A 115343-nucleotide genomic window follows, 5' to 3' on the forward strand; every position below is an offset into this window, starting at 1 on the left:
ATACCCGGTATTTGGGAGCCTTCATCGGGCTGCAATCCCACGATCTGAACGGCCGGATTTTGCTCTTTCAGATATCGCGACACACCCATTATGGTGCCGGTAGTGCCCATGGATGATACAAAATGGGTCACTTTCCCTTGCGTATCTCTCCAGATCTCAGGACCCGTGCTTTCATAGTGTGCCCTGGGGTTGTCCGGATTGGCGAACTGGTCCAACACCCGCCCTTTTCCTTCGGTCTGCATCTGCAACGCCAGATCACGCGCGTACTCCATGCCCTGCTCCTGAGTGACACTGATGATCTCAGCCCCATAGGCTCGCATGCTGGCACGCCGCTCTTCACTCAAATTCGCTGGCATGATCAGGATCATCTTATAGCCCTTGATCGCGGCTGCCATGGCCAGCGCAATGCCGGTATTACCGCTGGTGGCCTCGATCAGGGTGTCGCCTGGCGCTATGTCCCCTCTGTCTTCAGCATGCCGGATCATACTGATTGCCGGCCGGTCTTTAACCGAACCCGCAGGGTTATTGCCTTCCAGTTTAAGCAGGATGGTATTGCTCGTCTCTCCCGCCATGCGCTGCAAACGCACCAGGGGCGTATTGCCGACAAAGTCTTCAATCGTCGGATATGAGGGCATTGCCTGCCTCCTGTCAAAAAAGTGCGCCTATGATACTGCGTTCAGACGCCCATGCGTAATAGCGCCTGCTTTTAACCAGCATTGACTGCGCTATATCAAGACGACGAGACATCCGTTAAAACGCATGAGACGTGCTCTGTCGCGGGGTTTCAATTGACCGGCTGGCAAGGGCCGATTACAGTTCCTTTACTACAAAGACAGGCAATCAAATGATTTCCACGGGTATTCAAAACCGTATCCTCTTTATCGCTCTGGCGCCGGTTCTGGTCTTCGGAATTGCCTTTACCGCCTGGTTTACGAAAAATGATATGGACCAGCAAACCAACGCCTTTAACAATCGCACAGAAACAGCGGTTAACCGGCTGGCGGACGCCTTGTCGCTGCCACTGCAGGAAGGTCGTACCGAGCTGGTTCACGCCCTGCTGCGCCGTACTCTTAACGAGCGTGATGCCCGAGCTGTTCGCCTGTTCGACCCCTTTGGCAGTGAGTGGCTGGAATCGGGCCCAACCATGCGCGGCCCTGCCTACCCCTATTCCATTCAGGACACAAATCGCCTGACCCGTTACCGCAGCCAATCGACATTACGCTATCTGATCCCGGTCTACCCGCCGTCGGACCTGCAATTGCGCATGAGCACCTCGGCGCCAACAGGCTGGCTCGAGCTCGAATTCGACTACGCCAACACCCAGGTCGCTCACTACCGGACCTTACTGATCAACCTGATGATTCTAACCCTGGGCCTGATCGCCGTGTCCGGGCTAGCGGTCTGGCTCAGCCGGGAAATCAGCCGTCCGGTGCGTAATATGATTACCACAGTTGACGCGATTCGCGAAGGCAACCTGGACGCCCGGGTGGACCTTAAAGCCAACGGAGAACTGCACGACCTCGAAGTGGGCATTAATTCCATGGCAGAAACCCTCCGCGATGCCTATGAAGAAATGCAGAACAGCGTCGAACAGGCTACTGAAGACTTGCGCGAGACACTGGAAACCATCGAAATCCAGAACATTGAGCTCGACATGGCCCGACGCGAAGCCCAGCAGGCCAATCAAGTAAAAACCGAGTTTCTGGCCAATATGAGCCACGAAATTCGCACACCGCTCAACGGCATTATTGGCTTTGCCCGGCTGCTGGCCAAGTCCAACCTGACCCGCAAGCAAGAAGACTACATTTCCACCATACTGTCGTCGTCTCAGGGGTTGTTGACCATCATCAATGATGTCCTCGATTTTTGTAAAATCGAAGCAGGCAAACTGATGCTCGATAACCGCAGCATGAACTTGCGCGAAACCATTGAAGATGTGCTGGTGATGCTGGCGCCAGCATCACAGGCCAAACAACTCGAAGTTGTCAGCCTGTATTACTCGGACGTACCCGAGCAACTGGTCACCGACCCGTTGCGGCTCAAGCAGGTGCTGACCAATCTGGTCAACAACGCCATCAAGTTCACACCCAAAGGCAGCATCGTCGTGCGGACCATGATCGAGCAAGCCCAGGGCAACAAACTGATGGTTCGCATCAGTGTTACCGATACAGGTATTGGTCTGACCAAAGCAGAACAAAAAGCGCTGTTCCATGCATTCACCCAGGCTGACTCTTCAACCGCTCGTGAATTCGGCGGTACCGGACTCGGTCTGGTCATTTCCAAACGTCTGGTAGAACAGATGGGCGGTGATATCGGCCTGGAAAGCCAGAAAGATGAAGGCTCCACGTTCTGGTTCAACATCAAAGCCGAGGTCGCACCAGCTATCCAGCAGCCCCCAAAACTGACCGATCTGAACGATTTTACCCTCGCGATTGTAGAGCCGCGAGAAATGTCGCAACTGGCCTTGCGCCACCAGGCTGAACAGTGGGGTATGGAATGCCTGGTGATGGAAAAGCTGGACGAATTGCACCAACACTTGAAACAACCGGACACTGTGCGTCCTGATATGGCTCTGGTGGACGTCAGTGGCTTTGGCAACGATGATTCCCTGTACCGTCAAATACTCCATATTGAGCGGGAACTGCACTGTCCAACCCTCGTGCTGGCCACGACACGGGACGAGGATATCAGCTACAAGCTACTGGAACAGGGAGCCAAGCACTACTTGTCGACCCCGGTACGATACAGCCAACTCTACCAGACGCTGGTCACCATGCTGCGCCCCGAAAAAGCCGGGCAAGCCGACGAACAGTCATCACTGGCCCTGGGACTGGTCCGCTCTTCGGTGCGCGTATTGGCCGTAGACGACAATCCGGCCAACCTGAAACTGATCATCACCCTGCTGGAAAGCATCGGCATCCAGGTCGACGGTGCGCGCAATGGAGAGGATGCGGTGAAGGCCGTCCAAAACGCCCAGTATGATCTTATCTTTATGGATATTCAGATGCCCGGCATGGATGGCAAGCAAGCCACACGCCGTATTCGCCAAATGGAACCGGCGCATTCCCGCGTACCCATCATTGCGCTGACCGCCCATGCCCTGGCCGAAGAACGGCAAAGCATGCTCGACAGCGGGATGGACGACTATCTGACCAAGCCGGTCGACGAGGATCAGTTACACCGGACGTTGTTTAAATGGACTGGTACAACCCTGAGCTATGAGGATGCTCCGTCAGTCACGTCACCGGCAGACACTGAAGCGCCCGCATCGCTGGATATGGAAAAGCTGCACGCTCTGCCAGTGGTTGATTTCGTTTCCGGACTGGAGAAAGCCAGCGGGAAACTGGGCCTGGCGCGGGATATGTTCACCATGCTGATGGACAGCCTCGAAAAAGACCAGCGCCGCATGAACGCCCTGTATCAGCAGGGGGACTACAAAGCCCTGCTGGAAGACGTTCACCGGTTGCATGGTGCTACCCACTACTGCGGTGTGCCGCGCATCCAGATGACCGCCCTGTACACGGAATCACTGCTCAAGCAAGGCCACTACGCCATTCTGGAGGATGCGCTGTTCCTGCTGAATGAAGAGATCAATGAACTGTCACACTGGTCGAATGACCACGACTGGGAAAAGGTGCTGGATCAGGCGGTCAAGGTCTACGCCTATCAGATGCAACAAAAATCGGGTAAGCGTCAGCCCAGCTGATGCTCTCAGGCTAAGACTGCAAACGCCACGACATAGTCGAGTTCATCGGCCAGGCTGATGTGAACCTGATCCGCACCAAGTGACCGCTGCTTCTCCTGCGCTGCTCCGAATAACTGAGCTTTCGGGGCTCCGTTGGCATCCGGCAGTATCTCTATTCCCTGAAAGGTTACCCCCTGAGCAATCCCCGTCCCCAAAGCCTTGGCAATAGCTTCCTTGCCAGCAAAACGATTGGCCAGAAACTTCACCGGTGCTCCGCGCCGCTGATACTCATCCTGTTCAGCCCGGGTTAGGATGCGACGCACGAAACGATCACCCTGCTGAGCCAGTACTTGCCTGATACGGTCGATGTTGACGATGTCAGTTCCGATATTCACTGCCGGAGTCTCTTCATAGCTGCAACCCTATGGTCAGCATACCCAGTTTTTGCTGTGCCAGGAACGGCCGTCAAGCACCTGTTGAATCCGGCTGGCGTTAATCAACCGGGCTGTTGCAAGGGCTCTGGCAGGTTGCCAGTTGTTGTCAGCAATGGCCTGAATAAGGCTCCCCGGTAATTCATCGGCACGACTGCCCAGGCAAAACCCCCGAGCCGGATCAAAACGATAGAAACCGTTGGGCTCAATCCACTCCCCGGTGTCCATGGTCTGGCGATAATCAAGCCCAAACCCCGTAGCTTCCAGCAATTTTCGTTCAAAGTACCGCAACGCAGGCGCCTGTTGCGCAGGTCTTGCCAGCAGCAGCAGGGTGCTGGCGTACACGCCAAACAACCCTTCATCAGCCTGAAATCGGGGCACCAGCCGTACGCAGAGCTCATTGATATAAAGCCCCTGAACCAGAGCAGCACCGCGCTGCAGCGGCGCTGCACCCTGATAGCGCCAATCGTTAAGCTGTTTCAGTTCGGAATGCCCGTGAGTTCGGACCAAACAGGGACAAAACAGGGCGGGACGCTGGGTTCGGCCCACCGCAGTGAAACGCCCCAGGTCCGGTGTGAGCAATTCCAGCAACCAGTGAGCCTCGCGAAACGGGCGGGCATGCAAGACAAAGGCGGGCTGATTGGGCGCACGCCGTCCGGTCATGATTCGTTAAAGTAGCCCAGGCTTTTCAGGGCACGCTCATCATCGGCCCAACCGCCCTTTACCTTAACCCAGAGGTTAAGCATGACTTTGGCATCAAATAATTGTTCCATATCCACGCGGGCATCCTGCCCGACCTTTTTGATACGGCTGCCTTTATCGCCGATGACTATCTTCTTCTGGCCCTGACGTTCAACCAGAATCAGACCGTGAATATGCAACACGCGGTCCTCAAACTTGAACTGCTCGATCTCAACCGCCATGGAGTAGGGCAACTCGGCACCAAGTTGGCGCATCAGCTTTTCGCGGATCATCTCAGCCGCCATGAATCGCTCAGTCCGATCCGTAATTTGGTCTTCCGGAAAATAAAACAGACTCCTGGGTAGCCGTTTGGCAATTTGCTCAACCAATGCATCGAGGTTATTGCCCCTCAACGCCGACAAAGGGACCACTTCCGCAAAGTCGAACTGTTCAGCCAGGCGCTGCATGTGGGGTAACAGGCTTTGCTTGTCCTCCAGATGATCCACCTTGTTGATCGCCAGAATGACGGGCGCCTTGTTGGCCTTAAGCTTGTCGAGGACCCACTGATCTTCTTCCGTCCAAACAGTGCGATCAACAACCAGAACAATCACATCAACATCGGCCAGAGCCGAATCGGCAGCCCGGTTCATATAACGGTTGATGGCCTTTTCTTCACCACGGTGCATCCCCGGCGTGTCAACAAAGATCATCTGGACTTCGCCTTCACTGTGGATGCCCATAACCCGATGCCGGGTTGTCTGGGGTTTGCGAGAGGTAATGGACACCTTCTGACCCAAAACATGATTCATCAACGTCGATTTACCCACATTTGGCCGGCCAACGATGGCAACAAAACCACAGCGGGTATTCAGTTCATAGGGTTCATTCACTTGGCATGCTCTCCGAGCGCGTTCAGGGCAGCGCGTGCCGCTTCCTGTTCCGCAATACGTCGACTGTTACCAGCGCCGACCGTTGGTTGCTCCAGCCCCTCTACTTCACAATCTACGGTAAAGGTTTGATCGTGAGCTTCACCGGTCACTTCGCGTACGCTGTATTGCGGCAAGGGAGCCTTTCTCGACTGCAGAAACTCCTGCAGCCGGGTTTTGGAATCTTTGATGTTGTCGCTGAGGTTCAACTCTTGCAGCCTTTGATCAAACCAGTGAACGATAACGTTTTGAGCCATGTCCAGCGAATGATCAAGGCTGATTGCCCCGATAATGGCCTCAACCGCGTCAGCAAGAATACTGTCGCGCCGAAAACCGCCGCTCTTCAACTCACCACTGCCCAGGCGCAAGCACTCACCCAGTTCAAATTCCCGGCCCAACTCGGCCAGTGTTTCGCCTTTTACCAGATGAGCCCTTAGCCGGGACAATTGCCCTTCCCTTGCCTTGGGAAAGCGATCATACAGCTGCTGGGCAATGGTACAGTTAAGTATGGCGTCGCCCAGGAACTCGAGCCGTTCATTGTTCTTGCGCGCAAAACTGCGATGCGTCAGTGCCTGCTGCAACAAAACTGCATCGGTAAACTGATAACCCAGCCGTTGGCTGAGTCTTTCGATCATTAATGACACCGCTTAGAGTCCATATTCTTCGTAAAAGGTCAGTACAACATCGATGTTGGCGGCGATATGCACTCTTTTTTCATAGTCAAGAACGACTTTGGGCTCTGTCGCACGCAGATCGAAAGTCAGGTCTTTACGCAGATCGAGCTCAATGTTGTTGATACTCAGGTTCTTGGACATTCGGCTTCTGAATTCAGACTCCAGAAAATCACCGCCACTCATCTCCTGACTGGTCCGACTGATCATCTGGTCAATGGTGAACTGGTCATAATAGGGGCCAGACAACTTGATGATCAGGGTGCCGAAAAAAATGACCATAAACAGTAAAACAGCCATCGCAAGAATCGTTATGCCCTGCTCTCGTTTCGGAGTCCGCATTATCATTTATCCTGTTTGGGGCAACGCCCGTCGCATTGCCAGTCTCGTGGAGCAGATGGAACACCGGTTTACGGCAAGCCCTTGCTTTGGGGTAAACTCGCGCAGTCCGGCGGGTTAGTCAATAGCACCAACGCGGGAGAACGCCGGATACCAGCCTTTCCAGGTCATCCAGACCGCGACCGCCTCGCCCAGAATCGCGTTTTCGTCGACAAAACCCCAGGCATTATCGCCCTGATTATTATAGTCGCTTTGCTCCAGGCGCCGCTGCCCTTCCCAATACCGGGAATCGTGACTTGCATCACGGTTATCACCCATTACAAAGTAGTGCCCTTCCGGCACCTGCACGCCTTGTACTGGCACCCATTCATGGGGGTGACGGTTCGGTCCTGCCTGATTCTGATAGATAAAATGCTCTACATCGCCCAGCTGTTCACTGTACAGAGTGTATCGACCCTCGGTGTCTGCGGTTCTTTGCTCAAAGGCGATATCAATCTCATTTCCATTGATGCTGAGCTGACGTCGTCCGTAATCGTATTGAATCAAATCTCCCGGCAAACCAACGACGCGTTTAATGAAGTTTTTACTGGGCTCATGCGGCGGACGAAACACGATGACGTCACCCCGCTCTGGCTGGCTGATAGGGATAACAACATCATTGGTCACTGGCATACGCAGGCCATAGGTAAACCGGTTAACAATGATGAAGTCACCAATTTCCAGTGTCGGTTTCATCGAACCTGAGGGAATTTGAAACGGTTCAAACAAAAAACTGCGTAGCACGAACACAATCAGCAGAACAGGAAAGAAAGACCGGCTATTTTCAATCAGGCCGGGCTCCGCATTAAGGTCTTCACGGACTGAGTCAAAATCCGTCATGCTTTGTTCGGCAGCCGCCAATACGTTGCGACGGGCCGCCCGCAGCAGCAGTATATCGGCCAGATAGACAAGACCGGTAACCAGAGTAGCCACGGCCAGCAGCAACGCAAAATCAAAGCTTTGCTGAATGGTCTGCCAGATCAGCGCCAACAACAGCGCCAACAGTGCGTAACCCAACCCCCGCTCTAGCATGCTCGGGGCAAAGAGTGCCTCCAAATGGGCCCGGTTCCAGTCGGTTTGATCAACCGCATCCGCCAGGTGTCGCCGTTGCCGGATAAAAATAACCGTCGCCAGCACCACTGTCATGACCAGGCTGGCCCAAAAAAGCACTATCACGTTCATTCCATACTGTCCTTATGCAAACACGGTAGCCAGCCGGGGCCATCAGGGCCGGTCAACTTTCAACTGTCAACTTTCAAGATTGCCAGGAAGGCATCCTGCGGGATCGAGACTGAACCGACCTGCTTCATCCGCTTTTTGCCTTCTTTCTGGCGTTGCAGCAACTTCTTCTTACGACTGACATCACCGCCATAGCACTTTGCGGTCACGTTTTTGCGCAGCGCCTTAACGGTAGTGCGCGCAACAACCTGATTACCAATAGCGGCCTGTACAGCCACGTCAAACATCTGCCGGGGAATCAGTTCCTTCATCTTTTCACACAGCAACCGGCCACGGCGTTGCACGTGATCCCGGTGCATAATGACCGCCAATGCATCCACTCTGTCTCCATTGACCAGCACATCGAGGCGCGTGAGGTTCGACGCCTCAAAACGGTCGAACGCGAAGTCCAGCGAGGCGAAACCGCGGCTGACCGACTTCAGTCGGTCAAAGAAGTCCATCACGATTTCAGCCATGGGCAAATCATATTCCAACGATACCTGACCACCCAGGAACTGCATGTCACGCTGAACCCCCCGCTTTTCCACGCAAAGAGTGATGACATTACCAACGTGTTCCTGAGGCACCAGTATCGACGCCCGAACAATGGGCTCCCGAAACTCTTCGATGTTATTGACGGCAGGCAACTTGGACGGGTTGTCAACAAAAATGACCTCTCCGTCAGTCTTCATGATCTCGTACACCACGGTCGGTGCCGTGATGATCAGGTCCAGATCGTATTCGCGTTCAAGCCGCTCCTGAATGATCTCCATGTGCAACATGCCCAGAAAACCACAGCGGAAACCGAAGCCCAGCGCATCAGAGCTCTCCGGCTCATAAAACAAGCTGGCATCGTTCAGGCTGAGTTTTTCAAGCGCGGTTCGAAAGTCTTCGTAGTCATCGGCCGATACCGGGAACAAACCGGCATAAACCTGAGGTTTGCTCTTTTTAAAGCCCGGTACAGCCGCCACATCAGGCGTGCTTGACAGGGTAATGGTATCCCCGACCGGCGCGCCTCGAATTTCTTTGATGGACGCACAGATATAGCCTACTTCACCGGCCCTGAGCCGACTTTTTTCGGCCATTTTGGGCGTAAAGATACCAAGCTTGTCGACCACATGAATGCGACCGGTGCTCTTGATGATAATCTTGTCACCCTTATTCAGGGTGCCATGACGAACCCGGACCAGTGACACCACGCCCAGATAATTGTCGAACCAGGAGTCAATGATCAGCGCCTGAAGGTCGCCATCAAGATTCCCCACCGGCGGCGGAATTCGCTCGATCAGTTGCTCCAGCACGTCTTCAATGCCCAGGCCGCTTTTGGCCGAGGCATGCACCGCGTCGTGCGCATCGATGCCGATGATTTCTTCAATTTCCTGCGCAACACGCTCTGGCTCGGCCTGGGGCAGGTCCATTTTGTTCAGGACAGGCACGACTTCAAGGCCCTGTTCAATGGCGGTGTAGCAATTGGCCACGGACTGGGCTTCAACACCTTGTGCGGCATCCACAACCAGCAGAGCGCCTTCACAGGCAAACAAAGACCGCGAGACCTCATAGGCAAAGTCGACATGCCCGGGCGTGTCAATGAAATTCAGCTGGTACACTTTGCCGTCGCGAGCCTTGTAATCCAGGGTCACGCTCTGCGCCTTAATGGTAATGCCCCGCTCACGCTCCAAGTCCATGGAGTCCAGCACCTGTTCGGCCATCTCACGCTCGGTCAGGCCACCACACACCTGTATAAAACGGTCTGCCAGTGTGGATTTGCCATGGTCGATATGGGCGATGATGGAGAAATTACGTATGTGGGAGAGATCACTGCTCACAGAAGCAAATACTCAGCTTAAAAATGGGGTCGCGAGTTTAAACCATTTGGCCTGTGAACACCACGACAGCCCCGGCCGATGACGCACGGCCGGGGCTGAGTGTCACTCGGTGGGAATCGCCAGATACACGATGTTGGTACCGCGCAGGATACGAACCGCCACGGCGCCATTTTGCGGTAATTCGCGCACGATACGGTCGAAATCTTCTTTATCGCGAACAAAAGAGCCACCCATCATGGTGATCACATCACCGGATTGCAGACCCGCCTCTTCAGCGGGGCCTGTCAGTACCTCCTCAACCAGCACACCATCACGCTCTCCTGCGTCTACGACCACGATGTTCAACGAGTTGTCTGAACTGGGCTCCGGAGGAGCAGCCTGTTCTGCAATGCGGGTCTCATCAAGGATTCCGATGGTCACTTCTAGGGTTTCGCGCTCACCATTGCGCAGCACCAGTACGTCAACACTATTCTCAGGCCTGACCTGACCGACCAGTGGTGGTAAATCGGAATAACGACGCACCGGCTTTCCGTCGAACTCGAGAATGATGTCGTCAGCTCGAATACCACCTTGCTGTGCCGGACTGCCGTCAAATACCCGGGCAATAAGAGCCCCCTCTGCGCGTTCCAGGCCCATGGAGCGAGCCAATTCGAGGTCTTCATTGAATGGAGGGTACATTTCGACACCCAACCAACCTCGCTGGACTTCACCCGTCTCACGCAATTGATCGGCGATGTTTATGGCAATATCAATCGGGATGGCGAAAGAAACGCCCATAAAACCGCCTGAACGGGTATATATTTGCGAGTTGATACCGACCACTTCACCGTCGAGGTTAAACAAGGGGCCACCCGAGTTACCCGGGTTAATGGCAACATCCGTCTGTATGAAGGGCACATAGCGGTCCGATCCACCCAACGCCCGCCCCTTGGCACTGACGATTCCTGCGGTTACTGAGTATTCAAAATTGAATGGCGAACCAATCGCCAACACCCACTCTCCTACTTTAAGGTCTTCACTGCTGCCCATGGTTACCGCATGCAGATTCTCTGCCTCAACCTTTAACAATGCCACGTCACTTTGAGGGTCAGTACCCACCACCTCAGCTTCATAGGAGGTACCATTGGTCAGCATCACCCGAACGTCGTCAGCTCCGTCAATCACGTGATTATTGGTCAGAATATAACCGTCTTCGGAAAGAATAAAACCGGACCCCAGGCCTTCTCTCGGCGTAGGATTGGGTCGCTCAAAATCGAAATTGGGAGGCAATTGGTCGCCAAAGAAGTAGCGGAAAAATTCCGGAACCTCCTGATTGCTGTCTGGTCGGGCCGATCGTGCAACCGGTTCGGTTGAGGTTGTGATTTTAACAACCGAGGGTGAATGGTCTTCCACTAACTCGGTAAAATCGGGCAAGCCTTCGGCCATGGCCTCGCTGGCCAAAAACAAAACGCCCACGACTGCGGTAACAATGGATGTCCGTTGTAACATGTAAGAGTACTCCACTCAGCATTGAGTTGAACGGGGATGTTAGGCCTAAGTGTGTCTTATCAAAGCACCCGAAGTGTTCGTTTTACATGCCATTTACGCCCTGCCAGCGAGGACTGGTACCATCACTAGCCGACCTCTCGGGCAATTATCTCAATCGCAGGTGTCTCTATCGACAGAATACGTGGCTGCCCCGCTTCATTCGGGCTGGCAAACCGCCAACGGGTGACCGCCACCGCAGACGCACCCGCCAGAACCGCCATCAGCAACTGAACAGGTTCGGGAATGGACAAATGAGATCCGGCCCAGAGCATCAGAAAGGCAGGCAGCAGCGGCCACAGATACATCCAGATTGCCGCCCGGGACAAGGCATCTTCAGGGACCCCCAGACGCACAACATCGCCTGGCCGCAAGGCCCGTTCCGTTTGCGCCCCTGCATCTTCGATGAAAAAGTGGTTTTTAGCGTCCTGCCGTTCACTGCCACCCCACTCACTCAACACGGCCTGGCCACAACCCTGACGGGCTTTGCAGCTTTGGCAGGCACGGGTTTGCACGACGGAAACAACGGCTCCCCTTGCACTCACCTCCACCACCTGACCACTCTCTTCAACCACTCGACATCCGCCTGTTATCGGGTACGTGCCACTTATTATACCGACTCACTTGCGGCCAACAATGCTCCCGGCTCAATGATGGCACCCTGGGTGAGTAATCGACCAGAGTTTGGTTATACTGGCGCTTCAGGGCTCTGACCTACCAGGCCCTGCCTCTCTTTAAGTTGTGCATGGAGTATGCGTTGATGCCTTCACGATTGTCCGCTGATGTTCTGGTCATCGGTACCGGTGCGGCCGGCCTGACGCTGGCACTCAGCCTGCCACGAAACCTGAACATCTATCTGGTGTGCAAAGGCGAATTGGGCTGGGGTTCAACGGCCTGGGCCCAGGGTGGCGTCGCCGCCGTGCTGGATAAAGTCGACTCCGTCGACGATCATGTCGCCGACACGTTAAAGGCCGGTGGCGGTCTGTGCGAACCCAAAGCCGTGCGCCACACCGTGGAACGCTCGGCCAGTGCAATACAGTGGCTGATTGACCAGGGTGTCCCCTTCACCCATGAAGACGGTTCCGAAGTCGACTACCACCTGACTCGCGAGGGAGGCCATCGTCATCGTCGTATCATTCACGCTGCGGACGCCACCGGTCGGGCCATTTCCGAAACACTGATCAGAAACGTTCAGCAACGGGCCAATATTCATGTACTGGAACAACACATAGCGGTGGATCTGATCACTCGCAACAAGGTATTCGGCACCTCTGAGACGCCTGACCGCTGCCTCGGGGCCTATGTTCTCGATCAGCGTAACGACCGGGTCGTGACCATCGGCGCTCGCTCCACGGTGATCGCCACTGGCGGCGCCAGCAAAGTATACCTGTTCACCAGCAACCCCGATGGCGCTACCGGGGATGGCATAGCCATGGCCTGGCGGGCCGGATGCCGGGTGGTCAATATGGAATTCAATCAGTTTCATCCAACTTGCCTGTATCACCCAAAAGCCAAGTCATTTCTGATTTCCGAAGCCGTTCGCGGTGAGGGCGGGCTGCTGAAGCTGCCCAATGGCGAACGATTCATGCATCGTTTTGACAAACGGGGAGAGCTGGCCCCGCGTGACATTGTTGCCCGCGCCATTGACCATGAAATGAAGCGATTGGGGGCCGATCATTTGTATCTGGATATCAGCCACAAACCCGCCGACTTCATTCGCAGTCACTTTCCCAACATTTACGACCGCTGCCTGAGCTTCGGTTACGACATGACCCTGGAACCCATTCCCGTGGTTCCGGCCGCGCATTACACCTGCGGTGGCATACGCACCGACCTGCATGCGCGAACTGACCTGGCTGGTTTGTATGCGGCGGGCGAATGCGCCTACACCGGGTTGCACGGTGCCAATCGGCTGGCATCGAACTCCTTGCTCGAATGCATTGTGTTTGCACGTATGGCCAGTGCCGACATTCTGGACAGCGACACGGGGCCCAGTGATCCGGACGAATTACCATTGTGGGATGAATCACGGGTATCAGACTCAGACGAAAAAGTCGTTATCAGCCATAACTGGGATGAGATTCGTCGATTCATGTGGGACTACGTCGGCATTGTTCGCAGTGACAAGCGCCTGGAACGCGCCTTGCGCCGGGTGCGATTGCTGAAACAGGAAATCCAGGATTATTACGCTAACTTCAGGGTCAGTGCCGACCTGCTGGAGCTGCGTAATCTGGTCGTTGTTGCCGAACTGATCATCGAATCGGCATTGTCTCGAAAGGAAAGCCGGGGGCTGCACTATACCCGCACTTATCCCGAGCCGCAGGAGCAAACTGAGATTACGGTGCTGTCTCCGGAACGCCCGCACTAATCATCTAGCGGAGCTAACGACTCCCGGCGCAAGGCGCTGGCCTGAATACGGAACCAGGCATTCAGGCTGCGCCAGCTCGGGTCGGTGACACTGTCACGCCAGACCATCAGCTCACGGCGATACCCCGTCTCGACACACGCCAGCTCAAAACGAACGTAGAGCGCATTGCGACGCCCCCGCCCTCGCCACTGGTAGCGCTCCCCCGCCGTGGATGCCAGTTGGTCATACACCCATAGATCAGCACCGGCCCAACGCAAGTAGACCGGTTGTGGCTCAGAGCGAACGACAACAACCAGCGCCGCACCCAACACTGTGGCCAGGCCACCCAACAGCAAAACAGGCAAAGCACTGAACCCCAACAGAATCAGACACCCCGCCAATGGCGCCGCCATCATCAGCCAGCGCAACCGTGAGGGTTTTACGCGACATTCAATCGGGTTGAACACGGTCCAGTATCTTGCGCACCATGTAAGCCATCTCGGGGTCTTCGGGTTTGGATTTTTCCAGAAACCAGTTCCATAAATCCTGATCTTCATTGTCAATCAGGCGGCGATAGATTCGCTGATCATCTTCATTGAGCCGAGGGTAAACCGACTCGGTGTAGGGTACCAGCAGCACATCCAGTTCAAGCATGCCACGGCGACTGTGCCACCAGAGGCGACGGTGAATCAAAGCTTGCTCTTCTGTCATTTCCACGATAAATCGCCCACACTCAGATCCATGATGATACGCCGGATATGTCGGAGGCTCTGCCACTCCTGTCCTAAACGACATGAGTACATCAGGCACCCTTGATGAATCCGGCCAGTAAGCGCAAAGTGTACCAGTAATGCCAGCGCAATCCGAACCAACCCAGTTTGGTTTGGCGGGCGCTGCGCACGACAAAGACGTTACCATTGACTATCCGGCCAATCACGGACACTGACAATATGCACCCGGCTACCAAGCATTCCACAGACCCCGCCACGCCCGGCGACACCCCAGTATTTTACCCGCTTGACCATCTTGCGGTGATCGATATTACCGGTTCCGACGCCCTGAACTTCCTGCAAGGGCAAGGCACCCAGGATTATCTCAAGCGCCTGCCTCGCGAACCGCTACCTGGCGCTTTCTGCACCCCCAAAGGTCGCGTCGTCGCTAATGTCTGGAATGTCCTGCTTGCGTCTGAACCGGCCACCGTCAAACTGGTCACCGACCGCAGCAGTGCAGAAACACTGGGACGTCACCTGGGGAAGTACATTCCCTTTTTTCGCGGATCGAAGCTGACTGATCAGAGCCAGGCTCTTCATGGACTGGGGTTGCACGGCGCCCAAACAGATAGCTGGCTGACCCGTGTTCTGGGTAACTCCATTGATGGCATCTGGCACAAGGGTGGTCACTTTGCTTTCCATCTCCCGGACGGGCGCGCCCAGCTCTGGCTGGATGCGCTGGCCGAAGACTATGAACAGCTCATGGAGCAGATTGAACATTCCCGGGTTCAGCCCCCAACCGACTGGCAACGCCTGGATATTCTGGCAGGTTACCCTTGGGTTAGCGCCAGTTTGACCGGTGCGTTCGTGCCTCAGTCAATCGGGCTTGAGCGACTTGACGGCATTTCATTCAACAAAGGGTGTTACACCGGCCAGGAAGTGATCTCACGGCTTCATTACAAAGGCCAGAGCAAGCGTGGATTGCAACGGTTGCGCTGGCACGGTGACGCCGAACCTGAAAGCGCAGACATCTACACCCAGACCGGCACAGCGGGTACCTGGATCAACTGGGTGACCGGGGGCGAACACTGCCTGGGACTGGCCATGATTAAACAATCCACCGAGACCCCAACGCTTTTCCTCGACAGTGAACGGCAGATACCATTGGAGCTGCTAGACTAGTTCCAGCGGGTTTGTATGAGTCAAACTGCCTGACGACTCAAGCCCGTGTTACACTGCCACCACAGACAAACGGCATCCCGGCATCAAGGAAACGTTGGCCCCTATGAGCAAACTGTTAGAGACAGTCAAGCAAGACATCATTGACGCGCTGAACAACGACCAACTGGTTTTGCCCAGCCTGCCAGAGGTTGCCCTGAAAGTGAGGGACACGGCCGAAGACCCGGATGCGACGATCAAGCAACTGACCGACATCATTTCCCGCGACAGCGCCTTAAGCGCCCGTATCATCAGGGTAGTCAACAGCCCCTTGTTGCGTGCACCACAGGAAGTTCGGGATTTATCGATGGCGGTCAGCAGACTGGGCATGAACTACACCTCCAATCTCGCCATTGGACTGGCCATGGAGCAGATGTTCCAGGCGACCTCAGACATGATCGACAAGCGTATGCGCCAACTATGGCGCCTGACTGGCCAGGTCTCGGCCATGGCGACCATTCTGGCGCGCCAGACAGCTGCGGTCGGGCCTGAAGAAGCGTTACTCGCGGCACTGGTGCACAGATTGGGCGCCCTGCCTATTCTGACCTTTGCCGAGGAACGCGACGACCTCATTCTCGACAACATCACTCTGGGTCAGATCATCGACCAGTTACATGGCCACCTGGGCAGCGTTATCCTGGAACGCTGGGATTTTTCACCCCAGTTAAGCCGGGTACCGCGCGACTACCGCAAATTCGATCGATCACCGGCCGACGCTGATCTGACCGACATCATCACGGTCGCCAATCTGATTGTGTTAAAAGACAGCACCAGCGGCTGGTCTCGAATGGACTGGACCAAAGTCAGGGCTTTTGAACGACTGGCCCTGCCGATTGATCGCGAAGATCCGCTCTACGCCGAGCTCGAACGCGAAGCGACAACCGCCCAGGCCGCCTTTTTATAGCAGGCTGTTGAAAATCGCCGGCTACCAGTCAAGGAGGTTCTTATGAAACCCTCGACTGGTAAGTCGTTGATTTCGTAAGAAAAGTAAAAATCACATTGTTTGCTTTTCGTGTTTTAAAAAAGGCAAGAAACCTTTTTCAACAACCTGACAGAGGTTTGGAGCTGATTTCCAAAGCATCCAGTATGCGCAAGGCCTCCTCGCGACTGTCCCCACAGAACGCTGCCTCGGCCTGAAAGGCCGAGCACACAGCGGGGCGCTCAGGGCGCCCAAACAGCGCACAACGAGCGTCATCCAGCAAATGGACACAACGTACACCAGCGGGCTTGCCTTCCGGCATCCCATGGAACGCCTGATGAATGGACGGTGCGATGCAACAGGCACCACACCCGGAACGACATTGCATAACCTACCTCTGGTAACATACCCGAACTGACAAACCCGCCATTGAGCGCAGGAGACTCCGAGAAATCATGGAACTGTACAGCGACACCCTGGGTTCAGGACCTGACCTGGTGATTTTACATGGCCTGTTCGGCAGTGGTGATAACTGGCGCAGCATCGCCAAATCGTTATCAGAACACTACCGTGTACACTTGCTGGACTTGCCCAACCATGGCCGCTCTCCCTGGGTAAAGCAACAGTCCTATCCGGTGTTTGCCAGGGCCGTGTCCGACTGGATGTCTTCACAGGACATCAAGCAGACCGCCTTACTGGGCCATTCTATGGGGGGTAAAGTGGCCATGCAGCTGGCGTTAAACCACTGTCACGTCCAAATCGACAAACTGATCATTGTCGACATCGCTCCGCGCGCCTACCCGCCTCACCATCAGGACATTTTTAATGCGCTGGCCAATACGGATCTGACTCGGCTTAAAAACCGGTCAGACGTCGACGATGCACTCAAAGACGGCATCGAAACCACGGGCATCCGGCAATTCATTCTTAAAAGCCTGTACCGGAACGACAATGGCCAGCTTGCCTGGCGCTTCAATCTGGACGCCTTGCAACAGCAATATAACACCATTGCCAGCGAGCCAGACTTTGACCATCCGTTTAATGGCCCAACACTCTTTATCAAGGGCATGAACAGCCAGTACATTCAGTCGAGCGACCAATCGGCCATTACTGAACGCTTTCCGCATGCGACTGCGAAGATCATCGAGGGTGCGGGCCATTGGCCGCACGCGGAAAAACCCGCCGCATTCCTGAGAATTTTGGAGCGCTTTTTAGAAGCAGGCTGACGCAGCCTGGACGGCCGGGCAAATACTCGGCCGGCCCAAACACTCAACTCAAAAAGACTTGGAACCACCCTGCTCCAGGCGGCTCAGAAAATGTCGCAATCGAATCTGACCTGGCTCCTTGAACCGCACTTTACCCAGTCGGGGCCGCAGCCCCTGCTCATCCTGTAACCGGGCGCATTCCTGCCTCAAGGTTTCGAGCTCAGGGTCGTGCCGGATTGGCATGTCCAAAAAGAACTGCCACTCGTCCTCGTCGGCCTCCCCCTCAAGCGCCCGGGTAACAAGCCCCTGAACACTGTCCTGAGTTGGCCGGTAAACCGGTGCTTTACCCCAGATCATGGCCAATGTAACGCCTACGATAACGACGAGAGTGACGCCAAAGACGAGCAAAAATTCAGACACCCTCTACCCTACCCAAACCCGTGCATTGCGGAACATCCGCAACCAGGGGCCATCTTCCTGCCAGTGGCCTGGTCGCCATGAGTTCGTCACTGACCTGAAAACCCGCTCGGGGTGCGGCATCATGATCGTAATTCGACCGTCACCGTTGGTGAAGCCGGTCATACCCGCCACCGAGCCATTGGGGTTAAATGGATAACGCTGCGTGACTTCGCCGTAATTGTCCACGTAACGCAAGGCTACCAGGCCGCTGCTCACAGCGGCGTCTGCATGAGCCTGGTCACGAAACTCGGTAAGGCCCTCGCCGTGGGCGACCGGTATTGGCAACCGGGAGCCCGCCATACCGGCCAGAAAAATAGACGGTGACTCGGGCACTTCAACCATGACGGTACGCGCTTCAAATTGTTCGGATTCATTGCGCACATAATGCGGCCAATGATCGGTTCCGGGCATCAGATCACGCAGGTTTGACAGCATCTGGCAACCGTTACACACCCCCAACGAAAAGGTCGAAGAATCGTGAAAAAACGCCCTGAACATTTCACGTATCGTTTCATTGAAACGAACGGTTTTAGCCCAGCCTTCGCCGGCCCCAAGCACGTCTCCGTATGAGAAACCACCACAGGCAACCAGCCCCCGAAACTCGCCTAAGGAGCGCCGACCAGTTAACAGATCGCTCATGTGGACGTCAACGGTATCAAAACCGGCGCGATCAAAGGCGGCTGCCATTTCTACCTGACCGTTGACCCCCTGCTCTCGCAATACCGCCACTTTCGGGCGTACCGACACATCGACGGACTTGGTCACATCGCTGTTCGGGTCAAAGGTCAGGCTAGCATGCAGGCCGGGATCATTGGCGTTCAGCCAAACATCGTATTCTTGTCGGGCACAGGCTTCGTTGTCTCTAAGAGACTGAATGCGGTAGCTGGTTTCTGTCCAAAGGCGCAGCAAATCGGTACGAGGTTTGACCAGCACTTCGTCGTCCTCATCGCTGAACCGGATGAAGTCATCGTCATTGCACTGACCAATCACCGCGGAACAGTCGCCCAACCCGGCAGCGGTTAATTGTTGCAACACCGCTTCGGTCTGAGACTGGGCAACTTGAATGACGGCGCCAAGCTCTTCGGCAAACAAAGCCGCCGCCGCATCGTCTGCGGCGAAACGCTCCAGTCGCACATCAATACCGGTACGACCGGCAAACGCCATTTCACACAGTGTTGCAAACAAACCACCGTCTGAACGGTCGTGGTAAGCCAACAACTTCCCATCAGCAACGAGACCTTGCATCACTGCCCAGAACGCTTTCAAATCTTCACTGTCATCCAGATCAACTGGCACGGCACCGACTTTACGGTAGACCTGAGCCAGCGCCGACCCGCCCAGACGGTTCTGCCCGCGACCCAGGTCAATCAATATCAGGTCTGTCTCACCCTGATCCGTGCGCAACTCGGGCGTAACGGTTTTTCGAACGTCCAGCACCGGTGCCAGGCCCGAGACGATCAGGCTGAGCGGCGCCGTCACCGCCTTGGTGCGTCCGGCCTCTTCCCAGGTGGTGCGCATCGACATGGAGTCTTTTCCGACCGGAATGGTCAGGCCCAGATCCGGGCACAATTCCAAACCCACCGCTTTGACAGTGTCATACAAAGCCTGGTCTTCACCGGGATGGCCAGCTGCAGCCATCCAGTTCGCCGACAAACGCACCAGCTCGAGCTCGCCAATCGACACCGATGCCAGATTAGTCAAAGCTTCTGCAACGGCAACCCGGCCAGAGGCCGGCGCACTCAACAGGGCCAGAGGCGTTCGCTCCCCCATCGACATGGCTTCGCCGGTATAACCGGAAAACCCGGTCGTAGTCACGGCGGCATCCGCAACCGGAATCTGCCAGGGCCCGACCATTTGATCACGTGCGACCATGCCAGTAATCGACCGGTCACCAATGGTGATCAGAAAACTCTTGCTGGCCACGGCTGGCAGGCGCAATACCCGCTCGGCCGCTTCGCGCAAGTCGATCCCTTTGGTTGAAAACGGACTGGGTTCAAAACTCTGGCGTTCAAACTGGCGCTCCATGCGCGGTGCTTTACCCAGCAGAATGTCCAGCGGCATATCGACCGCTTTATTGCCAAAGTGCTGATCATTCAACACCAACTGCCGCTTTTCCGTAGCGGTACCGATGACAGCGAAGGGGCAACGTTCGCGCTGGCAAATAGCCTCAAACTCCGCAAGTCGTTCCGGGGTAACCGCCAAAACGTACCGCTCCTGACTCTCATTGCTCCAAACCGCCAGCGGTGACATGCCGGGTTCGTCGTTAGGTATATCGCGCAATTGAAAATCACCGCCGCGGCCGCCGTCATTAACGAGCTCGGGGAAGGCATTTGACAAACCACCGGCGCCAACATCGTGGATGAACGCCACCGGGTTATTGGCGGCCAACTGCCAGCAACGGTCGATGACTTCCTGGCAACGCCGTTCCATTTCCGGATTCCCACGTTGCACCGAGGCGAAATCCAGATCTTCATTGCCTTCGGCACTGTCCATAGACGAGGCTGCACCACCTCCCAGACCAATCTGCATGGCCGGACCACCCAGCACAATCAGCGCCGAGTCAGCCGGAATGGCATCCCAGGCTTTATCGACATGATCTTCACGAATGTTGCCGTAGCCACCGGCAATCATGATCGGCTTGTGATAACCGCGTACTTCGGTTCCATTAACCCCGGCGGCAGGCATTTCAAACGTCCGGAAATAACCGAGAAGATTTGGCCGGCCAAATTCGTTATTAAATGCGGCGGCACCCAGAGGCCCATCGATCATGATATCCAGCGCCGAGACAATGCGGCCCGGCTTACCATACTGGCTTTCCCAGGGTTGTGCGAAACCGGGAATATTAAGGTCAGACACACTAAAGCCCGCCAGGCCTGCTTTAGGCTTACCGCCTGTACCGGTTGCGCCCTCATCACGGATCTCTCCGCCAGCTCCGGTCGCAGCGCCAGCGAAGGGTGCGATAGCCGTTGGATGATTGTGGGTTTCAACCTTAAACAGGATGTGGACGTTCTCTTCGTGATACCGGTATTGATGATCCGCATCCGGATAGAACCGACCCGTACGAAAGCCCTCAACCACGGCCGCGTTGTCTTTATATGCCGACAACACACCTGCCGAGTTATTCTGATATGTATTCTTGATCATTTTAAACAACGACCAGGGCTGCTCTTCGCCATCAATGGTCCAGGTCGCGTTAAAGATCTTGTGCCGACAGTGCTCGGAATTCGCCTGGGCGAACATCATCAGCTCAACATCAGTGGGGTCGCGCTCCAAACGCTGATAGGCTTCGACCAGATAATCCATCTCATCATCCGCCAGCGCCAGCCCCAGCGACTGATTGGCCTCGGCCAGTGCCACGCGGCCACCGCTGAGAATGCCTACCTGACGCAAAGGCTCGGGTTCATGGTGACTGAACAAATGCTCTGCATCGGGCGTCTGATACACGACGGACTCGGTCATCCGGTCATGAAGAGCCTGACCTATCTGACGAAGCTCCTGGTCAGTCAATGGCTCATCAGTGAGGATGCAATATCGCACGCCACGCTCTAGTCGCCGTATGGACGACAGGCCGCTGTTTCTGGCAATGTCGGTCGCCTTGCTCGACCAGGGCGAGATGGTCCCAAAACGGGGCAACACCCAAACCAGGGCGCCATCCGTCGGTTCGGACTCTACCCGGGGCCCATAATGCAACAGTTGATCGAGAATGCCCTGCTCAGTTGGGGTCAGGTCGTGTAGGGTCTCTGCAAAATGCATGTAGTCCGCGTATACATCCCGAACCCGGGCGGCAAGCCCGGAATCCAGTACAGTCGGCAGCCGGGCCAGCAAACGCTGGCGGCGAAACGTGGATAAAACGGGATTTCCTCGGAGTATCAGCATATCGGGGCCTGTTCTGGATGCGGGCAAAAATCGGCGCGTATGGTAGCCGAAAAACAGGTAAAATGGCACTGCAATCACAGTCGAATCGATCTTCGGGGATAACGCTTGTTACTGACCAGACGTTCAATTTTTACACTCTGTCGTGGCACTATTCTGGTGGTGGTGCTGGCGGGGCTCGGTCTCTGGGTGGCAGCCGGTTTTACCTGGCATAACCACTGGCAACGCGTGCAGGCGCGTAACACCCTGATCATCGCCATTCGGGAAACCGACGGTGTTTATGTGCAATACGATCAGACCATGGCGGGCCTGGAATACGATCTTGCACAACTGCTCGGCCAACAACTGGATATTGAGGTGCAACTGTTTGCCGTTAATGACCTGTCGGATCTGTACCGTGCACTGGCCGCTGGAGCCGTCGACATGGCGCTCGCCGGCACTTCCTACAATGCAGATCAGCAAGCCTTTACACCAGGGCTGCCTTATCTGATGACCCGGGTTGGCCTGGCTAGGGAGATGGCCAGCACAGCACCGGAGCTCGACCAGCAACGCATTGCCACACTCGACCCAATCAGCCACGGCAGCCTCAGTGCCAGGCTGACCTCGGAAAACCCGGCTTTGGAGATGGTTCTGACCAGCGCCGGGCCCGCAGAATTGATGACCCGCATCGACATGGGCGGACTCGATATGGCACTGCTCGACGAACGTGATTTTCTGGTTATGCGCCCATTCTTTCCGAACCAGCGCTTCGACCCGTTGACTGATCATCTGCGCCCGGTCGCCCCCCTGTTTCGAAATCAACGGGATCGCTCTCTGATCGATGCCGTCAACGGGGCCTTACGCCAACTTCAACAGACCGAGTTGATCCCCCGCCTGGAAGACCGCTATCTGGGCCATACCCGGGACTTCGACTACGTTGGCAACCTGACGTTCGAACGTCACATCAGCTCACGTCTGCCTGAATTTGAGGCGTATTTCAGGGAGCAGGCCGAACAGACCGGCCTGGACTGGCGGCTGCTGGCAGCGGTGGCGTATCAGGAGAGTCACTGGCGGCGCAATGCCGTCTCCCCCACTGGTGTCAGGGGGCTAATGATGGTCACACTGACGACAGCGCGAGAAATGGGCATAGACAATCGACTGGACCCCCAACAGAGCGTTCAGGCGGGCAGTCAGTACCTGGCGAGCCTGCAACGGCGTGTACCCCGGCGTATCCAAGAGCCGGATCGCACCTGGATGGCTCTGGCGTCCTACAATGTGGGCGCGGGACACCTGGAAGACGCCCGAATCATCACCGAAACCCTGGGAGATGACCCGGACTCATGGATTGACGTTCGACGGCACCTGCCAAAGCTGGCTCTGCAGGAATGGCATCCCTACACTCGCTTTGGCTATGCCCGGGGCCGGGAGCCCGTCGTCTATGTCGCCAACATCAGGCGCTACTATAATGTATTGCTACGCGTCTTTCCCGCCCAGCAATTTGTACCGGAATCCTTATATACTGACCGGCTGGATACATTGCCCATGCCAGGCCTGACTGTGACACCAGGCCCGTAAACTGGCCTAAAACGTCAGGCGAAAGCCAGTCATCCAGCGCCACTGCTCTGGCTCTGGCTGCCAGCGAATTTCCGAGTAGTTGAGTATGGACTCGCTGAATACCTGATCAATACCGAAGGCCCAATAGCGGGCCTCATCCGAGGCATCCTGGGGGTTATCCCGCCCATAACTCAGCTTGCTGACCACGGTGCCCGCCTGGTAAGCACCCACAACATCCCAGGCGACAACATCCTCCCGATACAAGGCGCTGCCGCCGAGCTGCAAACCGTCGCTCTGCCACAAAATGGAACTGCCAAAGAGGCCCGCATCAAAGTCGTCATTGCGTCGATAGGTCAGTGCAACACTGCCTTCAGGCGTATCGAGCCCGGCGGCCACCGCCCACTGTTGCAGCGAAGATGAGGCGGCCTCATCCTCAAATGTCCACTGGCCACTGACGTACATTAACTCGCCATTACTCGCGGTAAACTCAATGCTGGGCTGCTCAAGCCCTAACGCGTTTCGGACACTGTAGTTATCAATGGCAAGCGCATTGGAGAACCGGTCAGAGGGCGTGGATTGGCCGCCGTCGAATCCGTGCATGTGATTGATCGGATCGGCCAGAAGCCGCTGCTCCAGGCTGCGCAGTTGCCCGCCGCGAATACTGTACAAAGGCTGCAACCACTCAATAAACATTTGTCGGCTGGAGACAGGCTCGTCCACAGACAATGGATCGAGGTCCACTTCCAGCACGGCGCGATACTGGCTTCCGGTAACAGACTCAAGCACCTCCAGCCCGAGCCAGCTGTTCGGTGCCTGCAAATACCATCGGCCCTCGCCATCCAGTGCCGGTTCGAGATAAGCACCCTGCACCTGCAACTGACCGGTTACCCGGGATTCTGCCCCCCATGCCAGACCGGAACCAGCCATGAGTATCACACTCAGATTGACGTATTTTTGCATCAGTTAAATACCACCGTTTTATTACCATGCACCAGGACTCTATCTTCCAGATGCCAGCGCAGCCCGCGTGCCAGTACGGTCCGCTCGCAATCCTTGCCAAGTCGCACCATATCTTCAATTTCATCCCGATGTGACACCCGTATTACATCCTGATCGATAATCGGACCGGCATCGAGGTCAGCGGTCACATAATGACAGGTTGCCCCAATCAGCTTGACCCCACGCTCGTAGGCCTGGTGATAGGGCCTCGCACCGATAAAAGACGGTAAAAAGCTGTGGTGTATGTTTATCACCCGATAAGGCAGCCGCGCGCACAGTTCCGCGGGCAAAATTTGCATGTAGCGCGCCAGCACCACCGTATCAGCCGCATGCTGTTCAATCAGCCGCTCAACTTCAGCAAAATGATGGGCCTTGTTTGTGGGATCCACCGGCACATGAAAAAACGGAATGGCATGCCACTCAGCCAGACTGCGCAGCGAATCATGATTGGAAATGATGCAGGCTATATCACAATGCAAATCACCGCTGTGCCAGCGGTTCAGAATATCCGCCAGGCAATGGCTGTCACGACTCACCATCAACGCCAGCCGCGGTCGCTGATCACTATCAGTCACTCGCCAGGTCATATCCAGCTCACTGGCAATTGGCGCAAACTGGCGCGCCAGCTCACCGGCATCGAAAGGCAAAGAACTGGCTTTGATTTCGTTGCGCATAAAAAACCACCCTTGTTCCAGATCGGCGTGGTGATTGGCTTCCATGATGCTGCCATTGTGATCAGCCAGAAACCGGCTGACCCGGGCAACAATGCCAACACGGTCCGGACAGGACATCACCAGGCGAAAAACGCGTTCCATTCAGTTCTACTCCAAGGGCTTGAATTTGCAGAAAAAAAGCTATTTTAACCGAATGGGCGATGATATATGATGTGCCCTCTTTTGACGACACTGGCTATTATATAACCATCCCGGCACGCCTGCAGGGTGGTCAAAGTCCGGCTTGATCAGGGTCCGGCTCACTGTTACTCACACAGCGCGCAGCCTCTTTGTTGCGGACAGACGACCAGATCAATGACCAGCCAGGTTGCAAGATCGCAACACAGTTCGCATGGGTATACCCCAGCGGCATCACAGCACAGGAATCGCTTTATGCTGACTCAAGAACAGCTGTTGGCAGCCCCAGATGACGAGTATATGAACGACGCTCAACTGGAGTTCTTTCGCAACCTTCTGCAAGAGCAGGCCGATGAAGTACGCGCCTCTCTGAAAGAAGCCCGTGAAACACTGGCTACCTTCGAGAATGAACCCGACGAGCTAGACAAAGCAAGCATCGAAGAAGAGCGCCGCATGAATTTGCGCTTTCTCGATCGCCAGACCAAGTTGCTGCCGAAAATTGACGATGCCATTAAACGCATCAACAGCAATGATTTTGGCTACTGCGCTGTGACCGGCGAGCCCATTGGTGTGCGTCGTCTGCTTCTGCGACCAACAGCCACTCTCTGCGCTGAAGAAAAGCAACGCCAGGAACGCCAGGAACGCAATTTCCGCGACGCCTGATTCTGCCTGCGACCGCCAACTGCCAGACACAAAAAAAGCGCCAAAGGGCGCTTTTTTTGTGTCTGGCATTAATACCGGCATTTCTGGCCCGATACCCATTGCAGGCACGAAGATTGCTGATAGTCAGTTACCTCTCCAACTGCGGCAATGCCTTACCATGAGCCTGAACATCAGCGGCCTTGAACATTACCAGGCACATCAGCAATCTCATCGCACAGACACCTCGTCAGCAGCGGTCGATAAGGCGTCTAAAGCCAGGGATGCAACCCCAACCAGCGAGGAAGATGCGGTATATGTAAGCGATGCCGTGGCCGTTCTGGAATGGGTGGCCGCCCAGGCACCGGACATTGAGTCGGTTCAGGCAACGGAACCGGCCAACCTTGGCCGATTAACCGGACACTTGCTTCAATATAACTTGATTACACTGCAGGACGCTGGCCGTCTGATGCAACTGTCAGAACCTGCCGAGTCGACCCGGGATTCGTCGCTACTGGCACGCATCCAGACACACAGCACCGGGACCGAACACTATCAGGAAAGCCAAAGCTGGCAAAAACTGAACCGCATTGTCAGTAACGTACAAGCGGCTCAATAAATACCGCTCAGGGCAGCAGTTGATTGATCAGCGCGATCAGTTCAGATTCGTCAACCGGCTTGACCAGAAAACCCTTGGCGCCCTGGCGCTCACCCCAAACCTTGTCAGTTGGCTGATCTTTGGTCGTGACAATGATGACCGGAATATGAGCAGTCTGCGGATCATTGGTCAGTTTCCGCGTTGCCTGAAATCCATTCAGCTCGGGCATAACCACGTCCATCAGGATCAAATCCGGCAGAATGCTCTTGGCTTCCGCCACGCCGGTCGCGCCATCCTCGGCAATCACTGGTGTGTGGCCGTGCTTTTCCAGAATTTTCTTAAACAATGTCACTTGACTCGGTGAGTCATCGATGACCAGGATGGTAGCCATACAGTCAATCCCCTTTAGAACTCAGACTCGGGCCCCCGGCTTATGCAACCAGGCGGCTCACGATATTTACAAGATGATGATTATAGCGCGCATTCGCAAACGACCGCCAGAATGCAGCCGAATAATTCGCACAGGGTTCCGGCATTGCTGGGTATCAGCCGTTCGGCGGTAGAGCGGATGCGGCAAATCCTGACTATTTAAGGCACATGCGGGGTGACTTGATTACAAAATGACACGAAGCGTGCCATAGCGAAGACTCTAAACCACTGCTAGATTTTAAAACGCTGTTTACTTGGATGACTGACGCCATGATTAAAAAAGAGAACATACTGGAATCAGCTAGAAAGGTGCTGTCCGAACAAGGCATCAGTAAGCTATCGTTGCGCAAAATTGCCGCAGAAACGGGCTGCGCAGCCCCTTCCATCTATTACTATTTCCGCAACAAACAGGAAATCGTTGCCGGGCTTTGGGAAGCGATCGCACCGGATTTGCTTCGCCAGTTGAACCAGGGGTTCGACAAGGGCGACGCCTATCGGCAATTCTGGAAGCAACGCCCTGATGACTTCAAACTCTTCATTACTCACCCGGACTATTACCCTTCGGTTTGCCAGACCGATGCCTACCAGTCCCTGAGCACGACGCTGGGAGATCAGTTACACACCCTGAATGGCCAACTGATGGACCAGATCTATCGCACAGCCTGACGGTCAGCGATAAAGTACTCGCCTCAAAAGAGGCGAGTCAGGGGACGGGAAAAAGCTCCTTGACCGGTCTGCCAACACAGGCCTATCAAGACAGCTCCTGCCTGGGAGGCGTTAGCATCTCGGGCAGACGAGTAACCTGAAAAGGCGCCCTGCGGGCAAAACCTTTGTCACCTCCCTGTAACAGCGCCAGAAATCCCTTCAGCGCTCTTGCATTTTGCCCCACACTAATTCGATAAAACAGCCATAAATGTGACCAAATTTCGACAAAATATCATCACTTTTATAGGGAAGCCCAACGTTGTCCGCCTCTGCCTCAGAGCAGGCTCAGTGATCCAAACCAACGTTGTTCTTTTGCAACACCTGCTCTGCCCGGTAACTGGAGCGGACAAAAGCGCCGGAAACGACTTCGAGGAAGCCTTTTTCAAGCCCGATCTCGCGATACCGATTAAATTCATCCGGAGTTACATAACGCTCTACCGGTAGATGATTGATAGACGGCTGCAGATACTGACCCAGAGTCAGAATGTCGACACCAATGGCCCGAAGATCATCCATCGTTTGCCGAATCTCCTCATCAGTCTCACCCAGACCCAGCATCAGACTCGTCTTGGTCAGCACCTCCGGCTTGTACCGTTTGGCATGGGCCAATACATCCAACGTTTGCTCGTACGTGGCCCGGGGGTCTCGAACCGGGTGAGTCAACCGCTTAACCGTCTCTACGTTTTGGGCAAACACTTCGACCCCGGAGTCAACCACGGCTTCAACATCCACATGCTTGCCCTGAAAGTCAGGGGTCAGGGCTTCTACAGCGGTCTCCGGGTTGACTTCTTTCACACGGCGAACCGTCGCCGCATAATGGCCAGCACCACCATCCGGAATGTCATCGCGGTTTACGGAAGTCAGCACCACGTACTTGAGCCCCATCAATGCCACTGACCGCGCGGTATTGTCAGCTTCTTCGGGATCAAGCCAACCTTTGGGGTTACCTGTATCCACTGCACAGAACTTGCAAGCCCGGGTGCAAACATCGCCCATCAGCATGATGGTCGCCGTTCCTGCGCTCCAGCACTCGCCAATGTTAGGGCACATGGCTTCTTCACAGACGGTACTCAGACGGTGCTCACGAACAATGGTTTTAACGCTGTCGTATTTAGGCCCGCTTGAGAGCTTGATACGCAACCAATCCGGCTTCTTATCCGCTGAACGGCGGGCGCTGGAGTGCTGTTTGACCCCATTTTTAATGGCTTTGACACCCTTGTCGTTGACGAACTTGGTGCCGCTGCTCACCTGTACCACGGGAATTCGATTGGTGTCGCTCATCCGTTCGCACTGCCTCTTCGCTGTATAGAATGTAGATCACCCAAAACGGGGTGTTCAGGTTTCAGTCAGGCACTCGCGCCCTGACCTGCCTCGGCGTCATTCGGGGTCACTGATTGCAGATTATAGCGCCCACAAAACTCAGACAGCCATTGCTGCTTGATCACGGCCATATCCGGTGCTTTAACCCAGTCAGCCACCTGCGTCATTTCAAGACCCTGATACCCACAAGGGTTAATGCGGGAAAAAGGCTCCAAATCCATATCAACGTTGAGCGCCAGTCCGTGGTAACTGCGCCCGCGCTTAATGCGCAAGCCCAACGAACACACCTTTGACTCACCGATGTAGACCCCGGGTGCATCAGCACGAGCAGCCGCATCCACTCCGTAACTGCCGAGCAAGCCAACGACACTGTCTTCCAGTGCGGACACAAGTTTGCGAACATCGGACTTCAGCCGGCGAATATCCAGCAGCACATAGGCAACCAACTGGCCAGGACCATGGTAGGTGACTTGCCCCCCACGATCTGCCGGAACCACTGGAATATCGCCCGGGCTCAGCAGATGTTCGGCTTTTCCCGCCTGACCCTGAGTAAATACCGGATCGTGCTCCAACAACCAAATTTCATCCGTCGCCTGATCGTCGCGATTGAGCGTGAAGTCTTGCATAGATGCCCACGCCTGCTCGTAAGGTACACGCCCCAGATCCCGAACCACCACGACACGAGGCCCCTCAGGAGCGCCAGCCGCAGTGGTACTCGCCACAGCATCCGTATCTGCCATTAAAGCACCATACGCACCCGTTCGTCGGCTTTCAGCGCCTCAAACAGCTCTGTCAGGTGATCTTCATGTTCGATGCGCATACGTACGGTCAGGCTTTCAAATCGACCGTTGCGGCTAGTACTGACCGAGAAAGACGATTCGTACAGGCGCGCATCGTAGCGCACCAGTATACTGTGCACGAAAGGCTTGAAGCCTTCGTGAACGTCACCAACCACCTTGATCACATAGTCATCACAGGGAAAGGTGATTTTTGGGGGATCTTGCCGGGTCACCTGCATCAGCTCCCGTTAAATAAATTAAAGAAAAACAGCAGTATGTAGTCCCAGATACGAGCGAAAAACCCTGCTGGTTCAACCGCCTCAAGCGCCAGCAAGGGACGCCGGGCGACCTCTTCATCGCCATGCGTCACAACCAGCTCGCCCAATCGCTGCCCTGCTTCTATGGGGGCTTTCAGCACAGGATCAATGTTCAGCACCGTATTCATGCTTGATTCATCACCCCGGGCGATGGTTAGCATCAGGTTTTCTTCCAGCCCGAGCCGAACGTTGTCGGCCCGACCACCCCAAACCCTACCAGAGTATAGCTCTTCGCCACCATCATGCAGCTGGGCGGTCTGGAAGTACCGAAAACCATAGGTCAGCAATTTTTGGGTCTCCTGGACACGCGCCTCTTCAGAGGCCGTACCCATGACGACACTGATCAGACGCATCCCGTCCTGCAACGCAGAAGCCACCAGACAATAGCCAGCTTCTTCGGTATGGCCAGTTTTCAGCCCATCAACTGATGGGTTACGCCCGAGCAATGAATTGCGATTAGCCTGGGAAATGCCATTAAACGTAAAACTGCGTTCGGCATAGATCGGGTAAAATTCCGCGTTATCTTCAATGATATGACGGGTCAGGATAGCCATGTCAGCTGCAGACGAATAATGGCCTTCGTCCGGAAGTCCCGTCGCATTCTGATACTGGGTATTTTCCAACCCCAGGCGATCGGCGTACGAATTCATCATCTGAGCGAACATGGTTTCGCTACCCGCCACGTGCTCGGCCATGGCAACGGAAGCGTCGTTGCCCGACTGGATAATGATGCCGCGTAGCAGGTCTTCTATGCTGACAAACCGGCCTTCCTGAATGAACATTCTGGAGCCGCCTGTTTGCCAGGCGTTAACACTGACCAGGGTTTCATCATCCAGTGCGATTCGACCTTCAATGACCTCACGCTCGGCAATATAACTGGTCATCAGCTTGGTCAAACTGGCCGGCGGCAAGCGTTCGTCCGCATTGTGAGAGACCAGAACATGACCGGTAGTCGCATCCATCAGGATGTAGGAACTGGCGGCCAATTGCGGCGGTGAGGGAATGATCGTTTCGGACATCGCTACGCCCGAAAACAGCGCCAGTCCGGCAATACACGAAGATGTCCAACGCTTAAAACGATGCTTCAACACTGAGATAACCTTTTTATGAGCGGCGCCATACCCGGGGTTTATCGCGTATTACGCCGACGTAGTTCAACGGTAGACGGCCAGACAGTCCGTTTCGACACGACCTGACCCGCCGCATTGTATCAACCCATCGCAAAATTTCATCTACAGGTCGCAGGGTCATACGTATATGAAATGTATAACCGCCCGCCCTTTCCAGGGAGCGGGTGGCTTATTAGTTCGGAACTACCAGCAGAGGTTTTCCGAGCTCGGGAGTAGTCAGAGCGCGCTGCAGAGCTTCCGCGCGGTCGTACTGGACGGGGCCAACACGAACCCGATAGAACTCCCCCTCACTGACACTCACATCGTCGTCGATCTGACTGGCAATCTGATCCCGGAGATTCTGAGCAGACTGACGCTGACTGAATGCACCCAGTTGAACGAAGTACACCGGCTGATCGAGCTCCTGACCGGCCAGCGCCTCAACCCGCACTCGCGCCGTGCCTTTATGAACAAAATCAAGTTTAACAGCCGCCGCGTAGGACATGTCTATGACGCGCCCCGGGTGGAAAGGACCACGGTCATTTACCCGGGCCACGATGCTCAGTCCATTATCCAGATTGGTCACTCTAACCCAGGTTGGCAGTGGGAGGCTTTTGTGCGCCGCACTGATCTGGTACATATCGAACACTTCACCATTAGACGTTGTATGGCCGTGAAACTTGGCACCATACCAGGAGGCAAGCCCTTCTTCGGCGTATCGGTCGGCGCTGGCCAGCACCTGATACTGACGACCATTAACCGTATAAGGGCTGGCATTGCCCTGTCGACTGCGTGGTTCGACACGAGGAGTCACTTCACTGATCTGGTCAGCACTCAGGGTCCGGTCTGGCCCGCGGTCCTGATCCATTGAGTAACGCCCTGCATTGCTGACCTGGTCCGAGCCGGTTTCATGAGACACATACTGTCCGGCACACCCTGCCATTATCAGAGCGGCCAGCACTGCCATCCCACTCATCCGGGCAGACCGGTAATTCATACTCACCATCGACCATCCTCTTAGCGGTCATCATTATTAAGGTAGGCCCAACCCCTGGTTGCGAATCACCAGTGCGCCTCTGGCTGGCTATTGTGCCAAGCGCAAGGCTTCAGACAACTGAAATATGGCCATGCTGTAGGCAATCGATCGATTGTAACGGGATATTACCCAGAAGTTCCGATAACCCAACCAGAATTCCGCGCCGTCATCGCCATCCAGCCTGATTGGATGCACCTGTGCATCGTCTGAAGAAGACACCAGCGGGTCCCAGCCCTGAGCAGCTACCTCAGCCAGCGTCCGGTCGCGATTAAAGCTGTTCAACTCTACTTGCCGGTACTCGCCACTGACGTGTGCCCGGGTTGCAATAGGTTCATCGGATTGCCAGCCGTGCTCGTCCAGGTACCGCGCAATGGAGCCAATTGCATCTACCGGGTCGCTCCAGATGTCAATATTGCCATCGCCATCAAGATCATCGGCATAGGCAAGATAACTGCTCGGCATAAATTGAGGGTAGCCCATGGCACCGGCATATGACCCTTTGACCGACAGCGGATCAAACGACTGATCCCGGCTGATCAATAAAAAGTTAATGAGCTCACGCTGGAAATAGTCGGCCCGCCGCCCTTCAGTGACAGCCAGCGTGGCCAGAGCATCAAAAGTGCGATGCACGCCCAGAAAATTACCATACCGGGTTTCAACCCCCATGATCGCCGCAATGACTTCACCGGGAACACCCGTGCGCTGCTCAGCCAACGACAACCACCGGGCTTGTTGCTCCATAAATCGCTTGCCGTTTTCTACCGTTTCGTCGGAGACAAACAAAGGGCGGTATTCCGCATAGGTTTTTGTTGTCTCAGCCGGTTTGGCCAGTGACTCAACGTTACGGGCAATGTACTCGCCTTGCGCAAACCAGGCCTCTACCTCGATAGCATCAAACTCATGCTCACTGACCAGCACATCGATGATGGCTGCTGTGCGGGGAAACTCTGACAATTCTTCTGCCTGAACACCCGCTGCACTGACCAGACTAAAGACGAGCATTGCGCCCCAAAATCGTTGCATGACAATACGTACTCCGGTCTACATTCTGTCTCGAAACTGATGATCCGAAAAATAATTGGGAGACAGGAAAGTGAAGCCATTAGCCACCCTAAACATTCCTGCAATCTCCCTAATTTCGCTGATGGGTACTGATGGACATTAACATTCCAAAACCAGCAAGCAGTGTCACGATAGACGTTCCACCATAGCTGACCAGAGGCAAGGGTACACCGACCACAGGCAGGATACCGCTGACCATGCCAACATTTACAAAAACGTAAATAAAGAACGTCAGCGTCAAACTGCCCGCCAGTAACCGGCAAAAATTATCGCGTCCGCGAATGGCAATCAGCATGCCGCGCAAAATGATAACGGCATACAGTGCGATCAGAACAACAGCCCCGACAAACCCGAATTCCTCACCGAGGACCGCAATGATAAAATCAGTGTGGCTCTCCGGTAAAAAGTCTAGCTGTGATTGAGTGCCCAGCATGTACCCTTTGCCATTCAAGCCACCCGACCCAATGGCCGTCATCGATTGAATGATATTCCAACCGGCCCCCAATGGATCGACATTGGGGTCAAATAGTGTAAGCACTCGCTGACGCTGATAGTCCCGCATTACCCAGATCCACAATACCGGAACCATACTGATGGCAATGGCGCTGAAACTGACAATGAGTTTCCAGCTCAAACCAGCCAGAAAAATGACGAACAAACCCGACGATGCAATCAGCAGGGACGTTCCAAGATCAGGCTGCTGGATAATCAAAGCAACCGGTACAAACAACAACAGCGCCGATACCAGTAAATCGCGATATCGCGGCGGTAGCCCATAACGAGAGATGTACCAGGACAACATGACCGGCATCGCCAGTTTCATTAATTCTGAAGGTTGAAATCGAAACAGACCCGGTATCTGCAGCCAGCGCTGAGCACCCATGGCCTGAGCACCACTGACAATAACCGCCACCAGCAATAGAATACCGATCAGGTAGACTGTTCCTCCCCACTGCTGAAACCAGCGAGGGTCAAACTGGGCGATGACGATCATCGCCGCAAAACCGATCCCAAAACGAATCGCCTGACGATAAACCGCACCCATGTCACCGCTGGTCGCGCTGTATAAAACAACCATGCCCCCGAGGGCAACCGCCAGCAAGGCTGCGAAGAGGTAGGGATCCAGGTGCAACCGGGTCCACACGCTTAACCTGCGATCCATACTGCCCTGTGGCAGCTGGCGAACGTACTCGGTGAAATTCATTGTTCGAGCTCGCGATTCAGATAGAAATCAAACAACGAGCGAGTCATCGGCCCGGCAACACCACTGCCACTGCCCCCGTTTTCGACCAGAACGGCTACGGCAATTTTAGGGTCTTCGAGCGGTGCAAATCCCATAAACCAGGCATGATCACGAAACTGCTCTGGCACATCACCGACTGGGTCTCCGTTTTCATCTCGCTCAATCCGGATGACCTGTGCCGTACCGGATTTACCAGCGTAATCATACGTTGCCCCAAGGCCCGAGGCCCTTGCCGTACCGCGCGTACCCTGCACCACGTCTTGCATAGCGCTGTGCATTCTGTCCCAGTTTGAGTCATTGTTCAGATGGACATCGGGTGGCGGCTCTGGGATCTTCTCAAGAAGAGACTCGTCGTTGCTGTGCATGAGCAGTCGAGGGGTCACCCAGCGTCCACGATTGGCCAGTACCGAGGTCGCAATGGCCAACTGCATCGGTGTCGCCAGCATGTAGCCCTGGCCGATACTCAGATTAATGGTGTCACCGGCATACCACGAAAACCCATGTCGATCTTGCTTCCATTCCCGGCTTGGGTTGATGCCGGTAAAGGGGTTGTAGACGTCGGCTGTCGTATTTTTACCAAAGCCAAACTGATCGTAGATATCGTGAATGGCTTCCAGTTTCATGTCATAAGCCAGCTTATAAAAATAGGTATCACAGGACTCCGCGACAGCTCTGCGCAGATTCACTCGCCCGTGCCCACCGCGCTTCCAGTCGTTGTATATCCGGTCATCCGTCGGCAGTTGATAATAGCCCCGGTCAATGATGGTGTGGTCCCAGGTGACAAACCCCTGATCCACCCCCGCCAGTCCCAAAAAGGGCTTAATGGTCGATGCCGCCGGGTACTGCCCCCTAATGGCCCGGTTCAAAAAGGGGTTATCCGGGGAATCACGCAGGGCGTTGTAGATTTCAGTAGGAAAGCCGCTCACATACAAATTAGGGTCAAAACCGGGGTTGCTGACCATCGCCAGTATTCCGCCCGTCTCAGGTTCTATGGCGACAATTGACCCGCGCTGATCACCCAGCAGGTCATAGGCTATTTTTTGCAATTCCTGATCGAGATACAAATGCAGATTGGACCCAGGCTTGGGCGCCTGTTTCTCTATAATTCGGATAATTCGGCCCCGGGCATTGGTTTCAACGCGCTGAAAACCCGGCTCACCGAGCAGGGAATCTTCGTACTGACGCTCAACCCCTTCCTTGCCAATGAATCGGGTTCCGGCATAGGCACCAACATCGAGGTCACGAAGCTCCTCCTGGTTGATACGACCGACAAACCCTAACGCGTGGGCAAATTCCTCACCAAAGGGGTATTGGCGAATCAGTTCGGCATCCACCTGCACTCCTTCCAGAAAAATGCGGTTGGCAGAGACCCGAGCAACCTCTATTTCTGACAGCCGTACTTTGAGCGGTATTGGCTCAAAGGGACGACGATACCCTCGCACACGGTCAAAGAAACGGGACACCTGATCCTCTGACAGCTCAACCAAATCACCCAACTCCCGGACCAAAGCGTCCAGGTCTCCGCTTCGTTCCACCACGATACTCAAGGTATGACTGGGTTCATTCCTTGCCAGTAATTCTCCATAGCGATCGTAGATCAGCCCGCGAATGGGTGGAATGGGCAACACTTCCAGCCGGTTGGTTTGCGACCGCGCTTCGTGGTGCTCATTCTGCACAACTTGCAGGTAGAACAGCCGTCCAACCAGCACCAGCATGAGCAGCGCAATGAAAATAAACGAGGCCGTCATACGGCTCAGAAAGAGACGCCGCTCTTTTTCGCGATTATCGAGTGAGCTGTTCAACATACCATCGGTACTCTATCCCCGAATAATCTGCGGGGTCATCTGCGAATGCGTTTCGGCCCGGGCGACCAAAGGCGACCGGGTTCATCATTTATGGTAAGGGTGATTCTGAGTCACGGTCCAGGCGCGGTACAACTGTTCGGAGAGTAAAACACGCACCAGCGGATGCGGTAGCGTCAGGTTCGACAGGCACCAGCTCTGTGCAGCCCGGGCCAGGCATCTCGGGTCCAACCCGTCCGGACCTCCAATCAACAAGGCAACGTCCCGTGCTTCCAGGCGCCACTGGCTCAATTGACTGGCCAACTGCCCGGTCGACCAGGCTTTGCCCGATAGATCCAGAGCAACCACCTGATCGTCAGGTTTCAGAGCGGCCAGCATGGCATCGCCTTCTTGCGCGATGGCTTTGTCAATCGAGGCATTTCGACCTCGCTGCCCGAGCGCCAGTGGCACGAATTCAACCGGCATTTCCCGGGGCATTCGCTTCTGGTATTCCCCGACAGCGGCGTCTACCCAAGCAGGCATTTTCGGGCCAATGGCCAGAATTCGAATCTTCATGCAGTCAGTCAGGTTCGACTTCGGACTCAGCACCCATCGGACCCGCGCCAGACCAAAGCCGCTCAATGTCATAATACGCCCGGGTTTCCGGAATCATTACATGCAGGACCAGGTCGGTCAGGTCAATCAGCACCCAGTCGGAATCGCTGCTGCCTTCCTGTGCACGCACGACAAACCCCTGCTTCTTAAGGTCTTCCGCCACACTGCTGACAACGGCAGACACATGCCGCTTCGAGGTACCAGACGCCACCACCAACGTATCCATTAAGGCGGTTTTATCATGCACATCGATGATTTGAATGTCCTGAGCCTTGATGTCTTCCAGAGCGCGGATCACCGCTTCGGTTAACCCTTCAGGTTGTGCGTTTCGGTCATTTGTATCGATCATTCGTACCTTGTCCACCTGTTTAAAAGTACTCGCGTCAGTCTGCAACCGGGGCACTGCCAGTGCCAGCTAACAGACCAGCCAATCCGGCAAATGACAAAGAGCTTCGGCACCTGGCCTGAAGAAAAAAGTGTCAATGCCTCTGAACGCGAGCGGTCGAATACAGCAATTATTGCTGTGTTCTGAATTGTTTAAAACTACCGTTAACAGACCCGGCTTTACTCATCAATCTCCCGGTAAAGCCCGTGCTGTTGAATATAGTCCTGTATGGGTTTGGGTAGTGCGATTTGCCAATGCTGGCTGTTATCGCGCAATTTACGCGATGCCCACTCGCGCTCCGAGGAAGGCCCGGCTAGCCAGAGCCCGGCGGGCTCGGTGTTGAGGTCGTGCAATGAGGCAACCTGTGTCAGCGGTAGTGCCGGGGGGTCAATCACCTGCGAACCCCGTCCGAACACCCAAAAATGGGTTTCCCGGATCAGGTCGTCAATACCTTGCCAGCGGGCCATACTGGCGAACGCATCGGCACCCAGCACAAACACCGTCTGACTGTCCGGATAGTCGCGATGAAGGTCTCTGACGGTATCCAGAGTGTAGCTTGGTCCCGGGCGTCGCAACTCACGATCATCGATCAACAGGCGTTCGCCGTCGGACCTTGATGCCACCCATCGCTCCAGCATCGCAACGCGTTGTTCGGGCGTTGCTTGTGCCTGTGCTTTCAACGCCGGTATCTGGCACGGAATCACCCGCAGTTGAGCGACGTCCTGATGTGACAACACTAAATCGCACAATTGAGCGTGGCCGTCATGAAACGGATCAAAAGTGCCACCAAACAAAGCCATCAGCGGCCGCTGCACATCACTCACGAATCTGACCGTCTCCGAGTACAACATACTTCTGGGACGTCAGCCCAATCAGACCAACCGGTCCGCGAGCGTGAATTTTGTCAGTCGAGATACCAATCTCAGCACCCAGCCCATATTCAAAGCCATCGGCAAATCGGGTCGATGCGTTGATCATCACAGAGGCAGAATCCACTTCCGTCAGAAAACGGCGCCCCCGGGTATAACTTTCCGTCACGATGCTATCTGTGTGCTGACTGCTGTAAGTATTGATGTGGTCAATGGCTTCATCCAGACCAGCCACTACCCGAATCGACAGAATGGGAGCGAGGTATTCAGCAGACCAGTCTTCCTCGGTCGCGGCCTTACAGGTTATCAGCTCGGCTGTGCGCTCGCAGCCGCGCAACTCAACGCCTTTTTCGGCATAGGCGCGGGCCAGTACGGGCAGCAACTCAGCTGCACGGGACTCGGCTACCAGTAGGGTTTCCATGGTATTACAGACACCATAGCGGTGCGTCTTGGCGTTTATCGCGATGGGTATGGCTTTGCCGCTGTCTGCAGCGTCGTCGAGGTAAACATGGCAAACACCATCAAGGTGTTTGATAACCGGGACGCGCGCGTCCCGACTGATGCGCTCGATCAACCGCTTGCCGCCGCGCGGAACGATGACATCCACATAGTCAGGCATGGTGATCAGCGCGCCGACAGCATCGCGATCGGTGGTCTCAACCACCTGAACCACGGCACCCGGCAGTTGTGCCTGATCCAGGCCGGCATGAATACACGCCGCAAGCGCCTGATTCGATTCAATGGCTTCACTGCCACCACGCAATATAACCGCATTGCCGGATTTAACGCACAAACTCGCTGCCTCGACCGTCACATTGGGCCGGGACTCGTAAATAATACCTATCACACCCAGGGGTACTCGCATTTTACCCACCTGAATGCCACTCGGGCGAAACTCAAGGTCCGTTATGCCACCCACCGGATCAGCCAGACCGGCCACCTGATGCAACCCTTCAATCATGCTATCGATACGGGCATCCGTCAGTGCGAGTCGATCCAGCATCGCCGGCTCGAGCCCCTTGGCCTGACCGGCCTCCAGGTCTCGCTGATTCGCCTGCTTGAGCGTCTCTCGCTGGTCGTCAATAACCCGGGCCATGGCTAACAATGCCTGGTTTTTGGTCCCGGTATTGGCCCTGGCCAGAGCTTTGGAGGCCTGCCGGGCCTGCCGACCCAGGGTCGTCATGTAGTCTTGAACGGTTGTCATACCTTGCCACGCAGCTCGCTTTTGATTCAGACCGCAGATTATAGCGGCTTGAGGCCGCTGCGACTATGAGGGAAGCTGGCTGTTTATCTACCTGACAAAGTTTTACCATCCTGATGTGAAACCAAACTCGCCAACTGAGTAACCCAACGCCCCCATGATTGCCTGGATACAGTCTCACCCGGAAGGCGTACTGATCGCCATTGCGTTGACAGCCTTTATTGAATCGTTCGCACTGATCGGGGTGGTTGTGCCCGGTGTGGTTATGCTATTCAGTTTAGCGGCAGTGGCGAGCAATCTCGGCATTCCGGTCATGTGGGTATTGGCGGCCGCAGCACTGGGGGCAACGGCGGGAGATCTTGGCAGTTTTTATCTGGGGTATCGGCTGCGACATCGGCTGTATCAGCACAGCTGGTTCAAGCGGCACGCCGATTGGTTATCGCAGGGCATTTGGTTCTTTCGGCGCTGGGGCTGGCTGAGTGTGGTTATCGGCCGCTTTGTCGGCCCCATTCGGCCGGTAGTGCCGCTGATTGCCGGCAGCTTGTCGATGCCCGCCAAGGTGTTCATCAGCGTGAACCTGGTGACCGTCCTGTTCTGGGCCCCGACCTATATGTTGCCAGGCTATCTCGCCGGAGAAGCCAGTTCTTACCTGGCCACACAAAGCCTCGCCATGCGCACGCTGTCACTGCTACTGGTGTCGGCACTGTCGACCCTGATCGCACTGGTGGCAACCTACCATCACCTTCACCCTGAACACCCCAGAATGGCTCGCTGGGTGCCAGCGCTACAATCATTGCCGACTCGTTTTCCCTTTGCGGCGCTATTGCTGTTAATCGCCGCTTCCACCGGCTTCGCGGCCACCCTGCTTAGCCGCCCCTGGGGTCTGGATGCCTTATTGGCCGGACAGGTAGGGGCATGGCGCGCCTCAGCCTTTGACCCGGTGGCGATTGTCCTGACTTTTCTTGGAGATCCAGCGACACTGATCCTAACCGGACTGATGATCATCCTCTGGCTTGTCCTTGGCGGGCAGCATCGGCTGGGCGCGGTATTACTGATCAGCCTGGTGCTGCTGACCACGGGCATCCCTTTGCTCAAATCCGCTTTTGACGTGGCCCGCCCAGGCTGGACGGCACTGCCTTTGAACTCTCAGGCGTTTCCTTCGGGTCACGCGGCCGGTGCTGCTTTGTTTTTCGGGATGTTGGCGGGCTTTGTCAATCAGCGACGACCGACGATGAGCCGCTGGCATCTTTACCTGCCGGCCGGGGTGACCATACTGGTCATCGCACTGAGCCGGGTGTGGCTAGGGGTTCACTGGCTGTCCGATGTCATTGCCGGGGTATGCCTGGGTCTGTTGTTAGCCGCCCTGGCTCAGGCGACCCACCGGCTGACAGGCCGCTCGCTAGCTGACTTTCGTAACAGCCTAACGCTCTGGTTGCTGATCCTGCTAACCCTGGCCAGCTATTTGATCATCGCATGGCCACTCGGCTCAGTGACTTATCAATTGGGGTGACCGGGCGAACTGAACGGAGCACCCAGATCATACCCCGCTCTCGTCCGGCGATTCAGGAGAACCAGACAGTTCCGCCAATGCGGATTCCAGAATGGCGCACCGCTCCAGAAAACTGTCCTGTGCTAACAAACGGTGCTTTAACTCTGACTCCAGGGGCAGCCAAACCATTAACTGGTGAACACTGCCCCGGGCTGAATCCAGTTGCAGACCCACCTGATCGGCCAGATAAGGGTGCTCCAGCAAGGCATCCAGTAACGGCTGGTATCGCAGGGCTGCCCGCATTTCAAGCTCCGAGTCTGCCAGTGGTTCGTCGCGGGCCGCACAGTCACCCCACCATAAACCGGTGGCGTCCTTTGCGGCTGAGCTAACAGTCACTCGTTCGTCACCGACAATGGTAATGCCCAGTAGCCCATTGGCTTGTTGATTGAAGTCGACGATTCGTGCAAGACACCCCAGCCCATGGCGATCTTTACCAGGCTCCGAGACCATGATCACAAAAGGCCGGTTTTCCCGGGCGCTGCTCGACACCATCATCAGGTATCGGGGCTCAAATATTTGCAACGGCAATGATGAACCCGGCAATAACAGGGCCCCCATAGGAAACAGCGGGTATCGTTCAACGGTGCCATCGGATCCGGATTCAGTCATGAATCACCTGTCATTTTGGGTAGAATCTGGTTTTGAAGAATGGAAACGCGCGGTTGTACCGCCACCGGAAGCTCACACACACTTCCTATCAGCAGAACTATGATGCTCTATCTTACGAAAGCGGCGACATTACCGGATTAATCGAACAGCGAATTAAGCCAGCAATAGGAGCTGGCAAACCGCTAAGCCGTCTCGTCAAGCAGTACAAATGACAAAAACGTCAGTATCAGCACCCAGGTCACGGCAAATGCGGGCACAGGAACGGCCAGCACAACCAAAATCCCAAACGACCATAGCCAGCGCACCCGTACCACCTTGCGACTGTGCTTTTCCGTTGCTACACGGTCAGAGGCGGTGGTCTGCGGTAATCGCCAGAACCCCCACCAACGCAACATCCAAAGTAAGCACCAATACGCCATTTCATCCCCCGGGCCGATTCAGATTGCGTCAGCGCAACGCGTTCGCGCCTTAACCCAGTGCGCAACATCGCACCTCATTGACCAATGTAGACCAATATGAACCGGCCATTGACCTGCATCAGGGTTTATCGAACGGAGCAGCGCATACTGACCGTTGTCACCCTAGCGCCCGGAGGCGGTATGAACGATGTCAACACCCTGGAAACTGCCACAACCAGTGACCTGTCCGTAATTCGCTGGGCACCGGTCATTCTGGTCTTATTCGTCATCGCGCTCAGCCCGCTGGCTACTGCGTTTTACTGGGCGTTTACACACTGACGGCGCAGGCATACTGAGCGGCCACCCGCGTTACCGACCCGCCTGATGCAGGGTCGGCTGAACAAGCGGCACTAGACCTCCAGCCCCAACTCGCGCCCGGTGACTTTGACTGAACACTCTCCGTTACCGGGGGCTGTCCGCAGATTTCCGTTCGGCTAACGGAGTCGACCAGCCTTGGCCGGCCTCTGCTCGTCTTCAGCCAACCGGGCGGCTCCCAGGGCAGCCTGACGAACCCAGGCTGCGACCTGATCCGAATTGTGGTCGACCGTGTCGGGCAGCAGGTACCACTGCTCATACACCCTTCCATGGGCAATCCAGTGATCTTCAGCGCAGATGCGCTGCAGTTGGGTTTCGAGTTCAGAGTCGGTCGCGCGGATACCCACCTGCCCCTTGAGTGTAACCACTAGGCAAAGCTGCCCCGACACGCGAATCACGTGTTCACCAAAGTACAAGCCGGTTTCAGGCACAGGAAGTTCCGGTAAGAGTTGCAATAAAGTGTGTAAACGACGGGCACGGTTCAGTTTGTCCATTCGCCTTTCCTTAGTGAATGAATGATGGAATTCTGCGAAAACGCCTGATCTGGACTCCGTGTATCCTTCGGTGGCCAGTGGCAAGCCAGCGCTCTTCATGAGCACCGGAACTGCAGAGAGTGAAGTTTAACAAACTACCCCTATAAAAACAGCCGATCTGTCAAATTCTCCAACACCCAATCCACGCTCAGGCGACCCCAAGGCCCGGTGTGCCCTCAAGCAGAGGCGTTGGTGGCCGTGTTTCAATGAGTGTTCACAAGCCGGCGCTAGCAGACTGGCGGAGCCCACATTGTTTTGCAGCAGACACCTCTTTAGAATGCGCAGGCTATTTCGCTCATCGCGAACGTGGAAGGGTTATGCAAATCAACAGTGAAAGCCTGAGATTCATTCTCGGCATCAAAGTCAAACAACACCGCCAGGCGGCCGGCTTATCGCTCAAGCAACTGGGCGAACGCACGTCACTGTCGATTTCCTATTTGAGTGAGATCGAAAAGGGCAAAAAGTACCCCAAACCGGAAAAAATCATTCAATTGGCGCAGGGGCTCGGCATATCCTTCGACGAACTGGTCTCGCTGCAACTCGATGACGAATTGAACCCCGTCACAGCCCTACTGAACTCCCCATTGTTCAACGACTTCCCACTTAAGCAATTTGGTATTGGCCTGTCAGATGTGTTCGATCTGGTCACCGACTCCCCGAGTAAAGCCGGCGCCTTCGTTCGTACACTGCTCGAAATTGGTCGCGGTTACGATATGCAAGTCGAGCATTTCTTGCTGGCTTCGCTGCGTTCCTACCAAAAGATGCACCTCAACTACTTTGAAGAAATTGAGGGGCAGGCCGAAGCCTTCAGGGCAAAGTTCCCGGCAACAGATCCGGTAATCAGCCTCGCCTGGCTGGAGTCGTTCCTGTTCGATCACTATCAATGCCGGGTCAGTTACGACGATTTTTCCGCGACACCCGAACTCCAGACTTTGCGCTCACTCTGCGTTTCGCCCAACAAGCTGGTGGTCAATTCCAAACTGATGCCGCAACAGCAAAAGTTCGTGCTGGCCAAAGAGATCGGTTACCGGTTTCTCGAGTTGGAGGAGCGTGCCCTGACGTCATCCTGGATCAAGGTAGAATCGTTCGAGCAGGTTCATAACAACTTCAGAGCCTCCTATTTTGCCGGTGCCCTGCTCATTCCCGAGGCCAAACTGCTCACTGACCTGAAAGCCTGGCTGGCCAACAAAGCGTTTGATGGCGAGGCTCTTAGCCAGATGATGGATCGTTATGACGCCACCCCGGAAATGTTTGTGTATCGCATGTCGCAACTGATGCCCCATCACTTCGGCCTGCACAAGATGCATTACATGCGTCTGCACAACAAAGCCGGCGTCGACCAGTTCCACATTGCCAAAGAACTCAATACCACTACCGTGTTCACGCCCCGTGGCATTGGCCCGAGTGAACACCACTGCCGGCGCTGGGTGGCCATAGGCTTGCTCAACGAAGTCGGCGAACGCCAGGCAGCCGGAGAGACCCCAAAGCTGGCGATTGCGGCACAACGCAGTCACTTCATCGCCCAGAATCAGACCTTCTTCAACATCGCCGTCGTGCGCCCACTGTCGTTGGGGCAAAACAGCAATACCGGCATGGCCCTTGGGTTCCTGATAGATGACCGGTTCAATGATACAGTGGCCTTCAGCGAAGACCCGGCCGTGCCACAGATGGATGTTCACGAAACCTGTGAGCGCTGCCCACTGACCGATTGCGCCAGCCGTGTCGCCGAGCCGACTTTGCACACAAGCCAGCAACAGCAACTCGACCGGGAGCACGCTTTGCAGAGCTACCTCGACCAACACCAAGCCACTTCAACACTGCAGGATTCGCACTGAATGACCGACACCAAACCCCTGGCCGTTCGCGCACGCATGCTGCCCATACAACGGCTCATTATCGAACACCTCGACCCGGGCAGTTTCGCCCAACGACTGACCGACAAACTGGAGCAGGCACCCGCCCTGTTCAACCGGGCACCGGTGGCACTGGATATCGGTGCGGTACTGGCTGAACTGACCGATAACTCACTGCAACAAATGCTGGACCACGCACGCGAGCAACGCCTGGTCGTGTTCGCCCTGGCAGGACCCAAAGATGCCCTAACCCCCTGGTGCGAACGCTTTAATCTGGCCTGGGTGGACGATAAAGACCGCGCGGCACGAGCCAGCAAGACCGAAACGACACCAACAGGCCTCGAAACCCAGGTCATTCGCCAACCCGTTCGTTCAGGCCAGCAAATATACGCGCGCGGCGCTCACTTGCTGATCATGAACCAGGTCAGTTCTGGTGCCGAAGTCATCGCCGATGGCAGCATCCACGTCTACGGTGCCCTGCGCGGCCGCGCCATAGCCGGCGTTCAGGGCGATACACTGGCCGAGATTGTCTGCCAAAACCTGGATGCCGATTTACTGGCCATCGCCGGTAACTACCAGGTCCGGGATGACTTGCACGCAGAGCCCAACCGCCCTACGCGGGTGCGATTGGAAGAAGACCAGTTGGTGATCGAACAGTTCTAAATCGAGCTCTACCACTAAAGACTCCCTCTCCCGCCTCGCGGGAGAGGGCTGGGGAGAGGGTTCACTTCTGGTTTCGCCGCATCTCAACCAACATTTTTTCCCTTATTCAGATCACTTGCAGTCGTTTACCCGCCTCTGCGACACTGGCACCCATTCACATTCAGAACGGCATCACTGAGATAGATTGGCCGCTGCCGGTAAAAAAGCGGATAATCCCGCCAAAGCTGGCTCAGCCTGCTTACTCCTGTAATAGTTAACGCATAAAGGAATCGTCATCTTGGCAAAGATCGTTGTCATCACCTCCGGCAAAGGCGGCGTTGGTAAAACCACCTCCAGTGCCGCCATCAGCATGGGCTTGGCCTTGCGTGGCCACAAAACCGTTGTTATCGACTTCGACATCGGCCTGCGCAACCTCGACATCATCATGAACTGCGAGCGCCGCGTCGTGTTCGACTTCGTTAACGTAATTCAACAGGAAGCCAGCCTCAACCAGGCCCTGATCAAAGACAAACGTTGCGATAACCTCTACATCCTGCCCGCCTCCCAGACCCGCGACAAAGACGCCCTGACCAAAGAAGGCGTTAAAAAAGTGCTGGACGACCTGGCCGAGCAATTCGATTACATCGTCTGTGACTCGCCGGCCGGCATTGAGCAAGGCGCCCAGATGGCGCTTTACTATGCCGACGAGGCCATCGTCGTCACCAACCCCGAAGTCTCCTCGGTTCGGGATTCGGATCGGATACTGGGCATATTGCAAAGCAAGAGCTACCGGGCAGAGACCAACCAGCCGCCCGTTCGTGAACATCTGCTGATCACCCGGTACGACCCCGAGCGCGTGGCCCGTGGCGACATGCTCGACGTGCCCGACATCGAAGAAATTCTGGCCATCCCCTTGCTGGGCATCATTCCCGAAAGCCAGGCGGTGCTGAATGCTTCCAACAAGGGCATGCCGGTGGTCCTCGACGAAAAAAGCGATGCCGGCCAGGCGTACCTGGACACCGTCGCCCGGTTTCTGGGCGAAGAGAAACCGCACCGTTTCCTGGAAGCCCAGCGCAAAGGCTTCCTGAAACGCGTCTTTGGAGGCTGAGATGTCTATCTTCGATTTGTTCAGGGACAACAGCAAAGAGCCCCGATCCGCTCAAGTAGCCAAAGAGCGCTTGAAGGTCATCGTCGCCCACGAACGGCATCAGCGTAACGCACCGGACTACTTGCCTGCCCTGCAGCGCGACATCATGGATGTGATTCGAAAGTACGTCGACATCGGCCCCGAGCAACTGCAAGTCGATGTAAACGAAGAAGGGAATTATTCAATACTGGAAGTGAACGTTAACCTGCCCAAGTAGGGCAGTTTTAACTTCAATATTCAAAGCTCAATCAAGCTGGCTGAGTAACATTGGACCGCGATAGCCACTCGCGCCACTGCACAAAACCCTCCTCTCCCCACCACTGGGGGAGAGAGTTAGAGACAAGGGGACGTCACAGCCGTTAGTGCTGTGTTTCGATTGGAATGCGAAAAACCAGAAGCGAACCCTCTCCCCATCCCTCTCCCGTGGGGCGGGAGAGGGAGCCATTCGGTGGTTAAACTTAACCCGCGCCCATCGCTCGCAACTCTGCACACCCCAGTCCTCTCTCCACCACTGGGGGAGAGAGCTAGAGAGAGGGGGACGGCGCAGCCGTTACTACTTTGGTTTCAATTGCAAAGCACAAAAAACCAGAAGTGAACCCTCTCCCGTGAGACGGTGTTTTCAGTTGGTTACCAAGCCTCAGCCTGCGTGCTTAAGATTATCCAGATACTTTTCAGCATCCAGCGCCGCCATACAGCCAGTGCCGGCCGATGTAATCGCCTGACGATAAACATGGTCCATCACATCACCCGATGCAAATACACCTGGCACGCTAGTCGCTGTCGCATTACCTTCCAGACCCGACTTAACCTTGATGTAACCGCCCGCCATATCCACCTGGCCTTCAAAGATCTGCGTGTTGGGGGTATGACCGATGGCCACAAACACACCATCAAGAGTCAGCTCTTCGGTTTCGTCACCCTTGGTACTCTTGATGCGAATGCCGGTCACACCCATTTCATCACCCAACACTTCATCCAGGGTTCGGTTCCAATGGAGCTCGACCTTGCCTTCTTTCACTTTGTCCATCAACCGGTCGGCCAGGATCTTTTCAGAGCGGAAGCTGTCGCGACGGTGAATAACATGCACCTTGCTGGCGATGTTTGACAGATACAAGGCTTCTTCAACAGCGGTGTTACCACCACCAATGACACTGACTTCTTTGTTGCGGTAAAAAAAGCCATCGCAGGTGGCGCAGGCAGATACACCCTTGCCTTTAAAGGCTTCTTCGCTGTCGAGCCCCAGGTAACGGGCACTGGCACCGGTACTGATGATCAACGCATCACAGGTGTAGGTACCCTGGTCGCCCACCAGGGTGAAGGGAGGCTTGGCCAGATCCGTTGTATGGATGTGATCAAAGATGATGTCAGTATTGAACCGCTCGGCGTGAGCCTTCATCTCTTCCATCAACTGAGGGCCCTGAAGCTCAGCGTGGCCACCGGGCCAGTTTTCAACTTCAGTCGTGGTGGTCAGCTGACCACCCATCTGCATACCGGTGATCAGCACCGGTTTCAGGTTGGCCCGCGCAGCGTAAACCGCCGCCGTATATCCAGCCGGGCCAGAACCCAGAATGATCAATTCGTGATGCTGAGTGCTCATAGCGTGTATATCCAATCAGAAAGTGGGGTTGAAACGGACTATTCGAACTGCGGTAAGGATGGTGGTTTCACCCGGCAAATCAACCCCAGCAGCGCTATGGCCGCGATAATAAATAGCAATCAAAGGGGTATTGCAGACTGAGCAATCCTGAACTGGGCCACACAGCCCAGAGTAGGTTTACTCAAAGCCAGAACGGGTTCACCCGAAAATAGTCGCCAAAGCGATCACCACCATCCACAGAACCTGAGCGCGCTTCATCAGCGACAACACATCCTCAGGCCGCTGGGCATCCGGGTTTTCAGGCAGTGAAACTCGCAAGGAAGACTCCAGCAGCGCCCGGTCGACCAGTTCGAAATCCCGAACCCGGCGCAACCAGATGGCAAAGCTTTGTGAGAAATCGCCCACCAGCGCCAGCGACAAGGTCAACAGCCGGGCGGGAATCCAGTTAATCGCATGGTGTACCTGAACCGCCAGCGAGGCAGCAGAGTTATCTTCTGAGGGTTGTTGCGTCAGAATAGAACGAGCATGCCGGACCAGCACAACCAACAAGACACCCGATGCCCCAAACGCCACAAACCAGAACAGCGCCACGAAAAACCGCTCCAAAAGCTGATAAGCCAAACTGACGTTCAGTGCCTCATCCATCTGCTCAGAGCCACCTTCGTACAAGCCCTCTGGCAGATCAAAGGCTTCTACCGCCAGCTCATAAGCGCGATCAGACTCCCCATCAACCTGATACTGCCGATATTGCTTGAGTTGATCTACCTGGTCGCTCGACCCGAACACCAGAACGAGACTACCGAACCCGACCAAAAACGTCACCAGCCACAAGTCAAACCAGGCGAGAATGGCCGAGAGCAGCAAAACCGGGACAGCCATAGCCAGAACGTACACCCAAATACGGCCACCTAGACGGGTAAAAACCTGTTCCAATGGTCGGGTTGTCACGCCCTGACCCGGCATCCGGTTCCCCGACAAGCTCAGTGATACCAGCCAGGCCAGAATGGCCGCCATAAAGGTCATGATTGAGTCTCCGTTATGTCTATGCGCTCAGGTTAACACCGGATCGAGCCAGACTAAAACGCAATAGTAGCCACACTCATTAATCCAACCGCCGGAAATAGAACCAATGTATCAACGACCAGGATCACTAAAACCTTATACCATCCGCCCAATAAGCCAAAATCTTGGTCCGACATCAAACTTCAAAGTCTCACCACTCATAACATTTATATATGAATGCCAAGCCAAGCTGAAGACAGTTACTATTAATAACGACACCAAAGCAAACATAATAATTCTTAAGTGGAAGCCAACTTTTAACTTTATAACCGCTTCAGACTTGAGTTGGCTGCTTTGCCATAACGCCGCCACAATAACCATGAGAAGCAGCTGACTCAGCGGCATGACTATGACACCACTGACCAAAGACAAGGCAGCCCCGCCCACCGCAGAAGCCAGCAAATAGGGTAAATAGACTGAATCTGATTGCCCTAAAGCCTTCAGCACCCGGACAAACAGGCCAATAGAAAACAGAGTAAAACACAAGGTGGCTAGAAGCCCGTACTCATACAATAACTGCAAAAGACTGTTATGAGGATGCCCAAAAATGGTACCGATGCCTGCACTCTTATCTGCATAGCTAAAACCACCGTGCCCAAATAGCCAGTGGCCCGTCATAGCCGAGAGCAACTCCGACCACATCCCCCAGCGACCACTGGTGCTTTCTCGCATAAGTGTAGCGCCAACACTTTCACCAAACCGCCAGGCTGGTATCAAATCTAAGAAGATAATGTAAGTTACGAGACCAAAGGCCAGAATAACCACCCATCGTCGCACGAACTTAAGCGACAACGCCCGACCTCTGAACTTCCAGGTCAAATACATAATTAGCAGAGATTCAATGAACATCGCCACAGCAGCGCCTCGTGCGCTGGAATACAGTATAAGCGCGACAGTAAAAACAGCACTGAAAAGACCCAGCTTGGACCATCTACCGGAAGGTCCGCATGCCAATGCTAGCATGAGGGGGAATAGCAATACTTGAAGCTGGTTGAAAAAACGCACATTGATAAACGCATGCTGCGTTAACACATGAATGTCCCAGGAAAACGGACTTACCATGACAAACATGAAATTCATTATTACGATCAGGTAATATGAGCCCCACACCGCAACCAACACTTTACAGACATTCTGGATCACATCGGGGCTGAGTGTGAAAGATTGAATCAGCCCAGTCACAGTCAAACTGAATAACACCCATAGCAGGAGATCGAATAGCGCCCAATCGGAGCCGGCCAATGTTGCCGTAACTGTACTCAGCGTCAAAAAACTGATAAATCCAACCCAACAACCCACTAACAGCCTGGCTTTAGCCTGAATTAGCAACGCTTTTCGCGCAACCGAAAACAGAGCAAGTACGCCCATCAATACCAACAGCAACCAGCGCTGGCGGTCATAAGAAGCAAAAGGCCCTGCGATATTGGCCAGTGTCGTTCCTAACAATATAACGACCGCCAACAAAAAAGGGGCTAACGCCCCTTTATCATATAACTTCATCTAGCTTAACCAAATAGATGCGCCAATTAAGAGGTACCGCAACCTGAGGGCAGATAGTCTGATACCATGCCAGAGGTATTGCATGTCCACAATCCGTCAGTTGAGCGATCATAGTGTATGGTTACGGTGCCAGTACCGTCATCCAAACGCCCGGGGTTATCAATCGTACAAATAATAGCATCATCTGTAGCAGTGGTAGTGTTAGCGGGCGCGTTCACGGCTATGGTACCGCAGTTACCAGTAGAGGACTGTAAACCAATATCACCTGCGGTTGGGCTAGCTGGCATTGAACCATCGTTATAAGTTATTTCATACTGAGTCTGTCCAGGACGAATATCAGCAAGTGCTGCCCCTGCCTTAGCTTTAGCCACGTAATCCTGATAAGCCGGAATCGCGATCGCGGCCAAAATACCGATAATCGCCACAACGATCATCAATTCAATCAATGTAAAACCTTGTTGCTTCTTCATGGTCAGTCCCCTTTAAGGATCATCGTATTGGAGGCTTGGTACACCACCTTCGCCTGAACTTAATCCAGCATAGAGTGTGCCAACTTTTGAAAACTCCATTTGCCTGCCATCTCAATCAATCTGATCTGATTTCCGTGACTGCAGACACCTTTAATGAGAACCGGAGAAGTCATCAAGTGACATTTTTTGTCACCATTATGACTTTATTTAGGCGTGGCATTCACCTTCGCCTCTTAGTTGTCTAAGCTAGAGGCATCAAACCTCTATAGAGACTCAATTAAGATGGCAGTGTCACTGGGTGGCTTAGCGAAACGACTGGTACGGGAAGATCTGATCAATGAAGATGAGGCGCTTACCGCAACACAGGAAGCTTTGAAAGAGAAGAAAACTGTTGTCGCCTATATGGTTGAACATGACCTTGTGGCCGCTTCAACCCTGGCTCAACTGGCAGCGGATGAATTTGGCACGCCTATTTTTGACCTTGATGCGTTTGATCTGGAACTGGCTCCCAAGGAGCTTGTATCGTCCAGTCTGCTCCAGTCCCATCATATCCTACCCCTTGTAAAGCGCGGTAACAGACTCTTTATTGGCTTATCAGATCCAACCAACTTGTTGGCCATCGACGAGATAAAATTTCACACGGGCCTCAGTGTGGAAGCGGTACTGGTAGAAGAAGACAAACTGACGGTCAGCTTGGAAAAGTTGCTCGACGACTCCTCTGACGCCTTTGGCGCGATGGATGACGAAGAGGGTCTGGACGACCTGGATATCGTTGATACCAAAAAGGCGGAAGATGAAAGCTCAGTCGTTGATGGCGCTGATGACGCGCCGGTTGTGCGCTTTATCAACCAAATGCTGCTGTCAGCCATCAAAAAGGGCGCTTCTGACCTTCATTTTGAACCCTACGAGAAGTCCTACCGGGTAAGGTTCCGGATCGACGGCATTCTGCAGGTGGCTTCCAAACCGCCAATTGGACTCGGCCCCAAAATGTCCGCTCGCTTGAAAATCATGTCCAACCTGGATATTTCAGAACGCCGGGTGCCTCAGGATGGCCGCATTAAGCTGAAGATATCCAAGACCAAGTCCATTGATTTCAGGGTAAACACCCTTCCAACACTGTTCGGTGAGAAGATCGTACTGCGAATTCTTGACTCAGCCGCAGCTAAAATGGGCATCGATGCTCTGGGTTATGAAGACGACCAGAAAGACCTGTACATGACGGCCCTTCAGAAACCCCAGGGCATGATCCTGGTTACCGGGCCTACCGGTTCAGGGAAAACAGTTTCACTCTATACAGGCCTTAACATCCTGAACCAGGAAGGCACCAACATCTCAACGGCGGAAGATCCGGTAGAAATCAACCTAGATGGCATTAATCAGGTCAACGTCAACAACCGGGTTGGATTGGATTTCGCAGTAGCCCTGAGGTCTTTTCTGCGTCAGGACCCGGATATCATCATGGTTGGTGAGATTCGCGACCTGGAGACTGCTTCGATTGGGATCAAGGCTGCCCAAACAGGGCACATGGTAATGTCAACCCTCCACACCAACAGTGCCGCCGAGACATTGACCCGGATGCTGAATATGGGTGTACCCTCTTTCAACCTGGCCACCACAATCAACTTGATCATCGCTCAGCGCCTGGCGCGGCGATTGTGCAGCAACTGTAAACAGCCTGCCGACATACCACAAGATGTGTTACGAAAGGAAGGTTTTACCACCGAGTTGATGAACACGGCCACAATCTACAAACCTGTCGGTTGCAGCAATTGCAATAAAGGGTATAAAGGTCGAGTCGGCATTTATGAAGTTGTGCGTATCACCCCTACCATCTCCAAGATAATTATGGAAGAAGGTAATTCAATTGAACTAAGCAAAGCCTTTGCTGATGAAGGCTTTAACAGTTTGCGTAAGTCAGGCTTGGTTAAAGTAGCCAAGGGCGTGACCAGCCTGGAAGAAGTAAACCGCATTACGACTGACTGAGAGGCACCAGATGGCCACCAAGGCACAGAAACTGTCCGTTTTCACCTATGAAGGCCTGGATCGCAGCGGCAAGATTCAGAAAGGTGAGATAAAAGGCTCGAACCCCGCCCTTATAAAGGCCGATCTTCGCCGAAAAGGCTTAGTGACGGTTAAAAAGTTGAATAAGAAAAGAGGGGAGATCCAACTCCTTAGCCCAGGCATTAAGTCCGACGATATAGCGATTTTTACGCGTCAAATGGCGACCATGATGAAAGCGGGGGTGCCCCTGATGAAGTCTTTCGACATCGTGGCAGAGGGCTTGGAAAACAAAAAAATGAAAGACCTTGTGCTACAGATGAAAAATAACGTTGGTAATGGGGGCTCTTTCGGCTCCGCCTTGCGTGAACACCCAAAGTATTTCGATGACCTCTACTGCTCGCTGGTCGAATCAGGCGAACAAGCCGGTGCCCTGGAAACCATGTTGGAACGTGTCGCCATATATCGAGAGAAGGCGGAAAGCGTTAAGAAAAAAGTCAAGAGCGCCATGAAATACCCGGCAACCATCATAGCCATTGCAGCCATTGTGACAGTCATACTGCTTCTCAAGGTAGTCCCTGTTTTTGCGGACATGTTTACCAGTTTTGGTGCAGACCTCCCAGTTCCGACTCAGATCGTAATGAATATGTCTTCATGGGTTCAAAATAATGGTGTCATTGCTTTCTTCGGGCTAATTGCTTTTGTTGTACTCTTTCAACAGAGCATGCAACGGGTGCAAAAGTTCCGCCACCTAGTCCAGCGAATTTCTGTGAAGCTGCCGGTATTTGGCCCAATTTTGTACCAATCGGCAATGGCTCGATACGCTCGTACGCTGTCAACCACCTTTGCTGCCGGTGTTCCGCTGGTCAATGCACTGGAATCAGCGGCCGGGGCATCGGGGAATATTGTGTACTCCTCCGCTATTATGAATGTGCGCAAAGACGTCGAAAGCGGGACTGAATTAGCTGTTTCGATGAAATCACAAAGTGTCTTTCCGTCCATGCTCGTGCAAATGGTATCCATTGGTGAACAATCGGGTGCGCTTGATGACATGCTGTCTAAAGCTGCCGTGATTTATGAAGAGGAAGTGGATAATCTTGTTGACGGCCTGACCTCAATGATGGAACCCCTTATTATGGCCTTCCTAGGGGTAGTGGTCGGTGGCTTGGTCGTGGCCATGTACCTCCCAATATTTCAAATGGGCTCCCTCGTCTAATGCCATTCATCGAGTTACTCCAAAGCAACACGGTCGCCCTGGTGGCGACCGTTTTAGTATTAGGGCTACTGGTCGGTAGTTTTCTGAATGTGGTGATCTACCGCCTCCCGGTCATGATGCAGAACGCCTGGGCACGGGAAGCCGCTGAGATGGCTGATGAAGCCGAACCCGAGCTCCCCCGGTTTGACCTGATTAAACCCGACTCCACTTGCCCTTCCTGCGGCCACCTGATTCGGGCCTGGGAGAACATCCCTGTTGTCAGTTACTTGGCTCTGGGCGGCAAGTGCTCACAGTGCAAAACCCGAATATCACCACGTTACCCGATAGTTGAGCTGATCACTGGTTTACTGTCACTGGCGGTTGCCTGGCACTTTGGTGGCACGCTTCATACGGTCGCTCTGCTGGTGTTCTTCTGGGCGTTAATCGCCCTGACGATGATCGATGTCGATCACCAACTGCTGCCAGATAGCATCACACTGCCTCTGTTGTGGCTGGGGTTGTTGCTCAATTTAGGGGGCACCTTTGTGCCGCTGGAACAGGCGGTTGTGGGCGCAGTCGCCGGCTACCTCTCACTCTGGAGTATTTACTGGGCGTTCAAGCTGCTGACCGGTAAAGAAGGCATGGGTTATGGTGATTTCAAGCTGTTTGCCGCCTTTGGGGCCTGGTTTGGCTGGGCGTCTTTGCCATTGATTATTCTGCTGTCATCGCTTGTGGGCGCGGTAGTCGGTATCGCGTTGATTGCCATCATGGGCCGTGACCGGCAAATCCCCATCCCGTTCGGCCCTTATTTATGCGGGGCGGCACTGGTTTATGTATTCTGGGGCGGCGCCATCACCAACTGGTATCTGGGCAGTTTTGCATGATAATCGGGCTAACCGGTGGCATTGGTTCGGGTAAGTCGGCAGCCAGCAGGGTGTTTGAATCTCTCGGCATTGGCTGTGTGGATGCCGATGTAGTCGCCCGCGATGTTGTTGCCAGGGGCACCCCTGCACTGGACGCCATTGCAGAACGCTTTGGGGATGCCATAGTCACCGCAGAAGGTCAGTTAAATCGGGCCCTGTTGCGGGAGCGAATATTTACCTCGCCCAATGACAAAGCCTGGCTGGAAGCTCTGCTACACCCACTGATCCGTGAGCAAATGCTTACTCAACTGGCGCAACAACCACCACCCTACTCCATTCTTGTGGCGCCGTTGTTGTTCGAGAACGGCCTGGAAGCCTTGTGCGATGAAACGGTACTGATAGACGTTCCAGAATCTGTGCAGCGCCAGCGAGTTATGCAACGGGACAAAACCGGTGAAGACCAGGTTCAGCGCATTATCGACAGCCAGATGAGCCGTGCCGACAAGCAAGCCAGAGCCACGTACTGCATTGAAAACACCGGCACTCGGGAAAAATTGGAAGCCGCCGTTCTTGCACTGCACCGCCACTTTGTGGCACAAAGCCCCCAATAACCCGAATCAAGAGGAATTCCGGCATGTCAGCCAATGCGCCACCCAAGGTGCCCTGCCCTACGTGTAAGACACTCATAGCCTACTCAAAAGACAATGCCTGGCGGCCTTTTTGTTCAGAACGGTGCAAACTGATTGATTTGGGCGAATGGGCCAGCGAGGGGCATAAAATTGCGGGCAAGCCAGCCTATGAAGAGATGATGAGTGAGGATATTGAAAGAAATAGCCTTTTCAATGACGCAAAACATTGAATGACGTGGGACATTGAATGACGCAGGACATAAAAGGACGTAGGACACTAAGCGACGGGAAACATAAATGGACGCGATACGGGCAGGCATAAATCACTGATCAAAAATCCGAACCTGCCCGAAGCACCTTCGTTAGCGACCTGTATACCATTGAGACCACGGCGCTCAGACTCAATCATCGCCAGTTTTGGAAGGGATTAACCAGGCGGCTATTAACGCCGCGCCCAGGGCGCCGACCGCCAGCATAACCAGACTGCCCGCGTAGGCCAGTTGGTAAGCACTGACAATGGCGTCGTAGCCACTGGCGCCAGGGTCGGGGAAAAGCCCGAATTGGCCTCTGCCGGCCCGGTTAGCCGTTTGAAACAGGAGGGCCGCACAAGCGCCCGCCCCGGCGATGGCAAACAGACCGGCCAGTCGGCTGGCGGTGTTATTGATGCCCGAGGCGGTGCCAGCACGGGCATCGGAGACTGAATTCATCACCGTCGTCGTTAGCGGCGAGACGACGATCGCCATGCCCAGCGCCATGATGCACAGAGGCAATTCCACACCCAGCCAGAAGTTATCAAACTGCAACGCCAGACCTGCGACGCCCGCGGCGACCACCAACGGCCCGGTCAGCAACATCGAACGCGCCCCTATCCGGTCACCCAGCTTGCCTGCCTGGCTGGATAAAAGCCCTATAATCAGACCGAACGGCATCATCGCCAATCCCACCTCAGTGGGCGTCATTCCACGGTGTTCAATCAGGTCGATAGGCACCAGAAACATAGTGCCAGACAGGGTACCGTAGAGCAGCAGAGTCATCAGGTTGGCGCCGGTAAAGGCGCGGCTGTGAAACAGCTCTGTCGGTGCCAGCGGTTGATCCACCCGCCCCTCAAACCAGAAAAACACCACCAAACCAGCGAGCCCCAAACAAACAAGCCCCAGAGACAGGGCGAGGCGACCTTCTGACTCAGTTAACCAGGTCAGCCCCAGCGTCAGCAATCCGCAGGCGATAAACGCGATCAGAGTACCCCCCCAGTCGAGTCGGCCGCGGACTGAACGGTCACGGGTTTCCGGCATAAAGGCCACCGTCAGTACCAGGACCAGCGCCGCAAGCGGCAGGTTAATCCAGAAGGCCGCGCGCCAGTTGAACAAATCCATCAGAAAACCACCCACAGCTGGGCCAAGGGCAGTTGTTAGAGCCGAGGCACCCGCCCACAGGCCGATAGCATGGCCACGCTCTGCGGACGGGTAACAGGCTGAGATGATGGCTAGGCTCTGAGGAACCAGCAGGGCCGCGCCGATTCCCTTGAGTGCCCGGCCAGCAATCAATACATCAGGGTTGGGCGCCAGAGCACAGATCAGCGAGGCCAGGGCAAACAGTAGGGTACCGGCCAGGAAGACACGGCGGCGCCCGAGCCGGTCACCCGCGCCACCGCCGACCAACAATAGGGCCCCCAGAAGCAGGGTATAGGCATTCAACACCCAGAGCATTTGAGACAGGGAGGCATCCAGGTCGGTGCGGATGACCGGCAATGCGATGGTGACCACCGAACCGTCGATAAAAGCCAGGGCCGAGGCCAGAATCGTCGCTGCTAGTACCCAGGGGCGACGTTGCGTTGAGCAGGTCGCGACCTCGGTCGTCACGAGCTGCCGGTCTGGCGCCCTGACAAGTCATTCTGATCAACGAGGGTGCAGCCGTGCGACTGCGCTTCGCTATCAGGAAAATCAGCTGGGTACCCTGTTTGCGGGTTGCATACGCCATATTTATTCTCTAACTACCAGACTGCAGAACTAAAGCATGGTGCTGGCGATAGTGTCAACTCAGTACCAGCGCCTACCCACCATTGGGCTAAGGCCGACCTGTCGGAAACCGGTTTTTTGCAGACTTTGAAGATAAGCAGGTAAGAACCAAAGGGAAAAACGACTTGAATTGATTGCTGGCTTGGCGATTGGACATCACAAAAGGATGATGGAGACCGTATCTTTGATGCATCGACACCGTTATTAGGTGACGGATCGTATTCTGGCAAGTACATATTCTGTGTTGCTACGAGTCCCGTCTATCGCGTTTGACGGAATTTCGCGATCAGCTCTGCATTCGCTTCAGGGAAGGAGTACTCGTCGAGCTCATCGATAGCGACCCATTGAACCAGTTGGCCTTCACAGCCCCGTGCAATACCTTCAATGCTATGGCATATCCAGGTATCCAATTGAACGGTTCTATCACCGTAATCGAACGGCAACTGCATAAGCGGAGTCATAAGGGTGGGGTCAAGCTCGAGACCAACCTCTTCCTGAAACTCACGGACCAGGGCTTGCTGCGCTGTCTCACCCGCTTCAACCTTGCCACCGGGGAACTCCCAGAAACCACCCTGGTGCTGGTGATCCTGTCGTTTGGCAATCAGTACCTGATCATCTCGTACGACGATCCCTACGGCAACATGAAGTGTTTTCCGGTCAGAGTCAGACACGAGGTTAGAACTCCTTAACTTCGGTAGTCTGCGTTGATGCTGACATAATCGTGTGACAGGTCGGTCGTCCAGATACAGTCAGCAATTTCGCCCCGATTCAGGTTCACGCGAATAGTGATTTCTTCCTGAGCCACGACGGCACTGCCTGCAGCTTCGGTATAGCCAGGTGCTCGCTCACCTTTACTGACTATCTGCACATCGTCGAGCCAGATGTCCACTTGATCGACATCGAGCTCAGTCACCCCACTTCGACCAACGGCAGCGAGAATACGCCCCCAATTAGCATCAGATGCTGTGAGTGCCGTTTTCACCAGTGGGCTGTGCCCGATGGTATAAGCGACGTCCAAGGCTTCTTTGGTGGTTTTCGCACCTTCAACAGCAACTTCAACAAATTTGGTGGCGCCTTCGCCATCGCGCACGACCGCCTGAGCCAGCTCCAGCATCACTTCCGAGACCGTTTTGAGCAAGTGACGGTAAATATCACTGTCCACAGAGGTAACCGCGGCCGCCTCAGTTTGGCCGGTAGCGATCAGAATGCAGGCATCATTGGTTGAGGTATCGCCATCGACTGTAATGCGATTGAAACTGCGCTCATTCGCAGTCGTTAGTAACTGCTGCAGAACATCGGGTTCGACCCGGGCATTGGTGGCAACAAAACCCAGCATGGTCGCCATGTTGGGTTTAATCATGCCCGATCCTTTGGAGATACCGGTAACGGTAATCGTCTCGTCCTGATACTCGAACTGACGCGAACAACCTTTAGCGCGAGTGTCGGTTGTCAGAATGCCCTTGGCAGCATCAGCCCAATGATTGGGGCTCATCGCGGCTACGACATTGGGCAGGGCCTGAGCGATAGCGGGCATTGGCAAATATTCACCGATAACACCGGTTGAAAACGGAAGCACCTGCTCCGGCTCAATCCGCTTCAGGGCAGCGAGACGGGCACAGGTTTCATGAGCATCGTCCAACCCCTGTTGCCCGGTACCGGCGTTAGCATTGCCGGTGTTGATCACCAGGCAGCGAATATCGCCTTGCTTCAGATGTTCGCGCGCAACGGTAACCGGGGCTGCGCAAAAGGCGTTGGTGGTAAACACGCCCGCGACTGAACTGCCAGGGGCCAGTTGAAAAACGACCAGATCCTGACGATTAGGCTTTTTGATGCCGGCACAGCCGACACCAATGGAGACACCGTCGATCGGAATCAACGGGTCTGTATTGGGCTTTCCAACCGCCATCCCTGCACCCTCAGCTCAATTTGCCATGACACTGTTTGTATTTCTTGCCAGAGCCGCACGGACAAGGCTCGTTCCGACCAACCTTGGGCCCCTGGCGTGCAGGCGCTGCTTGAGCAGCAGCAGGTTCTGGCGCAGCACCGCCACCCGCGTCAGCCTTGGCGGCGTCTTCCATCGGCGTTGCCTGGCTATGCTCGAAATTCATCCGGGCCATGGCCGCTTCGCGTCGTTTGCGCTCTTCTTCGGCAGATTCTTCCGGCGTGCGCACCTGCACATGTGACAGGATACGAATGGTGTCGGCTTTTACCTGCTCCAACATGGCCTGGAACAACTCAAACGATTCACGCTTGTATTCCTGCTTGGGGTTCTTTTGCGCATAACCACGCAAGTGAATGCCCTGTCGCAAATGATCCATGTTATAGAGGTGCTCTTTCCAGTGCTGGTCGAGCACCTGCAACATGACCTGCTTTTCAAACTGGCGAAGGGCCTGTGGGCCAGCCACCGATTCTTTCTCTTTGTAGTGAGCAACCGCCGCTTCCAGAATCCGCTCGCGCAGCTTTTCTTCATGCAGATGGTCGTCTGCATCAAGCCATTCCTGAACGGGCAACGTCACACCAAATTCTTTTTGAACCGCCGTCTCCAGGCCGGGGATGTCCCATTGCTCTGGCAGGCTTTGCGGCGGAATGTATGCGCTGATCTCGTCGTTAACGATGTCGCTGCGCACGTTGTCGATCACGTCTTCAATGCTGTCAGACGCCATCAGGTCATCGCGTTGCTGATAAACCACCTGACGCTGGGCGTTAGCCACGTCATCGTATTCCAACAATTGCTTGCGAATATCGAAGTTGCGGTTTTCAACCTTGCGCTGAGCCTTTTCAATGGCATTGCTGACCATCTTGGCTTCAATCGCTTCGCCGTCTTTCATGCCAAGAGACTGCATGATGCCCTTCATGCGTTCAGGCATGAAAATCCGCATCAGACTGTCTTCCATCGACAGGAAGAAACGGGAGGAACCCGGGTCGCCCTGCCGGCCTGCCCGGCCACGCAACTGGTTGTCGATGCGTCGGCTTTCGTGCCGTTCGGTGCCGATAATGTGCAAACCACCGGAGTCAATAACCGTCTGATGGCGCTCTTTCCAGTCAGCCTCGGCACGAGCCAGTACATCCGGGTTCGCGCTGTCCAAATCCAGCACTTCGGTTTCCCAGTTACCACCCAGCTTGATGTCGGTACCCCGACCCGCCATGTTAGTAGCAATGGTGACCGCACCGGGCTGTCCCGCCTGGGCGATGACCTGAGCTTCGCGGTCATGCTGTTTGGCGTTCAGAATGTTATGCGGCACCTTGGCTTTGGTAAGCGCTTCGGAAATGCGTTCGGATGCCTCGACTGACGCAGTACCCACCAGTACCGGACGCTTCTTATCGCGCTCGGCAATGATGTCTTCAATAACGGCGTCAAACTTCTCGGGTTCGGTCAGGAAAATCAGGTCGTTGTGGTCGGAACGGGCAATCGGCTTGTTGGTCGGGATAACCACCACATCGAGCCCGTAAATCTGGTTGAGCTCAAACGCTTCGGTATCTGCCGTGCCGGTCATGCCAGAGAGCTTGTCATACAGCCGGAAATAGTTCTGAAACGTCGTTGACGCCAGCGTCTGGTTCTCTTTCTGAACCGTCAACCCTTCTTTGGCTTCTACCGCCTGATGCAAGCCATCGCTCCAGCGGCGCCCTGGCATGGTACGGCCAGTATGTTCATCAACAATGACCACCTGATCGTTCTGCAAAATGTAATCAACGTTGCGCTGGAACATGTAATGGGCTTTCAGCCCCGCTGTTACATGATGGAACAACAGCAAATTGTGGGGTGCATAGAGTGATTCACCCTCAGGTAGCAAACCCGCTTCCTGCAGCAGAGTCTCAACCCGGTCGTGCCCCCCCTCAGTCAGCTCAATGGTCCGATTTTTCTCATCGACCAGGAAATCACCATCAACGGCTTCTTCGCCTTCGGTGGCTTCTTTTGCTGGCTTGAGCGAGGGAATCAGTTTATTGACTTGAATGTATCGTTCACTGGAGTCTTCAGCAGCGCCGGAAATGATTAGTGGCGTCCGGGCTTCATCGATCAGAATGGAGTCCACCTCATCGACAATGCCAAACGTCTGTCCGCGCTGGAACTTATCCTTCAGGCTAAACGCCATGTTGTCGCGCAGGTAATCAAAGCCGAATTCGTTGTTGGTGCCATAGGTGATATCCGCCTGATAGGCCGCCCGTTTTTCGTTCGGGTCCTGCTGCGAGACGATGATACCAACCGTTAACCCAAGAGCTTCATACAGGGGCCGCATCCACTCAGCATCTCGCCGGGCCAGGTAATCGTTCACGGTGATGATATGAACACCTTCAGCGGGGAGAGCATTCAGATAGGCCGCCAGAGTCGCTACCAGGGTTTTGCCTTCCCCGGTCTTCATTTCGGCGATCTTACCGGAATTCAGCACCATGCCGCCGATCATCTGCACATCGAAATGGCGCAATCCCAACACACGGCGACTGGCCTCCCGGACCAGTGCAAAGGCCTCCGGGACGAGGCTATCGAGGGTTTCGCCTTTTTCCAGCCGCTCACGAAACACCACTGTCTGAGCTTTTATCTCATCGTCAGACAGGCGTTCCATATCGGGTTCCAGGACATTAATTCGCTGTACCAGGCGGGTCAATCGCTTAACTTCGCGGTCGTTCTTGGAGCCGACCACCTTCTTCATCAGTGTCGTGAACATAGGAGAGTGTCGTTTTTTAGATTCGATTCAAAGACTTAGTGGTGGTCAACTATACTGACTGCAAGTGCTCTTGTCTTTGAAATTGTAAAAATAGTCTGGCGGGGGCTATTCGGACCATCACCCGAAAAGGTGAGGTGACACTATCGGGCCATAACGCCCTGGACAGGGCGCTAAAACCGGGCAACGCGATCGATGTACTTCGCCGGATCAACCGACTTGTCCCGATGCAGCACTTCGAAATGGACATGCGGCCCGGTTGACCGACCGGTACTGCCCATCAGGGCGACAATGTCACCTTTACTGATCACGTCGCCGACGTTGACCAGTATTTCACGTGCGTGGGCGTAGCGGGTCACATAGCCGTTACCATGGTTCACTTCAACCAGATTACCGTATCCGTAACGATCACTCGCCCAGGTCACCACGCCCGCGGCGACAGCGATCACATTCGAGCCTTCCTTACCGGCAAAATCGACCCCGTCGTGCCAGGCAACATTGCCATTGAACGGATCATTCCGATAACCATAGCGAGAACTCATCCAGCCACGCTCGATAGGCCGGCCCGCCACAAAGGTTGAAGACTGAATCTTGCGATCACCTAACAGGGAGTCCAGTACAGACAATTGCTGCTCACGGCTGTCAATCAGACTAGAGAGTTCATTAAGCGCGTTGACAAAATCCGGTGGGGTATAGACATCACCAATATCACTTTCGGGGCCACCCACGGCGGGATCGATACTGAAATCAAATTCACCGTCTTCGAGCTTGGCGACCCCAACAAGGCGTTCACCCAGTGCATCGAGGCGGGTCAGGCGGGATTGCTGCTGAGCGAGCTTTACCGTCAGCGCCCGAATCTGGTCTTCAGTGTAACTGCGCGTACGTTCGAGCTCTTCTTTCTGGAATGCCATGCGCTCCTGCCAGGCTTGAACGGCACGGGAATCCATAACAAGGGGGGAATCATCCTGATACCAGAGATGCACCATATAGGCGCCACTGGACACGAGGCTGATCGCGATCAACGCCAGGAGGGCCACCAGCAGTGGCAAAGACAACGTTCTGGACCGACTGTGACGACGGCTAACAAAGATCACGTTCATACTGCGCGATTACCTATCCTGAACAAGCTGCACGAAAAACCGGGACGAGTGTATCGTGCGAAATGCCCGGTGACCGCCAGTGCGTCATGAAACTCACGGGCAGCACAGCCAGGCATTCCCCAAACCAGCTTAGCCTGTTGCAAGCACTGGCGCATAAGCGATGGGTACGGAAGCGGCTTCTTCGTTTTCGAAGGTCACGAACTCCCAGGCATCTTCCTGCTTAAGCAGAGCCCGTAGCAGCAAGTTGTTCAGACCATGGCCCGATTTGAAACCGACAAAGCGGCCAATCAGGCTGTGCCCCAGCAAATACAGGTCGCCAACGGCATCCAGTACTTTATGCTTGACAAACTCGTCTTCGTATCGAAGACCATCTTCGTTCAGAATTTTGTAATCGTCAACGGCGATTGCGTTATTAACGCTGGCACCCAGTGCCAGATTATTGGCTCTGAGGTACTCAAAATCGCGCATGAAGCCGAAAGTCCGGGCCCGGCTGATCTCCTTCACGAAAGCCGTGGTGGAGAAGTCGAGCTCGGCCGTTTGCGACCGATCGCGAAATACCGGGTGATCAAAATCAATGGTGAACCGCACAGCGAAGCCCTCATAGGGCTCAAAACGGGCAATTTTGTCGCCATCTTCGACGATCACCGGCTTCTTGATACGAATAAAGCGCTTTGCCTTACCCTGCTCCTCGATTCCTGCAGACTGCAACAGAAACACGAAGGGTCCGGCACTGCCGTCCATAATCGGGACTTCCGCGGCGCTGACCTCGATATAAGCATTGTCGATGCCCAAACCTGCACAGGCAGACAACAAATGTTCGACGGTGTCGATGCAGACATCACCCTTTACCAGGGTCGTCGACAAGGTGGTATCGCCCACATTCAGGGCATGGGCAGGAATCTCCACGACCGGATCGAGATCCGTGCGGCAGAAAACGATACCCGTGTCGACGGGCGCAGGTTTTAACGTCAGATACACCTTTTTGCCTGAGTGCAAACCCACGCCTGTGGCACGAATTGCGTTCTTGAGTGTTCTTTGTTTTACCATGCGTTCCGATCCTACTGTTTGGTTCAGCCAGTCGCTACTGACTCAACACCGTCAAATATCAAGGGCAAGCATTCTACCAGAAGCTTGACAGCGAACCTACGCTAATTCTGTACAGATTCAGTCAGCCTGGCGACGCAAAAAAGCTGGAATATCGAGGTAATCCAGGTCTTTCGCACTGCGCATCGGCTTGCTTTCTTCGGCTGCCGCTGCTTCTGCTGGCTTGGCATTACGCACCGCAGTGGGGCGGTCGAGCTTTTTATAGTCGACACTGCCATCGGCTTTGCGAGTGTTATCAACGGCCACTTTAGGCTTGGCGGCCATGGCTTCTGCCTGACCAATGCCCGTTGCGACAACGGTCACCCGAATTTCATCACCCAATTCCGGATCAATAACTGTGCCAACTACTACAGTCGCATCTTCAGAGGCGAATTCTTCGATGGTATCACCCACCTGAGTGAACTCATCCAACCCCAGGTCGACACCGGCAGAGATGTTAACCAGAATGCCTTTGGCGCCATGCAGGTCGACGTCTTCAAGCAAGGGGCTGCGAATCGCCATCTCGGCGGCGCGCACCGCACGGTCTTCACCGGAAGCAATGCCACTGCCCATCATCGCCATGCCCATTTCAGACATTACTGTGCGGACGTCCGCGAAGTCGAGGTTGATCGTACCCGGACGAATGATCAGGTCGGCGACACCCTGAACGGCGTTCTGGAGCACATTATTGGCTTCGGAGAAAGCCTCCAAAAGTGTCACATTCTTACCCAAAACGGTCAGTAATTTTTCGTTCGGGATGGTGATCAGCGAATCCACATGCTCACGCAGCAGCTCCAGACCTTCATTGGCAACCTTCATCCGGCGACGGCCTTCGAACGGAAAAGGCTTGGTTACGACCGCAACCGTCAGAATGCCCAGCTCCTTGGCGACTTCAGCGACAACGGGTGCGGCACCGGTGCCGGTTCCACCGCCCATGCCGGCGGTAATGAACACCATATCCGCGCCTTTGAGCACTTCAGCAATGCGCTCACGGTCTTCCAGCGCAGCCTGGCGCCCGACTTCCGGGTTGGCGCCTGCGCCAAGCCCGCGAGTAATGCCATTACCCAGTTGCAATTGAGTGGTAGCTTCCACTCCACGCAACGCCTGAGCATCCGTGTTGGCGCAAATAAACTCGACGCCATTAATGTGCGATTGCAGCATGTGACGCACGGCGTTACCGCCACCACCACCACAGCCAAACACCTTGATCACCGCTGCTTGCGGCTGTTCGTCGACAAGTGTGAACATATCGCCGCCGTTTACTTCCGGATCATAATGTTTCATTTTCCTGCTCCTTCCATTGTTTTAAGAATGGATGTTGTTGTTTCAGACCCGAAGGTCTGTGCCCTGAATGTGTGAGGGTCGTCCTGTCTTGGCTGCCACTTAACTGCCTGAATGCCGCAACCGTCCTTTTTCAGCTCCGGCGAACCGGAACCGTCTTGAAAATGTTAAAAATTGTTGGCCATCCAGCTGCGAAACCGGGTCCAGGCCCCTTCTTTGGGCGCCTGAGCTTGCTTGCGCACGCGGGTAGTCGGTTGTTTGCCGCCCTGAAGCTGCTTCAACCCATATTGCAAAAGGCCGACGCCCGTTGCGTGTATCGGGTTGGAGACAACATCTGACAGGCCGGAAACGTTTTGCGGGTAAGCCAGTCTTACCGGCACGTGAAACACCTCCTCGGCCAATTCCACTGCACCTTCCATTTTGGCCGTGCCACCGGTCAGTACTACGCCGGCTGGTATCATGTCTTCGAAGCCACTGCGGCGCAGTTCAGATTTGATCAGGTTGAACAATTCTTCGTAGCGCGGCTCAACCACTTCAGCCAATGCCTGGCGGGTCAGCTCGCGCGCACTGCGATCACCGACGCTCGGGACCTTGATGGTCTCGTGAGCACCCGCGAGCTGAGACAGCGCACAGGCGTACTTGATTTTGATCTCTTCGGCGTGTTGCGTCGGTGTCGCAAACGCCATGGCGATGTCATTGGTCACCTGGTCACCAGCGATGGGGATAACCGCAGTGTGGCGAATTGCACCTTCGGTGAAAATCGCCATATCCGTGGTGCCACCGCCGATATCAACGAGACAAACACCCAGCTCCCGCTCATCATCGGTCAGAACCGCCTGAGCCGAAGCCAACTGCTCCAGAATGATCTGATCGACTTCCAAACCGCAGCGGCGCACGCACTTGTCAATGTTCTGCACGGCATTCTGGGCACCGGTAACCAGATGCACTTTAGCCTCCAGGCGCACGCCACACATGCCCAGCGGTTCCTTGATGCCTTCCTGCGAATCAATGATGTATTCCTGCGGCAAGATATGCAGAATCCGCTGGTCAGCCGGGATAGCCACGGCCTGGGCGGCATCGATCACTCGCTCAAGATCGGCCTCAATCACCTCTTTTTCCTTGATCGCGACAATACCGTGGCTGTTGAGACTGCTGATGTGACTGCCAGCAATGCCTACATACACAGAGTGAATGTCGCAGCCAGACATCAGTTCAGCTTCCTCAACGGCACGCTGAATGCTCTGAACCGTGGATTCGATGTTCACCACGACCCCTTTTTTCAAACCGCGAGACGGGTGCGACCCCAGGCCAACAATTTCAATGCCGCCTTCGGCTGTCACCGTGCCCACGATAGCGACGACCTTGGAAGTACCGATATCCAGACCGACGATCAATTTTCCCTGAAACGGCGATGTCATCTCTCACCTCATACCGATGGTTCTGAAGATGCCCGGTGCCCGACGGCCAAACCGTTCGGATACCGCGCATCGATGTATTCAATGGTGCCGGGTGCTACCCCTTCTGCATTCAGTAGCACAACCACCCGACGTGTTCTTGCTAACATGTCCTTGGACCCCAGAGCGACCTCGATGCCGCTGTCCAGCGTCAGCGTCCACGCACCCCGACGGTGCATCTGAACGCCATTAAGCCGCTGACCTGCACCGGAAAAGACCCGGCTGAATTGCAGATACTGCTCCATTACCCGCTTGGCCTGAGCATCCGGCCCGCTCAATTCGGCCAATATCAACTCGGCTACCGGACGACTCAAAGGTTCGCCGTCGCTGTTTAACACCTGATCTCCATTCCAGCGAGCAACCGGCTCATGTTCGGTCACTGCCAGTTGCAACCGGTCTGGCCAGGCCTTGGTAACGCTCACCTCAGCGACCCAGGGCAATTGTGCCAGCCGCTGCTGCACGTCACCCGGTGCAATGGTCAGTAAACTGCGCCCGCGATAGGCTTCCATCGCGCTATCGAGACGGGCGCGGTCTTCGTATACCAACAATTCATTGACGTCCCAGGTAGTCACAGCCATGGGGCGCCAGTCCCACGACAAGTCCTGCTTTGCGACCCATTGCCCTGCAACGACCAATGTCGCAACAACCAAAACCCCACCCAGCGTCCGCACAGTAATGCGCATGGCGCGCCGCCAGTTGCGGGGCGGTTTGCTGGGCTTGCGCGGGACAGCGCCCTGGCCGCGTCGCTTATGTTCAGTCACGCCCGCTGCTCCGGCACGGTGGCCAGAATCCGGTGCATCAGTTCTGGCAACGGCCAGCCGTGAGCCACAGAGGCTTTTGGCACCAGGCTGTGATCGGTCATACCGGGAATGGTGTTCACTTCCAGTACAAAGGGCTGACCCGCCGCGTCCATCATCACATCAACCCGGCCCCATCCCTGGCAGCCCAGCGCCTGAAACGCCTTGATCGACAGCGCTTTTACCTCGGTTTCCATGGCTGCGGACAAACCTGAAGGCAATGAATAGTGGGTATCATCAGCGATGTATTTGGCGTTGTAGTCGTAAAATCCGGACGCGGGCTGCAAGCCAATTACCGGTAACGCCTGCTCACCGATCACTGCAACGGTATACTCTTTGCCCATCACGAACTGCTCAATCATGACCTCGGTATCAAACTGAAACGCCAGTGCACAGGCTTCGCCCAGCCCTGTTGCGTCATCGACACGGCTCATGCCAATGCTTGATCCTTCGTGAACCGGCTTGACCATAACCGGATATTCAAGTTGATTGGCCAGGGCCGAGCATTCTTCAGCCGAGCGCACTACAGCAAACGGAGGTGTCGCAATCTGGCTAGCTCCGAATACCCACTTGCTGCGCAATTTATCCATCGCCAGGGCTGAGGCCAACACACCACTGCCGACGTAGGGCAAGCCCAGCCATTCGAGCAAGCCCTGCAAGGTGCCATCTTCACCACCCCGCCCGTGCAGCACCGGGAAAACAAGATCCAGTTCGGTCGATTGCAACCAGTTGATCAAAGTTGCCCGACTCATCACATCGTGTTCGGCCACCTGATAACCCGCGTCTTCCAGGGCACGTATCACCGTGCGGCCACTGCCAAGCGCTACCTCACGTTCGGCTGACTGACCGCCATAGACGACACCAACGCGTGGAAAGCGCTTTAGCGTATCAGCGTGGTTATCAACAATGGCGCCGGTCATGATTCAAACCCCAGTTTTGCCGCAGCAATATCAGCGGACAACGCCCCGACGTCACCCGCGCCTTGTGTTAACAAAATGTCACCGGCGCGCAGCACATCAGGCAACACGTCCAGCACTTTGTCTTTGTGTTCGATAAAAATCGGATCCACCCGGCCACGCAATCGAATACTGCGACTCAGACTGCGACCGTCGGCGCCTGCGATGGTTTCTTCTCCGGCCGGGTAAACATCCAGCAACAACAAAACATCGACCTTTGACAACACATCGACAAAGTCTTCATACAGATCCCGGGTACGACTGAACCGGTGCGGTTGGAACATCACCACCAGTCGACGCTCGGGCCACCCCTGACGGATGGCGTCAAACGTCACTTCAAGCTCGCGCGGGTGGTGACCATAGTCGTCAACCAGCATCACTTCGCCACCAGGCACCGGGTACTCGCCCTGCAACTGGAACCGGCGTCCCACGCCCTCAAAACCGTTCAGACCCTGGCAGATCGCTTCGTCGGTCATGCCCTCGTCAGTGGCGACTGCAATCACCGCCAGGGCATTCATAACGTTGTGCATACCGGGCATGTGCAGAACAATATCCAGTGGTTCATACCCACTTGGCCGATGCACGCGAAACTCGGTGCGACCACTGATTTGGCGCACATCCACGGCCCGGTAGTCAGCATCCGAACCGAGGCCATAGGTCACAAACTGACGCGACAATCTCGGCAATATGGACTGTATGTGCTCGTCATCGGCACAGAGCACTGCCAGTCCGTAAAACGGCAGGTTGTGCAGAAACTGGATGTAGGTGTCCTTGAGCTTCTCGAAGTCGCCGTCGTAGGTGTCCATGTGATCGGCATCGATGTTGGTGACGATCGCCGTCATCGGCTGCAGATGCAAAAAGGACGCATCACTTTCATCGGCCTCTGCCACTAGGTAGCGGCTGGTTCCCAGGCGCGCATTACTGCCGGCGCTATTCAGTTTGCCACCAATAACAAAGGTCGGATCGAAGCCACCCTGTGCCATTACCGAAGCCATCAGAGACGTTGTCGTTGTCTTGCCATGCGCGCCCGCAATGGCAATGCCATGCCGGTAGCGCATCAGTTCGGCCAGCATTTCAGCGCGGCGAACCACAGGAATGCGACGATCCAGCGCCCATTTTACTTCCGGGTTCAGCGGATTGATCGCGCTCGACACCACCACCACGTCGGCACCGGCAACATTGTTCTCATCGTGGCCGATGAACACCGTGACGCCCATGGCCGCAAGCCGGTCAGTGGTCACGCTGTTTTTGAGATCCGAACCGCTGATGTTGTAGCCCTGGTTGTGCAGCACCTCGGCAATGCCGCACATGCCGACACCACCAATGCCGATGAAGTGAATCCGGCGAATCCGGCGCATCTCGGGAATTGGAAATTCCTGTCCGTTATTAAGATCCAGGCGCGTCATGCCGCGTCCTCCACTGCCAATTCGTTAATGACCGAGACCACGCGCTGCGCCGAGTCCCGTATCCCGCAGCGCCAACTGTTCGTGGCCCGGGTCTTTAATTCTGAGCGGTGGCTGTGCCAGTAAGTGAAGCGTTCTGCCAGCCAGGCGTCGGTAAAATCGGACTGATCTATCAGCTCAGCTGCCTGTTCGTCCACCAACCACCGAGCATTACGATACTGTTGTTGATCCCGGTGCCAGGGATAGGGCACCAGAATGCTGTACGCGCCCACAGCCGCTAATTCTGAAACCGTTGACGCGCCGCTGCGGCACACCACCAAATCGGCCCAGGCATAGGCTTTCGCCATATCGTCAATAAACTCCACCACACTGCCGTCAACACCCGCATCGTGGTAGGCCGCCAGTGTTGATTCCACCTTGTCCCGGCCTGCCTGATGCCAGAGTTCAGGGCGTACCGTTGAATTGAGGGCACCGACAGCGCCGGGCACGACCTCATTCAACGCCTGAGCACCCTGACTGCCCCCCATCACCAGCACCCGCAACCGACGGTGGCCGCCCACTCCGCGTTGCGCTGGCTCATTCAAGGCTAAAAGCGCCTGTCGGACGGGGTTACCAACCACTTCCACATCATCACCGGAAAAAGTACCGGGAAAGGCTTGTAGAACCCGGGTCGCACGGCCGGCAAGGCGGGCATTGGTCAGGCCGGGAACGCCGTTTTGTTCGTGCAGCACCAGCGGTACACGCCGCAACAAGGCAGCGAGTCCCCCAGGGGCAGAGGCGTATCCACCGAACCCAATCACGACACTGGGCCGTAGCTGAGTCATCACGGACCAGGCTTGGATCAGGGCGCGCATCAGATTCAACGGAGCCAATACCTTGCGCAACAGGCCACCGCCCTGCCAGGCCGATACCGATAAAGCATGAAGGTCATACCCCGCTTTGGGTACCAGCGTCATTTCCATACCCCGGCGAGCGCCCAGCCAGCTCACGGCATAACCGGCGTCCTGAAGCGCATCGGCTACGGCCATAGCGGGAAAAATGTGGCCTCCGGTGCCACCGGCCATGATCAATACACGTTTCATTTGGCCTCCCTGGCGCTCATGCGCAAGGTTTCGCCATAAACTCTGTTGACCAGCGCCACCAACGCCATCGAAACCAACAGGCTGGTACCACCGGCACTGACAAATGGCAGCGTCAACCCTTTGGTTGGCAGCAAGCCGGTGTTAACGCCAACATTGATAAAAATCTGAATCGAAAACAGCATGGCGATGCCATAGCTGACAAAGGCGCCGAACAGATACCCTTTTTGCTCGGCCAGGCGGCCGATGGCAAACATCCGGTAGATCAGTGCGGTAAACAGCCCGAGGATCGTCATCACGCCGACCAAACCCAGCTCTTCACCGATAATGGCCAGAATAAAATCGTTATGTGCTTCCGGCAGGTAAAACAGTTTTTGCATGGAGTTCCCTAGGCCAACGCCAAACCACTCACCACGTCCAAACGCAATCAGTGACTGGGTCAGCTGGTAACCACTGCCATAGACATTCTCTTCCGCCCAGGGGTCCATGAACGACAGCAAACGCTGCACCCGGTAGCTCTGCGCAAAAGCCATAAGCGTCACAGCGCCAGCGGCGGCCAGCACAGCCAGGAAAAACTGCCCTGCTTTAACGCCCCCCAAAAACAGCATGCCCAGAATGGTTCCGATGACCACGACCACGGTGCCGAAATCTGGCTCGAGCAACAGCAGTACGACCATTACCGACATAACCAGCAAAGGCTTCACAAACCCGGACAAGCGACTGATCACTTCATCCCGGCGCCTGACCAGATAGGAGGCGACGTACAGAATCATGGCTACCTTGCCCAGCTCTGAAGGTTGAAAACCCACCGGTCCCAAATCAATCCAGCGCCAACTGCCTTTCACTTCCCGGCCAATACCGGGAATCAGCACCAACACCAGCAGCACCATAGCCAGCACCAGCAATAGCCAGCTAAAAGACTGCCAAAGCCGCAGTGGCACGGCGCTGACCAGATAGGCCAGACCAAACCCCAATACCATGTAAATAGCGTGTCGCATCACAAAGTGGTGTGGCACCCCAAAGGTTTGCTCACTCACATCAATAGACGCCGAGCCGATCATCACCAGGCCAATCAGTAACAACGCCATACTGGCGCCAAGCAATACCCGGTCGGGTTGCCACAATGGCTGATACGCCACGGCCAACCGGTTTGACAGAATCGGCAGTGCATTCGCCTGAGCGGTCATAGGCGTGCCTCCACCCAGGACCGGAAAACGTCGCCCCGGTGCTGAAAATCCTTGAATTGATCAAAGCTCGCACAAGCAGGCGACAATAGAACGATGTCCCCCGCAATCGCTTCTGCCTCGGCTCCGCTCAGCGCCTGCTCCAGCGTATCGACACAGTGGACACCGCTGGAACGTTCGCCAGTATCAAGCGCTGCGGCAATTTGAGCCTGATCCTGGCCAAACACCCAGGACGATTTGCAGAAACGTGCGACCGGCTCGCTCAGCGAACTGAAATCGGCTCCCTTACCCTGGCCACCAAGCAACAGCATTAGACGCCGAGGATGATCGCCACCCAGTCCTTCAACGGCGGCCAGCGTGGCACCCACATTGGTGCCCTTGGAATCGTTCACATACAGTACGCCCCTGATCGACCCGACAGGCTCACACCGGTGCGGCAAACCTTTGAACGCTCGTAGCGAAGACAGAATGGCTTCACGGTCCAGACCAATCGCCTGCGCCAATGCCATAACGGCCAACGCATTACTGCGATTATGCCGACCCGGTAACGCAACCTCACCAGCCCGCATCCAACGCTCATGGCCACAGGTCAGCCAGGCTTCACCCTCATACTCCTGGACCCCAAACTGATTCAGGTCGGGCTTGCCCAGCCCAAAAGATGTCTGGATTACGCCGGTTGGCAGCAATGGTGATGTCAGCGCATCATCCCGGTTAAAGACGGCATGACGACAGCCGAAGTAGATCCGTTGCTTCGTTTGCTGGTAAGCGGCAAAGCTGGGGTAGCGATCCTGATGGTCTTCAGAAACATTCAACACCGTAGCCACATCGGCGCGCAGCGGCCCGACCAGCTCCAGTTGAAAACTCGATAACTCCAGAATGGCCAGCTCAACCGGCTCTTCCAGTAACGTGAGAGCCGGCTGGCCAAGGTTTCCACCGACGACATAAGACGTTCCAGAGCGGCGAGCGATATCCGCCAGCCAACTGGTGACGGTTGACTTCGCATTGGAACCGGTGATCAGCACCGTGCGCCCCTGGTGGGCCTGGCAAAACAGTTCGATGTCACTGCTCAACCGGACACCCTTGGCCAGAGCTGCCTGAACCGCTGGCGTTGACAACGGAACACCCGGGCTCATGACCAGTACATCCACCTGGCTCATCACCTGCGCATCGAAACCGCCCAGAGTGACCTCGATTTGCGGAAACTCGGCGCGCAGCGTATCCAGACCAGGAGGGGCTTGCCGACTATCGATCACTGAACACAGTTTACCCTGTGCCACCAAATAACGGACACACGACAGCCCCGTAGCCCCAAGGCCCACGACCAGATAATGTGTGTCAGCTGTTATCAGTGTCATATCAGCGAATCTTCAACGTTGCCAAACCGATCAGCACCAGAATAACGGTGATGATCCAGAATCGAACAATGACCCGGGGTTCGGGCCAGCCTTTTAATTCATAATGGTGGTGCAGCGGTGCCATTCGGAAAATGCGACGCCCCGTTAACTTGTAGGAAGCGACTTGTAAAATGACGGACACCGTCTCGGCGACAAAAACGCCACCCATAATGAACAACACCAGTTCCTGACGAACAATCACCGCCATCACTCCCAGGCAGGCACCCAGTGCCAGCGAACCCACGTCGCCCATAAATACCTGGGCGGGGTAGGTGTTGAACCACAGGAAACCAAGCCCGGCTCCGACCAGCGAGCCGCAGATGATGATCAGTTCCCCCGCACCCGGCACATAGGGAATCTGCAGATACTCCGAATACACCGTATTGCCACCAACATAGGCCAGCACACCCAGCGCGCCCCCTACCAGCACGGTGGGCAGAATAGCCAGACCGTCCAGACCATCGGTAAGGTTGACCGCATTCGAGGTGCCTACAATGACGAAATACGCGAGCACCACAAAAAACCCACCCAATACAATGGCAATGTTTTTGAAGAACGGCACATAGAGCGTGTTTGCCACAATGTAATCACCCGATGTCCAGAACAGGGCCAACGCACCGCCCAACCCAAATACCGACTGCCACAGGTATTTTGACCGTGCGGACAATCCGCGACTGTTGCGTTTGACCACTTTGCGATAGTCATCGACCCAGCCGATAGCACCAAAGCCAGCGGTTACCAGCACCGTAATCCAGATATAGCGATTGCCCAGATCCGCCCATAGCAAAGTCGACACAATGATCGACACCAGGATCAAGGCACCGCCCATGGTAGGGGTACCTGCCTTGCTTAAATGACTTTGGGGCCCATCGGTACGAACCGATTGCCCTATCTGGTACTGGCGCAATGTCCGAATCAGCCAGGGGCCCAGAATCAGCGACACGCCGAGGGCCGTCAGCACCCCAAAAATGGCTCTGAGTGTCAGGTACTGAAGCACGCCGAAGCCGGAGTGGAGCTGAATGAGGTACTGCGTCAACCAAACAAACATCAAGGTTTCCTTTTCAGGGTTTCTACGACCCGTTCCATGCCGGCACTGCGCGATCCCTTGATCAGTACTGCGGTGGTTTCCGTCAATCTGGATGGCAATGCATCCAGCATTTGCGTCAACGATTCAAAAGACTGTCCGCCAAACGCTTCAGCGGTTGCGGCGGATTCCGGACCCAGAGTCCAGAGCGACTGGATTCGGCCCCGGGCATACACACCCACTTCCTGATGCAGGGCGGCACTGTCGGCTCCAAGCTCAGCCATGTCGCCCAGAATCAACAGCGTATCGGTGCCCTGTTCAGCCAACACATCGATCGCGGCTTTAACCGAAGCCGGGCTGGCGTTATAGGCATCATTAATCAGTATTCCACCGTGGGCCGACACCAGCGGTTCCAGGCGACCGGATTCGGGCTGCATCTGCGACAACCCCTCAGCGATATCAAGCGGAGATACCCCTGCCAACCAGGCAGTTGCCGCCGCCGCCGCCGCGTTCAACGCCATGTGTTTGCCAAGCATTGCCCAGGCTACCGAAATGTCACCATCGGGCAGCGACAGCGTGAACTCACTGCCGGTACCGGAGGCCTGAAACGCCAATAAGCAGACGTCTGCACGGCTGTGTTGCCCAAAACTGATAACCCGGCGATCAACCGCACGCTTCAACCAACCCTGATAACCCGGATCGTCGTGGTTCAGCACACAACCACCGTCACGTTCGGTGCCTTCAAGAATTTCGCCTTTGGCCAATCGAACCTGCTCAAGGCCGCCAAATCCATCCGAATGAGCTTCAGACGCATTTAACAACAAGCTGATGTGCGGCCGGGAAAAGCGCGTCATCCATTCAATCTCGCCCACTGCGCTGGCGCCCATTTCGAGCAGAACGCGCTGATGCTGATCACTCAACCGAAACCATGTTTTGGGCACACCGATGTCGTTGTTAAAGTTGCCCTGCGTCGCCAGCAATCCAGGCTGCTGGCTGAATATATGCTGCAGCATAGAGCGGGTCGACGTTTTGCCGGCACTGCCGGTAATGGCGACTACCTGCCCTTCAAAAGCAGTGCGCAACAGCCCGGCCAGTGCACCCAGTGCCTTGCGCGTATCGGCTACCACCACCTGCGGAACCGGGCATTCGGCGACGCGGTGCTGCACAACGATGGCCGCCGCATCTTTATGAGTGGCCGTTGGCACATAGCTGTGTCCGTCAAACAAGTCGCCAACCAGAGCGACATACACATCACCGGCTGCAACCGTGCGACTATCGGTCGAAACATTCCCGACAACCCGATCCTCACCCACCAGTTGCCCCTGACAGGCAGAGGCCCACTGGCCCAGTGTCGGATTACTCCACATGATTAACCTCCTGCCAGGCCAGGACGGTTTCCTGATCGGAAAACGGATGTCTTGTACCCATAACTTCCTGGTAGGCCTCATGGCCCTTGCCGGCGATCAACACCACATCCCCGGCCCCGCAACGCGCCAGCGTTTGTTCGATGGCTGAGCGGCGATCCGGTATTTCGGTGACGTTTTCTGAACGAGCGAACCCCTGACGGATATCAGCCAGGATTGCCGCCGATGATTCACTGCGGGGATTATCATCTGTGACCACCACGAAATCGGCACCCTGCTCTGCGGCCATAGCCATCTCAGGGCGCTTGCCAGAGTCACGGTCACCACCACAGCCAAAAATCACACCCAGCCGACCGGAAACGTGATCCCGACAGGCTGACAAAGCCTTACTCAACGCATCCGGAGTGTGAGCGTAATCAACCACCACAGTGGTGCCGGAAGCCAGTGTCAGTTTTTCCATTCGCCCTTTAACCGGGCGCAGGGTTGAAAGCACTCTTGCTGCCGTCGAAAGCGGCACAGATTCGGTCATCAGAACGGCAAACGCAGCGAGGGCATTGCTTAGATTAAACAGCCCGAGCAACGGCAAATTCAGTTCGGTTTCGCCCCAGGGCGTCGCTATCACGGCATCCATACCGCCGGGATGGCACTGGCACGAAACAACGCGAATGTCCGCCTGCGACGACTGCCCAAAGGTGATAATGCGTTCAGCCACGATGCTGTCTAGATGTTGCTGCACCCAGGCATCGTCGAGATTCACGATGGCATTCACCAGGCCCGGCCATTGCAGCAACGTCCATTTGGCGTTGCCGTAGGCTTCCATGGTGCCGTGATAATCAAGGTGATCCCGACTCAGATTCGTGAACACAGCCGTCTTGTAGCGCACACCGTCAACACGCCCCTGATCAAGACCATGGGATGACACCTCCATCGCACAGAAGCGTCCGCCCTGGTCTCGCTGACGCGCCAGCTCGCGATGCAACCGCACAACGTCGGGCGTGGTGTTCAGTGTTTCCTGCAAAGCACCCCAGAGCCCCTGCCCATTGGTGCCAATAATGCCGCAGCGCTTACCCAGATAATCCAACGATTGGGCAATGTACTGGCACGTTGAGGTTTTACCGTTAGTGCCCGTAATGCCGATCAAATGCAGCGGCTCATCCGATGACTGGTAAAAATCGTGCGCCAGGTCACCTAGCCGGGCTCTCAGATCCGGGATCACCGCGACCGGCACAGCCGCGCCAGCCACGGGGTGTTCGGCGATAACCGCTACTGCGCCCGCCTTAACCGCCGCATTGACATAATCGTGGCCATCAAAGGCAGCGCCTTTCAGGGCAATGAACACATCGTTCCGGCCCACTTCACGACTGTCGAGCGTCAGATCCCGCACCGCCAGACCTGACAACTGCGCAATACCGGGCAGACCATTGCGCAAAGTCATCATTGGTCACCCTCCATGCGTGCCTGGGCTGGAATTTGATCGGGTTCTACGCCCAGTAATGGCAGCGCCTGACGCATGATGCCGTTAAACACCGGTGCCGCCACGCGGCCACCGTAATAGGCGTCAGACGGAGGCTCATTGATCACCACAACCGTCACCACTTCAGGGTTATGAACCGGTGCGACACCGACAAAAGTCGACATGTAGCGGTCGTCAAAATAGCCTTCACCGCCAACCTTGTGTACGGTGCCTGTCTTGCCAGCGACGCTGAACCAGTCCAGCGTAGCGGCTGTGCCCGTGCCTCCTGGCTGAACCACGGTTTCCATCATTGCCAAAACCTGGTGGGAGATTTGCTCGGACAAGACCTGCGGTCCGGTCTCGATCGGCGCATCCATCAGTATTCGGGCATTGACTCTGAACCCGCCGTTGGCCAGTGTTGAATATGCCTGAGCCAACTGCAGCGGAGTAACAGCAATACCATAGCCGTAGGCCATAGAGGCCTGCTCAACTGGCCGCCATTCAACCTGATTTGGCAACCGGCCGACCGCCTCACCCGGGTAACCAATCCCCGTGCTCTGACCCAAACCCAGGGCATACAGCATGTCCCACAAATCCTGACCTTCAAGCGCCAACGCTACCTTGGCCATGCCGATGTTGCTCGACTTGGTGATGATTCCGGTCAGATCCAGCTCACCGTAATTGCGGAAGTCACGAATCGTATAACTGCCCAGTCTCATGTAGCCGGGGCTGGTATCAATCACGGTATCTGGCTGAAACTGACCACTTTGCAAAGCGACGGCCATACTGATTGGCTTCATCACAGAACCCGGTTCAAACTGGTCGGTCATGGCCCGGTTGCGCATCGACGAAGGCGCCATGCTGGAGCGATTGTTAGGGTTGAATCCGGGCTGGTTCACCATGGCCAGAACATCGCCCGTGTGCACGTCCATCATCACCACCGAACCGCCGGTCGCGCCCATCTGAGTCACCGCTTTCTTCAGCTCGCGGTAAGCCAGGTACTGCAGTCGAAGATCGAGTGTCAGGCTTAGATCCCGACCGGCCTTTGGTGCTTCCAATTCGCCGACATCGCGCACTGAACGCCCAATCAAATCACGAATCACTTCTTTCTTGCCGGCGCGGGACTGCAACTGCTGATCATAGGCCAGTTCTATGCCCTCCTGACCGCGATCGTCGATATCCGTAATACCAACAATGTGGCCAGCCACTTCTCCCGCCGGGTAATAACGTTTGTATTCGGTCAGGCCGTAGACGCCGGGAATACCCAGCATCAGAATTTCTTCCGCTTCGGCAGGCGCCAGGTGTCGGGTTACATACATGAAAGCACGGTGCTGCTGGCGACGCGCCGCTAACGTTCGTTCACTCACGCCCGATGCTGCAGCAAGCCGACCAATATTTGCCGCACTCAGCTCGCGCGGATCAGCCCAGACAGAAACAACCGGCGTGCTCACCGCCACTGGCTCACCATGGCGATCGGTTAACATACCCCGGGGCGCGTTAATCACCTCGACGCGCTGCCAGCGTGATGTACCCTGATCGATCAGAAACTCCTTTTCGAGCACCTGCAAACTGAGCACACGCCAAACCACCACGGCCAGCAAAGCCAGCAGTACGATTTGAACGAAATGAAAGCGCCAGTTTGCCAACATAGTGATTTTCAATTTCCCTTTTTAGTGACTCAACTCAGTCTGTTTGTGTTTGAACGTCGCTTCGGTTTAGCCAGCGCATTTGCTCCGGCTCTGGCTCCGCCATGTTCAACTCGTCGCGCGCCAGTCGCTCTACCCGGGCCGGAGACGAAAAAGCGCTCTCTTCCAGCAACAATCGCCCCCACTCTTCCTCCAGTCTTTGCCCTTCCAGTCGCAGCGACTCCAACTGGGCAAATTTCACCCGGGTCTGATAAGTCACCTGAATGACCCCGAAGGCAGAAACCAACACAACCACCAGCAACCCCAAGGTCAACAACCGCGCAGGCCAGGACATCACCCGACCTCCTTCACAATTTCTCAGCAACCCTGAGGGTTGCGCTGCGCGACCGAATATTCCCCTGCACTTCAGCAGGGCTGGCTTTTATGGGCTTGCCAATTTTCTTCATCGTGCGCGGTATATCAGACTCAAGCACCGGCAGACCGGGCGGCAGTTCAGGGCCCTTTTCCTGCTCACGAATAAACTGCTTCACCAGACGGTCTTCGAGGCTATGAAACGTAATCACAGCCAGCCGACCACCAGGGGCCAGTAACGCCACGCAATCAGCCAACAAGACTTCAAGATCAGACAGTTCCGCATTGATATGGATGCGAATAGCCTGAAAGCTACGGGTTGCCGGATGCTTGTGGCGCTCCCACGCGGGGTGCGCCTTGGAAACAATATCGGCCAATTGCAGCGTTGTGGTGATTGGCGCCTCACTTCGAGCACGCACAATGGCGCGAGCAATCCGGCGGCTGTAGCGCTCATCGCCGTAGCGGAACAGCACGTTGGCCAGATCGGTCTCACCGACATGAGTCAGCCATTGCGCCGCGCTGACACCGGAGGTTGGGTCCATGCGCATATCCAATGGTCCGTCTGACCTAAAACTGAAACCCCGACTGGCATCATCGAGCTGAGGGGATGACACCCCCAGATCCAGCAAAATGCCATTTACCCGGCCAGCCAGATCGCGCTGCTGCAACTGGGCTTTCAAATCAGCAAAACTGGCATGACAAACACTCACCCGGGCATCCTGCCCTGCCAGTGCATCAGCTGAAGCGATCGCCAGGGGGTCTTTATCAACCACAACCAATTGACCGCCCGGCGCCAATTGCTCAAGCAACAAGCGGCTATGGCCTCCCCGGCCATAAGTACCGTCGACGTATACGCCATCCGCCACCTGCAGCGCCGCCACGGTTTCGTGCAGCAATACGGTGTCATGACTGAACGCCTGTTCCGGTTTCGGGGTCACAGTGAAATTTGCTCCAGCTCTTCGGTTAACACATCTTCATCGCCGGCTTCATCCAGGTAGGCATCGCGCGTACGCTCCCACAATTCTTCCGACCACAGCTCAAATTTGTTGCCCTGACCCAGTAACACGACCTTTTTATCGAGACTGGCGTATTCACGCAGAGGCGTCGGAATCAACACCCGGCCCGAACCATCCAATTCCACATCGGTCGCGTGCCCGACCAGCAAACGCTGAATGCGCCGGGCGGCTTTGTTAAAACTGGACAGGGCGGTGATTTTTTCCTGAATGACTTCCCACTCATCCAGCGGGTAAATCAACAGACAGCGGGCTTCGGTATCAATAGTCACGACCAGCTGACCCTCGGCAAGAGCCTGCAGCACCGACCGGTACCGACTGGGCACGGCGAGGCGACCCTTGGCATCCAATGCCAGGGTATGCACTCCTCGGAGCATGATTGTGTCAGTCGCTCGTGCCATGGTGGTCGTAATCCGTTGTCTTGGTCTGTCTTCCTGTCGGGTCGTGCGAAGAGGCTTTCCGAATGTTTAAGGTGTCATTCCGATCAAACCCTGCCCTTAAGACCCACTTTTTGCCACTTTTCTCCACATAACGACACTATAGGAGTCGCGCGACCCACAAGCAAGTGGTCACTAGCCGGGGAGCTTTAGAAAAAACCACTAAAAACAGCAAGTTAGGAAATAGCACACAATCTCAGCCACCAAAGTTAGCGACCACTAACACACCAAACCCAAGCAAACAGACTAACTTGGCCACTCAAGTTAAAGTGATACCTTAAGTTAAAGATTATTTTGGAATATAAATTGTAAAATTTAGATTCAGGCGAAATTAAAGAAGTAAAACAGCGATCGGATGTGAAACGGTGCACAACCGCATCATTGCTGGCTTTGCGCTTTACTGACATTGCTCAACTCGAGGAGAAGGAACGATCACCTTCGTCATAAAATACAGGCATGAATAATGCGCAGTCAGGAATATTTCCAGAAAGTGACTTGCATTGGAGGTTAAACGAATTAAAAGCATGCCATTTATCGACAACGAACGATGGGGCTGTTGATTAAATCCTGAGGTTTAACCATGAAACAGGGATCTGAAGCGAGGAGATATTTGAGATGGTACAAAGCCAGTGCAGGCGGACCATGAAGAGTGAATAAGTGCGAGTCAGCCGATAAGCCGGGTTCTGTCGTGGACAGTCATTCGTCTAGCCCTGCAGTCACCCGCAGGGTCAAGCAGCCTACCCGGTCCCGACGCGGGCCGCGCCTTAGTGGGACCCTATTTGGCCTTGCTCCAGGTGGGGTTTACCATCGCCAGCTCTGTTACCAGACCTGCGGTGCGCTCTTACCGCACCTTTTCACCCTTACCGCTCGCGAACGAGAGGCGGTTTCCTTTCTGCTGCACTTTCCGTCGGCTTTCGCCGCCCAGACGTTATCTGGCACCCTGCCCTGTGGAGCCCGGACTTTCCTCTCCTTCTTTCGAAGCAGCGACTGCCTGGCCGACTCGCGGAGCGCACAATACGGGAAACCCGGCGAATCGCAAGTGTTTTTCTGTCGCACCTCGACAGAGCATCAATCAGCCTGATTGAGCCCGGTGATCAGCTCGTACCATTCCTTTTTCCGACCACCAATCAATGTGACCATAGCCGCCGCGGCTTGTTTGGGCGGCATCAGCGGCGCCAGGACGTCGGCCAACGCCCTGGGGTCGAGCCCTACGGCCTGGTCCACGCGCGATTCGCCAGCGACCATTACCACGAACTCGCCTTTGCGCTGATGCTCATCGGCTTCGACTCTGGCCAGAACCTCATCGAGCGTACCCCGCAAAACGGTTTCAAACGTCTTGGTCAACTCGCGAGCGACCACAATTCGACGCTGACCACCATAAACAGAAACCATGTCGGCAAGACTGGCTAAAATGCGGTGACTGCTCTCATAGAACACCAGGGTGTGTGGACTGTCTGCTGACGCTTGCATGGCTTTCTGTCGGGCGGCCGATTTCGCCGGCAGAAATCCCTCAAACCGCCAATGATCCGTCGGCAGACCAGCGACACTCAGGGCAGTAATAACCGCGCTGACACCCGGTACCGGGTGCACCGTAAACCCAGCGTCAGCAACGGCCTGTACCAGGTGATAACCCGGGTCGGATATCAACGGCGTACCCGCATCGCTGATCAACGCGACCGACTGCCCTTGCTCAAGTAAAGAAACGATAAAGTGCCCGCGGTCCCGCTCATTGTGTTCATGGACTGAAATCAGCCTGGGCGAGGCCCCCAGGTGGTCCAGCAAACGACGGCTGTGGCGAGTGTCTTCCGCACAACAGACATCCACCGACGACAGCACCGAGACCGCACGGCGCGTTATGTCATCCAAATTTCCGATGGGCGTGGCGACAACATAGAGAGCTGCTGGCAAGTTTATTGGGGCAGACATGAGACCTCGGTTGGACAGCGCCAGAGGCGCCTGTTCTGATAAGGGTTAAAAAAGAAGAAAGTTACAGACACTGTACCAGAAGCGTCATCCATACAGGCAACGCCCTATTTCATCATCACTTTATTCAGTAGAATGATGTTAATCCATTGTAACAAGCGTCTGGTCCATGTTGAAAATGCCCAACACCAAAACTGCCCTGCAACTCTGCGCCTGGGTTTCTATCGTGCTTCTGGCCGGTTGCGTCAGTCAGTCAACAACACCGGATGGCCAATCGAATGCATCGGAGCAGACGGTCGACGGCCTGGTCGACCAGCGACTCGATCAGGCGCAGGCGCTGCTCGATGACTATCAGATCAACGAGGCCGAAGTTATTCTCAGCGGCCTTCAGTTCAACCAACTGACCACCGCTCAACGTACCCGATATGCCCAACTCCGGGCCGAGCTGGCACTGAGCCTGGGTGATGGCAATGAAGCGCTGAACTGGCTCAGTGGCGAACGCGCAGCCTTATTCGATGGCTTGCCGCTGGAACAGCAAATAGTGGTCAGCCTGCTGCGGGCGGAAGCTTACGAGTATTCAGGCGACTATTTATCAGCAGCGCGCGAGCGGATTTTTCTGGCGCCAGTACTGGAAGACGATAACGCCCGCTTTAACAACGAGCAGATCTGGTTTGACTTGCAACTGGTTCCCGAAGAACCCATACGTGAACTGTCCGCTGCAGAGTCAAGCCCTGACCTGACCGGCTGGCTCGACCTGGCCCTGATCGCTCGCGAAAACCCGGATGACCTGCGCCGGCAAGTGATCGCGATCGACGAATGGATTAACAGCCATCCGTCGCACCCGGCTGCCCAAAACATCCCCGGTGATCTGGCATTGCTGCGTCAACTGGCCAACACCCAGCCTCGTAACATTGCCGTCTTGCTGCCGTTGTCTGGCCCGCTTGAGATGGCAGGCAAGGCCATTCGCAGCGGGCTGCTGGCCGCCTGGTATGAATCCCGACTGGAAGCAGAAGATGCTCCGTCACTGACCTTTTTCGACACCAACGAGAATGCCGATGCCTACAACACCTATAAGCAGGCGGTATTCGAAGGCGCCGATTTGGTCATAGGTCCACTGGACAAGGCCCGGGTACAACAAATACAACAACAGACCGTATTGTCAGTACCGGTACTGGCGCTGAATTACAGCGACCTGAGTGGCAATGGCCCGTCCAACTTTTACCAGTTTGGACTGGCACCGGAAGACGAAGCCAGGCAGGTCGCTGAACAGGCATGGCAGCAGGGTAACCGCAACGCCATGGTGCTAGCGCCCGACTCCGAATGGGGCCGCAAAGTAAGCGACACCTTCGTGCGAAACTGGGAGACCCAGGGCGGGCGGGTGACCAGCAAATCGCTTTATACCCAGCCAGATCAGTACCTCAACACGGTCCGCCGAGCGCTCAACATTGACCAGAGTGAGCGTCGGATGCGCTCACTCGATGCACTGATCGAACGTGACATAATCTTCGAACCGCGCCGGCGTGAAGACATTGACATGATTTTTATGGTGGCCTTTCCGTCGCAGGCACGTCAGCTCAAACCCATGCTCAACTTCCAATACGCCTCGGATATTCCAGTCATGGCCACGTCCCACCTCTATGACGGCACCCGAAACACCAGCCGCGACCAAGATCTGAACGGTGTCGCTTTTGTCGAAATGCCCTGGGAATTGCGTGAAAACCCGATCAAGCAAGACGTACAGTCGGCGTTCAATGAACAGTTCGCTGGCTTTGAAACGCTGGTTGCATTGGGCGTAGACAGTTACCGGCTCTACCCGCGCCTGCCGCAGTTGCAACAATTTCCCGACACCCGGGTCTATGGCGTAACCGGCACTTTGCGACTGGATGCCCGGCAACGCATTGAGCGGGAATTGACTTGGGCGCAGTTCAGCAACGGCGAAGTACGCCCTGGGTCCGGACTGGTGAATGTGCTCAACCCGGCCAGTGCCCGACCCTGATGGTGTGGCGACCGGTTAAAGGCGCAGATGCTGAAGACCAGGCCCACAACTGGTGCCAGCAGCAGGGCTGGACCGTTCTGGCGCGAAATTTTCAGGTAAAAGTCGGCGAGATCGACCTGATCTGCCGTGATGGCGATACGCTGGTGTTTGTGGAAGTGCGGCAACGCCGCAATGAACGATATGGCTCGGCCAGCGCCAGCATAACGCCTGCAAAACAGAAAAAACTGATTCGTGCGGCGCAATGGTATTTGCAGTCACACCCGGCGCAGGCCCGCTGCACCGCGCGTTTTGACGTGCTGGCACTCGATAGAAACAACACCATCCACTGGATAAAAGGAGCCTTTGCGGCCTGATGACCGAGCCCAACGACATTCTCTACGAGCACATCGGCCAAAGCCTTGAGTCCTTTCAGTGGGTGGCCGAACAGCTCGACGAACTGCTGCATCACGGCGCCGACTTGCTGACCGAAGCGTTGCTCAATGACGGAAAAATTCTGGTCTGTGGGATGGGCAGTTCTGCCGCACTCGGCCAGGGTTTCGCCACCGGTATGCTCAGTAAGTTCGACCGGGAACGTCCGGGTTTACCCGTCCTTGCCCTGTCTGGCGACGGCTCGCTGATGAGTGGTATCAGCTACGACACCAACCCCAATGACATTTTTGCCCGACAGGTCCGCACTCTGGCTCATGAGCAAGACGTTTTGCTGGCGATCTCAGCGTCCGGCAAGGCACCTGCGGTGATCAAGGCTGTACAGGCCGCTCATGATATGGGTTTGTGCGTTGTCGCGCTTACCGGGCCCGACGGTGGTGACATCGCTACGCTGTTGGAAGAGAATGACGTTGAACTCAGTGTTTCCGGCGCCACTAATACCAGTCTGCAGTTGACCCATCATTTGATTCTAAATTGCCTGGGTGCACTGATTGAACATCAATTATTTGGAGGCGAGCTCTGACATGAAACTCCCAGTCCTGATTATTTTGTCCGGCTGTCTGGCCCTCAGTGGGTGTGCAAGCCTTCTGGGCAGCGCTACCGACGAGCCCATCGTTCCCGATACCGAAGGTCGCAGTATGGGCCAGGTCATTGACGACAACAGCCTCGAGACACGCCTTGCTGTCAATCTCGACAAAGCTGACGAACGCTACAGTCAGAGCCGAATCGGCATCCATGCCAATAATGGACTGGTGTTATACGTCGGACAGGTGCCCAGTACTGAGTTGATTGCACTTGCGACCCGCATTGCCCGCAACGACCCTCAGGTCGAGGCTGTACACAACCATCTGTCGGCCAAAGCACCCATTTCAGCCGGCGTTCGTACCAACGATTCATGGCTCGAGGTCAAGGTCAAATCCAGAATGTTCACCACCGACGATTTTTCCTCCTCTAACGTGAATATTGTGGTGGAGGAAGGCGTTGTGTACCTGCTCGGACGAGTTACGCGGGATACTGCACAACAAGCCGTGACCATTGCCTCGGAAGTGTCAGGCGTTCAAAAAGTCGTCACTGTCTTTACTCCGGCGGACTGACATCTGGTTGCATCGGAATAATTTGGTTCACACGCAGACAAGCACGGTATCTGCGACTAGGCTTTGGGCAACAGCAGCCGAATAAATCGACCCTGCGAGGTAATGGCCATGTTTAAACACAAACACATCATTGTTTTAATTGACCCGGCCGAAGACAGCGCCCTGGCAGTCAGTAAAGCCAGCCGACTGGCACGTCTTGATGATGCGCACCTCACGTTATTCGCATGCGGCTACAATGCCAGCCTGGCTTCCAACCACCCGCTCAACCCCGAAACCTCCGAAAAAGCCCAGAAAGCTTACATGCATCGTATGATGGAGGGGCTTGAAACGATCGCCGACATCGCCCGCAACGAAGCCGTTGAAGTGTCTTTGGAAGGCGTTTGGGACAAACACGCTGGCACCGCCTTACTGAATTACCTGTCCGAGCACCCGACCGACATGGTGGTCAAAGCCACCCACCATCAAAACGTGATTCAGCGAACTTTTTTTAGCCAGACCGACTGGGAACTGATTCGTCATTGCCCGGTACCGCTGTTGCTAACCAAATCGAACGCCTGGGGTGATCCGGTGCGACTAACGGCAGCCGTGGACCCGGTGCAGGCCAACGACAAACCCGACACTCTGGATGAACACATTGTCCGTTGGGGCAAAGACTTTGGCACTCATCTCAACGGGCGACTGGAACTGTTGCACGTGTATGACCCAACCCCACTGCTCATTTACCTCGACCAACCAACCATCGACAGCGCCGACATCAGCGAGGAAATTCGCGAGCAGCACGAGCAAGCATTGCATCAACTGGCAAACCAGCACCAGATCGACAAGGCCAACACGGTTCTGGAAACCGGCTCAACATTAACCGTTATCCCCGACTATTTGCACCAGGCCAATGTCGACATGGTCATTATGGGGGCGGTGGCACGCAGCGGGCTGGAACGATGGCTACTGGGCCATACCGCCGAGAAAATTCTCGACCGGATTACCGTCGACATTCTGATCGTCAAATAAGCTCAGGGTAGAACCGCCACTCACTATTATTTGCAACACACTCTTTCAAGGCGTTGCGCTGGATGCAAGACCCCCTGTGCTGGCGTACAATGGCCGCCCGATTTCTACAGCGTACGGATGGCTATGCAAACTCTGACCCTCCCCAGACTGCGACAGGCGCGCGGCACCGTTCAAATTCCCGGCTCCAAAAGCCTGTCCAATCGAATCCTGCTGCTTTCGGCCCTGTGCAAGGGCACTACCCGGGTCAGCAACCTGCTGGTCAGCGACGACATCCGGTATATGCTCGACGCCCTCTATGAACTGGGCATTCCCTACTACCTCAGCGACGATGGCACCGAGTGCCGCGTTGTCGGTCAGGCGGGTGAGCTGGCGCGTGGCCAGGCACTGACCCTCTTCCTGGGCAATGCCGGAACCGCGATGCGACCGCTGGCTGCGGCACTGTGTGTCGGCTCCGGTGAGTTCGAACTGACCGGCGAACCGCGTATGGCGGAGCGCCCTATTGGTGACCTGATTGACGCCCTGGCGCCGCTGGGAGCCCGGGTGACGTATCTCGGTCAACCGGGATTTCCACCCCTGCGCATTGAGTCACAGCCGCTGCACGGTGGTGTGGTCAGCATTGATGGCAGCATCTCGAGCCAATTTCTCACCGCCTTGCTGATGACAGCCCCCTTGCTGACAGAAGACCTGACCATCAAGGTTGCAGGCGAGCTGGTGTCGAAGCCTTATATCGATATAACGCTTAACGTCATGCAGCAGTTCGGCGTCAGTGTCACCAACGACAACTACCGCTCCTTCCACATCAGCGCCGATCAGTCTTATCTGAGTCCCGGCCGTATAATGGTTGAAGGCGATGCGTCCAGTGCCAGTTACTTCCTCGCAGCCGGCGCGATCGGTGGCGGACCCGTGCGGGTAGAAGGCACGGGTACCGCGTCGGTTCAGGGCGACGCCCGCTTCGCAGAAGTTCTCGAGCAGATGGGTGCCCGGGTAACCTGGAACGAACACTGGATCGAAGTCAGCCAGGACGGCCCTCTCAAGGCAGTCGATGTGGACCTGAATCACATCCCCGATGCTGCCATGACCATTGCCACCACCGCCCTGTTTGCCCGGGGCACCACGCGTATCCGCAACATCTACAACTGGCGGGTCAAGGAAACAGACCGGCTTGCCGCCATGGCCACCGAGTTACGCAAACTCGGCGCTAGCGTCGATGAAGGTGAGGATTACATCGCCATTACCCCGCCCGAGACACTGCAATCGGCGGCTATCGATACCTACAACGACCACCGTATCGCCATGTGCTTCTCTTTAGCGGCCTTCGGCGATGCCGAGATCACCATTAACGACCCGGGTTGCACGTCTAAAACCTTTCCCGACTATTTTGAGCGCTTTGCCAGCATCACCCATGACTGAGCACTTGCGACCATGGTAAGGCTGCAAAGCCGCGCGTCAGTCCCTATAATGGCGCCCACACATTGATAACACTGGCTGCCTGAGCCCGGGCGGCCCCACTTTATGAACCAGGAGGCCCGCTTCATGAGCTACAACCAGATCCCGGCCGGGAAAGACCTGCCCAATGACGTTTATGTCGCTATTGAAATACCGGCCAACAGCAGCCCGATCAAGTACGAAATCGACAAGGATTTCGATGCCCTGATGGTCGATCGCTTCATGGCCACACCCATGTTCTACCCCGCCAACTACGGCTATATCCCCCACACCTTAGCCGACGATGGCGATGCCGTAGACGTATTGGTTGTAACCCCTTATCCGGTTGTGCCGGGCAGTGTTATTCGTGCGCGTCCGGTCGGTGTACTGGAAATGACCGACGAAGCCGGATCCGATGCCAAAGTCGTTGCGGTCCCGCATAGCAAACTCAGTGCGCTGTACGATGACGTTAAGGAAGTAACTGACCTGCCCGCCCTGTTGCTGGAACAGATCAAACACTTTTTCGAGAACTACAAGGATCTGGAGAAAGGCAAGTGGGTAAAAGTGGAAGGATGGGCCGATGCCGCCCGTGCCAAAGAGATTATTGTTGAAGCCGCTAACGCTTACGACAAGCAATAAGCCAACGGGTTTATTGCGACATAAAAAAAGCCGGGATCATGGTCCCGGCTTTTTTATTTATCCAACCAATCTTAGCCGCTGGCCATCAACTCTCGCAGATCTGCCAGGGCCGCATTGGCCCGAGAGATGTAATTGGCCATCACCAGGGAATGATTGGCCAGAACACCAAAGCCACTACCATTTAGGACCATTGGAGAAAAAACCATTCTCTGGGTGCCTTCCAACTCCCGGATAACCTGCTGCAAACTGACCCGTGCGTTCTTGTTATCCAGAATGGAGCCAAAGTCAGCTTCCACCGCTTTGAGTATATGCAACAGTGCCCAGGCTGAACCCCGCGCCTCGTAAAAGACGTTATCCACCTCCAGCCGGGGCGTTTTAACCACTTTATCTTCGTTATTGATCAACTGTTCCGACGCTTGCGGATTAAGCATCTCGTTGGAACTGACACTGCGCTGCCCTACCGATGAACTCAGTCGCTGCGACAAAGAGCCCAGACGCGTCTCAACATCTTCCAGCCAGCGATTCAGGTTATCCGCTCGCGCGTAAAACTGGGCCCGGGTGTTTTCAGGGTCAGACAAACGTTGCATATAGGCATCAATAAAATTGAGCCCACGCCGGTATTCACTTTCGGTCGATGGCAGCATCCAACTGTTGTGATCAAAGTGAAACAGCGGCTCTGCCCTTGCCAGATCGGGGTCTTCGGTAGACTGAGACTGAGAGCGACTCATATCCCGGCGCATGGCCCGGCTGAGATCCCTGACCTGAATGATCACGCCAAACTCCCAGCTCGGCATATTATCAAGCCAGAGTGAAGGCGGCGTGACATCATTGGACAAATAACCACCAGGCTTTTCCAGCAACACAGTCATCAGCTCTCTGAGTGTATAAGTGGTTGTGTACCCCACTACCAGCTCATGGTTGTTCTCGCTGGCATGGCGCTCGGCCAGAGCCACCACATCCTGCTCACCAGGCTCATTGCTCCAGTACCAGCCCAGCAGAACCAGCGCCAGAAAAACTACCAGCACCAACAGCCCCAGCCAGCGGCTTGAACGACCGGTCAGCCGAAAGCGGTGAAATACCCGACCTACCCCTGCTGTAAAGCGCGACCATCGTTCACGAATCATATGTCTGAACTCCCTGCCTGTTCTGCATTTTACGAGATGAAATCTGAAACTATGGCAACCAGCTTAGTCATCCGCTCACCCGAAACCAAGGGATGAAGGTCACAAATGCAATTAACTGCCGGAGGCACAATATCCGGGTCTGGCCTGACAGCGCCTGAAATGCACGAAAAGCATGGAAAGCCCGGCGTTTAATGATGTAAATTCACAACTAAAATTCGTCGATTCAGTTGTTCGACGAATTTAACAGCACTATCGTCTATATTTCCGGTCAGGTTCCCGGACATTGGTCGATTCACCTTCTACACTCTACATCCTGACCAACGGCAAGGATATAAAGGACACAGACGTACTCATGGCGCAACTACTGCTGCTCAATGGCCCCAACCTCAACTTACTGGGCACCCGAGAGCCCGAGGTTTACGGACACACGACCCTCAAAGATATAGAACAGTCGCTGTCGCGTGCTGCCACCGACCTCGGCCACAGCCTGGCGTGCGCACAAAGCAATCATGAAGGGATCCTCATCGACCGGATTCATCAGGCTCGCGAAGAAGGGATCAACTTTATACTGATCAACCCCGGAGCCTTCACTCATACCAGTGTTGCCCTGCGCGATGCACTGGCCGGTGTTGCCATCCCCTATATCGAACTGCACCTGTCCAACGTGCACGCTCGCGAACCATTCAGACATCATTCGTATCTGTCCGACCAGGCGGTCGGCGTGATATGTGGATTTGGAGCGCAAAGCTACGAACTTGCTTTGCACGCCGCTCACCGTCAGTTAACGCACTAAATTTAAGGAACCCGTCATGGACATTCGCAAGGTCAAGAAGTTGATCGAACTGCTGGAAGAATCCGGCATTGATGAGATTGAAATCACCGAAGGTGAAGAGGCCATTCGCATTAGCCGCACCTCACACAGCCTTCCACCGCAACCGATGCACTACGCTGCGGCACCCGCACAGATGGCAGCACCTGCCCCCGCAGCCGCGCCTGCGGCCAGCGAACCGAGTGCACCGCCAGAACCCACGGGTCATTCGGTCCGCTCGCCTATGGTAGGCACCTTCTATCGCGCACCGTCGCCAACCAGCCCGAACTTTGTGGAAGTCGGCCAGCAGGTGAAGGAAGGTGATACCATTTGCATCGTCGAAGCAATGAAGATGATGAACCAGATCGAAGCAGACAAGAGCGGCACCGTAGAAGCGATATTGATGGAAAACGGTCAGCCGGTCGAATTCGACCAACCCCTGGTCACCATTAGCTAACGAGGCCTGTCATGCTTAAGAAAGTCCTGATTGCTAACCGCGGTGAGATTGCCTTGCGCATCCTGCGGGCCTGCAAAGAGCTGGGCATTCAGACGGTGGCAGTGCACTCTGTCGTCGACCGAGAGTTGAAGCACGTAAAACTCGCCGACGAGTCGGTGTGCATTGGCCCCAATGCGTCTTCTGCCAGCTACCTGAACATACCGGCCCTGATTGCCGCCGCCGAAGTCACTGATGCCGATGGCATCCACCCCGGATACGGATTTCTGGCCGAGCGGGCTGATTTCTGCGAGCAAGTAGAGAAATCCGGGTTTACCTTCATTGGCCCGTCATCAAGCGTCATTCGGCTGATGGGTGACAAGGTATCCGCCATTGAAGCCATGAAAAAAGCCGGAGTCCCGACAGTGCCGGGCTCCGATGGTCCGCTGACAGACAACCCCGAAAAATGCCTGGCCATGGGACAACACGTTGGCTATCCGGTGATCATCAAAGCAGCAGCCGGTGGCGGCGGCCGGGGCATGCGTGTTGTGCACAACGAAAAAGACCTGCTGAACGCCATTCAGGTCACCCAGAACGAAGCGGCAGCAGCCTTCGGTGACGGCACTGTCTACATGGAAAAATTCCTGCAGAATCCGCGTCATGTCGAGATTCAGGTATTGGCCGATACCCACGGCAATGCCATTCACCTCGGCGATCGTGACTGCTCGCTGCAGCGTCGTCATCAAAAGGTGATGGAAGAAGCTCCGGCCCCGCACATTGACCCGGAAGCACGCGCCAGAGTGCAAAAAGCCTGTGTGGACGCCTGCATCGGAATCGGCTACCGGGGCGCGGGCACCTTCGAGTTTCTCTATGAAGACGGCAACTTCTACTTCATTGAAATGAATACCCGCGTTCAAGTCGAACACCCTGTCACCGAAATGGTTACTGGCGTGGACATCATCAAGGAACAGTTGCGCATTGCCTCCGGTGAGCCGCTGTCCTATCGTCAGGATGAGATTCACATCAAGGGTCACGCCTTCGAATGCCGGATCAATGCCGAAGATCCACGCACCTTCATACCCAGTCCGGGTAAGATCACCCAGTTTCACCCACCCGGTGGCCTGGGCGTGCGCTGGGATTCGCACATTTATTCCGGCTATACCATTCCGCCGTTTTACGACTCTATGATCGGCAAACTGATCACTCTGGCTGACGATCGCCCCCAGGCACTGGCGCGGATGAAATCGGCACTGGATGAACTGGTCATCACGGGCATCAAGACAAATACGCCACTGCAGATGGATCTGGTGCGTGACCCCGGTTTTGAGCGTGGTGGTGTCAATATCCACTACCTTGAGCACAAGCTGGCCGACGAACAGTAAGCGATCACCCGGCCTCTTTTGCCGGATCAATTACTGCAAAAAGCCGGGTACAACCCGGCTTTTTATCGTTTGCCTGGTGCCTCAGCTATCCCACAGTGAGACGGGCCACGCTGAACCGGCAGGCACTCTGGTGTACACTGCTTAACTCAATATCGCCCCAACCCATACAGGATTTGTAATGCCCTGGTTGCACATCAAGATTCCCACGCTGCCCGAACACACCGACGCCCTGGAAGATGCCCTTTTGCTGGCTGGTTGCCAGGCCGTCACCCTGGTCGACACAGAAGACCAGCCAGTCTTTGAGCCCATCCGCGGCACCACACCTTTGTGGCAGCACACGACGATACAGGGCCTGTTCGATCATGAGCTGGATGAAAATGAACTGACGCAACGCCTGCAAGACGCCATGCACGCGCTGAACATAGAATCTCAGGGCCCCATCGTCACCGAGATTCTGGAAGACAAAGACTGGGAACGCAGCTGGATGGACAACTTCAAGCCCATTGCCTGTGGTGACCGGCTTTGGATCTGCCCCTCCTGGCTGGAGCCGCCCGATCCGACGGCCATTAACCTGAGACTCGATCCCGGTCTTGCCTTCGGTACGGGCACTCACCCCACTACCTTTCTGTGCCTGACCTGGCTCGACCAGGCCATTAAAACGGGCGATACAGTACTGGATTACGGGTGTGGTTCCGGCATTCTCGGCCTGGCCGCCCTACTGCTGGGCGCCGAACGCATGGACGGGCTCGACATCGACCCACAAGCGCTCGACGCGACCCGGGCCAATGCAGACAACAATGCCATCGACCCGGCTCGCTATCGGGTCATGCTCGATGATCAAGACCTCGACCCTCACTATGACCTGGTCGTCGCCAATATTCTGGCCGGCCCGCTCTGTGACCTGGCCGCATCGATTTGCACGCGCCTCAGACCCGGCGGCAATATAGCGTTGTCAGGAATACTGGAACACCAGGCGGAGACAGTACTCGCAGCCTATACCCCCTGGGTCGACTTTGAGCCACAGGCAAGCCATGATGGCTGGGTTCGATTGAATGGAAAGCGCCGTCAATAGTGTGCCGAGCGCAGACCGGGTATGAGGTGTGCCATATTGTTATCTGACAGCACCTTTCTTACACTTACTGACCGTCTGGCCGACCAGACGGGTCAACAATACCCTGGGGTCACCTGAACCGTGGCCAAAACAGGACCCAATAGCGCATGGATGCCAGGAATCATAATTAGCAATGGCTGAAACCTTTATCACACAGTGCCCGCACTGCGGCACCTCTTTTCGCGTCAGCGACGAACAGCTGTCTATCGCCAATGGCTCTGTGCGTTGCGGTGCCTGTCTTCAGGTCTTCAGTGCCCGAAATCATATAGTGACCGCTGGCGCAAAATCAAAACCGGCAGCCCGCCCCGCAACCCCGACTGCCCCAAAAAAGCCCGGGACTGCGGCGAAGCAACCGGTTCAACGCCAGAATGCGCCTGCCCCGAAAGCCGCCACCAAGGCCAAACCCAAAGCAGCGCCACCGGCGTCGAAGCCCAAACCTGCCAAGCCCACTCCCCCGTCACGTTTCGCAGCGGATGAAGACGATGATGCCGATTTTCTGTTTGCGGACAATCCGGAAGAAGATCAGGAGTTTGTTTTTCAGGACAGTGATGACGACCTCTATGATCAGGATGACGACGACTCCGAGCTGGGTGATCTGAGCGATTCATTCATCAGCCTCAACAACCCAAGCAGTGGCCGTAAAAGCGCTAACCCTTTCCAGCGTGAAGCGGATGATGAGCGCGAGACCCTGGACGATCCGGAAACAGCGGATGAAAGTTGGGCAGAATCGATTCTGGAAGAAATGGAGCGCGAAGAAACCCGGGACACCCGTCGTGAGGAAAAAGCCCGGTTCGTGAGCAAACCAGTCTCCGACTCCCGACCTGTAAAACGACAGCCGGCAGAGGCTGAACCGGCCTGGTCAGTTGACGATTCCGGTAGCGACGATTTCGACAGCGTCGATTTTAGCCACATCGACCGGCGCGCTGACGATACAGCTTCCGCTTCTTCTGTGGTACGCCGGCTGAACCACGACATTGACCTGGATTTCAACGCCGAGGACCGACTCGCCCGCTGGCGTTGGCTAGGCGCGGTATTTATTGTGCTGTTGATCGGTGTTCTGGTTGCCCAACTCGCCTGGGTGCAACGCGATACCTACGCTAAAATGGACCAATGGCGCGGCCTCTATCAGGGTGTTTGCGATATCGCAGGCTGTACCCTCCCGGATCAGGAGGACATTGATCTGGTGCGCACCTCGAACGTGCTTATCCGCGATCACCGCGCACTGAACGACGTGAAACTGCTGGACGCCGTACTCACCAACCGTGCCGCCTTCCGGCAACCCTTTCCCGTGCTGATCCTGCAATACACCGACGTCAACGGCGAACTGATCGCCGATCAGTCATTCACGCCAGAGCAATACCTGCGCGGTGAACTGACTGGCACTCGCTTAATGCCCGTCAATACGCGGATCTATGTCTCCCTGCCGATTCGTAATCCTGGCACTCGGGCAGTGAACTACCAGTTGGTTCTGGCCCCGGCTGGAACCGGTTAACAGCGGGTTAAAGAGCACCCTGAAAAACAATGAGGCCAATGGCCTCTTTTTTTGAAAAGAAACGAATTGTCAATCTTTCATCTGAACGTCAGAGCCAGTATCATTCCCCGCCCCTGAGCTGAGCAATTTTTAACCGATCACTGTGTTTGCCATCGGCCCCTACACCATTTCACAACCGACCGTCCTCGCGCCCATGGCCGGGGTTACCGATCGACCGTTTCGTACTCTGTGCCGGTCTCTGGGTGCGGGTCTGGTCGTGTCTGAGATGGTCACCAGTGACACCCGCCTGTGGAACAGCAACAAGTCTCGATGGCGGCTTGATCACAGTGGTGAACAGGGCCCGATCAGTGTCCAGATCGCCGGTGGTGATGCGGACATGATGGCGCAGGCAGCGCAGGCCAACGTCGCACGCGGCGCCCAGATCATCGACATTAATATGGGGTGCCCGGCCAAGAAAGTGTGCAACAAGGCGGCTGGCTCTGCACTGATGCGCGATGAAGGCCTGGTCAGGGAAATACTGACGGCCGTGGTCGGTGCGGTCGATGTGCCCGTTACCCTGAAGATTCGCACGGGCTGGTCGGCCGATCAGCGCAACGCCGTAACCATTGCGCGCATGGCAGAAGACTTGGGCATTGCCCTGTTGTCAGTGCATGGCCGGACCCGCGCCGATGCCTACAAGGGCGCGGCCGAGTACGACACCATTGCACAGGTCAAGCAAGCGGTACGGATACCAGTGCTGGCCAATGGAGACATAGACAGCCCCCAGCAGGCAGCGAAGGTACTGTCGCTTACCGGCGCAGACGGAGTGATGATTGGCCGGGCAGCCCAGGGTAACCCCTGGATTTTTCAGGGCATCAATCATTATCTGACTCATGGTGAATTGCTGCCAGAGCCGGACCTGGAGACCGTCGCCGCGACACTGAGCCAGCATGTCCAGTCGCTGCATCGGTTCTATGGGGACTACATGGGTGTGCGCATTGCCCGTAAGCACGTGGGTTGGTACCTCAAAGCCCGGGGTTTGGAGCGAACAACCCTTTCAGCATTCAATCAACTGGAGCAACCGCGTGAGCAGCTTCAGTTTATAGCCACCCTTTTTCAACGTTTGATATCGTTAAAGGATACAGCAGCATGAACCTCGACACCGTTGCCCAGGACCCTCAGCGCCCTGATTCCAAAGATTCACTCAACATCCACTCCTCGGCCGACAATCCGCAAACGCTGCGCGATAGCGTTGAAATTGCCATGCGCAACTATTTCGCCCACCTCGAAGGCCAGGACGTTGCCAACGTCTACCAAATGGTGATGAGCGAAGTCGAAGCCCCCATGCTGGAGGCCGTTATGCGCTTCAGCCGGGATAACCAGACCAAAGCCAGCAGGGTACTTGGACTCAACCGGGGTACTTTACGCAAAAAACTGAAGCAGTACGGACTGCTCTGACACCAAAAAGGCGACTGCGAGTCGCCTTTTTGCATTTTAAACAACCTGTTTTTTTGACCGGTTGCACCAGATTTAACACCGTCTACTTAATTGACTGAACCCGGCACCGCATCTGCTGGTGCGAGCCACCGACTGATCGTTCGAGGATCCTATGACCAAAACGCCAAAACGCGCCCTGATCAGCGTCTCCGATAAAACCGGCATCGTCGACTTCGCCCGGGCACTCAACCAGCGCGGTGTTGAACTCCTGTCTACTGGCGGGACCTTTCGTCTGCTGACCGATTCCGGAATTCCCGTCACTGAAGTGTCGGCCCACACCGGTTTTCCGGAAATGATGGACGGCCGGGTCAAAACCCTGCACCCCAAGATTCACGGCGGTATTCTGGGTCGGCGCGGACAGGATGACGCGGTCATGAGCGAGCATGGTATCGAGACTATCGACCTGGTGATCGTCAACCTCTACCCCTTTGCCGACACCGTTAGCAAAGACAACTGCACCCTGACTGATGCAATCGAAAACATCGACATCGGCGGCCCGACCATGGTGCGCTCAGCCGCCAAAAACCATGCCGATGTCGCCATTGTGGTCAACACAGAAGACTACCCGATCATTCTCAGTGAATGGGACGAAAACGGTGGCCTGTCACAGCCAACCCGCTTCCGGCTCGCCCGATCCGCCTTTGAACACACCGCCGCCTATGACGGCATGATCGCCAACTATCTGGGTCGGGTAGACCCCGGCACCGACCCGGCCATCGTTCCTGAAAAGGCAGATTTCCCGCACACCTACAACCAGCAGTGGCAGTTAAAAGACGTTATGCGCTATGGCGAGAATCCTCATCAGAAAGCCGCGTTTTACATCGACCCTGAAACGCCGGAGGCCAGTATCGCCACAGCGACCAGCCTTCAGGGCAAGGCACTGAGTTACAACAACATTGCCGACACCGATGCCGCCCTCGAATGCGTTAAACGGTTTGAGCAACCGGCTTGCGTCATCGTCAAGCACGCCAACCCGTGCGGTGTAGCGGTTGCTGATACTCAGTTGACGGCCTATGAACGTGCCTTCAAGACAGATCCAACCTCGGCCTTCGGCGGCATCATTGCGTTCAACCGTGAGCTTGATGCACAGACGGCGCAAGCCATCATCGACCGCCAGTTTGTAGAGGTTATTATTGCACCTTCAGTCAGTGCCGATGCCGCTCGCATCGTCGCGGCCAAACCCAATGTCCGCCTGCTCAGCAGTGGCTATTGGGACCGGGCGCTACCCGGTTTCGACTTCAAGCGCGTCAATGGTGGCCTGCTCATTCAGGATCGTGATCTGGGCGACGTATCGGCCGACGAATTCCGACAAGTCACCCGCACCGCCCCGACACCGGAACAGCTGAAAGACCTGCAATTCGCCTGGTCAGTGTGCAAGTTTGTGAAATCCAATGCCATTGTCTATGCCAAAGAAGGGCAGACTGTCGGCATCGGTGCCGGCCAGATGAGTCGGGTCTATAGCGCCAAAATCGCCGGTATTAAAGCCGCCGACGAAGGGTTGCAGATCGCAGGATCCGTGATGGCATCAGACGCCTTTTTCCCCTTCCGTGACGGTCTCGATCAGGCCGCCGAAATGGGTGTTAAAGCCGTGATACAGCCGGGTGGCAGTATGCGCGACAACGAAGTCATCGCGGCCGCTGACGAACACGGCATTGCCATGGTACTGACCGGAATGCGCCATTTCCGGCACTGACACCGGCCAGAAGCACGGCACCACTGCGCATCAGTAACGACTGCGTAAAACGCAGAGAGACCATAGGACAAACAATGAACATTCTCATCATTGGCAATGGCGGTCGCGAACACGCGCTCGCCTGGAAAGCCCGGCAAAGCCCTCTGGCAGACACCGTCTATGTCGCCCCGGGAAACGCCGGCACAGCGCGGGAAGCGGGCGTCGAAAACGTCCCGATAGACGCTCTGGATCTGGATGCACTGGCCAGCTTTGCTGAAAGCCATCAGGTAGGCCTGACCATCATCGGCCCCGAAGCCCCGCTGGTTGCAGGTGTGGTCGACTTGTTTGAGCAGCGCGGATTGCCTGTTTTTGGTCCCACTCAGGCGGCGGCCCAACTGGAAGGCTCCAAAGCCTTCACCAAAGACTTCCTGCAGCGCCACGACATTCCGTCCGCCTGGTACCAGGTATTCACCGATGCAGCCGAAGCGCGAGCATTTGTGACCCGAAAAGGCGCGCCCATTGTCGTAAAGGCCGACGGGCTGGCAGCGGGCAAAGGCGTGATTGTCGCGCAAACCGAAGCCGAAGCCATTGCGGCCATCGACGACATGTTGTCGGGCAATGCCTTCGGTAATGCCGGATCACGCGTCGTGGTTGAACAGTGCCTGACCGGAGAAGAAGCCAGCTTCATTGTCATGGTTGACGGTGAAACCGTGGTGCCGTTTGCCTCCTCCCAGGATCACAAGGCCCGGGACAACGGCGATACCGGGCCCAACACAGGCGGCATGGGTGCCTATTCGCCCGCACCGGTTGTGACCGATGCCCTGCATCAGCGGATCATGGAGGAGGTCATTTACCCGACCGTCCGGGGCATGCAATCTGAAGGCAATCGCTACCGGGGCTTCCTGTACGCAGGCATCATGGTCGCCGACGATGGCACCCCCAACGTCCTGGAATACAACTGCCGCTTCGGCGATCCGGAAACCCAGCCCATCATGATGCGCCTGCAGTCAGATCTGGTGGCCTTGTGCCTGGCGGCTGTCGAGGGTCGGCTGGAAGGTCAGCAGACACACTGGGATCCAAGGCCGGCACTGGGCGTCGTATTGGCCGCTGGTGGCTACCCGGCAAGCTATCGATCCGGTGACATCATCACCGGCCTCGACACCGACCTTGGGCCCGATGCCCGGGTTTTTCAGGCGGGCACCAGCCTCAATGAGCAGGGTGAAACGGTCACCCGCGGCGGGCGGGTGCTGTGTGCCACCGCCCTGGGGGATACCATCGCTGACGCCCAACAGCGTGCTTACGAGACCGTCAGCACGGTTCATTTTGCGGACTGCTTTTGCCGCACCGATATCGGGCACCGGGCGATTAACCGCCGCTAACCAGCGGCCGGTCACGCCGACTTGGGGCCAGTGCCCGTCGGCGTTATACTGCGCCTACACGGGCATCAGTAATTATCTGGCGCCCAGCGACGTTTGGTGCCGGAGTTCTGCCTTGTGAAAACTGTTCGACTGACCCAAAGCGCCAGCGCGGTTAACTGGTTGGTGCTGGCATTAACCCTGCTGGCCAGCCTGGCAGCCGCCGATGAGCCCATATTGCTCAATCAGAGTTCCCTCGACATCAACATTCTTGAGCGGTCGGACTATCTGTTCGACGCCGACAACCAATACTCTGTCTATCAGCTGCAGCAGGAAGGCCTGGCCAATCAATTCACGCCCTTACATCAGCCCTTGTTGCGCAGCGGCCTTTTCGACGGTGCCTATTGGATACGAGTGCCGGTCAACAACTCTGGCGGTCAAACCCGGAACTACGCTTTTTTTGTAGAAAGCCATGCGAACCATCTGATCGAAATATACTACCCGAGCACCAACCCGACGGCCTTTACCAGTTTTAACGACAGCGCGACCGCGCTGACATTCAGCAGTGTCCGCTCAGGCGCCAGCGTGCCGCTGAACAGCCGACCGGAACCGCTCGGAACCTATGTATTGCCCGTTCCGATTCAGCCAGGCAACCAGTACCTGTACATCAAACTGCAGTCAGGTGATCCGCTGAACACCCTGATTTCTGTGGTGGACGAACGCACCCTGACCCTCAGAATCGCCCGCAGCATCAGCACACACTCTGCGCTGTTCGCGGTGCAGGCTGTGCTGGCCCTTATTGCCCTGGTCGCCTGGTTCAAACTGAGGTCTGCAGCATTCATCTGGGCACTGTTGCTTAACCTGGGTTTCATCGCCATCAATGCTGGCTGGAGCGGCCTGGCGTCATTTCTGATTCCGAGCCAGGGATACCTGGATATCCACGCACGCAATGTGGGGGGAGTAACGGTATTAATGAGCATGCTCGGCCTATTGGCCGACGTCCGCAAAGACACCAACCCGAGCTGGCTGCGAGAAACCCTAACCTGGTTGCTGCGCTTGCTGGCGGTATTGGCGGTGGTTACCTTACTGCCCCTGTCACGCACCATCAGTCCCTTGCTACTGGCTCTGATTCCGCTACTGCTGCTGACCATCGTTGCACTCTGGTTCTACCGGCGGGATGCCAAAGCGGCTTATGAAGGCTGGTTACTGGCCGGTATTGGCAACCTGATTATTATTTTCATTGTCATCATGACCGCCAGCCTGGGGCTGATTCAGAGCATTGCCCTGAACGCCTTTGCACTGCACAGCCTGGCGATCACCGCCGCCCTGTTTTTTGGCTGGGCCGCCTTCGGAGTCGCTCGAAGAAGTGACTCCCGGCTCGCCGTCGACGGGCTCAACCTGCCTAACCTGCATTGGCCTTTGTTGCGCAAGCTGAACCATGAAATGCGCGGGCCGATCAACGGTGTCCTGGGCATGACCGAACTGATGCAAGACACCAGCCTGTCGGCGCACCAGCAGGAGTACGTCAACACCGTACAGGCGGCTGGTTTCTCATTGCTGCGACAGGCGGATCAGTTGCAAAACCTGGTACGTATTGGTCTGAATCGCTTGCCAGAGGGCGAGGATGAATTCGATCTGTACGACTTGCTCGAAGACGCCATCCAGCCCTACTCACGCCTCGCCCATGCCAAGCAGCTGGAACTGGTTATGGATGTCACCCCGGAGCTGCCAACTCGCTACCGGGGCAATGCTCAAATCATCGCGCAGGTGCTGAGTAACCTGCTCGACAATGCCCTGAACTATACCGACAACGGAGAAGTTCTGATTCAGGTTAAACCCTGGCATCACAACCGCATTCGCTTCAGTGTGACCGATACCGGGCCGGGCTTGCCAAAAGACCTGAAAAACAGCCTGTTCGACTTTCCTGTCGTGCGAGCTGAAGACCAGTTGGCGCCTCGAGACATGCATCTCGGCCTGCCTATCACCCGTATTTTGGTCGGCTTGCTCGGTGGCCAGATTACCTTTAGCAGCGAGCTGCGCATGGGCACAACGTTTTGGATCGACCTGCCATTGGTAGAGATCACTGCAACCACTGAAGTCGACGACTACTCGATTCAGGATCTGGACCAGATGCGCCTGATGGTGGTCGACGACAACCTCACCTGCCGCAAAGTGATTGAGCACTTGGGCATGAGTTGGGGCATGGATGTATTCAGCATGAGCAACGGCCAGTCGGCACTGGCCAACTTGCACAACGAATACCACAAAGGCACGCCCGTGGATGTTCTCGTACTCGACCAGAACATGCCCAGTATGACCGGCATTGAGCTGGCTGAGCGGATTCGCGCGGACAGCAGTCTGAACAAAGACATCATCATCATCATGCTGACCGGAGTTGATGTCGGTCATGTCGACCTGGATGAGAGCCGGCTTAACATACAGTATCTGCTGACCAAGCCGGTATCCGGTCGGGCATTGAAACAAACCCTGATGCAAGCCATGCCTGATATTCAGGCCAACCGGGAACGCACCCATGCCAAGAAGTCTCTCTTTTTCTGATCGTCTGGTAACCCATCTGGACAACGCCCTCAAAACGCTGACACCCGGGGCTGTACAGGCGCGCGAGCCAAACCCTGCCCGGCACCGGGAAGCTCCGGCACTGGAACCGGATCAATCGCGGCACATTGCGGGTTTGATGAGAATCAATCATACCGGTGAAGTCTGTGCACAGGGGCTGTACCAGGGACAGGCACTGACCGCCAAACTGGCCAGGGTGCGAACCAGCATGGAAGAAGCCGCGGATGAAGAACTCGATCACCTGGCCTGGTGCGAGCAACGACTGGGCGAGTTGAACAGCCGCACTAGCTACTTGAACCCCGTGTTTTACGGTTTATCCTATGCCATGGGTGCCGCGGCTGGCATCGCTGGCGACGCCTGGTCACTCGGGTTTGTGGCAGCGACGGAAGACCAGGTCAGTGCGCATCTGCGCGACCATCTGCACCAGATTGACCAGCAAGACCCACGCTCAACCGTCATTCTCGAACGCATGCTGGAAGACGAAGAACGCCATGCCGAACACGCCCTTGCCGCTGGCGGACGGGATTTTCCACCTCAGGTGAAGCAGATCATGACTGGAATTTCGAAGGTAATGACCAGGACGGTCTATCGCATTTAGCGCACTTCCGGGGTCACCCGGAACACTTCTTCGGGTGTGGTCAGGCCCGCCGCTACTTTGCGAGCACCGGATAAACGCAAGCTCAGCATACCCTGCTTTATCGCGTGCTTGCGAAACCGCTGCGGATCGCAATCATCCGTCACCAATCCCGCCAGCTCACCGCTCATCAGGAAGCTTTCATACAAGCCCGACCGACCCAGATAACCGGTATTACGACATTCCAGACACCCCACCGGCTGATAAAACGACGCCGGCTTAGGCGCCGACCAGGGTTTGACCAGTTGTTGCCAAACCTCATCACTGGCCTCGGTCGTGGTTTTGCAGTGCGGACACAGGGTACGCACCAGTCGTTGCGCCATGGCACCCAGGACGGTGGCCTTGATCAGGTAGCTTGGGACACCCAGATCAAGCAGGCGGGTAATGGCCGTGGGTGCATCGTTGGTATGCACCGTCGACAGAACCAGGTGACCCGTCAGCGCAGCTTGCACGGCCATTTGAGCGGTTTCCAGATCGCGAATCTCACCGATCATTATGATGTCGGGATCCTGCCGCATCAGGGCGCGGATGCCATCGGCAAAACTCAGATCAATGTTCTGTTGAATCTGCATTTGATTAAAAGCTGGCTCCACCATCTCAATCGGGTCTTCAATGGTGCAGACATTCACTTCCGGCGTTGCCAGGGTCCGCAAGGTCGAATACAAGGTCGTCGTTTTACCCGAACCGGTTGGGCCGGTCACCAGAATGATGCCATTCGGGTTACGAATCATCTGTTTCCAGTTATTGAGGTCTTCATCCTGCAAGCCCAGTGCTGCAAAACTTTTCTGCAGTACTTCCGGATCAAAAATCCGCATCACCAGTTTTTCGCCAAAAGCGGTTGGCAAAGTCGACAATCGCAGCTCGACCTCCTGACCTTCGGGCGTTTTGGTTTTAACCCGCCCATCTTGCGGTTTGCGCTTTTCGGCAACGTTCATCCGGCCAAGAATTTTAATACGGCTGACCACGGCCTGGCCTACCTGAATCGGCATTTGATAGACCGCATGCAAAATACCGTCGATCCGGAATCGGATATGGGCATAGTCACGGCGGGGTTCTACATGAATGTCGCTGGCGCGCTGATCAAACGCATACTGAAACAACCAATCGACAATATTGACGATGTGTTCATCGTTCGCCTCGACATTCTGCAGATTGCCGAGCTCCACCAGTTGTTCAAAATTACCAATTCCCGCAGCCGTCTTGCGACCAACCGCCCCGGTCACGGAGCGGTTCAGAGCGTAGAACTCCAGTGAAAACCGATCTATATCCTCCGGACTGGACACAACCTTACGAATGCTGCGCCGGGATACCTGTTCAATGGCGTCTTCCCAGCCGGTCAGCAAGGGTTCACTGGTGGCGATTTCCACCACTTCATCTTCAATAACCAGAGGCAGCAAATTGTAACGACGCGCGAACTCATACGACATCACATCGGTGATGCGGGTCACATCGACTTTCAGAGGATCAATATTTCGGTAGGGTAATCCAACGTGCCCGGCAAGCCACTGGGTCAGCGCATTGAGGCTGAGTTTTTTGGCCGGGTTGGCCAAATCGGTTAATTCCAGCATTGCCAGTCGCTGCAGCGGGTGCTCCTTGCCCGGGCGCACCTTGCGACGGGCCCGGTCGGTTTGCTCGGCACTGAGACGGCCATCGTCCTGCAGTGCCCGCAATACGCTGTCTATATCTAACCGACCCGGCAACAAGGTGGCTGCAGCCAAGATTACACCTCCAGTACAGCATCCCGGGAATCAAACAAACGTCCGGCCAATTGCTTGATGTCGCGCAACAGTACAGGCTGACTGCGAGTCCAGCTGTAAACCGACGCTTGCTGTTCCAGAGGCAGGTCATTCAGCCATTCGTGCAATCGACTGACGACATCCATCGCCGATAATTTCGACAGATTGTCTTCAAGTGCCTGCAGTTCGGCCTGGTAATGATCCAAATCTTCACTGTAGAGGGTGTTAAAATACTGGCACAGCATCAGCAGCCGGTGCACGGCGGGGTATTGAGCCAGTGCATGACTGGTGCTGCCAGCAAACTGCTCCGGGTTAAACGCCTGCCAGGCCGTAGACAGCGAACGATCCAGTCCATCACTGACGGCGACTTCAGAGGCACGCTTGTGATCTTCGGACTGGTCTTCCCGCCAACTGCGCAAATGCAACCATTGCGTCATCGACATCAGGGTATGACCAAAATCTGCGTTGTTGGCCAGATCTTCAATGCCAACCAGGGCGCGAATGGCTTTCGCTTGTTGCAGGCTGACGGCTATGTTCTCCGGCTCACTGCGGGCATCCTGACTGAGCGCGAAACACGCTGGCCACCAGGACACCAAAGGACGGATAGCGCCCTCCAGCCAGCCCACCCAGGCCTTAACCTGAAGGCGGTGCCGCGTCGGCAGGATGTCACTGAACCATTCAAACTCGGTCTGCATGTTGCCCAAAGTCACCAGCATCGCCTGAACCTGAGACCATTGCTGTGTCATCCAGAACAGGTCCCATTGGCGCTGCAAACGTTCAAGCTCATAGCCAAAGAGCGCGCAAAAGGCACTCTCCATGCTTTGCTGGGCAACGATCGCTGGCAATGGCAGGTTGACCGGAGCGGCGTGATTCAACAGACGATAACCGCGCTCGGCCTTGGAAATATCAGAAGGAACCAGAGGAATACTGCGGGTCAGTTCATGGGCCAAAGACAACAGGGCCGCCAATCCGCCGGATTTCAACTCGAGCTCTACCTCACTGATCGGCTGACGGTCAGAGCCTGCGGCTACTTCACCTTCGTCCAGCACGACTTCGATATCAGCATCCTGGTGCTGCACCAGCCAGCGATGCCGGTTAAACCGGGTGGTGAACAGTGGTGTTAACTGGCTGCCAATTCCGGCCGGTAACACCCCGTCTGGCAACTGTGACAGATCAAGTTCGCCATCCGGCCGGTCCATTTCCCACTCATCACGCTGGTGAAGCCCACCTATATTCGAGCCTCGCGTTTTCAGCGTCTGCACGCAATGATCTCCCTGAAACCGCAAACGCAATGCTACACCGCTCTGCGTCAACTGATGTTCCGGCGAGTCGTAATACTGATTTTCGAGTGCAGAGGATTGAGATGACAGTGAGGTCAACACCGGATGTGACCTGAAAGCTTCGACCGCTGAAGGACGAATACTGAGCTTCAATTCGATTTCCTGACCCATGTGACTACCCGTTTCGCTGATGCTTATAGTTATAATTCAGCCAGCTTTTATAATCATCACCCGATTTGGATGGCAATAATACGGCCCGACTGGAAACCATCATCCCGGAAGATGATGTATTCTTTATGTCAGTTTACCTTGCCGGGCCGGGGTGTACAGTCAGGAATAGGCGATATTCATCACACTTTACGGTCTATTCGAACCGATTGCTTAAATTTACCGCAAAGTTGTTCAATGTTTGAACAATTTAGCCCGAATGGCTAGGGCCCGGGCCATTACTCATGTTGCGTGAATAGAAAATTTCCTGCATTTCTCGCCAGAGTCGCTCGGTAATACTGGTCAGTTCAACGTCTGAATAAGCATCAACACCACTGCCGAACAGGTAATTTTCAATATTGAACTCTTTCAGCAGCATCTTGGTGTGAAAGATGTTTTCCTGGTAAATATTCACATCGATCATTTCGTAGGCTTGTTTGGTGTCTTCCGCCAGATAGTTCTGAATAGAATTGATCTGATGATCAATATAGTGCTTGCGCCCGTCGACATCCCGGGTAAAGCCACGCACCCGGTAGTCTGTTGTCACTATGTCACTGTCAAAGGAGTGAATCAGGAAGTTCAGCGCTTTCAGCGGTGAGATAACCCCACAGGTACTGACATCGATGTCAGCCCGAAAGGTCGAAATGCCATTATCAGGGTGACTTTCCGGGTACGTATGCACCGTTATGTGGCTTTTATCGAGGTGCCCCACGACCGAATTGGGCATCGGACCCGGCGTCGCCGTGGAAAAATCCTCATTACCATCAACCGGGTACTCTGAAATCAGAATGGTGACACTGGCACCGTGAGGCTCGTAATCCTGACGGGCTACGTTCAGGATATTGGCACCGATGATATCGGTCACCTGAGTCAGAATCTCGGTCAACCGATCGGCATTGTACATTTCGTCAATATAGGCGATGTACTCGTTTTGTTGCTGCTCGGTTTTCGCATAGTTAATGTCGTAAATGTTAAAACTGAGCGATTTGGTCAGGTTGTTGAACCCGTGTAAACGCAACTCGTCGTTCATCTGAGTAGGTCCCCTTGTTGGCGATCTCTAGAAGTTCGATGAGCCTGTCATCGAACTCCGCGGGGCACAGCGCAGCCTGGCTGCGCTTGAGCGGGGGCGTATTATGCGGATCACCCCCGGATGAGCCCAGCTTTTTTTTATCGAATGTCGACAGCAGGTATATACTGCCTATGGTCAACTAATCAGAGCCAGGGAGGCTCAGTCATCCGTCAGTATCAGTCGGCTTCAACCAATTCAAAATCATGGGTGATCTCAACCCCCCCTTTTTCCAGCATCAGGGAGGCGGAGCAGTACTTCTCGGCAGACAGCGCAATGGCTCGTTCCACCTGGGTCGGTTTGAGCTGACGCCCGGTGACAATGAAGTGAATGTGTATTTTGGTGAACACCGCAGGCACGCTGTCAGCCCGTTCGGCGCTCAACCGGGCTTCACAATTAACAATGTCCTGGCGGCTTTTTTGCAAAATATTAACCACATCGTATGAGGTGCAGCCACCCAGGCCATTCAGAATAAGCTCCATCGGGCTTGGGCCTTTGCTGCCAGGGCCATCTTTGGCCGCTCCGTCCATAAAGCCCGTATGACCTGATTCTGATTCGTAGGAAAAGGCTTTGCCACCTGCCCATGCAACCGTTGCTTTCACGCTTCTATCACTCCCCTGGCACCCGATTGTTCGGGACTGGTTCTTTTTCAATACAGCCGCAGCTGTGTGTCAGGCGCGAAGCCTAGCACAGTCTGATTTAAAGCCGAACCGGGGAGCGAAATGCGGCCTTCACGCCTGTTTTGCATTGATGACCCGGCAAAAACGGGACGTAAGTCATACAAATAGGCACAACCCATAGCCAGACTTGATTGTATATCCCATAATGCGCGAGCAGTGTTTGCACACTGCGCACAGACAATCTGTGCCCGAATTCACGATTCGGTCTATACTCGCAGACGGGTTACCCGTTAACCTGATACAGGTTGAGGGAGCCGGTCTTTTGTCGCGTTCGTCGCACAGCTGTTGGACCGAACAAACAACATGGAGCCCCGGGGCTGATCAGGCAGTGATACCCCGGCCGTAGACGCTACACTGGAAAGCAGAGATCATGGTTAATCAGTCACTCGAACACACGCATCTCGACTACTTTCTGTCGCAATGCCACCGCCGTCGCTACCCTTCGAAAACCACCCTGATATACGCCGGAGACAAAAGCGACTCCCTGTATTACATCATCAAAGGCACCGTGTCAGTCATTATCGAAGATGATGACGGCCGCGAAATGATCATGGCGTATCTCAATGCCGGTGATTTTTTCGGTGAACTGGGCCTGTTCGACGCCATGGATTCACGATCAGCCTGGGTTAAAACCAAGACCGAGTGCGAAGTGGCAGAAATTTCCTACACCAAATTCCGGGAAATCACTCAAAACGACGCCCGTATTCTGTACTTTATTGGCGAACAGATGGCCACCCGCTTACGCGCCACGACCCGTAAAGTAGGCGACCTGGCATTCCTCGACGTCACCGGCCGGGTAGCGAGAACCCTGCTCGATCTGTGCAAGCAGCCAGACGCCATGACTCACCCCGAAGGCATGCAGATCAAGATTACCCGTCAGGAAATCGGACGCATTGTCGGCTGCTCACGCGAAATGGTGGGTCGGGTGCTGAAAAATCTGGAAGAGCAAGGTCTGGTCAGCGTTAAAGGCAAGACGATGGTTGTTTACGGCTCACGCGAGTTTTTTCAGCAACCGGCTTAGCGCCTGCCCAATGCACGGAGCCTCTGTGGCATCCTGTTGAAATCCTCTGAATGTTGACAGGGGTACCCGGACAGGGCAGTTCAGCAGAACCGATGACTGCCATAAGCTCAGCTTTCCGCGTCTGTTTTGACACAGATCAGCCTTCACTCTAGCCGATGACTTAAGCTTGCACGCTGACCACTTCCAGTATAGCGAGCTCATGCCATGTCGGCTTTCAACGCCCAGTCCATTCAGTGGGATGCAGACCTGATCGAGAAGTACAACGTTCAGGGACCACGCTACACCTCCTACCCGACCGCAGCGCAGTTTCACGACATCAGCGCGGCCGTGGCCAGCGAGCACTATCACCGGCAGGCAGCCTCAGAGGCACCCTTGTCGCTATACGTGCACATCCCTTTTTGCCGCCACCTTTGTTACTACTGTGGGTGCAACAAAGTGGCTGCTAAAAGTCGTAGCCGGGGCGATGAATACCTTGCCTGGCTGGAGCGAGAAATGGCGTTGATGTCACACAACTTCGGTCAACGCCCGATCACCCAATTGCATCTTGGCGGCGGCACGCCAACTTTTCTGACCGTTGACCAAATGCGGCAACTGCTGGACCGGTTATCGATCTATTTCGACTGGAACCCAGCCCACTTCCCGGGTGAATACTCTATCGAGCTGGATCCCCGGGAAACCTCAGCCGACATGCTGGAACTGCTGCATCAGCGCGGCTTTAACCGACTCAGCTTCGGCATTCAGGATTTCAACCACCAGACCCAGGTCGCCATCCACCGGATCCAACCGAAGTCGGTGGTCGAACCTCTGGTACAGCAAGCTAGACACCTGGCATTTGAGTCAATCAGCTTCGACCTTATCTATGGCCTGCCTTACCAGACGGTGAATCGCTTCGACGCAACACTCGATGAGGTACTTGAGCTGGCGCCGGACCGCATCAGCCTTTACAACTACGCGCACTTGCCAGATCGTTTCGTCGCGCAGCGGCGAATCAGCAGCGACAGCTTGCCAGCGGCCGACGAGAAATTGCGCATCCTGCAGCACTGCATCATCACCTTGCAGAAAGCCGGTTATGTCTACATCGGTATGGACCATTTCGCCAAACGCGATGACCGGCTGGTCAGCGCATTGGCCGATGGCAGTCTGCAACGCAACTTTCAGGGTTATTCGACTCAGGCCGAAACCGACATGCTGGCGCTCGGTGTCTCGGGGATCAGCCAGGTACAGGGTGCTTTCATCCAAAACCACAGTCAGCTCGATCCCTTTTATGCGGCACTCAAGCAAGGAACTCTACCGGTCCAACGCGGCTATTTTTTAACCCGGGATGATCAGATGCGACGTGACATCATCAATCAACTGGCTTGTCAGGGACAGATTGATCTGGGAGCAGTCGCCAAACGCTTTGGTCTGGATGCAAATCAGGATTTTAAGCGTGAATGGCAGCAATTGCTTGAACTGGAGCAGGACGGGTTGGTTCGGTTGAAGCAACACCACATAACCGTCACGGCCCTGGGCAGGTTGCTATTGCGTCCCATCCTAATGGTCTTCGATGCCTATCTGAGCACAGACAACCGGCAACGCTATTCAAGGGTGATGTGAAAACCGACGGTATCTGGCGGTAGAGCCCGACAGGCCTTATCCGGTATCATGGCGGCAACTAAGGAGAGCCGCCTTGACCGACTTTGTTCGTATTTTTCGCAACAGTGCACCCTACATTCATGCCTACCGGGGTAAAACGGCGGTTGTCTGGGTGCGCGGCACAGTACTCAGCCCTTCGTCAGTGCATGCTCTGGTCAGTGACCTGGCTCTGCTCAACAGTCTGGGCATGAAACTGCTGCTGTTATTTGATGCCGAAGACGAAGTGGGTGAATTGCGCCTGGACGAACACGCCCAGATCGACAGCGACGCCATGGACGCCATACTCAATCGAATCGGGCATTGGCGCAGCCGGCTGGAAGCTCAGTTTACCCAGGGCCTGGCTAATTCGCCCATGCACGGCGCACGGGTCAGAGTCATCAGCGGAAACTTTGTCACTGCCCGCCCCACCGGGGTTGTCGACGGTGTCGATTTGCTGGCCCAGGGCCGGGTCCGGCGCATCGACCACCTGGCCATTCGTGAGCATCTCGACAAAGGCAATATTGTGCTGATGCCGCCACTGGGGTATTCGGTAACGGGCGAGGTATTTTATCTGGCGCCGGATCATCTCATGGTCGAAACCGCGCGCCGGATGGACGCCGATAAGATCGTCATCGTGGGTGATAACCCTCATCCGGTTACGGGCAACCAGAAAGAAATGGATGCTTTCGAATTACGCCAGTGCCTCGACGGGAAGACCGGACTCGCCGCCGGAGAGCGGGAATTGCTGACGGCGCTGGCGGCCAGCGAAGCGGGTATTCCCCGCTGCCACGTGATCGACGGCCATCAGGATGGCGCCCTGCTGGCTGAACTGTTCACCCGCGACGGCGTTGGCACGCTCATCGCCCGCGACCGTTACGATACCTTTCGCCCGGCCCGGCCCGATGACATCAATGGCATTCTTGCCTTGCTGCAACCACTGGAAGAACGCGGCATTCTGGTGCGCCGGGATCGAGAAAAACTCGAGAATGAGATCTCTCATTTCCACGTCAATGAGCGCGACGGCATGATTGTCGGCTGTGCTGCTCTCTATCTGATTCCCGACACTCACCCTCAGGTTGCTGAGTTAGCCTGCGTGGCTGTGCACCAGGATTACCGTCAGTCCGGGCGCGGCGATGCTCTGCTGCGAGCCCTGGAAAAACGCGCCCGCGAACACAGTGTGGAACGGTTGTTTGTACTGACTACTCAAACCGCTCACTGGTTTGCCGAACGCGGCTTCGAGTCCACACCGGTGGCCGATTTACCGCCGGAACGGCAAAGCCTGTACAACTTTCAGCGCAATTCGAAAGTTTATTTCAAATCACTTTGAGCCCTCATCAGTCCAGGGCCTTCACAAGGAGAAGACCACAGTGACCTTCATGAACGCCATTGCCCGGCGCTGGGATCAGGGCACACAGGTTTGCATCGGGCTTGACCCTTTCGTTGAAAAAATGCCTGCCCCGTTCCAACAGCAAGCGGAAGGTATTTTGGCGTTCAACAAGGCCATCATCGACGCGACAGCCGACCTGGCCTGCTGTTACAAGCCGCAGTTTGCGCACTTTGCCGCTGTACAGGCCGAGACGCAACTAACCGCCAGCATCGCCTATATTAAAACCAGGTATCCGGACGTTCCGGTCATACTGGACTCCAAACGGGGCGACATTGGCTCCACAGCCGCTATGTACGCGCGCGAGGCCTTTGAACACTATGGTGCTGATGCCGTCACGGTAAACCCCTACATGGGTTCCGATACCGTGCTACCTTTTGCCGAGCATGCCGATAAAGGCGTTATCCTGCTGTGCCGCACCTCCAACCCCTCTGCAGCTGAATTCCAGAACCTGCTGATCGACGGCGAACCGCTGTACATTCACGTTGCGCGACGAGCCCAGCAGCATTGGAATACCCATGGAAATATTGCCCTCGTAGTGGGCGCCACAGCCCCCGAGGAGATGGCTCGCATCCGAGCGGCAGCACCTGACTTGCCATTTCTGGTGCCCGGCATTGGTGCTCAGGGCGGTGATCTACAGGGAACGGTACGCAACGGACAAACCTCACCGGGACGCGGCCTGATGATCAATGCCTCGCGCAGTATTCTGTATGCCAGCCAGGGCACTGATTTTGCAGATGCCGCGCGGGCTGAAGCCCTCAGTCTGCGCGACCAGATTAGAGCGCTGGCTTAAACGTCTGAACGGGCTCAACCGATCCAGTTACCCCAAAGCAAGTCAGTCTCAACCGGCTCGGATGAGCCCGATGAAGTCGCGCCGCTCGCCAGAGCGGCCAGTGCAGCCAGAATCCGGTCGAGGTCCTCTGTCGTCATCATCGGGTGAAAGCTCAGTCGAACCCAGCCAGGCTTGGCGGCCAGTTCACCCCGGTCGAGCTGGCCGGTAATAGCCTGACTCGTCTCACGATCAATGCCCAGTAAGTAGTGCCCGTATGTGCCCGCGCAGGCACAGCCTCCCCTCGCTTCTATTCCATACTCATGGCTTAACCGCTGAACCGCTTGCTGGTAGTGCAGACCCTCGATGACCACTGAAAACACGCTGAGCCGGTCAGCCTGATCCCGTGCCAGGCACTGGATGCCGGCTATGCGATCCAGGCCCTGTAAAAAATACTCATTCAATACAGACTCGCGCTGGCGAATCGCTTGCACGCCAATCTCGTCTTTCAACTGCGCTGCCATTGCGGCCTTCAGACTCTGCAAAATACCCGGTGTACCACCGGATTCCCGCGTCGCAATGTCCTGAATAAAACGGTGCTCTCCCCAGGGGTTCGTCCAGACCACCGTGCCGCCACCCGGCTGTTCCGGTACCCGGTTCTGATACAAACTGGCATTGAACACCAGTACTCCGCTGGCTCCGGGCCCGCCCAAAAACTTGTGCGGTGAAAAAAACACCGCATCCAATGGCTCATCGTCCACCGGGTGCATGTCGATGTCGACGTAAGGCGCTGCACAGGCAAAATCGACAAAACAGTGACCTCCCGCCTGATGCACCAGTCGGGCGATGGCCCGATAGGGTGCCGACACACCGGTTACGTTGCTGGCGGCCGTCACGGAGGCCATTACCGGCTGTCCGTCAGGCAACTGGCGCAATGATTCGGCCAGCCAGTTCAAATCGACTTCACCACGGGGCGTTGGCGGAATGATCACGACCTCAGCCAGGGTTTCCAGCCACAGAGTGTGATTACTGTGATGTTCCATGTGTGTCACATAGACGCGCGGTCGATGCGTCAGGGTCGCCAACACCGATTCACGGTGGGATTCATGAACCCAGAGCCCCAGCATTCTGACCAGTTTCGCCAGCGCGCCGGTCATGCCGGTACCGGCAAACAGCACCACATCGTCACTGGAGGCATTAACATGGTGACGCATAATCTGGTGCGCTTCATCCAGCGCCCGGGTCATGAACTGCCCGGTCAGGCTGTCTTCGGTATGGGTGTTAGCCATCATTGGCCCGGCAATATCAAGCAAACGTCGTTCGATCGGCCGATAAAGTCGCCCACTGGCCGTCCAGT

The 115343-nt window shown here is 55.5% G+C and carries 108 protein-coding genes and 1 other RNA gene (2 of these 109 cut by a window edge); 42 read left to right on the forward strand and 67 right to left on the reverse strand.

What is annotated here, in order from left to right:
* Positions 1–635 carry the 5' portion of a cysteine synthase CysM gene (gene cysM, locus G565_RS0101560; protein ID WP_028669399.1) on the reverse strand. It extends 256 nt beyond the left edge of the window, so 635 of the gene's 891 nt are visible here — the first part of the coding sequence; it begins with the start codon at positions 633–635; its stop codon lies beyond the left edge, outside the window.
* Between the two features lie 209 nt (positions 636–844).
* Between cysM and G565_RS22510 the strand changes: the two genes are divergently transcribed.
* A complete protein-coding gene (locus G565_RS22510; RefSeq protein WP_051207129.1) occupies positions 845–3706 on the forward strand; it encodes a response regulator in 2862 nt (953 codons plus the stop codon).
* A 5-nt stretch (positions 3707–3711) separates the two neighbouring features.
* Here G565_RS22510 and acpS read toward each other — a convergent pair whose 3' ends face one another.
* From acpS to G565_RS0101610, 9 genes are all read right to left on the reverse strand, one after another.
* Complete coding sequence (acpS, locus tag G565_RS0101570) at positions 3712–4080, reverse strand: holo-ACP synthase (protein WP_028669400.1); 369 nt, start codon at positions 4078–4080, stop codon at positions 3712–3714.
* Positions 4081–4113: 33 nt separating this feature from the next.
* Entirely contained in the window at positions 4114–4779 is a 666-nt protein-coding gene (gene recO, locus G565_RS22515) for a DNA repair protein RecO (RefSeq protein ID WP_051207131.1), read from the reverse strand.
* Positions 4776–5687, reverse strand: a complete 912-nt coding sequence (era, locus tag G565_RS0101580; protein ID WP_028669401.1) for a GTPase Era — start codon at positions 5685–5687, stop codon at positions 4776–4778. The genes recO and era overlap by 4 nt, the downstream gene beginning before the upstream one ends.
* Positions 5684–6358, reverse strand: coding sequence for a ribonuclease III (rnc, locus tag G565_RS0101585; RefSeq protein WP_037337170.1), 675 nt, complete (start codon positions 6356–6358; stop codon positions 5684–5686). Before rnc ends, era begins: the two co-directional genes overlap by 4 nt.
* Positions 6359–6370: 12 nt before the next feature.
* Positions 6371–6736, reverse strand: coding sequence for a DUF4845 domain-containing protein (locus tag G565_RS0101590; RefSeq protein ID WP_028669403.1), 366 nt, complete (start codon positions 6734–6736; stop codon positions 6371–6373).
* Between the two features lie 114 nt (positions 6737–6850).
* Positions 6851–7954 carry a signal peptidase I gene (gene lepB, locus G565_RS0101595; RefSeq protein WP_342662957.1) on the reverse strand — a complete coding sequence of 368 codons (1104 nt, stop codon included), beginning with the start codon at positions 7952–7954 and terminating at the stop codon, positions 6851–6853.
* Positions 7955–8013: 59 nt separating this feature from the next.
* Positions 8014–9816 carry a translation elongation factor 4 gene (gene lepA / locus G565_RS0101600; RefSeq protein WP_028669405.1) on the reverse strand — a complete coding sequence of 601 codons (1803 nt, stop codon included), beginning with the start codon at positions 9814–9816 and terminating at the stop codon, positions 8014–8016.
* A 102-nt stretch (positions 9817–9918) separates the two neighbouring features.
* Entirely contained in the window at positions 9919–11304 is a 1386-nt protein-coding gene (locus G565_RS0101605; RefSeq protein ID WP_028669406.1) for a Do family serine endopeptidase, read from the reverse strand.
* Between the two features lie 125 nt (positions 11305–11429).
* Entirely contained in the window at positions 11430–11915 is a 486-nt protein-coding gene (locus tag G565_RS0101610) for a SoxR reducing system RseC family protein (RefSeq protein ID WP_028669407.1), read from the reverse strand.
* Between the two features lie 185 nt (positions 11916–12100).
* Between G565_RS0101610 and nadB the strand changes: the two genes are divergently transcribed.
* Positions 12101–13708, forward strand: a complete 1608-nt coding sequence (gene nadB / locus G565_RS0101615) for an L-aspartate oxidase (RefSeq protein ID WP_028669408.1) — start codon at positions 12101–12103, stop codon at positions 13706–13708.
* On the opposite strand, the gene G565_RS0101620 is transcribed toward nadB, so the two are convergent.
* The 3 genes from G565_RS0101620 to G565_RS26685 all read right to left on the reverse strand — a co-directional run bounded on the left by G565_RS0101620 (position 13705) and on the right by G565_RS26685 (position 14630).
* Entirely contained in the window at positions 13705–14154 is a 450-nt protein-coding gene (locus G565_RS0101620) for a protein YgfX (protein ID WP_028669409.1), read from the reverse strand. The two genes, nadB and G565_RS0101620, sit on opposite strands and share 4 nt — an antisense overlap.
* Positions 14138–14398, reverse strand: coding sequence for an FAD assembly factor SdhE (locus G565_RS0101625; RefSeq protein WP_028669410.1), 261 nt, complete (start codon positions 14396–14398; stop codon positions 14138–14140). The genes G565_RS0101620 and G565_RS0101625 overlap by 17 nt, the downstream gene beginning before the upstream one ends.
* A 91-nt stretch (positions 14399–14489) precedes the next feature.
* Positions 14490–14630 (reverse strand): hypothetical protein, encoded by a 141-nt coding sequence (locus tag G565_RS26685; protein ID WP_157599975.1) that lies wholly within the window; start codon positions 14628–14630, stop codon positions 14490–14492.
* Between the two features lie 7 nt (positions 14631–14637).
* On the opposite strand from G565_RS26685, the gene ygfZ reads away from it, so the two are divergent.
* Positions 14638–15579: a CAF17-like 4Fe-4S cluster assembly/insertion protein YgfZ gene (gene ygfZ / locus G565_RS0101635; RefSeq protein ID WP_028669411.1), complete on the forward strand. Its 942-nt coding sequence runs from the start codon at positions 14638–14640 to the stop codon at positions 15577–15579.
* Positions 15580–15682: 103 nt separating this feature from the next.
* Positions 15683–16519, forward strand: coding sequence for an HDOD domain-containing protein (locus tag G565_RS22520; RefSeq protein ID WP_037337175.1), 837 nt, complete (start codon positions 15683–15685; stop codon positions 16517–16519).
* 136 nt (positions 16520–16655) lie between these two features.
* Here G565_RS22520 and G565_RS0101645 read toward each other — a convergent pair whose 3' ends face one another.
* Positions 16656–16922, reverse strand: coding sequence for a YkgJ family cysteine cluster protein (locus tag G565_RS0101645; RefSeq protein ID WP_028669412.1), 267 nt, complete (start codon positions 16920–16922; stop codon positions 16656–16658).
* Positions 16923–16989: 67 nt separating this feature from the next.
* On the opposite strand from G565_RS0101645, the gene G565_RS0101650 reads away from it, so the two are divergent.
* Entirely contained in the window at positions 16990–17760 is a 771-nt protein-coding gene (locus tag G565_RS0101650) for an alpha/beta fold hydrolase (protein ID WP_028669413.1), read from the forward strand.
* 48 nt (positions 17761–17808) lie between these two features.
* Here the strand turns inward: G565_RS0101650 and G565_RS0101655 are convergent, their stop codons facing one another.
* Positions 17809–18159 carry a hypothetical protein gene (locus G565_RS0101655; RefSeq protein ID WP_157599976.1) on the reverse strand — a complete coding sequence of 117 codons (351 nt, stop codon included), beginning with the start codon at positions 18157–18159 and terminating at the stop codon, positions 17809–17811.
* 3 nt (positions 18160–18162) lie between these two features.
* Positions 18163–22074 (reverse strand): phosphoribosylformylglycinamidine synthase, encoded by a 3912-nt coding sequence (gene purL, locus G565_RS0101660; RefSeq protein ID WP_028669415.1) that lies wholly within the window; start codon positions 22072–22074, stop codon positions 18163–18165.
* Positions 22075–22179: 105 nt separating this feature from the next.
* On the opposite strand from purL, the gene mltF reads away from it, so the two are divergent.
* A complete protein-coding gene (gene mltF, locus G565_RS25680) occupies positions 22180–23625 on the forward strand; it encodes a membrane-bound lytic murein transglycosylase MltF (protein ID WP_051207133.1) in 1446 nt (481 codons plus the stop codon).
* 6 nt (positions 23626–23631) lie between these two features.
* On the opposite strand, the gene G565_RS0101670 is transcribed toward mltF, so the two are convergent.
* Positions 23632–24564, reverse strand: a complete 933-nt coding sequence (locus G565_RS0101670; protein ID WP_028669416.1) for a hypothetical protein — start codon at positions 24562–24564, stop codon at positions 23632–23634.
* Entirely contained in the window at positions 24564–25418 is an 855-nt protein-coding gene (purU, locus tag G565_RS0101675; RefSeq protein WP_028669417.1) for a formyltetrahydrofolate deformylase, read from the reverse strand. Before purU ends, G565_RS0101670 begins: the two co-directional genes overlap by 1 nt.
* Before the next feature lie 291 nt (positions 25419–25709).
* Between purU and G565_RS0101680 the strand changes: the two genes are divergently transcribed.
* On the forward strand, positions 25710–26117 hold the full coding sequence (locus tag G565_RS0101680) for a TraR/DksA C4-type zinc finger protein (RefSeq protein ID WP_084649166.1): 408 nt from the start codon (positions 25710–25712) through the stop codon (positions 26115–26117).
* Between the two features lie 157 nt (positions 26118–26274).
* Positions 26275–26712: a hypothetical protein gene (locus G565_RS0101685; RefSeq protein ID WP_157599977.1), complete on the forward strand. Its 438-nt coding sequence runs from the start codon at positions 26275–26277 to the stop codon at positions 26710–26712.
* 7 nt (positions 26713–26719) lie between these two features.
* On the opposite strand, the gene G565_RS0101690 is transcribed toward G565_RS0101685, so the two are convergent.
* The gene (locus G565_RS0101690; protein ID WP_028669420.1) at positions 26720–27082 is read right to left on the reverse strand and encodes a response regulator; all 363 of its coding nucleotides are present in this window, start codon (positions 27080–27082) and stop codon (positions 26720–26722) included.
* A 308-nt stretch (positions 27083–27390) separates the two neighbouring features.
* On the opposite strand from G565_RS0101690, the gene G565_RS0101695 reads away from it, so the two are divergent.
* Positions 27391–27786 (forward strand): TetR/AcrR family transcriptional regulator, encoded by a 396-nt coding sequence (locus tag G565_RS0101695; protein WP_028669421.1) that lies wholly within the window; start codon positions 27391–27393, stop codon positions 27784–27786.
* A gap of 324 nt (positions 27787–28110) precedes the next feature.
* On the opposite strand, the gene lipA is transcribed toward G565_RS0101695, so the two are convergent.
* The 12 genes from lipA to G565_RS0101755 form a co-directional block, all read right to left on the reverse strand.
* Positions 28111–29106, reverse strand: coding sequence for a lipoyl synthase (lipA, locus tag G565_RS0101700; protein ID WP_028669422.1), 996 nt, complete (start codon positions 29104–29106; stop codon positions 28111–28113).
* Between the two features lie 65 nt (positions 29107–29171).
* Entirely contained in the window at positions 29172–29771 is a 600-nt protein-coding gene (lipB, locus tag G565_RS22530) for a lipoyl(octanoyl) transferase LipB (protein ID WP_245584105.1), read from the reverse strand.
* A 113-nt stretch (positions 29772–29884) separates the two neighbouring features.
* Positions 29885–30163 carry an HP0495 family protein gene (locus tag G565_RS0101710; RefSeq protein ID WP_051207136.1) on the reverse strand — a complete coding sequence of 93 codons (279 nt, stop codon included), beginning with the start codon at positions 30161–30163 and terminating at the stop codon, positions 29885–29887.
* Positions 30163–31332: a D-alanyl-D-alanine carboxypeptidase family protein gene (locus tag G565_RS0101715; protein ID WP_245584102.1), complete on the reverse strand. Its 1170-nt coding sequence runs from the start codon at positions 31330–31332 to the stop codon at positions 30163–30165. The genes G565_RS0101710 and G565_RS0101715 overlap by 1 nt, the downstream gene beginning before the upstream one ends.
* A 211-nt stretch (positions 31333–31543) precedes the next feature.
* Positions 31544–32356, reverse strand: a complete 813-nt coding sequence (locus G565_RS27565; protein ID WP_051207140.1) for a septal ring lytic transglycosylase RlpA family protein — start codon at positions 32354–32356, stop codon at positions 31544–31546.
* Between the two features lie 78 nt (positions 32357–32434).
* Positions 32435–33409: a lytic murein transglycosylase B gene (mltB, locus tag G565_RS0101725; protein ID WP_084649170.1), complete on the reverse strand. Its 975-nt coding sequence runs from the start codon at positions 33407–33409 to the stop codon at positions 32435–32437.
* A gap of 109 nt (positions 33410–33518) precedes the next feature.
* Positions 33519–34652 (reverse strand): rod shape-determining protein RodA, encoded by a 1134-nt coding sequence (gene rodA / locus G565_RS0101730; RefSeq protein ID WP_051207142.1) that lies wholly within the window; start codon positions 34650–34652, stop codon positions 33519–33521.
* Positions 34649–36496: a penicillin-binding protein 2 gene (mrdA, locus tag G565_RS0101735; RefSeq protein WP_028669428.1), complete on the reverse strand. Its 1848-nt coding sequence runs from the start codon at positions 36494–36496 to the stop codon at positions 34649–34651. Before mrdA ends, rodA begins: the two co-directional genes overlap by 4 nt.
* Positions 36497–36580: 84 nt before the next feature.
* Positions 36581–37048, reverse strand: a complete 468-nt coding sequence (rlmH, locus tag G565_RS0101740; protein WP_028669429.1) for a 23S rRNA (pseudouridine(1915)-N(3))-methyltransferase RlmH — start codon at positions 37046–37048, stop codon at positions 36581–36583.
* 4 nt (positions 37049–37052) lie between these two features.
* Positions 37053–37436 (reverse strand): ribosome silencing factor, encoded by a 384-nt coding sequence (rsfS, locus tag G565_RS0101745; protein WP_028669430.1) that lies wholly within the window; start codon positions 37434–37436, stop codon positions 37053–37055.
* A gap of 215 nt (positions 37437–37651) precedes the next feature.
* Positions 37652–38296: a nicotinate (nicotinamide) nucleotide adenylyltransferase gene (gene nadD / locus G565_RS25685; protein WP_051207144.1), complete on the reverse strand. Its 645-nt coding sequence runs from the start codon at positions 38294–38296 to the stop codon at positions 37652–37654.
* Complete coding sequence (locus G565_RS0101755) at positions 38289–39545, reverse strand: glutamate-5-semialdehyde dehydrogenase (RefSeq protein WP_037337181.1); 1257 nt, start codon at positions 39543–39545, stop codon at positions 38289–38291. Before G565_RS0101755 ends, nadD begins: the two co-directional genes overlap by 8 nt.
* 154 nt (positions 39546–39699) lie before the next feature.
* Here G565_RS0101755 and G565_RS0101760 point away from each other — a divergent pair, with 154 nt between their 5' ends.
* Complete coding sequence (locus G565_RS0101760) at positions 39700–41052, forward strand: bifunctional DedA family/phosphatase PAP2 family protein (protein WP_028669432.1); 1353 nt, start codon at positions 39700–39702, stop codon at positions 41050–41052.
* Between the two features lie 27 nt (positions 41053–41079).
* Here G565_RS0101760 and G565_RS22540 read toward each other — a convergent pair whose 3' ends face one another.
* Both G565_RS22540 and G565_RS0101770 read right to left on the reverse strand, forming a co-directional pair.
* Positions 41080–41700 (reverse strand): LON peptidase substrate-binding domain-containing protein, encoded by a 621-nt coding sequence (locus G565_RS22540; RefSeq protein ID WP_051207146.1) that lies wholly within the window; start codon positions 41698–41700, stop codon positions 41080–41082.
* A gap of 182 nt (positions 41701–41882) precedes the next feature.
* Positions 41883–42095 (reverse strand): hypothetical protein, encoded by a 213-nt coding sequence (locus G565_RS0101770; RefSeq protein WP_028669433.1) that lies wholly within the window; start codon positions 42093–42095, stop codon positions 41883–41885.
* Between the two features lie 204 nt (positions 42096–42299).
* Here G565_RS0101770 and G565_RS26690 point away from each other — a divergent pair, with 204 nt between their 5' ends.
* A complete protein-coding gene (locus tag G565_RS26690; RefSeq protein ID WP_157599978.1) occupies positions 42300–42437 on the forward strand; it encodes a hypothetical protein in 138 nt (45 codons plus the stop codon).
* A 155-nt stretch (positions 42438–42592) separates the two neighbouring features.
* Here G565_RS26690 and G565_RS0101780 read toward each other — a convergent pair whose 3' ends face one another.
* Entirely contained in the window at positions 42593–42967 is a 375-nt protein-coding gene (locus G565_RS0101780; RefSeq protein ID WP_028669434.1) for a hypothetical protein, read from the reverse strand.
* A gap of 356 nt (positions 42968–43323) precedes the next feature.
* Here G565_RS0101780 and G565_RS22545 point away from each other — a divergent pair, with 356 nt between their 5' ends.
* The 4 genes from G565_RS22545 (at position 43324) to minE (ending at position 46865) form a co-directional block, all read left to right on the forward strand.
* The gene (locus tag G565_RS22545; RefSeq protein WP_051207148.1) at positions 43324–44841 is read left to right on the forward strand and encodes a helix-turn-helix domain-containing protein; all 1518 of its coding nucleotides are present in this window, start codon (positions 43324–43326) and stop codon (positions 44839–44841) included.
* On the forward strand, positions 44842–45522 hold the full coding sequence (minC, locus tag G565_RS22550; protein WP_051207150.1) for a septum site-determining protein MinC: 681 nt from the start codon (positions 44842–44844) through the stop codon (positions 45520–45522).
* 277 nt (positions 45523–45799) lie between these two features.
* Positions 45800–46609, forward strand: coding sequence for a septum site-determining protein MinD (minD, locus tag G565_RS0101795; protein ID WP_028669435.1), 810 nt, complete (start codon positions 45800–45802; stop codon positions 46607–46609).
* Position 46610: 1 nt separating this feature from the next.
* Entirely contained in the window at positions 46611–46865 is a 255-nt protein-coding gene (gene minE / locus G565_RS0101800; protein ID WP_028669436.1) for a cell division topological specificity factor MinE, read from the forward strand.
* 420 nt (positions 46866–47285) lie between these two features.
* Here the strand turns inward: minE and trxB are convergent, their stop codons facing one another.
* From trxB to G565_RS27415, 4 genes are all read right to left on the reverse strand, one after another.
* Positions 47286–48245 (reverse strand): thioredoxin-disulfide reductase, encoded by a 960-nt coding sequence (gene trxB / locus G565_RS0101805; RefSeq protein WP_028669437.1) that lies wholly within the window; start codon positions 48243–48245, stop codon positions 47286–47288.
* 198 nt (positions 48246–48443) lie between these two features.
* A complete protein-coding gene (ampE, locus tag G565_RS0101810) occupies positions 48444–49268 on the reverse strand; it encodes a regulatory signaling modulator protein AmpE (protein ID WP_028669438.1) in 825 nt (274 codons plus the stop codon).
* A gap of 135 nt (positions 49269–49403) precedes the next feature.
* The gene (locus G565_RS0101815) at positions 49404–50807 is read right to left on the reverse strand and encodes an O-antigen ligase family protein (RefSeq protein WP_028669439.1); all 1404 of its coding nucleotides are present in this window, start codon (positions 50805–50807) and stop codon (positions 49404–49406) included.
* A 26-nt stretch (positions 50808–50833) separates the two neighbouring features.
* Entirely contained in the window at positions 50834–51277 is a 444-nt protein-coding gene (locus G565_RS27415) for a pilin (protein WP_028669440.1), read from the reverse strand.
* A gap of 282 nt (positions 51278–51559) precedes the next feature.
* On the opposite strand from G565_RS27415, the gene pilB reads away from it, so the two are divergent.
* From pilB to G565_RS0101845, 5 genes are read left to right on the forward strand one after another with little or no spacing between them, the layout of a single operon-like run.
* On the forward strand, positions 51560–53260 hold the full coding sequence (pilB, locus tag G565_RS0101825) for a type IV-A pilus assembly ATPase PilB (RefSeq protein WP_037337187.1): 1701 nt from the start codon (positions 51560–51562) through the stop codon (positions 53258–53260).
* A gap of 10 nt (positions 53261–53270) precedes the next feature.
* Positions 53271–54491: a type II secretion system F family protein gene (locus tag G565_RS0101830; RefSeq protein ID WP_028669442.1), complete on the forward strand. Its 1221-nt coding sequence runs from the start codon at positions 53271–53273 to the stop codon at positions 54489–54491.
* Complete coding sequence (locus G565_RS0101835) at positions 54491–55354, forward strand: prepilin peptidase (protein WP_028669443.1); 864 nt, start codon at positions 54491–54493, stop codon at positions 55352–55354. Before G565_RS0101830 ends, G565_RS0101835 begins: the two co-directional genes overlap by 1 nt.
* Entirely contained in the window at positions 55351–55944 is a 594-nt protein-coding gene (gene coaE / locus G565_RS0101840; protein WP_037337191.1) for a dephospho-CoA kinase, read from the forward strand. Before G565_RS0101835 ends, coaE begins: the two co-directional genes overlap by 4 nt.
* Positions 55945–55967: 23 nt before the next feature.
* Positions 55968–56192 (forward strand): DNA gyrase inhibitor YacG, encoded by a 225-nt coding sequence (locus G565_RS0101845; protein ID WP_028669445.1) that lies wholly within the window; start codon positions 55968–55970, stop codon positions 56190–56192.
* A gap of 171 nt (positions 56193–56363) precedes the next feature.
* Here the strand turns inward: G565_RS0101845 and G565_RS22555 are convergent, their stop codons facing one another.
* The 23 genes from G565_RS22555 to rsmI all read right to left on the reverse strand — a co-directional run bounded on the left by G565_RS22555 (position 56364) and on the right by rsmI (position 83580).
* Positions 56364–57821 carry an MFS transporter gene (locus G565_RS22555; protein WP_037337195.1) on the reverse strand — a complete coding sequence of 486 codons (1458 nt, stop codon included), beginning with the start codon at positions 57819–57821 and terminating at the stop codon, positions 56364–56366.
* A 416-nt stretch (positions 57822–58237) separates the two neighbouring features.
* A complete protein-coding gene (mutT, locus tag G565_RS0101855; RefSeq protein ID WP_028669446.1) occupies positions 58238–58648 on the reverse strand; it encodes an 8-oxo-dGTP diphosphatase MutT in 411 nt (136 codons plus the stop codon).
* Between the two features lie 14 nt (positions 58649–58662).
* Positions 58663–59883 carry a bifunctional glutamate N-acetyltransferase/amino-acid acetyltransferase ArgJ gene (gene argJ, locus G565_RS0101860; protein ID WP_028669447.1) on the reverse strand — a complete coding sequence of 407 codons (1221 nt, stop codon included), beginning with the start codon at positions 59881–59883 and terminating at the stop codon, positions 58663–58665.
* A 10-nt stretch (positions 59884–59893) separates the two neighbouring features.
* On the reverse strand, positions 59894–62638 hold the full coding sequence (gene secA, locus G565_RS0101865) for a preprotein translocase subunit SecA (RefSeq protein WP_028669448.1): 2745 nt from the start codon (positions 62636–62638) through the stop codon (positions 59894–59896).
* A 170-nt stretch (positions 62639–62808) separates the two neighbouring features.
* Positions 62809–63735: a M23 family metallopeptidase gene (locus tag G565_RS0101870; protein WP_028669449.1), complete on the reverse strand. Its 927-nt coding sequence runs from the start codon at positions 63733–63735 to the stop codon at positions 62809–62811.
* A 129-nt stretch (positions 63736–63864) separates the two neighbouring features.
* Positions 63865–64782: a UDP-3-O-acyl-N-acetylglucosamine deacetylase gene (lpxC, locus tag G565_RS0101875; RefSeq protein WP_028669450.1), complete on the reverse strand. Its 918-nt coding sequence runs from the start codon at positions 64780–64782 to the stop codon at positions 63865–63867.
* Between the two features lie 117 nt (positions 64783–64899).
* Positions 64900–66066 carry a cell division protein FtsZ gene (ftsZ, locus tag G565_RS0101880; protein WP_028669451.1) on the reverse strand — a complete coding sequence of 389 codons (1167 nt, stop codon included), beginning with the start codon at positions 66064–66066 and terminating at the stop codon, positions 64900–64902.
* A gap of 200 nt (positions 66067–66266) precedes the next feature.
* Positions 66267–67517: a cell division protein FtsA gene (ftsA, locus tag G565_RS0101885; RefSeq protein ID WP_028669452.1), complete on the reverse strand. Its 1251-nt coding sequence runs from the start codon at positions 67515–67517 to the stop codon at positions 66267–66269.
* 8 nt (positions 67518–67525) lie between these two features.
* Positions 67526–68314: a cell division protein FtsQ/DivIB gene (locus G565_RS25690; protein WP_051207152.1), complete on the reverse strand. Its 789-nt coding sequence runs from the start codon at positions 68312–68314 to the stop codon at positions 67526–67528.
* Complete coding sequence (locus tag G565_RS0101895; RefSeq protein ID WP_037337199.1) at positions 68311–69270, reverse strand: D-alanine--D-alanine ligase; 960 nt, start codon at positions 69268–69270, stop codon at positions 68311–68313. Before G565_RS0101895 ends, G565_RS25690 begins: the two co-directional genes overlap by 4 nt.
* Positions 69267–70712: a UDP-N-acetylmuramate--L-alanine ligase gene (murC, locus tag G565_RS0101900; RefSeq protein ID WP_037337202.1), complete on the reverse strand. Its 1446-nt coding sequence runs from the start codon at positions 70710–70712 to the stop codon at positions 69267–69269. Before murC ends, G565_RS0101895 begins: the two co-directional genes overlap by 4 nt.
* Complete coding sequence (gene murG, locus G565_RS0101905; protein ID WP_028669455.1) at positions 70709–71791, reverse strand: undecaprenyldiphospho-muramoylpentapeptide beta-N-acetylglucosaminyltransferase; 1083 nt, start codon at positions 71789–71791, stop codon at positions 70709–70711. The genes murC and murG overlap by 4 nt, the downstream gene beginning before the upstream one ends.
* Complete coding sequence (gene ftsW, locus G565_RS22565; protein ID WP_037337205.1) at positions 71788–72975, reverse strand: putative lipid II flippase FtsW; 1188 nt, start codon at positions 72973–72975, stop codon at positions 71788–71790. Before ftsW ends, murG begins: the two co-directional genes overlap by 4 nt.
* Positions 72972–74327 (reverse strand): UDP-N-acetylmuramoyl-L-alanine--D-glutamate ligase, encoded by a 1356-nt coding sequence (gene murD / locus G565_RS0101915; RefSeq protein ID WP_028669456.1) that lies wholly within the window; start codon positions 74325–74327, stop codon positions 72972–72974. The genes ftsW and murD overlap by 4 nt, the downstream gene beginning before the upstream one ends.
* Position 74328: 1 nt before the next feature.
* The gene (mraY, locus tag G565_RS0101920) at positions 74329–75414 is read right to left on the reverse strand and encodes a phospho-N-acetylmuramoyl-pentapeptide-transferase (RefSeq protein ID WP_028669457.1); all 1086 of its coding nucleotides are present in this window, start codon (positions 75412–75414) and stop codon (positions 74329–74331) included.
* The gene (locus G565_RS0101925) at positions 75414–76757 is read right to left on the reverse strand and encodes a UDP-N-acetylmuramoyl-tripeptide--D-alanyl-D-alanine ligase (protein ID WP_037337208.1); all 1344 of its coding nucleotides are present in this window, start codon (positions 76755–76757) and stop codon (positions 75414–75416) included. The genes mraY and G565_RS0101925 overlap by 1 nt, the downstream gene beginning before the upstream one ends.
* Positions 76747–78192, reverse strand: coding sequence for a UDP-N-acetylmuramoyl-L-alanyl-D-glutamate--2,6-diaminopimelate ligase (locus G565_RS0101930; protein WP_051207154.1), 1446 nt, complete (start codon positions 78190–78192; stop codon positions 76747–76749). Before G565_RS0101930 ends, G565_RS0101925 begins: the two co-directional genes overlap by 11 nt.
* Positions 78189–79856: a peptidoglycan D,D-transpeptidase FtsI family protein gene (locus tag G565_RS0101935; protein ID WP_157599979.1), complete on the reverse strand. Its 1668-nt coding sequence runs from the start codon at positions 79854–79856 to the stop codon at positions 78189–78191. Before G565_RS0101935 ends, G565_RS0101930 begins: the two co-directional genes overlap by 4 nt.
* 34 nt (positions 79857–79890) lie before the next feature.
* Positions 79891–80187 (reverse strand): cell division protein FtsL, encoded by a 297-nt coding sequence (gene ftsL / locus G565_RS0101940; RefSeq protein WP_084649173.1) that lies wholly within the window; start codon positions 80185–80187, stop codon positions 79891–79893.
* A gap of 13 nt (positions 80188–80200) precedes the next feature.
* Positions 80201–81142 (reverse strand): 16S rRNA (cytosine(1402)-N(4))-methyltransferase RsmH, encoded by a 942-nt coding sequence (rsmH, locus tag G565_RS0101945; protein WP_028669462.1) that lies wholly within the window; start codon positions 81140–81142, stop codon positions 80201–80203.
* Complete coding sequence (gene mraZ, locus G565_RS0101950; protein ID WP_028669463.1) at positions 81139–81594, reverse strand: division/cell wall cluster transcriptional repressor MraZ; 456 nt, start codon at positions 81592–81594, stop codon at positions 81139–81141. The genes rsmH and mraZ overlap by 4 nt, the downstream gene beginning before the upstream one ends.
* A 716-nt stretch (positions 81595–82310) precedes the next feature.
* An RNA gene (gene rnpB, locus G565_RS25710) (RNase P RNA component class A) lies at positions 82311–82657 on the reverse strand.
* A gap of 65 nt (positions 82658–82722) precedes the next feature.
* Positions 82723–83580, reverse strand: coding sequence for a 16S rRNA (cytidine(1402)-2'-O)-methyltransferase (gene rsmI, locus G565_RS0101955; protein WP_028669464.1), 858 nt, complete (start codon positions 83578–83580; stop codon positions 82723–82725).
* 166 nt (positions 83581–83746) lie between these two features.
* Here rsmI and G565_RS22570 point away from each other — a divergent pair, with 166 nt between their 5' ends.
* From G565_RS22570 to ppa, 7 genes are all read left to right on the forward strand, one after another.
* The gene (locus tag G565_RS22570; RefSeq protein WP_084649174.1) at positions 83747–85573 is read left to right on the forward strand and encodes a penicillin-binding protein activator; all 1827 of its coding nucleotides are present in this window, start codon (positions 83747–83749) and stop codon (positions 85571–85573) included.
* A complete protein-coding gene (locus G565_RS0101965; RefSeq protein WP_028669465.1) occupies positions 85573–85926 on the forward strand; it encodes a YraN family protein in 354 nt (117 codons plus the stop codon). Before G565_RS22570 ends, G565_RS0101965 begins: the two co-directional genes overlap by 1 nt.
* Positions 85926–86522 carry a D-sedoheptulose-7-phosphate isomerase gene (locus G565_RS0101970; RefSeq protein ID WP_028669466.1) on the forward strand — a complete coding sequence of 199 codons (597 nt, stop codon included), beginning with the start codon at positions 85926–85928 and terminating at the stop codon, positions 86520–86522. Before G565_RS0101965 ends, G565_RS0101970 begins: the two co-directional genes overlap by 1 nt.
* Before the next feature lies 1 nt (position 86523).
* Positions 86524–87093: a BON domain-containing protein gene (locus tag G565_RS0101975; RefSeq protein WP_028669467.1), complete on the forward strand. Its 570-nt coding sequence runs from the start codon at positions 86524–86526 to the stop codon at positions 87091–87093.
* 108 nt (positions 87094–87201) lie between these two features.
* Positions 87202–88101, forward strand: coding sequence for a universal stress protein (locus G565_RS0101980; RefSeq protein WP_028669468.1), 900 nt, complete (start codon positions 87202–87204; stop codon positions 88099–88101).
* A gap of 123 nt (positions 88102–88224) precedes the next feature.
* Complete coding sequence (gene aroA, locus G565_RS0101985) at positions 88225–89511, forward strand: 3-phosphoshikimate 1-carboxyvinyltransferase (RefSeq protein WP_028669469.1); 1287 nt, start codon at positions 88225–88227, stop codon at positions 89509–89511.
* A 123-nt stretch (positions 89512–89634) separates the two neighbouring features.
* Positions 89635–90165 carry an inorganic diphosphatase gene (gene ppa, locus G565_RS0101990; RefSeq protein ID WP_028669470.1) on the forward strand — a complete coding sequence of 177 codons (531 nt, stop codon included), beginning with the start codon at positions 89635–89637 and terminating at the stop codon, positions 90163–90165.
* A gap of 71 nt (positions 90166–90236) precedes the next feature.
* On the opposite strand, the gene G565_RS0101995 is transcribed toward ppa, so the two are convergent.
* Positions 90237–91289 carry a DUF2333 family protein gene (locus G565_RS0101995; protein WP_037337213.1) on the reverse strand — a complete coding sequence of 351 codons (1053 nt, stop codon included), beginning with the start codon at positions 91287–91289 and terminating at the stop codon, positions 90237–90239.
* Positions 91290–91641: 352 nt separating this feature from the next.
* On the opposite strand from G565_RS0101995, the gene aroQ reads away from it, so the two are divergent.
* The 11 genes from aroQ to coq7 all read left to right on the forward strand — a co-directional run bounded on the left by aroQ (position 91642) and on the right by coq7 (position 104193).
* Entirely contained in the window at positions 91642–92082 is a 441-nt protein-coding gene (gene aroQ, locus G565_RS0102000; RefSeq protein ID WP_028669472.1) for a type II 3-dehydroquinate dehydratase, read from the forward strand.
* 16 nt (positions 92083–92098) lie between these two features.
* On the forward strand, positions 92099–92554 hold the full coding sequence (gene accB, locus G565_RS0102005) for an acetyl-CoA carboxylase biotin carboxyl carrier protein (protein ID WP_028669473.1): 456 nt from the start codon (positions 92099–92101) through the stop codon (positions 92552–92554).
* An 11-nt stretch (positions 92555–92565) separates the two neighbouring features.
* Positions 92566–93912, forward strand: a complete 1347-nt coding sequence (gene accC, locus G565_RS0102010) for an acetyl-CoA carboxylase biotin carboxylase subunit (protein ID WP_028669474.1) — start codon at positions 92566–92568, stop codon at positions 93910–93912.
* A 178-nt stretch (positions 93913–94090) separates the two neighbouring features.
* Positions 94091–94984 (forward strand): 50S ribosomal protein L11 methyltransferase, encoded by an 894-nt coding sequence (gene prmA / locus G565_RS0102015; protein ID WP_028669475.1) that lies wholly within the window; start codon positions 94091–94093, stop codon positions 94982–94984.
* A 172-nt stretch (positions 94985–95156) separates the two neighbouring features.
* Complete coding sequence (locus G565_RS25695) at positions 95157–96515, forward strand: DUF3426 domain-containing protein (protein ID WP_028669476.1); 1359 nt, start codon at positions 95157–95159, stop codon at positions 96513–96515.
* 142 nt (positions 96516–96657) lie between these two features.
* Positions 96658–97647 (forward strand): tRNA dihydrouridine synthase DusB, encoded by a 990-nt coding sequence (dusB, locus tag G565_RS22580; RefSeq protein ID WP_211227110.1) that lies wholly within the window; start codon positions 96658–96660, stop codon positions 97645–97647.
* A complete protein-coding gene (gene fis, locus G565_RS0102030; RefSeq protein WP_028669477.1) occupies positions 97644–97952 on the forward strand; it encodes a DNA-binding transcriptional regulator Fis in 309 nt (102 codons plus the stop codon). The genes dusB and fis overlap by 4 nt, the downstream gene beginning before the upstream one ends.
* Positions 97953–98103: 151 nt before the next feature.
* Positions 98104–99684 (forward strand): bifunctional phosphoribosylaminoimidazolecarboxamide formyltransferase/IMP cyclohydrolase, encoded by a 1581-nt coding sequence (gene purH, locus G565_RS0102035; protein WP_028669478.1) that lies wholly within the window; start codon positions 98104–98106, stop codon positions 99682–99684.
* A 74-nt stretch (positions 99685–99758) separates the two neighbouring features.
* Complete coding sequence (gene purD / locus G565_RS0102040; protein WP_028669479.1) at positions 99759–101042, forward strand: phosphoribosylamine--glycine ligase; 1284 nt, start codon at positions 99759–99761, stop codon at positions 101040–101042.
* Positions 101043–101156: 114 nt separating this feature from the next.
* Entirely contained in the window at positions 101157–103577 is a 2421-nt protein-coding gene (locus tag G565_RS0102045; RefSeq protein ID WP_028669480.1) for a hybrid sensor histidine kinase/response regulator, read from the forward strand.
* Positions 103552–104193, forward strand: coding sequence for a 2-polyprenyl-3-methyl-6-methoxy-1,4-benzoquinone monooxygenase (gene coq7, locus G565_RS0102050; RefSeq protein ID WP_028669481.1), 642 nt, complete (start codon positions 103552–103554; stop codon positions 104191–104193). Before G565_RS0102045 ends, coq7 begins: the two co-directional genes overlap by 26 nt.
* Here coq7 and tfpB read toward each other — a convergent pair.
* The 4 genes from tfpB to G565_RS0102070 all read right to left on the reverse strand — a co-directional run bounded on the left by tfpB (position 104190) and on the right by G565_RS0102070 (position 109120).
* Complete coding sequence (gene tfpB / locus G565_RS0102055) at positions 104190–105950, reverse strand: type IV pilus assembly ATPase TfpB (RefSeq protein ID WP_028669482.1); 1761 nt, start codon at positions 105948–105950, stop codon at positions 104190–104192. The genes coq7 and tfpB overlap by 4 nt on opposite strands.
* Complete coding sequence (locus G565_RS25700; protein ID WP_051207159.1) at positions 105950–107416, reverse strand: CYTH domain-containing protein; 1467 nt, start codon at positions 107414–107416, stop codon at positions 105950–105952. The genes tfpB and G565_RS25700 overlap by 1 nt, the downstream gene beginning before the upstream one ends.
* 247 nt (positions 107417–107663) lie before the next feature.
* Positions 107664–108482, reverse strand: coding sequence for an adenosylmethionine decarboxylase (speD, locus tag G565_RS0102065; protein ID WP_028669483.1), 819 nt, complete (start codon positions 108480–108482; stop codon positions 107664–107666).
* Positions 108483–108697: 215 nt separating this feature from the next.
* Positions 108698–109120: an OsmC family protein gene (locus tag G565_RS0102070; protein WP_028669484.1), complete on the reverse strand. Its 423-nt coding sequence runs from the start codon at positions 109118–109120 to the stop codon at positions 108698–108700.
* Positions 109121–109568: 448 nt separating this feature from the next.
* On the opposite strand from G565_RS0102070, the gene crp reads away from it, so the two are divergent.
* The 4 genes from crp to pyrF all read left to right on the forward strand — a co-directional run bounded on the left by crp (position 109569) and on the right by pyrF (position 114010).
* Positions 109569–110219 (forward strand): cAMP-activated global transcriptional regulator CRP, encoded by a 651-nt coding sequence (gene crp, locus G565_RS0102075; protein ID WP_028669485.1) that lies wholly within the window; start codon positions 109569–109571, stop codon positions 110217–110219.
* A 204-nt stretch (positions 110220–110423) separates the two neighbouring features.
* Positions 110424–111815, forward strand: coding sequence for an oxygen-independent coproporphyrinogen III oxidase (gene hemN / locus G565_RS0102080; RefSeq protein WP_037337217.1), 1392 nt, complete (start codon positions 110424–110426; stop codon positions 111813–111815).
* A 73-nt stretch (positions 111816–111888) separates the two neighbouring features.
* Complete coding sequence (gene argA / locus G565_RS0102085) at positions 111889–113160, forward strand: amino-acid N-acetyltransferase (RefSeq protein WP_028669487.1); 1272 nt, start codon at positions 111889–111891, stop codon at positions 113158–113160.
* Between the two features lie 49 nt (positions 113161–113209).
* Positions 113210–114010 (forward strand): orotidine-5'-phosphate decarboxylase, encoded by an 801-nt coding sequence (gene pyrF, locus G565_RS0102090; RefSeq protein ID WP_211227119.1) that lies wholly within the window; start codon positions 113210–113212, stop codon positions 114008–114010.
* Between the two features lie 14 nt (positions 114011–114024).
* Here the strand turns inward: pyrF and G565_RS22590 are convergent, their stop codons facing one another.
* Positions 114025–115343, reverse strand: the 3' portion of a protein-coding gene (locus G565_RS22590; protein ID WP_051207161.1) for an aminotransferase class V-fold PLP-dependent enzyme. The gene runs 97 nt beyond the window's last position; the window shows 1319 of its 1416 coding nt (coding positions 98–1416); its start codon lies beyond the right edge, outside the window; it ends in the stop codon at positions 114025–114027.

The organism is Saccharospirillum impatiens DSM 12546 (assembly GCF_000423605.1).
GTDB lineage: Bacteria > Pseudomonadota > Gammaproteobacteria > Pseudomonadales > Natronospirillaceae > Saccharospirillum > Saccharospirillum impatiens.

Coding starts and splice junctions, on each gene's coding strand:
- ygfZ (WP_028669411.1), top strand. CDS start 14,638: ATGCACCCGGCTACCAAGCATTCCACAGACCCCGCCACGCCCGGCGAC.
- aroQ (WP_028669472.1), top strand. CDS start 91,642: ATGGCGCAACTACTGCTGCTCAATGGCCCCAACCTCAACTTACTGGGC.
- G565_RS27565 (WP_051207140.1), bottom strand. CDS start 32,356: ATGGTGAGTATGAATTACCGGTCTGCCCGGATGAGTGGGATGGCAGTG.
- purU (WP_028669417.1), bottom strand. CDS start 25,418: ATGGAACGCGTTTTTCGCCTGGTGATGTCCTGTCCGGACCGTGTTGGC.
- G565_RS0101835 (WP_028669443.1), top strand. CDS start 54,491: ATGCCATTCATCGAGTTACTCCAAAGCAACACGGTCGCCCTGGTGGCG.
- G565_RS0101590 (WP_028669403.1), bottom strand. CDS start 6,736: ATGCGGACTCCGAAACGAGAGCAGGGCATAACGATTCTTGCGATGGCT.
- minC (WP_051207150.1), top strand. CDS start 44,842: ATGACCGACACCAAACCCCTGGCCGTTCGCGCACGCATGCTGCCCATA.
- rnc (WP_037337170.1), bottom strand. CDS start 6,358: ATGATCGAAAGACTCAGCCAACGGCTGGGTTATCAGTTTACCGATGCA.
- purD (WP_028669479.1), top strand. CDS start 99,759: ATGAACATTCTCATCATTGGCAATGGCGGTCGCGAACACGCGCTCGCC.
- ftsZ (WP_028669451.1), bottom strand. CDS start 66,066: ATGTTCACACTTGTCGACGAACAGCCGCAAGCAGCGGTGATCAAGGTG.
- G565_RS0101980 (WP_028669468.1), top strand. CDS start 87,202: ATGTTTAAACACAAACACATCATTGTTTTAATTGACCCGGCCGAAGAC.
- G565_RS0101975 (WP_028669467.1), top strand. CDS start 86,524: ATGAAACTCCCAGTCCTGATTATTTTGTCCGGCTGTCTGGCCCTCAGT.
- G565_RS0101650 (WP_028669413.1), top strand. CDS start 16,990: ATGGAACTGTACAGCGACACCCTGGGTTCAGGACCTGACCTGGTGATT.
- murC (WP_037337202.1), bottom strand. CDS start 70,712: ATGACGCGCCTGGATCTTAATAACGGACAGGAATTTCCAATTCCCGAG.
- rsfS (WP_028669430.1), bottom strand. CDS start 37,436: ATGATCGATACAAATGACCGAAACGCACAACCTGAAGGGTTAACCGAA.
- G565_RS0101755 (WP_037337181.1), bottom strand. CDS start 39,545: ATGACAACCGTTCAAGACTACATGACGACCCTGGGTCGGCAGGCCCGG.
- G565_RS0101770 (WP_028669433.1), bottom strand. CDS start 42,095: ATGTTGCGTTGGTGGGGGTTCTGGCGATTACCGCAGACCACCGCCTCT.
- G565_RS0101925 (WP_037337208.1), bottom strand. CDS start 76,757: ATGTGGAGTAATCCGACACTGGGCCAGTGGGCCTCTGCCTGTCAGGGG.
- G565_RS27415 (WP_028669440.1), bottom strand. CDS start 51,277: ATGAAGAAGCAACAAGGTTTTACATTGATTGAATTGATGATCGTTGTG.
- G565_RS0101995 (WP_037337213.1), bottom strand. CDS start 91,289: ATGATTCGTGAACGATGGTCGCGCTTTACAGCAGGGGTAGGTCGGGTA.
- G565_RS22570 (WP_084649174.1), top strand. CDS start 83,747: ATGTTGAAAATGCCCAACACCAAAACTGCCCTGCAACTCTGCGCCTGG.
- G565_RS0101870 (WP_028669449.1), bottom strand. CDS start 63,735: ATGAACGTGATCTTTGTTAGCCGTCGTCACAGTCGGTCCAGAACGTTG.
- secA (WP_028669448.1), bottom strand. CDS start 62,638: ATGTTCACGACACTGATGAAGAAGGTGGTCGGCTCCAAGAACGACCGC.
- G565_RS0101625 (WP_028669410.1), bottom strand. CDS start 14,398: ATGACAGAAGAGCAAGCTTTGATTCACCGTCGCCTCTGGTGGCACAGT.
- G565_RS22520 (WP_037337175.1), top strand. CDS start 15,683: ATGAGCAAACTGTTAGAGACAGTCAAGCAAGACATCATTGACGCGCTG.
- G565_RS25700 (WP_051207159.1), bottom strand. CDS start 107,416: ATGGGTCAGGAAATCGAATTGAAGCTCAGTATTCGTCCTTCAGCGGTC.
- pilB (WP_037337187.1), top strand. CDS start 51,560: ATGGCAGTGTCACTGGGTGGCTTAGCGAAACGACTGGTACGGGAAGAT.
- ftsL (WP_084649173.1), bottom strand. CDS start 80,187: ATGTCCTGGCCTGCGCGGTTGTTGACCTTGGGGTTGCTGGTGGTTGTG.
- G565_RS0101760 (WP_028669432.1), top strand. CDS start 39,700: ATGATTGCCTGGATACAGTCTCACCCGGAAGGCGTACTGATCGCCATT.
- G565_RS0101845 (WP_028669445.1), top strand. CDS start 55,968: ATGTCAGCCAATGCGCCACCCAAGGTGCCCTGCCCTACGTGTAAGACA.
- G565_RS0101645 (WP_028669412.1), bottom strand. CDS start 16,922: ATGCAATGTCGTTCCGGGTGTGGTGCCTGTTGCATCGCACCGTCCATT.
- G565_RS0101830 (WP_028669442.1), top strand. CDS start 53,271: ATGGCCACCAAGGCACAGAAACTGTCCGTTTTCACCTATGAAGGCCTG.
- nadB (WP_028669408.1), top strand. CDS start 12,101: ATGCCTTCACGATTGTCCGCTGATGTTCTGGTCATCGGTACCGGTGCG.
- G565_RS22510 (WP_051207129.1), top strand. CDS start 845: ATGATTTCCACGGGTATTCAAAACCGTATCCTCTTTATCGCTCTGGCG.
- G565_RS0101680 (WP_084649166.1), top strand. CDS start 25,710: ATGCTGACTCAAGAACAGCTGTTGGCAGCCCCAGATGACGAGTATATG.
- rsmI (WP_028669464.1), bottom strand. CDS start 83,580: ATGTCTGCCCCAATAAACTTGCCAGCAGCTCTCTATGTTGTCGCCACG.
- ftsA (WP_028669452.1), bottom strand. CDS start 67,517: ATGACATCGCCGTTTCAGGGAAAATTGATCGTCGGTCTGGATATCGGT.
- rlmH (WP_028669429.1), bottom strand. CDS start 37,048: ATGAAGATTCGAATTCTGGCCATTGGCCCGAAAATGCCTGCTTGGGTA.
- G565_RS22545 (WP_051207148.1), top strand. CDS start 43,324: ATGCAAATCAACAGTGAAAGCCTGAGATTCATTCTCGGCATCAAAGTC.
- G565_RS0101965 (WP_028669465.1), top strand. CDS start 85,573: ATGGTGTGGCGACCGGTTAAAGGCGCAGATGCTGAAGACCAGGCCCAC.
- G565_RS0101815 (WP_028669439.1), bottom strand. CDS start 50,807: ATGAAGTTATATGATAAAGGGGCGTTAGCCCCTTTTTTGTTGGCGGTC.
- purH (WP_028669478.1), top strand. CDS start 98,104: ATGACCAAAACGCCAAAACGCGCCCTGATCAGCGTCTCCGATAAAACC.
- coq7 (WP_028669481.1), top strand. CDS start 103,552: ATGCCAAGAAGTCTCTCTTTTTCTGATCGTCTGGTAACCCATCTGGAC.
- minE (WP_028669436.1), top strand. CDS start 46,611: ATGTCTATCTTCGATTTGTTCAGGGACAACAGCAAAGAGCCCCGATCC.
- G565_RS26690 (WP_157599978.1), top strand. CDS start 42,300: ATGAACGATGTCAACACCCTGGAAACTGCCACAACCAGTGACCTGTCC.
- lipA (WP_028669422.1), bottom strand. CDS start 29,106: ATGAGCGACACCAATCGAATTCCCGTGGTACAGGTGAGCAGCGGCACC.
- G565_RS0101895 (WP_037337199.1), bottom strand. CDS start 69,270: ATGACCGGCGCCATTGTTGATAACCACGCTGATACGCTAAAGCGCTTT.
- pyrF (WP_211227119.1), top strand. CDS start 113,210: ATGAACGCCATTGCCCGGCGCTGGGATCAGGGCACACAGGTTTGCATC.
- ftsW (WP_037337205.1), bottom strand. CDS start 72,975: ATGACCGCTCAGGCGAATGCACTGCCGATTCTGTCAAACCGGTTGGCC.
- G565_RS0101690 (WP_028669420.1), bottom strand. CDS start 27,082: ATGGCTACCATCCTGGTCATCGATGACTCACCGAGTCAAGTGACATTG.
- G565_RS0101780 (WP_028669434.1), bottom strand. CDS start 42,967: ATGGACAAACTGAACCGTGCCCGTCGTTTACACACTTTATTGCAACTC.
- ppa (WP_028669470.1), top strand. CDS start 89,635: ATGAGCTACAACCAGATCCCGGCCGGGAAAGACCTGCCCAATGACGTT.
- mrdA (WP_028669428.1), bottom strand. CDS start 36,496: ATGTTGAACAGCTCACTCGATAATCGCGAAAAAGAGCGGCGTCTCTTT.
- fis (WP_028669477.1), top strand. CDS start 97,644: ATGAACCTCGACACCGTTGCCCAGGACCCTCAGCGCCCTGATTCCAAA.
- recO (WP_051207131.1), bottom strand. CDS start 4,779: ATGACCGGACGGCGTGCGCCCAATCAGCCCGCCTTTGTCTTGCATGCC.
- G565_RS0101710 (WP_051207136.1), bottom strand. CDS start 30,163: ATGCAGGTGACCCGGCAAGATCCCCCAAAAATCACCTTTCCCTGTGAT.
- murD (WP_028669456.1), bottom strand. CDS start 74,327: ATGACACTGATAACAGCTGACACACATTATCTGGTCGTGGGCCTTGGG.
- G565_RS0101935 (WP_157599979.1), bottom strand. CDS start 79,856: ATGTTGGCAAACTGGCGCTTTCATTTCGTTCAAATCGTACTGCTGGCT.
- crp (WP_028669485.1), top strand. CDS start 109,569: ATGGTTAATCAGTCACTCGAACACACGCATCTCGACTACTTTCTGTCG.
- mltB (WP_084649170.1), bottom strand. CDS start 33,409: ATGCAACGATTTTGGGGCGCAATGCTCGTCTTTAGTCTGGTCAGTGCA.
- mraY (WP_028669457.1), bottom strand. CDS start 75,414: ATGTTTGTTTGGTTGACGCAGTACCTCATTCAGCTCCACTCCGGCTTC.
- speD (WP_028669483.1), bottom strand. CDS start 108,482: ATGAACGACGAGTTGCGTTTACACGGGTTCAACAACCTGACCAAATCG.
- argJ (WP_028669447.1), bottom strand. CDS start 59,883: ATGGCGGTTGGAAAGCCCAATACAGACCCGTTGATTCCGATCGACGGT.
- G565_RS0101670 (WP_028669416.1), bottom strand. CDS start 24,564: ATGCAAAAATACGTCAATCTGAGTGTGATACTCATGGCTGGTTCCGGT.
- prmA (WP_028669475.1), top strand. CDS start 94,091: ATGCCCTGGTTGCACATCAAGATTCCCACGCTGCCCGAACACACCGAC.
- coaE (WP_037337191.1), top strand. CDS start 55,351: ATGATAATCGGGCTAACCGGTGGCATTGGTTCGGGTAAGTCGGCAGCC.
- G565_RS0101605 (WP_028669406.1), bottom strand. CDS start 11,304: ATGTTACAACGGACATCCATTGTTACCGCAGTCGTGGGCGTTTTGTTT.
- lepB (WP_342662957.1), bottom strand. CDS start 7,954: ATGAACGTGATAGTGCTTTTTTGGGCCAGCCTGGTCATGACAGTGGTG.
- ampE (WP_028669438.1), bottom strand. CDS start 49,268: ATGACCTTTATGGCGGCCATTCTGGCCTGGCTGGTATCACTGAGCTTG.
- lpxC (WP_028669450.1), bottom strand. CDS start 64,782: ATGGTAAAACAAAGAACACTCAAGAACGCAATTCGTGCCACAGGCGTG.
- G565_RS22540 (WP_051207146.1), bottom strand. CDS start 41,700: ATGACTGAATCCGGATCCGATGGCACCGTTGAACGATACCCGCTGTTT.
- G565_RS0101970 (WP_028669466.1), top strand. CDS start 85,926: ATGACCGAGCCCAACGACATTCTCTACGAGCACATCGGCCAAAGCCTT.
- aroA (WP_028669469.1), top strand. CDS start 88,225: ATGCAAACTCTGACCCTCCCCAGACTGCGACAGGCGCGCGGCACCGTT.
- accB (WP_028669473.1), top strand. CDS start 92,099: ATGGACATTCGCAAGGTCAAGAAGTTGATCGAACTGCTGGAAGAATCC.
- rodA (WP_051207142.1), bottom strand. CDS start 34,652: ATGAATTTCACCGAGTACGTTCGCCAGCTGCCACAGGGCAGTATGGAT.
- G565_RS0101695 (WP_028669421.1), top strand. CDS start 27,391: ATGATTAAAAAAGAGAACATACTGGAATCAGCTAGAAAGGTGCTGTCC.
- accC (WP_028669474.1), top strand. CDS start 92,566: ATGCTTAAGAAAGTCCTGATTGCTAACCGCGGTGAGATTGCCTTGCGC.
- murG (WP_028669455.1), bottom strand. CDS start 71,791: ATGAAACGTGTATTGATCATGGCCGGTGGCACCGGAGGCCACATTTTT.
- G565_RS0101685 (WP_157599977.1), top strand. CDS start 26,275: ATGAGCCTGAACATCAGCGGCCTTGAACATTACCAGGCACATCAGCAA.
- purL (WP_028669415.1), bottom strand. CDS start 22,074: ATGCTGATACTCCGAGGAAATCCCGTTTTATCCACGTTTCGCCGCCAG.
- mraZ (WP_028669463.1), bottom strand. CDS start 81,594: ATGCTCCGAGGAGTGCATACCCTGGCATTGGATGCCAAGGGTCGCCTC.
- G565_RS0101930 (WP_051207154.1), bottom strand. CDS start 78,192: ATGATGACTTTGCGCAATGGTCTGCCCGGTATTGCGCAGTTGTCAGGT.
- trxB (WP_028669437.1), bottom strand. CDS start 48,245: ATGAGCACTCAGCATCACGAATTGATCATTCTGGGTTCTGGCCCGGCT.
- G565_RS25695 (WP_028669476.1), top strand. CDS start 95,157: ATGGCTGAAACCTTTATCACACAGTGCCCGCACTGCGGCACCTCTTTT.
- hemN (WP_037337217.1), top strand. CDS start 110,424: ATGTCGGCTTTCAACGCCCAGTCCATTCAGTGGGATGCAGACCTGATC.
- lipB (WP_245584105.1), bottom strand. CDS start 29,771: ATGCAAGACTTCACGCTCAATCGCGACGATCAGGCGACGGATGAAATT.